This window comes from Silvanigrella aquatica (assembly GCF_001907975.1).
Lineage (GTDB): Bacteria > Bdellovibrionota_B > Oligoflexia > Silvanigrellales > Silvanigrellaceae > Silvanigrella > Silvanigrella aquatica.
Map to the genome: position 1 here is coordinate 2,637,356 of NZ_CP017834.1, position 94,750 is coordinate 2,732,105.

At 35.2% G+C, this 94,750-nt stretch carries 85 protein-coding genes; 57 read left to right on the forward strand and 28 right to left on the reverse strand.

Annotation, left to right across the window (positions count from 1 at the left end; genetic code table 11):
* Positions 1-59 precede the first annotated feature (59 nt).
* The 6 genes from AXG55_RS11200 to AXG55_RS11225 form a co-directional block, all read right to left on the reverse strand.
* Entirely contained in the window at positions 60-935 is an 876-nt protein-coding gene (locus tag AXG55_RS11200) for a hypothetical protein (protein WP_148698207.1), read from the reverse strand.
* A 369-nt stretch (positions 936-1,304) separates the two neighbouring features.
* Positions 1,305-2,009 (reverse strand): matrixin family metalloprotease, encoded by a 705-nt coding sequence (locus AXG55_RS11205; RefSeq protein ID WP_233231173.1) that lies wholly within the window; start codon positions 2,007-2,009, stop codon positions 1,305-1,307.
* Positions 2,010-2,451: 442 nt separating this feature from the next.
* Complete coding sequence (locus tag AXG55_RS11210) at positions 2,452-3,288, reverse strand: IS3 family transposase (protein ID WP_148696237.1); 837 nt, start codon at positions 3,286-3,288, stop codon at positions 2,452-2,454.
* Positions 3,289-3,302: 14 nt separating this feature from the next.
* Complete coding sequence (locus AXG55_RS11215) at positions 3,303-3,590, reverse strand: transposase (RefSeq protein WP_148696238.1); 288 nt, start codon at positions 3,588-3,590, stop codon at positions 3,303-3,305.
* Positions 3,568-5,028 carry a glycosyltransferase family protein gene (locus AXG55_RS11220; protein ID WP_233231174.1) on the reverse strand — a complete coding sequence of 487 codons (1,461 nt, stop codon included), beginning with the start codon at positions 5,026-5,028 and terminating at the stop codon, positions 3,568-3,570. The genes AXG55_RS11215 and AXG55_RS11220 overlap by 23 nt, the downstream gene beginning before the upstream one ends.
* A 39-nt stretch (positions 5,029-5,067) precedes the next feature.
* Positions 5,068-5,805 (reverse strand): SCO family protein, encoded by a 738-nt coding sequence (locus tag AXG55_RS11225; protein WP_148698210.1) that lies wholly within the window; start codon positions 5,803-5,805, stop codon positions 5,068-5,070.
* A 203-nt stretch (positions 5,806-6,008) separates the two neighbouring features.
* Between AXG55_RS11225 and proC the strand changes: the two genes are divergently transcribed.
* The gene (gene proC, locus AXG55_RS11230; protein ID WP_148698211.1) at positions 6,009-6,896 is read left to right on the forward strand and encodes a pyrroline-5-carboxylate reductase; all 888 of its coding nucleotides are present in this window, start codon (positions 6,009-6,011) and stop codon (positions 6,894-6,896) included.
* Positions 6,897-6,958: 62 nt separating this feature from the next.
* On the opposite strand, the gene AXG55_RS11235 is transcribed toward proC, so the two are convergent.
* Positions 6,959-8,935, reverse strand: a complete 1,977-nt coding sequence (locus AXG55_RS11235) for a S8 family serine peptidase (RefSeq protein ID WP_148698212.1) — start codon at positions 8,933-8,935, stop codon at positions 6,959-6,961.
* Between the two features lie 2 nt (positions 8,936-8,937).
* Positions 8,938-9,696, reverse strand: coding sequence for a hypothetical protein (locus AXG55_RS11240; protein ID WP_148698213.1), 759 nt, complete (start codon positions 9,694-9,696; stop codon positions 8,938-8,940).
* Positions 9,697-10,172: 476 nt separating this feature from the next.
* On the opposite strand from AXG55_RS11240, the gene AXG55_RS11245 reads away from it, so the two are divergent.
* Positions 10,173-11,414: an acetate kinase gene (locus AXG55_RS11245; RefSeq protein ID WP_148698214.1), complete on the forward strand. Its 1,242-nt coding sequence runs from the start codon at positions 10,173-10,175 to the stop codon at positions 11,412-11,414.
* Between the two features lie 105 nt (positions 11,415-11,519).
* Here the strand turns inward: AXG55_RS11245 and AXG55_RS11250 are convergent, their stop codons facing one another.
* Complete coding sequence (locus tag AXG55_RS11250; RefSeq protein ID WP_148698215.1) at positions 11,520-11,786, reverse strand: hypothetical protein; 267 nt, start codon at positions 11,784-11,786, stop codon at positions 11,520-11,522.
* A gap of 28 nt (positions 11,787-11,814) precedes the next feature.
* Positions 11,815-12,381 carry a substrate-binding periplasmic protein gene (locus tag AXG55_RS11255; protein ID WP_148698216.1) on the reverse strand — a complete coding sequence of 189 codons (567 nt, stop codon included), beginning with the start codon at positions 12,379-12,381 and terminating at the stop codon, positions 11,815-11,817.
* A gap of 76 nt (positions 12,382-12,457) precedes the next feature.
* Between AXG55_RS11255 and AXG55_RS11260 the strand changes: the two genes are divergently transcribed.
* The 4 genes from AXG55_RS11260 (at position 12,458) to AXG55_RS11270 (ending at position 15,476) form a co-directional block, all read left to right on the forward strand.
* Positions 12,458-12,745, forward strand: coding sequence for a transposase (locus AXG55_RS11260; protein WP_148696238.1), 288 nt, complete (start codon positions 12,458-12,460; stop codon positions 12,743-12,745).
* A 14-nt stretch (positions 12,746-12,759) separates the two neighbouring features.
* A complete protein-coding gene (locus AXG55_RS11265; RefSeq protein WP_148696237.1) occupies positions 12,760-13,596 on the forward strand; it encodes an IS3 family transposase in 837 nt (278 codons plus the stop codon).
* 181 nt (positions 13,597-13,777) lie between these two features.
* Positions 13,778-13,939 (forward strand): hypothetical protein, encoded by a 162-nt coding sequence (locus tag AXG55_RS14895; RefSeq protein ID WP_233231175.1) that lies wholly within the window; start codon positions 13,778-13,780, stop codon positions 13,937-13,939.
* A 163-nt stretch (positions 13,940-14,102) separates the two neighbouring features.
* Complete coding sequence (locus AXG55_RS11270; RefSeq protein ID WP_148698217.1) at positions 14,103-15,476, forward strand: hypothetical protein; 1,374 nt, start codon at positions 14,103-14,105, stop codon at positions 15,474-15,476.
* Positions 15,477-15,552: 76 nt separating this feature from the next.
* On the opposite strand, the gene AXG55_RS11275 is transcribed toward AXG55_RS11270, so the two are convergent.
* The gene (locus AXG55_RS11275) at positions 15,553-17,703 is read right to left on the reverse strand and encodes a glycosyltransferase (RefSeq protein ID WP_148698218.1); all 2,151 of its coding nucleotides are present in this window, start codon (positions 17,701-17,703) and stop codon (positions 15,553-15,555) included.
* Positions 17,704-18,395: 692 nt separating this feature from the next.
* Between AXG55_RS11275 and AXG55_RS11280 the strand changes: the two genes are divergently transcribed.
* A complete protein-coding gene (locus AXG55_RS11280; protein ID WP_148698219.1) occupies positions 18,396-18,920 on the forward strand; it encodes a peroxiredoxin in 525 nt (174 codons plus the stop codon).
* Between the two features lie 221 nt (positions 18,921-19,141).
* Here AXG55_RS11280 and AXG55_RS11285 read toward each other — a convergent pair whose 3' ends face one another.
* From AXG55_RS11285 to AXG55_RS11300, 4 genes are all read right to left on the reverse strand, one after another.
* A complete protein-coding gene (locus AXG55_RS11285; RefSeq protein ID WP_233231176.1) occupies positions 19,142-20,083 on the reverse strand; it encodes a phosphate acyltransferase in 942 nt (313 codons plus the stop codon).
* Between the two features lie 177 nt (positions 20,084-20,260).
* Positions 20,261-21,205, reverse strand: a complete 945-nt coding sequence (locus tag AXG55_RS11290; RefSeq protein WP_148698221.1) for a hypothetical protein — start codon at positions 21,203-21,205, stop codon at positions 20,261-20,263.
* A 109-nt stretch (positions 21,206-21,314) separates the two neighbouring features.
* Positions 21,315-22,685 carry a 16S rRNA (cytosine(967)-C(5))-methyltransferase RsmB gene (gene rsmB, locus AXG55_RS11295; protein ID WP_148698222.1) on the reverse strand — a complete coding sequence of 457 codons (1,371 nt, stop codon included), beginning with the start codon at positions 22,683-22,685 and terminating at the stop codon, positions 21,315-21,317.
* 44 nt (positions 22,686-22,729) lie between these two features.
* The gene (locus tag AXG55_RS11300) at positions 22,730-24,034 is read right to left on the reverse strand and encodes a hypothetical protein (protein WP_148698223.1); all 1,305 of its coding nucleotides are present in this window, start codon (positions 24,032-24,034) and stop codon (positions 22,730-22,732) included.
* Positions 24,035-24,198: 164 nt separating this feature from the next.
* On the opposite strand from AXG55_RS11300, the gene kdsB reads away from it, so the two are divergent.
* The 5 genes from kdsB to AXG55_RS11325 all read left to right on the forward strand — a co-directional run bounded on the left by kdsB (position 24,199) and on the right by AXG55_RS11325 (position 29,946).
* Positions 24,199-25,056, forward strand: a complete 858-nt coding sequence (kdsB, locus tag AXG55_RS11305; RefSeq protein WP_233231177.1) for a 3-deoxy-manno-octulosonate cytidylyltransferase — start codon at positions 24,199-24,201, stop codon at positions 25,054-25,056.
* A gap of 9 nt (positions 25,057-25,065) precedes the next feature.
* Positions 25,066-28,257 carry a hypothetical protein gene (locus AXG55_RS11310; RefSeq protein WP_148698225.1) on the forward strand — a complete coding sequence of 1,064 codons (3,192 nt, stop codon included), beginning with the start codon at positions 25,066-25,068 and terminating at the stop codon, positions 28,255-28,257.
* Between the two features lie 198 nt (positions 28,258-28,455).
* A complete protein-coding gene (locus tag AXG55_RS11315) occupies positions 28,456-28,854 on the forward strand; it encodes a hypothetical protein (protein WP_148698226.1) in 399 nt (132 codons plus the stop codon).
* 170 nt (positions 28,855-29,024) lie between these two features.
* A complete protein-coding gene (locus AXG55_RS11320) occupies positions 29,025-29,489 on the forward strand; it encodes a hypothetical protein (protein ID WP_148698227.1) in 465 nt (154 codons plus the stop codon).
* On the forward strand, positions 29,476-29,946 hold the full coding sequence (locus AXG55_RS11325) for a hypothetical protein (protein WP_148698228.1): 471 nt from the start codon (positions 29,476-29,478) through the stop codon (positions 29,944-29,946). The genes AXG55_RS11320 and AXG55_RS11325 overlap by 14 nt, the downstream gene beginning before the upstream one ends.
* A 13-nt stretch (positions 29,947-29,959) precedes the next feature.
* On the opposite strand, the gene rpsO is transcribed toward AXG55_RS11325, so the two are convergent.
* Positions 29,960-30,229, reverse strand: coding sequence for a 30S ribosomal protein S15 (rpsO, locus tag AXG55_RS11330; RefSeq protein ID WP_148698229.1), 270 nt, complete (start codon positions 30,227-30,229; stop codon positions 29,960-29,962).
* 154 nt (positions 30,230-30,383) lie between these two features.
* Here rpsO and ribD point away from each other — a divergent pair, with 154 nt between their 5' ends.
* Positions 30,384-31,688 carry a bifunctional diaminohydroxyphosphoribosylaminopyrimidine deaminase/5-amino-6-(5-phosphoribosylamino)uracil reductase RibD gene (gene ribD, locus AXG55_RS11335; RefSeq protein ID WP_148698230.1) on the forward strand — a complete coding sequence of 435 codons (1,305 nt, stop codon included), beginning with the start codon at positions 30,384-30,386 and terminating at the stop codon, positions 31,686-31,688.
* Here the strand turns inward: ribD and AXG55_RS11340 are convergent.
* A complete protein-coding gene (locus AXG55_RS11340) occupies positions 31,681-32,331 on the reverse strand; it encodes a hypothetical protein (RefSeq protein WP_148698231.1) in 651 nt (216 codons plus the stop codon). The genes ribD and AXG55_RS11340 overlap by 8 nt on opposite strands.
* Positions 32,307-32,891: a hypothetical protein gene (locus tag AXG55_RS11345; protein WP_148698232.1), complete on the reverse strand. Its 585-nt coding sequence runs from the start codon at positions 32,889-32,891 to the stop codon at positions 32,307-32,309. The genes AXG55_RS11340 and AXG55_RS11345 overlap by 25 nt, the downstream gene beginning before the upstream one ends.
* Positions 32,892-33,665: 774 nt before the next feature.
* On the opposite strand from AXG55_RS11345, the gene AXG55_RS11350 reads away from it, so the two are divergent.
* The 3 genes from AXG55_RS11350 (at position 33,666) to AXG55_RS11360 (ending at position 36,098) form a co-directional block, all read left to right on the forward strand.
* Positions 33,666-34,691, forward strand: a complete 1,026-nt coding sequence (locus AXG55_RS11350; RefSeq protein ID WP_233231178.1) for a tyrosine-type recombinase/integrase — start codon at positions 33,666-33,668, stop codon at positions 34,689-34,691.
* 66 nt (positions 34,692-34,757) lie between these two features.
* Positions 34,758-35,549, forward strand: a complete 792-nt coding sequence (locus tag AXG55_RS11355; protein ID WP_148698234.1) for a helical backbone metal receptor — start codon at positions 34,758-34,760, stop codon at positions 35,547-35,549.
* 18 nt (positions 35,550-35,567) lie between these two features.
* Complete coding sequence (locus tag AXG55_RS11360; protein ID WP_148698235.1) at positions 35,568-36,098, forward strand: thermonuclease family protein; 531 nt, start codon at positions 35,568-35,570, stop codon at positions 36,096-36,098.
* 4 nt (positions 36,099-36,102) lie between these two features.
* On the opposite strand, the gene uvrC is transcribed toward AXG55_RS11360, so the two are convergent.
* Positions 36,103-38,136, reverse strand: a complete 2,034-nt coding sequence (uvrC, locus tag AXG55_RS11365; protein WP_148698236.1) for an excinuclease ABC subunit UvrC — start codon at positions 38,134-38,136, stop codon at positions 36,103-36,105.
* Between the two features lie 135 nt (positions 38,137-38,271).
* Here uvrC and AXG55_RS11370 point away from each other — a divergent pair, with 135 nt between their 5' ends.
* From AXG55_RS11370 to AXG55_RS11560, 39 genes are all read left to right on the forward strand, one after another.
* Positions 38,272-39,408 (forward strand): R3H domain-containing nucleic acid-binding protein, encoded by a 1,137-nt coding sequence (locus tag AXG55_RS11370; RefSeq protein WP_148698237.1) that lies wholly within the window; start codon positions 38,272-38,274, stop codon positions 39,406-39,408.
* 141 nt (positions 39,409-39,549) lie between these two features.
* A complete protein-coding gene (locus AXG55_RS11375) occupies positions 39,550-40,329 on the forward strand; it encodes an electron transfer flavoprotein subunit beta/FixA family protein (RefSeq protein WP_148698238.1) in 780 nt (259 codons plus the stop codon).
* Between the two features lie 15 nt (positions 40,330-40,344).
* A complete protein-coding gene (locus tag AXG55_RS11380; RefSeq protein ID WP_148698239.1) occupies positions 40,345-41,328 on the forward strand; it encodes an electron transfer flavoprotein subunit alpha/FixB family protein in 984 nt (327 codons plus the stop codon).
* A gap of 125 nt (positions 41,329-41,453) precedes the next feature.
* Positions 41,454-41,879, forward strand: a complete 426-nt coding sequence (rplK, locus tag AXG55_RS11385) for a 50S ribosomal protein L11 (protein ID WP_148698240.1) — start codon at positions 41,454-41,456, stop codon at positions 41,877-41,879.
* A gap of 51 nt (positions 41,880-41,930) precedes the next feature.
* Positions 41,931-42,629 carry a 50S ribosomal protein L1 gene (gene rplA, locus AXG55_RS11390; protein WP_148698241.1) on the forward strand — a complete coding sequence of 233 codons (699 nt, stop codon included), beginning with the start codon at positions 41,931-41,933 and terminating at the stop codon, positions 42,627-42,629.
* A gap of 148 nt (positions 42,630-42,777) precedes the next feature.
* On the forward strand, positions 42,778-43,296 hold the full coding sequence (rplJ, locus tag AXG55_RS11395; RefSeq protein WP_233231179.1) for a 50S ribosomal protein L10: 519 nt from the start codon (positions 42,778-42,780) through the stop codon (positions 43,294-43,296).
* A gap of 81 nt (positions 43,297-43,377) precedes the next feature.
* Positions 43,378-43,752: a 50S ribosomal protein L7/L12 gene (gene rplL / locus AXG55_RS11400; protein WP_233231180.1), complete on the forward strand. Its 375-nt coding sequence runs from the start codon at positions 43,378-43,380 to the stop codon at positions 43,750-43,752.
* Positions 43,753-43,948: 196 nt separating this feature from the next.
* On the forward strand, positions 43,949-48,121 hold the full coding sequence (gene rpoB / locus AXG55_RS11405; protein ID WP_148698243.1) for a DNA-directed RNA polymerase subunit beta: 4,173 nt from the start codon (positions 43,949-43,951) through the stop codon (positions 48,119-48,121).
* A gap of 24 nt (positions 48,122-48,145) precedes the next feature.
* Positions 48,146-52,333 carry a DNA-directed RNA polymerase subunit beta' gene (gene rpoC, locus AXG55_RS11410; RefSeq protein WP_148698853.1) on the forward strand — a complete coding sequence of 1,396 codons (4,188 nt, stop codon included), beginning with the start codon at positions 48,146-48,148 and terminating at the stop codon, positions 52,331-52,333.
* A gap of 113 nt (positions 52,334-52,446) precedes the next feature.
* Positions 52,447-52,758 (forward strand): 30S ribosomal protein S10, encoded by a 312-nt coding sequence (gene rpsJ / locus AXG55_RS11415; protein ID WP_130610705.1) that lies wholly within the window; start codon positions 52,447-52,449, stop codon positions 52,756-52,758.
* Between the two features lie 106 nt (positions 52,759-52,864).
* Positions 52,865-53,416 carry a 50S ribosomal protein L3 gene (gene rplC / locus AXG55_RS11420; protein WP_148698244.1) on the forward strand — a complete coding sequence of 184 codons (552 nt, stop codon included), beginning with the start codon at positions 52,865-52,867 and terminating at the stop codon, positions 53,414-53,416.
* 62 nt (positions 53,417-53,478) lie between these two features.
* Positions 53,479-54,039, forward strand: a complete 561-nt coding sequence (gene rplD / locus AXG55_RS11425; protein WP_233231182.1) for a 50S ribosomal protein L4 — start codon at positions 53,479-53,481, stop codon at positions 54,037-54,039.
* A 22-nt stretch (positions 54,040-54,061) separates the two neighbouring features.
* A complete protein-coding gene (locus AXG55_RS11430; protein WP_233231183.1) occupies positions 54,062-54,388 on the forward strand; it encodes a 50S ribosomal protein L23 in 327 nt (108 codons plus the stop codon).
* Positions 54,389-54,465: 77 nt separating this feature from the next.
* Positions 54,466-55,293, forward strand: a complete 828-nt coding sequence (rplB, locus tag AXG55_RS11435) for a 50S ribosomal protein L2 (RefSeq protein ID WP_148698247.1) — start codon at positions 54,466-54,468, stop codon at positions 55,291-55,293.
* Between the two features lie 25 nt (positions 55,294-55,318).
* Complete coding sequence (gene rpsS / locus AXG55_RS11440; protein ID WP_148698248.1) at positions 55,319-55,594, forward strand: 30S ribosomal protein S19; 276 nt, start codon at positions 55,319-55,321, stop codon at positions 55,592-55,594.
* Positions 55,595-55,604: 10 nt separating this feature from the next.
* Positions 55,605-55,928 carry a large ribosomal subunit protein uL22 gene (locus AXG55_RS11445; RefSeq protein WP_148698249.1) on the forward strand — a complete coding sequence of 108 codons (324 nt, stop codon included), beginning with the start codon at positions 55,605-55,607 and terminating at the stop codon, positions 55,926-55,928.
* A 14-nt stretch (positions 55,929-55,942) separates the two neighbouring features.
* The gene (gene rpsC / locus AXG55_RS11450; protein ID WP_148698250.1) at positions 55,943-56,629 is read left to right on the forward strand and encodes a 30S ribosomal protein S3; all 687 of its coding nucleotides are present in this window, start codon (positions 55,943-55,945) and stop codon (positions 56,627-56,629) included.
* Between the two features lie 7 nt (positions 56,630-56,636).
* A complete protein-coding gene (gene rplP, locus AXG55_RS11455) occupies positions 56,637-57,065 on the forward strand; it encodes a 50S ribosomal protein L16 (protein ID WP_148698251.1) in 429 nt (142 codons plus the stop codon).
* Positions 57,062-57,253, forward strand: a complete 192-nt coding sequence (locus AXG55_RS11460) for a hypothetical protein (protein WP_148698252.1) — start codon at positions 57,062-57,064, stop codon at positions 57,251-57,253. Before rplP ends, AXG55_RS11460 begins: the two co-directional genes overlap by 4 nt.
* A gap of 14 nt (positions 57,254-57,267) precedes the next feature.
* Complete coding sequence (gene rpsQ, locus AXG55_RS11465) at positions 57,268-57,531, forward strand: 30S ribosomal protein S17 (RefSeq protein WP_148698253.1); 264 nt, start codon at positions 57,268-57,270, stop codon at positions 57,529-57,531.
* 53 nt (positions 57,532-57,584) lie between these two features.
* Positions 57,585-57,962 (forward strand): 50S ribosomal protein L14, encoded by a 378-nt coding sequence (rplN, locus tag AXG55_RS11470; RefSeq protein WP_148698254.1) that lies wholly within the window; start codon positions 57,585-57,587, stop codon positions 57,960-57,962.
* A 114-nt stretch (positions 57,963-58,076) separates the two neighbouring features.
* Positions 58,077-58,604: a 50S ribosomal protein L5 gene (gene rplE / locus AXG55_RS11475; RefSeq protein ID WP_148698854.1), complete on the forward strand. Its 528-nt coding sequence runs from the start codon at positions 58,077-58,079 to the stop codon at positions 58,602-58,604.
* Positions 58,605-58,615: 11 nt separating this feature from the next.
* Positions 58,616-58,801, forward strand: coding sequence for a type Z 30S ribosomal protein S14 (locus AXG55_RS11480; protein ID WP_130610668.1), 186 nt, complete (start codon positions 58,616-58,618; stop codon positions 58,799-58,801).
* An 11-nt stretch (positions 58,802-58,812) separates the two neighbouring features.
* On the forward strand, positions 58,813-59,211 hold the full coding sequence (rpsH, locus tag AXG55_RS11485) for a 30S ribosomal protein S8 (protein ID WP_148698255.1): 399 nt from the start codon (positions 58,813-58,815) through the stop codon (positions 59,209-59,211).
* A gap of 26 nt (positions 59,212-59,237) precedes the next feature.
* Positions 59,238-59,777 carry a 50S ribosomal protein L6 gene (rplF, locus tag AXG55_RS11490; protein ID WP_148698256.1) on the forward strand — a complete coding sequence of 180 codons (540 nt, stop codon included), beginning with the start codon at positions 59,238-59,240 and terminating at the stop codon, positions 59,775-59,777.
* A gap of 58 nt (positions 59,778-59,835) precedes the next feature.
* The gene (rplR, locus tag AXG55_RS11495; protein WP_148698257.1) at positions 59,836-60,198 is read left to right on the forward strand and encodes a 50S ribosomal protein L18; all 363 of its coding nucleotides are present in this window, start codon (positions 59,836-59,838) and stop codon (positions 60,196-60,198) included.
* Between the two features lie 36 nt (positions 60,199-60,234).
* Positions 60,235-60,711, forward strand: coding sequence for a 30S ribosomal protein S5 (rpsE, locus tag AXG55_RS11500; protein WP_148698855.1), 477 nt, complete (start codon positions 60,235-60,237; stop codon positions 60,709-60,711).
* Between the two features lie 16 nt (positions 60,712-60,727).
* Entirely contained in the window at positions 60,728-60,925 is a 198-nt protein-coding gene (gene rpmD / locus AXG55_RS11505; protein ID WP_148698258.1) for a 50S ribosomal protein L30, read from the forward strand.
* 12 nt (positions 60,926-60,937) lie between these two features.
* The gene (gene rplO, locus AXG55_RS11510) at positions 60,938-61,357 is read left to right on the forward strand and encodes a 50S ribosomal protein L15 (RefSeq protein ID WP_148698259.1); all 420 of its coding nucleotides are present in this window, start codon (positions 60,938-60,940) and stop codon (positions 61,355-61,357) included.
* A gap of 52 nt (positions 61,358-61,409) precedes the next feature.
* Positions 61,410-62,681 (forward strand): preprotein translocase subunit SecY, encoded by a 1,272-nt coding sequence (gene secY / locus AXG55_RS11515; protein ID WP_233231184.1) that lies wholly within the window; start codon positions 61,410-61,412, stop codon positions 62,679-62,681.
* A gap of 13 nt (positions 62,682-62,694) precedes the next feature.
* Complete coding sequence (locus AXG55_RS11520) at positions 62,695-63,357, forward strand: adenylate kinase family protein (protein ID WP_233231185.1); 663 nt, start codon at positions 62,695-62,697, stop codon at positions 63,355-63,357.
* Between the two features lie 74 nt (positions 63,358-63,431).
* Positions 63,432-63,740, forward strand: coding sequence for a translation initiation factor IF-1 (gene infA / locus AXG55_RS11525; RefSeq protein ID WP_148698262.1), 309 nt, complete (start codon positions 63,432-63,434; stop codon positions 63,738-63,740).
* A gap of 37 nt (positions 63,741-63,777) precedes the next feature.
* Complete coding sequence (gene rpmJ / locus AXG55_RS11530; RefSeq protein WP_130610638.1) at positions 63,778-63,891, forward strand: 50S ribosomal protein L36; 114 nt, start codon at positions 63,778-63,780, stop codon at positions 63,889-63,891.
* A gap of 24 nt (positions 63,892-63,915) precedes the next feature.
* Positions 63,916-64,284 (forward strand): 30S ribosomal protein S13, encoded by a 369-nt coding sequence (rpsM, locus tag AXG55_RS11535; RefSeq protein ID WP_148698263.1) that lies wholly within the window; start codon positions 63,916-63,918, stop codon positions 64,282-64,284.
* A 26-nt stretch (positions 64,285-64,310) separates the two neighbouring features.
* Complete coding sequence (gene rpsK / locus AXG55_RS11540; protein ID WP_148698264.1) at positions 64,311-64,697, forward strand: 30S ribosomal protein S11; 387 nt, start codon at positions 64,311-64,313, stop codon at positions 64,695-64,697.
* Positions 64,698-65,127: 430 nt separating this feature from the next.
* Positions 65,128-66,117 (forward strand): DNA-directed RNA polymerase subunit alpha, encoded by a 990-nt coding sequence (locus AXG55_RS11545; RefSeq protein WP_233231186.1) that lies wholly within the window; start codon positions 65,128-65,130, stop codon positions 66,115-66,117.
* Between the two features lie 21 nt (positions 66,118-66,138).
* The gene (rplQ, locus tag AXG55_RS11550) at positions 66,139-66,540 is read left to right on the forward strand and encodes a 50S ribosomal protein L17 (protein WP_148698265.1); all 402 of its coding nucleotides are present in this window, start codon (positions 66,139-66,141) and stop codon (positions 66,538-66,540) included.
* A gap of 219 nt (positions 66,541-66,759) precedes the next feature.
* Positions 66,760-67,116 (forward strand): zinc ribbon domain-containing protein YjdM, encoded by a 357-nt coding sequence (locus AXG55_RS11555; RefSeq protein ID WP_148698266.1) that lies wholly within the window; start codon positions 66,760-66,762, stop codon positions 67,114-67,116.
* Between the two features lie 358 nt (positions 67,117-67,474).
* On the forward strand, positions 67,475-68,437 hold the full coding sequence (locus AXG55_RS11560; RefSeq protein ID WP_148698267.1) for a LysM peptidoglycan-binding domain-containing protein: 963 nt from the start codon (positions 67,475-67,477) through the stop codon (positions 68,435-68,437).
* A 110-nt stretch (positions 68,438-68,547) separates the two neighbouring features.
* Here the strand turns inward: AXG55_RS11560 and AXG55_RS11565 are convergent, their stop codons facing one another.
* The 4 genes from AXG55_RS11565 to rho all read right to left on the reverse strand — a co-directional run bounded on the left by AXG55_RS11565 (position 68,548) and on the right by rho (position 82,953).
* Positions 68,548-79,257 (reverse strand): fibronectin type III domain-containing protein, encoded by a 10,710-nt coding sequence (locus tag AXG55_RS11565; RefSeq protein ID WP_148698268.1) that lies wholly within the window; start codon positions 79,255-79,257, stop codon positions 68,548-68,550.
* A gap of 310 nt (positions 79,258-79,567) precedes the next feature.
* A complete protein-coding gene (locus AXG55_RS11570) occupies positions 79,568-80,194 on the reverse strand; it encodes a nucleoside/nucleotide kinase family protein (RefSeq protein WP_148698269.1) in 627 nt (208 codons plus the stop codon).
* A gap of 99 nt (positions 80,195-80,293) precedes the next feature.
* Complete coding sequence (locus tag AXG55_RS11575) at positions 80,294-81,406, reverse strand: DUF2235 domain-containing protein (protein WP_233231187.1); 1,113 nt, start codon at positions 81,404-81,406, stop codon at positions 80,294-80,296.
* 299 nt (positions 81,407-81,705) lie between these two features.
* Positions 81,706-82,953: a transcription termination factor Rho gene (rho, locus tag AXG55_RS11580; protein ID WP_148698857.1), complete on the reverse strand. Its 1,248-nt coding sequence runs from the start codon at positions 82,951-82,953 to the stop codon at positions 81,706-81,708.
* 935 nt (positions 82,954-83,888) lie between these two features.
* Here rho and AXG55_RS11585 point away from each other — a divergent pair.
* A complete protein-coding gene (locus AXG55_RS11585) occupies positions 83,889-85,868 on the forward strand; it encodes a hypothetical protein (RefSeq protein ID WP_148698271.1) in 1,980 nt (659 codons plus the stop codon).
* A 63-nt stretch (positions 85,869-85,931) separates the two neighbouring features.
* On the opposite strand, the gene rocD is transcribed toward AXG55_RS11585, so the two are convergent.
* Positions 85,932-87,176: an ornithine--oxo-acid transaminase gene (gene rocD, locus AXG55_RS11590; protein WP_148698272.1), complete on the reverse strand. Its 1,245-nt coding sequence runs from the start codon at positions 87,174-87,176 to the stop codon at positions 85,932-85,934.
* Positions 87,177-87,277: 101 nt separating this feature from the next.
* On the opposite strand from rocD, the gene AXG55_RS11595 reads away from it, so the two are divergent.
* Positions 87,278-87,685: a dihydroneopterin aldolase gene (locus AXG55_RS11595; RefSeq protein WP_148698273.1), complete on the forward strand. Its 408-nt coding sequence runs from the start codon at positions 87,278-87,280 to the stop codon at positions 87,683-87,685.
* 38 nt (positions 87,686-87,723) lie between these two features.
* Here AXG55_RS11595 and rpoD read toward each other — a convergent pair whose 3' ends face one another.
* From rpoD to AXG55_RS11615, 4 genes are all read right to left on the reverse strand, one after another.
* A complete protein-coding gene (gene rpoD, locus AXG55_RS11600) occupies positions 87,724-90,333 on the reverse strand; it encodes an RNA polymerase sigma factor RpoD (RefSeq protein ID WP_148698274.1) in 2,610 nt (869 codons plus the stop codon).
* A 91-nt stretch (positions 90,334-90,424) separates the two neighbouring features.
* Entirely contained in the window at positions 90,425-93,541 is a 3,117-nt protein-coding gene (locus AXG55_RS11605) for a CHC2 zinc finger domain-containing protein (RefSeq protein WP_148698275.1), read from the reverse strand.
* Positions 93,542-93,682: 141 nt separating this feature from the next.
* Positions 93,683-93,880: a 30S ribosomal protein S21 gene (rpsU, locus tag AXG55_RS11610; RefSeq protein WP_148698276.1), complete on the reverse strand. Its 198-nt coding sequence runs from the start codon at positions 93,878-93,880 to the stop codon at positions 93,683-93,685.
* Between the two features lie 177 nt (positions 93,881-94,057).
* Positions 94,058-94,510, reverse strand: coding sequence for an aegerolysin family protein (locus AXG55_RS11615; RefSeq protein WP_148698277.1), 453 nt, complete (start codon positions 94,508-94,510; stop codon positions 94,058-94,060).
* Between the last annotated feature and the right edge of the window lie 240 nt (positions 94,511-94,750).

Genomic DNA, 94,750 nt, shown 5'->3' on the forward strand with positions numbered 1-94,750 from the left:
AAAAAATAATTATTTAAAATTCTATGCTAAAAAATTAAGTAAACGAATTATTAGTATATTTAATTATTTTCTCTTAATTTATCAACATATTCTAAATAAGCAATATGTTCCGCATTTCTTCCATCTTTAAATGGCTCCCCAGTATCTCTAAAAACAAGTTCTAAACGACTCGCAATCATTTGAAGCAAAAAACGAGAAGGAGCGGCCTTAGCAACCGCAAAACTATATGGCTCTTTTAGCTCAGTATTTAGCCCGATATAACCATTCAACCATCCCTGTGAGTTCTCTGCTCGATTCCATATAGCGTTCACATCTTTATCTTTATGAACATACGGAATTAAGCAACCAAATGAATCAAAACCGTTTATACTTTTTGAAGTTAATGCTAAAAGTTCTGGAGTAAAAAGAAGATCTAAAATTTCTTTATTCAATCTAATTCTTAGCATATAATTAGAATTTCCATAAAAATTTGCTTGTTTATAATCCCCAAAATGTCCATAGTTTGGAAACAAATCTCTTCCTCCAGAATTTTCAATCTTATTTAAATTTATTTTGTTAATAACTTTCCAATCTACTTCACCTATATCTTTAGGATATTGATTTCCATTTATTCGCCATTTTAAGAAAGCTTTAACACCTCCATCGCTTTCACCTTGATAAAGATAAAAAAATGGCACATTTTTATTGAAAACCTGTAGTGTATTTTGATCCCAAATGTATTTATATTTTTTATTTGTAGCTAATTTTTTGACAATTTCAATATCTCTTCCATTATCTGCTTTCTTTGAAGGACTTAAATTATTTTCGCACCACCTGTTGACTTCTTCAGCTTTGATTTTTCCAATTATTTTCTTCCAATAATCAATGTCATACTCCTTTTGAGGAGCAGGAACTGCATTAGCCGATATATGATATAGAAAAACGTTTAAAATCAAAAATAAAATTTTAATCTTCTCGAATTTATATTTTTTTTAATTATTCTCATAAAAAATTTCCTTATTATTTTAATTTTAGTAAATTTTAATCCATTTATTATTAAATAAATGGATTATTATTGCAATATTTTTTAAAATAAAATTTATCAATATTATTTTAAAAAAAGTAAAAATCAGAAAATAAAAAATACAGATATATAATATTTATTAATTATATTAATAAATATCCTTTGCATTTTTAAAGTATATCATTATTAATAGACTGTTTAAGAGGGCTAAAAGCGGATCCACCTAAAATATAATTATTAATTATTTAATTACTTTATTTATAATTTCAAATATTAAATTAATTTAATAATAACTAAGTTTTTAATTTACATAAATCGAACGAATTCTAATGATATCATTATCAGATAAAACACGAAATGTCGTCGGATTTGAAATACTATTTTCACCAATTGATATATATGGATACATAACACTATCTCTTTCATTCAAGACATGACCCAATCCTAATACATGCCCTAATTCATGAAGAATAATGCTTTCTAAATCAACATAAAAATGAGTTTTATTATTTAAAGGAACAGTTGTATCACCAAAAATATAGGTATCTCTATTCATACGAATGGATGCTTTGATGATAAATGATCCATTTGAAATATAAATAGTCGTAGCTATTAAATTGGCACTTTTCCCTGTATTTTTAATCCATCCCCCATTTCCATTTGACAGTTGATCAAAATAAATTCCATTTATATTTTGAGAAAACGGCAAATACAAATCATTAAAAGAGTTGCCAGTGAAATTATTAGATCCACTTCTTAAATATATTATTTTCTTTCCAATGGCTTTATTCCAGGTACTTACTGCATTCTCAATTTGTTTGAAGTTAGTTTTATCTTCATCTAAAATTTGATTACTTAAATCTAAAATTATTGGATATTTATATTTTTCACCCCATCCTTTTGAAAAAACAATTGGTTTATCACCATTTGTATTAAAATCATCATATTTAATTTTTAAATCACACGAATATATAATAATTGAATAAATAAATATTAATATTTTCATATAAAAACTCATAAATAGAAATTTAAAGTCTTTAAATAAATTTAAATTTTATATATTTTTTAAATAAAAAAAGGTGTATTCTCTAATTTAAGAATACTGACCCTTTAATTAAAATAATTTATTAGGTATCACTTCCCAAGTATTATCTTGACCTAATGTAGCAACTAAATTGTTTACATTGTATCGATGATTGACTTGAGATGACAGAGTCACAGTTTTTATATCAATAATTATAAATATTTGTTTTTATTTCTAGCAGCAATCCAATAATTTGGAGTTGGTGTAGACTGAAGAATTGATACTCTTAAGACTATAATTAGTAGAAGAAGCAATTGCTTTTTTAGAATAATCTAATATCATAGTTATTTCCTTTTCTAAAAGAATTAAATAAATTAAGGTAACGATTATAACTTCACTGGTGTGATCCCCGAAAAGTGGACGGTTAAATTTCATAATTTTTTTCATACTCTAATGGTGCAAGATAATCAAGGGCAGAGTGCGCACGAATTCGATTATAAAACACCTCAATATATTCTATAATCGAAGATTTTGCTTCTTTTCTAGTAAGAAAATTGCATCGATGTACCAATTCTTTTTTTAGAGTGGAAAAAAATGTTTCTGTAATAGAATTCTCATAGCAGCTATTGCTCATGCTTTGATGAAAATGATTTAATTTTAAATATTTTCTAACTTCTTTACTTGAATATTGTGATCCTTTGTCACTATGAAAAATTATTCCATTTGGAAAATGAGATCTTTTTTTGTATGCCATGTTTAGTGAATTCAAAACAATTTCTCTTTTTAGATTATCTTGCATGCTCCAACCAATTATTGCTCTTGAAAAAGTATCCAATATTATGCACAAATAAACCCAGCCCTCTTTCGTTGGAATATAAGTAATATCGCTGGTCCAAAGTTCGTTGGGCTTATAGGAAGTAAAATCCCCTGAAATTAAATTCGGAAAATGTATCGCTTGCCTATCAACCTTTGTTGTTGTTTTAAATTTAGGTTTGCCGACCCCATTCAGATTTAGTTTCTTCATAATCTTGGATATTCGTTTTTTTCCAACTTTAATAAATGACTTTTTAAGTGTTGATAAAATTCGCCGTCTTCCATATGTACCCCTTGAAGAAGTATGTATTTTTTTTATTTCTTCTTCAAGGCTAAACTCAAATTGATGATTTTTATCTTTACACTCAAGCCATTTATAAAATCCACTTTTAGAAACGCACATTACTTTGCAAAGTAAAAGAATAGGATAATTAAGCTTCTCTAGCAATATAAACTCGTATTTTAATCGAGTTGCTTTGCAAAGAAGCTTGCCGCCTTTTTTAGGATTTCATTTTCCTTTTTTAAAAGCTCGTATTCTCGCTTTAGCTTTTTCAATTCGTCAGAGTTTTTCTTTATATTTGAATTTTCCTTTTCGCCAATAGAACGCTTCCAGCTATTCAGAGTGGGGTAGGAAACCTCAAACTCCCTAGCTATCTGAGCCATGCTTTTAGGGCTATTTTCTAAGACTTCAAGGACTTGGTTTTTAAACTCAAGAGAATATTGACTTTTAACTGATTTCTTCTTTACCATGGGACAACCCTTCTATATGAACGCCTAAGTTCATAGCATATTGTCCACTAAAAGGAATCACTTTATCTTTTTTACTTGCCCCAGAACATTGTATATCATGATCGAAACCATAGTATTCTTTAACAGGTATTTTCTCTTCTAAAAACCTTAAAGCCTTAACATCTCTTGCATAATAAAACCCATAATCATTTAAAAATGCAAATCTGTCACTTTTAACCTCATATAATGTAATAAATAAAACCAAAAAATTATTAAATACAGAAAAAATAAGGATTGTTATGAAAGTAAATTTAAAAATCTTTAAAAATTTTAATAAATATTTATTTTTATTATGAATATAAAATAATTTAAATTTTTCTTTTATAAAAAAGAATGCTTGAACCACAATTGGGACAGTTAAAATATAAATCGGAAATAGAAATCTTTCTTCTTTATGTCCAATCAAACTATGAATAAAAATATAAGAAAAAATCGTCCAAACAAAAATATTTCTGTAATAAATTAAAATACCAGAAATCAGTAATATAAAAAATAATGCATTTAAAGGAGTGATAAAATAATTTGAAAGATAGATAAAATATTGATAAAAAGGATATACTCCAAATTTAGCAGCTACTCCATGAAAAATATTAGATTCTAAATATTTCCAGGGGGTAAACACAAAATGCCCGTAGCAGTAAGAATCTATAAATGTACACAAAATAATACTTAAAATATAGCCTAAACAAAAAATTGATAAAAACTTAATTTTATTATTAATATTAAAAAATGTCCAAGCAATAAATCCAAAAGTAATAAAAATACTTTGAAATCGAGCTTCAAATACTAAACCTGATAAAATTCCAATAAAAAATGCTGGATATAGAGCTATATTTAAATTTTGACCTAATTTTGATAAAGAAATATTCTCGCCTTTTAACGAAAATAATAGAAGAGATAACGCAATTAAATTTAATGATGTAGAAAAATTCTCTGAAGAAGTTCTTGCTGCTAAAAAAGGAAATAAATAAAATAAAAATATAATGAAAATAGAAACTTTCCAAATATTATTACTTTTATAAAATTTAAAAAGAGCTAAGGAAAAAGTCACTTGGGCGAAAAACGCTAAAACTGAAAATTCCAAGCGAAACAAAAAACTCAAAAAAAAGGGGTCTTTTTCAATTCCAAAAACACTAAAAAATTTATAACTTATAAATAATAAAAAGGATTGCAACCAAGGTCTAATTTCAGATGAAAATTCCCAAGCCATTTCACTTGGCGGAATACTATTGATTTTAGAATTAAAAAATTCAATAATTTGAAAATGCTCATCTGCATGATAATAACCAAGAGTATTATATGCAAACAAAATATTTGCAATAAAACCAAATAACAAAATTAAGTAAAAGTAAATTTTATCTGATGGTTTTAATTTAAAATAATTTTCTATATATTTCAATTTAACTCCTATGAATTATAAGAAGTAATTTATAAAAAATTAATTTAAAGCATACTTTCCAATTTGAGATTGATACTTTTTAAATTTAGTTAAAAATCTATCTAAAAATGAACCTAACTCTCCATTAGATGTTTCAATTAAAGCATGTTTAATGTCTTGTGGTTCATAAACAATACCATATAAATAACGATAAAATGTACCATCAGGTTTTATAAAAAATAAAGCTGCGCCGTGAGAATATTCCCCTGTTGACTTATCTAGTTCATAATAAAAATTAAGATCTTTAACTAAGGATTTAATATTTTTATTATCACCCACGAAAAAATCCCACTTTGCGTTATTTTGCCCTGTTTGAGTAGTCCATAATTTATGCTTTTCTTTTGCAAAAGCAGGAGTGTCGCTACTATCAAAACTAATTGTAGCAATGGAAAAACCATTTCCAATAGGCCAATCTAATTTTTTTAGAGCTGATGCTAAATTTACAAATTGAAAAGTACACATAGTTGTGCATTTGTAATAGTTTAAAGTTAAAATAAGAACTTTTTGATTTTTAAAAAGATCCTTTAATGTTTCTTTTTTTCCCTCTTGATTTGTAAATGTTAAGCTTAAATCAATTTTTTGATTTAATTTTTCGTAAATTTCTCCTTGTGGCATATTTTTTTGAAAATCATCTTCAGCTGCATATGATTTTAGCAAGAATAAAAATTGCATGAGAATAATAAATAAAGTAAATTTTACTTTCCATTTTTTTAAAATATTTTTTTTAGAAATAAACATTTTTCATTCCTTTTTCTTTTATACAACTTCACCATAAAAAAGCATTGATTTAAATTTTTGTAAATCAAATGACACTTTATTTTTCATAGCATATTTAAAAGTAATATCTACATTTACACATCATAAAGCGAGAAATGATGTTGCTCAAAAGCTCTTCCCACGCTAATATTTCAAACGCAACCCGTTTTATAAGGGCATCATGAATGAGTCAGAACCTTTCTGGAAATATTGTCATCATTGGATTTGGAAACATAGGTAAAGCTCTCGCTAAAGGGCTGCAAAATATCGCAACAAAAGAGCTTAATATTATTGTCTGTGATAGAGAAGAGCCACGACCCCATGAAAATTACCCTGCAGGTCTTGATTTCAAAAAACTCACTTACTTAAGTTATTCAAACATTACCGAAAAAAATAATACCATTCCTCTCTCGGATAAGGACACCCTTATTTTCTGTGTGAAACCACAAAATTTTGTGGAATCTGTGGAACGTTGGAAGCCCGTATTTTTAGGAAACAAAGGTAATCCACTTGTTATTTCTATACTGGCAGGAACACCTACGGAACTCATCCACAAATATTTTTCTTATGATTGCCCCGTTGTCCGTTGTATGCCAAATATTGCAGCAACTATCGATGCCTCTGCCAGTGTTTTATGTGCTAGTAGCAAAACTCCTAAACATTATTTAGAGAGAGCGAAACTCATTTTTGATGCCGTTGGAAAAACTTGGATTGCCCCTGAAGATCAACTGGATGCCGTCACAGGATTAAGTGGCAGTGGACCTGCCTATATTTACATGGTCATTGAAGCTTTGGCTGATGGGGGCGTTAAAATGGGTTTACCAAGACAGCTTGCCATTGAACTTGCCACACAAACTGTTCTTGGTGCTGCTAAACTTGTGCAAGAAACCAAAGAACATCCTGCTGTTCTAAGAGATCAGGTCACAACTCCCGGAGGAACAACCATAAGCGCCATCCATGAGCTTGAAAAATGTGGATTAAGACCCATGCTTATTTCTGCGGTTGTCACAGCTTCAGAAAAAAGCGCTTCTTTGGCAAAAGTGGTTGAAGAAAAAATAAGAAAACAACAATAAATTAATTTAGGAGCCTCAATCTGAATTATTCTCCTCGTTCATTTTATAATTCAGTTACTTTGTTATTTTAAAGGAAACCCCAATATTTTCATTTTAATTCCTAAAACTTTTACTTTAGTATTGACGGTACTTTCTTTTTTATTCCCATTTTTAATTCTAATTTTCCAATCCCCTTTTGAATTTTCTTCATAAAAAGTGTTTGTTAAATAACCCATTGTCTTTTCTACTACATCAAGACTATTTCCAGGATATTTCCGACTGATATCTGAGTCTTTCGTATTATTAGATATTAATGAATTTGCTGGATATAATATTGTACTCACTGTCCCACTAGGAGAAATCAATTCAATGCTTATGCCATCGGCTTTATCTGCATCTATTGTAGGAAGTAAATTGATAGCTTGAATTGATAGATTATCTAAAACATTCAAAGTAAATGTCTCATTCATTTCACCTTCATTAATGAGGATTGGCTCAGAATAATCCTGCTTTATTTCTTTGTTTTCTATTTTTTTTCCTGCATAGGGATATTTTTTTGTACCTCGCATAATCTCTTTTGTCATGGCAATTGCTTTAGAGGCATCAACGAGTCCAAATCCATAAGCATGATGAAAATAATTATCTGCTTTATTTTTTACCCATTGTTTAAACCAAGGCTCCCAATATTGATTAGAAGAATCAAATATATTTAATACCTTAAGCATTCTCATAATACCTGGTATTTGATCGGGTTCTAAAATTTCTCTATTTGCTGTTTTAGCTAAAATATACTTAATTTCCCATAATTTTAAATTTGGATTTGCTTCAAGCATAAGAGCAATAACACCACTTACCATAGGAGTTGCAGCTGAAGTTCCTATAAACGAAGCAGTATAATTATAACCTCTGTTTTCAGGATATTTTTCATCATCTTTATCAAATTCATATTGAGAATTTGAATTTTTTCTTCCTGGGATTGTTGTGGAGATGATTGCAGGATCTGTTTCTGGGTCAGAAGTTCTAAAAATGGGATCCGAGGTTTTGCGCATTCTATAACCACCTCCAAATCCTGTAATCCAAATATCAGACCCCACACTTGAATAGGAACTCGCCTCTCCATGAGAAGTAGCAGCAGCAACAACAATATTAGTTGGAGTAGATTTGACGTAATCAAAAGAAGACTGATGAGCACGCATTCTTTTAAAAACTTCTATTTGCATTGCTGTAACATTAAGAGGATCTATATTATCAAAAACATCCATAAGATCTATTTTGTTTTCTTTAGCATATGCTTCAATATAATTTGTGCAAAATGAGCTATTGCCTCCACTTTGAACCACAATAATATTGTCAGATAATTGATTGCTAATATTTTTATCAAACTCTGTTTTATAATATGTTGAGGTGAAACTAAAACAATGGAATCCATAACTCCTATTAATAAAGTTATAATTTCTTCCAAGATATTGTAATAATATCTCTTTTTCATCTTCAGAAAGCACGGAATTTCTTTCTAATACATTAATGCTTCCCATTTTTACTCCTGGGGCAACACCTCGAAAACCATTTTTTTCATTTATAGAACCCCCTATAACTCCAGCAACTTCTGTCCCATGGGCATTCGTGTCTTTTGTAATTTCTATACTATCTTTTAAAGTAAATTTAGGACCTGTTATATCTAAAGGATCTCTTATATCTAAAGAACCAGCTTTAATATTTTTATTTAATAAATCCGAATGACTGAAATCTACAGCACTATCTGCAATTAATGCCTTTACGTCTTTTCCCGTTTCTACTACATTTGATAAATTTAAGTCAACCCCTGGCTTTGCTTCATTATCCGAGTAGGCTTTTTGTCCTGTATTATGCAAATGCCACATTTGATCGTATATAATTTTGTTATTATTTTGCTTACTCAGATCGTTATTGCCTAAACTCCTACTACTTGAATCCTCATTTAACAAAATTTTATTTGATAAAACATCATTTGGAATCTTATTACTACAAGACTCTATTGTTATTAATATGATTAAAAATTGAATATACTTTCTAATAATCATTGTTATATTTCCTTTTCAGATGGAATATCTAAATCCAGTTCAACGGAAACTAATGAGGAGTTTAATTTTAAATTTTTTAATATTTCTAATAAATTAGAGTTTTTCTTTGCTCTTAAAAACATCATTTTATCGTCTGGAAAATTTTTAATTATTTTTACATGATAAGCATTTTGAAAATACTGAATGTCTCCAATTTGATTTTTATATTTTATAATATAACTACCATTTGAATAAAAAATGGTGTCATTATTTTTATTTATAACTAATAATTTTTTGTCATAATTTAAGTTTCGGTAGGAATTTGAAGATGATTTATAAACATTGTCATTATCTTGCCACAAATACTCTTTATTTTTATTTTTAATATTGTTTAATTTAATTACAGTGACATTATCTACAAAATAAAATTTTGAATTATTGGATAACTTTGTTAATGAATTTTTCTTTAATAAATTAAAGAAATCTTTTTGACTTTTATAAGTTGTTTTAACATATTTATTTTCATCATAATTCAAATAATTTCCAAATACATCTATTTCATTTTTCTTATTTAAATTATTTTCTTTAATTGAATTTTTTTTACTTATAATATCACCTTTTTCAGTCGAAATTTTATTTGAATCATTATTTTCTTTCAGATTATTTTTAGCTATATTATTTTCATCTTTTTCTGAAAATTTATCTTTTTTCCCGAAATAAAAAATTAATAATAAAAATAAAAAAACAGTGAATATATATAATATTATTTTTTTAACTTTCACAATATATCTCCTATTTTGATTCAATTACATATATTCGGAATTATATTTTTTTTTTTATTTTTCTCAATAAGAATCCAAGCTTCAATCAAAAATGCAAGATCATATTAAAAATAATTAATATGTCAATTTTTATGAAAAATTAAAAACGTCAATATATTTTCTTTTTGTAATCTTATCTATTCTCGAGGTCACAGTGCAAAATTGAATCGGAGTGGATATTTATGTTATGCCCACGCTCATCAGCATGCGACGGAGCTGGCCTTGGAAAATCTGCTGGAAGGAACCAAAATTAAATAATTATTTCATTATATCATTTGTCAAAAAAATCACTTAAAAAATATTATTAAAAAAAAATAGATTAATATTCCTCTTTCCTTTAAACCATATAGATATGATATAAAAAGATAGAACTTATCTTTTTATATCTCTGATTTTTACCAAATGCTGAAATATTTAGCTAAGGGGCAATTGAAATTATGAATATTCTAGTCATTAACAGCGGGAGCTCATCCCTTAAATTCCAAATCATTGAAACCGATCAAAATATGATAGACGGTTCAAGCGATAAGGTAAAAGTAAAAGGCTTGATCGATCGCATTGGCACACAAGCACTTGCCAAAATTGCTGTCACCAACGGAATTGAAGTGAAAGAATCCATCGCTATTCGCGATCACTCCGCAGCTCTCGATTATATTTTTCGTAAAATCACTTCAGGGACTTTAAATATCGAGGGCATATTTTCCCTTTCCGATATTCATGCGGTTGGTCACCGTGTTGTTCATGGTGGCGAAAAGTTTTCAAAATCGGTTCTTGTCGATAAAAGTGTTTTAAAAGAAATTGAAGACTGTATCGATCTCGCACCTCTGCACAATCCTGCAAATTTAAAAGGCATACAAGCCACTCTTGCGCTTTTCGGTGAAAAAGTTCCCCATGCTGTCGTATTTGATACCGCTTTTCATTCATCAATTCCTGAAGTAAATTATTTATACGCGTTACCTTACCAATACTATCGCCGCTATCGTATTCGTAAATATGGTTTTCATGGCCTTTCACACCGTTACGTAAGCTACCGCTACCGTCGTATTGTTTCCTTAGAGCGTGATCAATTAAATTTAATCACTATTCACCTAGGAAACGGCTGTTCTATTTGCTCTATTAAAGGTGGTAAATCATTTGATACCTCTATGGGCTTCACTCCTTTAGCTGGACTTATTATGGGAACACGCGCTGGAGATATTGACGCATCTATCCCTGAATTTTTAGCTCATAAAGAAGGAATTTCTTTATCAGATATAGATATTTTATTAAATAAAGCATCTGGGCTTTTAGGAATATCAGGCCTGACAAATGACATGCGCGAATTGCTTGATGAAGAAAGAGAACACCACGACAGACGTGCCACTCTCGCCATCGATATGTTTACCATGAGAATTAAACACTATATTGGTGCTTACCTCGCACAAATGGGCGGAGCCGATGCTATTTTATTTACAGGTGGTATTGGTGAAAACTCTTCAGAAGTACGTAGAAGAATTTGTACTGATTTAGGGTTTTTTGGTATTGAATTAAATGAAGAAGCAAATAAACAAAAATGCTTTGGAGCCGAAGGAAATATTTCTACAGAGAATAGCAAAATAAAAGTTTGGGTTATCCCAACAAACGAAGAACTTATGATCGCCCGCGATACTTTTAGATGCGTGGCAGGCCTGCCCGTTTAATAAATATGAAAATCAAAATAACTCATTGTATATTTTAATGATGATATTTAATTATTAAATATCATCACTTTCTTAAATCATAAAAAAATTAAATCAATTACACCCTCACTTCAAATTATAATCTTTCTTCATTAAAATTTTATCAATTTCACCATTTTTAATAGCTACTTCAATTTTCCTATCGTATTCATCAAGAATTTTCTGTGCATTCGGAAAATTTTTTCTAATACAAAGCTTAAATAGACTTTTATTTTGCTTTATAAATGCAATTTTCTTTATTTTAATATTATCTAATAATTCTTTTTTTATTATATATTTAATATTTATTTCATGAGCTCCAAGAAAAACATCTGCTCTATTAGCATTTAGCATTTAGCATTTAGCATTTAGCATTTAGCATTTAGCATTTAGCATTTAGCATTTTAAGGGTATTAATCAGACTTGGTAAAAAATATACATTTTCTCTACTTTTTTCATCTATATATAAATTTTCCTTAGTCCAAGCATTACCAATATAGTCGATTAATCGAATTTTTTTTAAATCATCAATACTTTTAATATTTTCAATTTCTTTTAATTTTGGACTTTTTATTGAATAAGCATAGCCTAGTGAAGCTTCGTAAGATGTATTTTTCTGAAAGAAAAGAAATTCATCTCTTTTCTTATTAAATAAAGTGATATGAGCATCAAACTCACCCTTTTTAACCATTTCTTGAGCTCTCTCCCAAGGAAAACCTTCTTGAATCACTTTATACCCCATTTTTTTACCTAGAATTAATTCTGCTATATCAATAAAAATTCCATTAATTTTGTTGTTTTCAGTATAAGATAAAGGAGGATAGTCTTGATAATAAGCAATTTTAATTGTCTTAATATTAGATTCTAAAGAATTAGCATTAACAGCACTTATTAAAAATAAAAAAAGAACAATATTTCTTATCTTTAAATTTATTCTTATTATTGTCATTAATAACCCCCTAAAGTGATTCCTTTTAGTGGACAATATGCTATGAACTTAGGCGTTCATATAGAAGGGTTGTCCCATGGTAAAGAAGAAATCAGTTAAAAGTCAATATTCTCTTGAGTTTAAAAACCAAGTCCTTGAAGTCTTAGAAAATAGCCCTAAAAGCATGGCTCAGATAGCTAGGGAGTTTGAGGTTTCCTACCCCACTCTGAATAGCTGGAAGCGTTCTATTGGCGAAAAGGAAAATTCAAATATAAAGAAAAACTCTGACGAATTGAAAAAGCTAAAGCGAGAATACGAGCTTTTAAAAAAGGAAAATGAAATCCTAAAAAAGGCGGCAAGCTTCTTTGCAAAGCAACTCGATTAAAATACGAGTTTATATTGCTAGAGAAGCTTAATTATCCTATTCTTTTACTTTGCAAAGTAATGTGCGTTTCTAAAAGTGGATTTTATAAATGGCTTGAGTGTAAAGATAAAAATCATCAATTTGAGTTTAGCCTTGAAGAAGAAATAAAAAAAATACATACTTCTTCAAGGGGTACATATGGAAGACGGCGAATTTTATCAACACTTAAAAAGTCATTTATTAAAGTTGGAAAAAAACGAATATCCAAGATTATGAAGAAACTAAATCTGAATGGGGTCGGCAAACCTAAATTTAAAACAACAACAAAGGTTGATAGGCAAGCGATACATTTTCCGAATTTAATTTCAGGGGATTTTACTTCCTATAAGCCCAACGAACTTTGGACCAGCGATATTACTTATATTCCAACGAAAGAGGGCTGGGTTTATTTGTGCATAATATTGGATACTTTTTCAAGAGCAATAATTGGTTGGAGCATGCAAGATAATCTAAAAAGAGAAATTGTTTTGAATTCACTAAACATGGCATACAAAAAAAGATCTCATTTTCCAAATGGAATAATTTTTCATAGTGACAAAGGATCACAATATTCAAGTAAAGAAGTTAGAAAATATTTAAAATTAAATCATTTTCATCAAAGCATGAGCAATAGCTGCTATGAGAATTCTATTACAGAAACATTTTTTTCCACTCTAAAAAAAGAATTGGTACATCGATGCAATTTTCTTACTAGAAAAGAAGCAAAATCTTCGATTATAGAATATATTGAGGTGTTTTATAATCGAATTCGTGCGCACTCTGCCCTTGATTATCTTGCACCATTAGAGTATGAAAAAAATTATGAAATTTAACCGTCCACTTTTCGGGGATCACACCAGGTGTTTTCATTTAATCTATTTGTCACTATTTATTAATTAATTAGTAATTAATTTACACAAAAATAACAATAAAAAAAACACTTAATTTTATTAATAAATATCCGAATAAAAATATAGATTTTAAAAGAAATTATAGATTTTTATGGAGTTTAATATGAATTATAGTTTCAAGTTAATTATTTTTTTCATATTATTTTTTAGTATTTACTTATTAATTTCCATTTTTTATAAAGCACATGCTGAAAACAATGTGACTATGGGATCTCCTCCAAATGTTATTCAATATGATCACTCAAAAGGATTGATGGAAAGATAAAACTCAATCACCTTTCTATTCCAGGAACAGATGATTCTGCTTCATTATATGGAGGCGATATGCTTCAAACCCCATCCTTATCAATACAGAATCAGCTTAAGGCAGGAATAAGAGTTTTTTGATCTTCGTCTAAATGTTTCTGGAAGAAAATTTTTTTAAAACAATGGAAAATCATAGTTCAAATACAGAAGTTGATTTTTTTGGAAATACATACACACCTTCCGATAATTCTAAATGCGCCCAGAATTGTAATGATTTAAATTTAAATAAAGTTTATGAATCTTTAATTGCGGTTAATGTCAGAAAAAACCATGAATTAAACAAAGAATTTTCTTTAATAAACCTTAAAATTATTACTGAAATGCGACAAGAAATGAAAGATGAATTTAATAAATTTTTAAATAATTGGATTAATTTAAAAGACGATAAAATTATTTATCCTTCTTTACAAAGACAAAAATATCAAACTGTTAATGACCTACCTGCAAATGCTAATAAAAATCAAAAATTAACCTATGTACTTGGCTTACCAATAACTATTAATGGTATAGTATATATAAACCCAAACCCTGATTCCTCTTTACAATATGACTATATTATATCCAATAGCTTAGGTGATAGTTTCAAAGGCACAGGTGATAGAGTTGGCTTAATAAATTCTACAGCTATTTTTAAGAATGAAAGAGAATATTCATTTCGCGCTTTTATACTACCATTGAGAGGGTATAGAAAAGATTTTAAGTATGAGCAAACATTGCAATATGGTATTTCCGATCTTGATGTTGAAGAATTAAAAGCTCCTCCCGGTTCTTTGGGATGGATAAATCAAAGAGCTCATTGTTTTGTAGAACCCAATGTGACCCTTTACTCTAAATCGATTCATGCTAAAAATATTCCAATTGCTTGCGGACTTTCTGGTTCAACAAATTTAGCAATAACATCACTTTTTGCGTATAATATAAATCTTTCAGAAAAAGAGATGCGTTTATTTCTTCTGCAAGCATGGTCTATTTTATCAATAGATACAGGGCATTCCTTACAAGAGGTTTTGTCTACTGCGAAACTCATTGCAATTTATTATAATGCCTTATTAAAGCAACACGATACAGAATATAAATATCTTATCAATTATTTTCCGAAAAATACATTAAATAATTTAAATTTGATTACAAAAGAAATTCGACCTCTTGATGAAAACAACGAAATTACTGACACTTTTAAATGGGATTCCATTGAGACTAAAATATTTAAATTTGATTCTGATTCAAAAACATCTCCTAAAAAACGGTTTGTGTTTGCTACTGAATATGGAAAAGAAAAAAAATATCAAGAGTTAACAGCTGAAGAAAAAAGTGAAAGAATAGAATTTGAATATTATTTCAAACAATATGATGAACTAAATGCTAACAACGCTTATTTTGGAGCATATTACGATAGTTTCTTTAAACACATTAATCCTTCATCCATTAATAATATAAGGTTAGAAGCACAAAAGTCATTTAAAAATTACTTCAACCGAAGTTGTTTTATTAAATAATTTAAATTTCTATAAAATCAAGACCCGTATACGACAGTTTGTATGTAATATGTAGTAATTTTAACACCTGTGAAATTTAATTATTCGCTTCTTTTATTGTTTTTTTGAAGAGTTTTACGTATTGTTCAAAGGAGCCACCAGGGGCATTCCAATCAAAAGTCTTTGCATTGGTGATTAATTTTTTTTGAACTATTATTTTTTCAACTTCTGATAAGGAATTCCATTGAGTTAAAGCATCGTTTACACTGGATTTTAAATTAAAAATAGTGCTTGAAGTGCTTTTTAAATCTACTTCAAAAGGGATACAAGTAAAATTGTGAATATCAAAGCCTTTACCAAAGGGATTTGTGCATTGGTCAATCAATCCTTCTCTATAAGAAGAAATTGTCGCACTTCCTAAGCTGAGACCTTCAGCAGGAACAAGACCTGCTGCTTCTAATTTAGAAGGTACTAAAGTAAAATCTGACGCAAAGCGAATCAATCTCCCTTTAGAAGCCCCTACAGAAGGTAATATGGCCAATTGATCTTTATCAAAGTCTTTATAAAATTTAATCAATCCTTTAAATTTAAGATCTTTTGCGACATCTTGAACAGCAAGAATTTCGGGTGGCAACTTGCCACCCGTAGTACCCATGACGACAACTTGTCCATGATGATTTGTTACAATATCTTTCGCAAATTCAGCTAATACATCAATCCCTTTATTATCCGCAAATCTTCCAACATAAACAAATAAAGGCAAAGTTGGAGAACCAATAATTCCATTATCAAATAGAATTTTTTTAGTTTCTTTTTTCCGCATTTCATAGTTGGAATAATCTTTTGCTACCACTTGATTACCCAAAATCTCTGTCGAAGTGATATCAAAATTTTTGAAAAAAATACCATTATTAATTCCGACAAATCGACCTTGACTTTTTGCTATTTTAAATGCCTTTGAAATATCTTTTTCAGTTGATGGCCAAAAACTAGGATTAGTGACTTCACTTTCAGTTGTTTTGGATACAAAATTTACCATATGACTTGTTTCAACAGCTAATGAGACTCTATTGTACTTATTAGTTTTTAATGGTTTTTCTAAGCCAAGTCTTTCAAAAGGTTTTAAATCGCCTGTATTTCCAGGGTGATTATCATGTATTGTAGATAAAACTCCTACTTTTGCTAATGAAACAGCAGCTCTTTTATCATTTAATTTTAATTGAAGAGGATTTGCAATAGAAATGATTTTACTATTTATATGTAAAACGTCAAAAAACTCATTGCCAGACTCACCTTTAAAAAAGGTTGCAAAACTTGTTAAAGCACCAGTATAATATAACCATCCTACATTATTTCCAAATACAGAATAGACTTTGCTTTGATTAACAATATCAAAAATATCCCATCCTGAAAGAATATTTCCTTTAGTATTTGTAAAACTAAAAGTAGGATCTGGTTGAACAAGATATTGAATCAAATCTTTTTCAATAAGTTTATAAATAGTTGACTTATATATTTTTCCATCTAAATAATGCGGAAGAAAACCCACAAAAGTTACTTTATTTAAATATTGAGATTTTAATATATCATAAAATGGAGAAACTAAAGCAGCATCAATTTTATCTGAAGCTGCCGAGTTTTTCAGAGAGTCTAATTCCGCATTTAATATCCCATATATATATTCACCAATTCCGCCTAAACGAGCATTTGGGGCTTCAAATGCGCCTAAAACAACTCTAATATAATGATCATTTTTAACAGGTTCTTTTAAGTTATCAGATTTAATATAAGATTTTTCTAAAAACTCACTACCTTTACAATTATCGCAAACAAGATGTAGAAAATTTTCTTTTGAAAAATCAATCGATTTAATAAAATCCAATTTTGAAAATAAATTTAATTTTTCAGATTCATTATTTGAATAAGCAATAGAAGATCTTCTTATAATTTCATCTTTTATTTCAAAAGCTAATTTAAGATATAATTTATTTTTATCTTTTTTTAGTAATAAATTATCATATAAATTTACTAAATCTTGATCATTAATAGAATAAAAGTTAAAATCACTTTGTTTTATTTTTTCTTCTTTTTTATCTATTAATTCATCTAACCTAGATAATAGAATTGTATTTGCAGTCTTATCTTTAGTACTTTCTTCTATAGGAGTATTTAAAATTTCTGATTTACTACAAGAATATGCTAAACTAGATAATCCTAATAATGTTATTATTCCATATCTTATTTTCATAAAGCTACTCTCCCTTTTTTGTAATTTATGTTTTGGCTCTCAATTCAGTTGAGAAATGATTAAAGTAAATTTTTTAACAATATTTTCTTTAGGCTTACTGGGATTTTCGGTCACGTTCAAGCTCCTTTTCAAACCGTATAAAGTGACAGTTTGGATATGGTTCTTACGGGAAAGTATAGGCAAACTCAATCACAAATTAAATTTTCTTATAATTTCGCGCTCTTTTTATGATATAAGTATCAGCTAGCTAATCTATTAAATATTCTTTCTTAGATAAAAAGAGTTAGCTAAAAAATGAGAGTTTACGGTTAAAATTTAATTTTGTAATTAATTATTTTAAATTTTTATAAAATATTTTAAAAAAACATATTATTATAAAATATGCTATTATTAGCTATATTATTATAATGATATTCTCGCAAGAAAGACTATTAAAGTAGTAAAGAAAAATTATATTTATTCAATCTGCCATGAAAGTACTCCAACAAAGCGATTCTCAGAAAATCTCTACCAAAAGGTATGCAAGTAAAATTGAGAATATCAAAGCCTTTACCAAGTAGGTTTGAACATTGATCAATACTTCTTGAAAATTTTTATTATTTAGTTCATTATATTTTTTAAACTCGTCTTAAAGATTCATAATAATTTTAAGAGCAGTCGATTTTTCTAACCTATTTCTAAAGGAAACAGAAATGAGCCGATTTTTAAAGCTATTAATCTCTATTTCTATAGGAGTTTTCGTATCTGATTATTGTTTTGCACTTAATGTTGGAGAGCCAGCTCCTTTATTTTCATTAAAAAATCAAAATGACAAAGTGATTTCATTGAAAGAAAATAAAGATAAAACTTGGACGGTCGTTTATTTTTATCCCAAAGCGGGAACACCGGGATGTACCACACAAGCATGTGCTTTTCGAGATTCCATTAAGCTGATTACAAATCAAGGTGTGGTTGTTTATGGTGTGAGTACTGACAGTGTTACATCAATAAAGAATTTTTATGAAAAACATCATCTGAATTTTGATCTGTTAAGCGATGAAGATGGTAAAACTTCGGTAGCCTATGGAACAAAAATGCCTCTTTTGACTATGTCCAAAAGAGTTACTTTTATTGTTGATGATAAATTAATAGTTAGAAGCATTGAAGAGAATGTAGATCCTGCACTTGATGCGAAAAAAGTTTCAGTTAAAATAAAACAATTGCGTGCAGCAAAATAAAATTTGTTAAATTGTTAAAATTTACTTTTGATAATTCAAAGTTACTATAAGCTGTTTGAGAAGCTGTTAAGAATAAATCTAAGCCCATTTTATCTTCACTAGACGTATGATGAGATTGGTTTTTTAATAACTTAATTACAATAGTACAAAATACATCTATAATTAAGTTTAATTTATTATTTAATAATATAAATATCTTTTATAAAAAATCAGAGAAAAATTCAGCTCAAAGCTAAAGTTAAGGCCACAGCGTGTGCAATATCTTCCGCAGATGCACCACGCGATAAATCAGAAAATGGCTTAGCAGCACCTAGCAAAATGGGTCCCCAAGCCTCTGCCCCCCCAATACGCTGGGTAATTTTATAGCCAATATTTCCGGAATCGAGATCAGGGAAAACAAAAACATTGGTTTTCCCTTGCACTTTTCCATTTGGATTTTTTCGTTTTGCGACGCTAGGAACACAGGCTGTATCAAACTGCACTTCACCTTCAGCCATAATTAAAGGATATTTCTCAGAAAATAATTTATAAGCATTTCTCACTTTTTCCACATCGGGATGCTCTGCACTCCCTACAGTTGAAAAACTTAAAAAAGACAAGCGAGGCTCAGTGCCACTCCAAAAGGCAAAGGCTTCTTGGGACAAATAAGCAATATCCATAAGCTCAGCACTGCTAGGTTGCGGAATGACACCACAGTCTGAAAATAAAACAAGGCTTTCACCCCCGGGCGTTGCTTTTGGTAAAGCTAATAAAAAAGCGCTGGTAATCACTTTGGTTTGTGGTTTTAATCCCACTGTCGCTAAAGCAGCGCGAATAACATGTGCCGTCGAATTCACACAGCCAGAAACAACAGCATCCACTTCTCCCAAATACAGTTTGGCGCCTCCCTCGAAAGTAGGATCCGTTGCTAAAACTTCAATTTTACTTGATAAGGATTTTCCTTTTTTTTCTGCAATTTTATGCATGACATCTAAAGTTTTTTGCTTATTATTTTCAGATTCTTTTACATTTCCTAAATAACATTGAATATTTAATTCATTTTTTAGCATAGCTGCTGCTTTAATAACACGTTCGTCTTCACCTTCTGGTAAAGAAATTCTTTTATTTTTTGCCCGTGAAAAAATATTTTCCTTTGCTGCTTCCGTCAGTGTTTCAAATAGCATATTATTTCCCTTCATTTTATTTAAAGAATAACCATCACCCCTGATAAGATACGAATATCAATACCAAATTTATTCTTTAAAAACAATAACATCATTTAAAAATGATTAAAAATAATATCAATAATTTTATATACGTTGTTACTTTTTAGGAAAGAGACTTCACCAAAAAATGATTTATTATTTTTTATCTACATGAATAATATCGAGCGCTTTAGGGGCTTGCGTTTTCGCTCTTTTCTTTTTTGTGAGACAAATAACCACACCGACATCGGTTACGGTATTTTGTGATATAAACACGGATAATAGATTTGCTCTTTGCAAAATCATATACATACCTAATCCGGCACTGACGTTTTGCTGTCCTAATTGATGAAAATCAGGAGTTCCTGTCTTAAAAATAAATTTTACATATTTAGACATAATGGCAGGATTTAATCTTCCAAAATTGTCGCGGACGGAAATGGCTAAATCTTTGCCATTAAAACCCCATTCCAATTTTACAACTTCATCTTTTTCAAGTTCAACAGGAACCGTTCTCGGTTTTTTTTCATGTTTAGGGTTAGCATCCCAAATCGCATTCATCAGCAACTCTTCCTGTATTTCTACAGCGTATTGTGATAACACCGGATTTTGGCCACCAATAATGGGCTCAATCTGTGCAAAAAACTTTTCCAACTCTTCAGCGTATTTTAATCTTTGCCGGGAATCAGAAACTTCAAATGTTTTAATAATTGGTAAATCTATACCTTGAATATTTTGCACATTATCCATGGGAATAAGGGAACGAACACCGGTGATATTTCCATTATCATTCCCTTTTTTTAAAGACCACTGCCGCATGAGAGCTTGTTTCACACGATCGACAAGAAAATCATTTTCATTGTAAACAACATAGTGATTGAAGCCTTCAATATCAGCTTGTCCCTTAAACTCAGGAATTTTAGTTACGTTAGCAACCAACATATTTGTAGCAGAAGTAGATTTTTTGGTATGATCATCTGTTAAATAAATATCGCAATCGTTTTCGTTTTCAGATAAATTAAAATTATTTTTAATCATATCCTGAAGAGGCTGTTTTATACTTTCATCAGAAAGAGTAAGATAAACTTTAAAGTTCTTCAAGGGAATCTCCTCGTCCTACATATGTATGCTCTGTTTCGATCTTATTTAAAAGATCTTAACCCGAAGGATGTCAAAATCACAGAGCAACGTTAGGCAAAAGGAGTTAGAGCTAAGCATTACGTTTTAAAATCACACCAAAAAATCCGTCAATATCGTCTGGGTTTCCGCTATAGATAAGCAGTTCATTATCACGAGTCACATATTTTTTATAAAAATCATGAATACGATCCTGAGGATTTATTTTTTCAAAATTTTGATGTTTTTCTAAAAAGGAAGATATTTGATTAATTGTTTCTTCTAGTTCAAAACTACACACGATATAAATTAATTCCCCTCCAATGGCGACATTCTTAGCAAGGCCATCCAAAAGGCGCGTCTGTTCTAATGCACAATTTTGAATATCATTTAATGTACGTAACCATTTGATTTCAGGATGCCTACGAATAACACCCATGGCTGAACAGGGAGCATCCAGCAGAATTTTTTGAAATATTTTGCCTTGGCACTGCTCAACCACATCACCATGGAGGATTTGAACCCCTTCAAGCCTCATACGAGAGAAGTTTTCCCTTAATATTTTAAGACGCTTTTGCGCAAAATCACAAACTGTTAAATTTTGAGGTTCCACACCACTTTCCCAAAGATAAATAGATTTTCCTCCGGGAGCGGCACAGGCATCGAGGCAGGAGTCCGTAGGGGAAGCTTGTACCAAGCTTGTTGCCAACTGAGCCGCTTCATCTTGAACAATGTAACAGCCCTTTTGAAAGGCTTCACACTCTTTAAACTTCGGTAAGGTTTCAATTCTTAAAGCTCCGGGCATGGGACGCCATGAGCTTTCGATGGATTGTGTTTTGAGCAAATAAGTGGCCAAATCACTTTCACCTTCCGGTAAAGGATTGCGTGTAATGAGTTTCAAAGAGTTTTTAGGAATGCGATTGTTATTTGACAACAGATATTCAAACCGCTCTAATGATAGTTGTTTATACCAACGCTCCACCATCCACTGAGGAAAGGAGTGGTGCATAGAATAATAATCGACAGCTTGTGTTACTTTATCTGGTTTAGGGAAATATTCTGATTTTTTAGCAACACGACGTAAAATAGCATTTACCAAAGAAGCCGCATTGGGAACACCGACTTGCTTTACGGCTTCCACAGTCTCCGAAACAGCAGCTCTTTCAGGCACTCTATCCATATAATATATTTGATATGTTCCAATACGTAAGGCATTTGCGACGCGAGGATCCAGGCTTGAAAAAGAACGATCAAGCATATGGGACATAATCCAATCCATCTTTGCCAGCCATCTTAAAGAACCAAAAACCATTTCATAGATAAAAGCCTTATCTAGAGGGCGTAAATTCGGATAATTGGCAAAGAGCTTTTCGAGGGCAACGTCAGAATGGATATTGCGGGTTAAAACGTGTGTTAAGGCATCAATGGCAATTGCCCTTGTGAGCGAGCCAGAGCGTGTTGACATAGTTTAAACTCCAAAAAAATTGATCTTTGAATTTTCACTCTTGCCTAGGAATGTTCAAAGTTTGGCATAATAATTGGTTTAAGAGCTTCTTCGGTGTTGCAGTTTAAGCACTTCCAGGCAAAAGAAGAATAAAAAGAGCTGCATTTTTCACAATAATGAGAAGAATAGCCAATGCGCGCCGCTTCATCCTGTTTTGCAACAAAATTAAAATAGCTTGGACTTTCTCCTAATATAGCAAGTACATCACTTAAAAACCTGCTTTTTTTCAGCTCAGGTGAGTTCTGTATCAGAAGAGAAGCGTGAAAGATAGATGCCCAAAGGTATTTTTGTGTATTTAAATCAATTTTATCTTTGTTCAGAACGCGAGTGAATTCGCTTTTTACGATGGCATAACTTTCAATGGCCTCACGCTCGTCACTTATTTTGGATATGATTACAGATAAGTATTTTGCTCCTGCGACAGGAGAAACTGTAGTATTTTTATATATTTGAACTAGAGCTTCGAGATCTGCAGCTAAAGCAGTCCACATCATTTTGGGGTCATGGACTACTTTTTGCCATAAATCCTGACTTGTCGTTTGCCATAAAAGCATCAGAGCACGTCCTGAACTGCGTTCCCAGCGCAGGGCATTTCGTGCAAGTTCAATGGCTTTTTCAAGCTTTTCATTTTCTAAAAGCTGCATTTCTCCAATATGACATAAGGAATGCGCAATTTTAATTCTTAATTTATGATCGTGAGATCCTTTGTAAATTGACAATGCAGCATATAATTTATCTGGAAAAAAACCTTGAGAACAAATTTTTAGAATATGTTCTAATACTTCATAATTATGAGGAGTTCTGCGTAACAATTCCATAGCCGTATCAAAGGCACGTACATGAAGGCCAAGTGATGAATAAACTTGAGACAATTCAAAAAGAGCGCGGTGGGTTTCTTGTTTAGAAACATTTTGATGAGTTAATATCTCAATATACATTTTAACAGCGTCTTTTGTATTTCCTATTTGAAAAAAATTTCTCGCAAGAACAAAAGCTTCAGAAATATATATAAAATTATAATTGCCCGAAACACTCATTCCCATTTCTATTTCTTTAATTTCTTCTTGTTCGGATTCTTCTGACACTCCTAATATTTTCAAATGAACTGAAATTTTTGATTCTAGTTTTTTACCTTCAGGAGCATAATGAGCACTTTTGCGAAAACGTCTTCGAAAAGTACGCCATAAAGAAGGAAAAAGAATGCCCAGAACAATGCCAACGGATAAACCGGCTCCCACAAAAAAGCTGGCTTCAAAAGTATCCCACATCGGCATACCTTCAGCGCTTAATGTGGTCATTTGTCTCGTCAACGTGATCTCCTTATTTAAGCTATTTTGAAAGCCTAGCATACGCTTTAAGCTTTGTCGTCTCTTCATTAGCCTTTATGATTAATATTATGTAGTTTAGTTTTTGCAATGTTATGACCACTTCAAAATGGTATGACTTGATTTATCTCAATCATAAGGGGGAATTGATGAATGTAACAGCTCCACAGCAAAATAATAAATCAATTATAATTATTATTCCAGCCCGTTTTGCTTCAACTCGATTGCCTGGTAAACCCCTTTTAAAAATAGGCTCTAAAAGTATTATTTCACATGTTGCTACACGTGCAAAAACATTAGCAGAAAGACTTTCAACTCTCAATAATGTGAATTCCGTAAATTTAATTGTCGCAACAGATCATCAAGACATATTCCAAGAAGTCACAAATATAGGAGTCAATGCAACAATGACTTCTTCTCATTTGATAAATGGAACGGAAAGAGTCTATGCTGCGGCAATATCCTTAAAAGAGAAAATTCAAATATCAGATCACGATTTAGTCATTAATATTCAAGGTGATGAACCTTTTTTTTCCATTGATGATGTTGAAAATTTAGCAAAAAAAATGCTTGAAAATACTCTAGTTCCTTTGGGTACACTCGCTTATAAAAGAAATGATGTTGATTTATTTTTTTCAAGTTCCGTGGTGAAGGTTGTACGCGATAATTCTCTTTTTGCACTCTATTTTTCAAGAGCTCCCATTCCATTCCCAAAGGAACTTCTTGGCGCAACAGGACATGATTGGGTACAAAAAATTTCACTTATTAAAGAAAATATTTCCTTTTTGCATCATGTCGGTGTTTACGCTTTTCAATTTGAAGCTCTTTGCCAGTTTGCAGGGCACTTAAAACACAGCAGACTTGAGGAATTAGAAAGTCTTGAGCAATTACGCGCTCTGCAATCAGGTTGGAAAATACTTGTCAATGACGCCACATCAGAACCATTTGGTATTGATACCCCCGAAGACTTAGAGAAAGCAAATGTCTATTTAAAAAATAATTTATAAAGTCATATTATGAAATTTAATATAAAAACTCTGTTACTTTTTAATTTCATTTTTTTTTACTCTTGGATTCATCTTCCCTCTAAATCCTATGCCGTTCCCACAAGCTTTTTAAAAAATAATACGGGTAACATGAAAGATACAGAATGGTATCGAATAGAATCAAATGAATTTTCAGTTTATTATCCCAAAGAAGCGGATAATATGGCAAAATACTCTCTTTATTCAGCAAAAATGGCATACCCCTATCTTTCTTTGCTATTAGGAGTTCGCATTAAAAATGATGCTTCTCCTTTACTTCATTCACAACGTAACAGAACTCTTATTGCTCGTCTTGAAAAAATCCCCTTTGTATTAGGTAATGTCATTGAGGGTGCGGGATTTGCAAACCCAGTTTCAATGAATATTGAAGCACAAATGATTCGCTCAAGAAGTGCTTCTTTTTTTCAACATGAATTGGTGCATCGCTTGATGTACGAACATCATGATTTTTACATAGGACCGGCGGGAAGACTTTTTAGCCTCGCCATGCTCCCCACCTGGTGGATAGAAGGTCTTGCTGAATATTTTACAGAAAGTGTAGGAACAGAACAAACAAATCACATTGTAAAATATATGGCTTTAAACGATTATTGGCCTTCTTGGGATAGATTACATGCCTTATATAATGCCGATGGTGACACTAATTTACGCGGATATGCTACTGCAGGAAAATTTTTGGGTTGGATTTTTTCTAAAATTAAAGAAAAAGATTTATATATTATTCATGAAGAAATTTCAAATCAAACCATTATTCCTCCTTTTTACAATGCGTGTGATGTCTGGCTATATGATAATTTAGGGAAAACGGGTGAAGAGTTATATTTAGAATTCAAGAAGGAACAAAAAAAATATTGGGAAAACCAATTAAATAATTTGCCTAAGTTAGTTGAAACCTATCCTAAGGAAGAGGATGAGCAAGGTGAAACCTATTATTACCCAACATATATTTTTGATAATCATGCTTTATTTTCAAAAATGATTTCAAATCAATCCGCTTTATCTAGTTCCTTAAATTTATACAATTTTAGTTTGAATAAACAAAAAAGAATACCACTCAGCCATGCCGGTTCTTCTCTTTTTGCCATCAGTTCGGCTCAAAATGGAAAAATATTAACGGCAAATATTCGAAATTATCCAAATTCAAAAATAGGACATGAGCTTATTTTATTAAATTTTACAGGAAATTTAAGTGAAATAGACGATGAAAAAATAATTTCTGAGAAAGTCATAAATTTTTCTTCTGAGAATGAAGCCCTAGTTATTGATCAAATTCAATATGAAGGAAATGACAACTTTTTTATTACAGCAAGCACAAATGGAAACTCAAAAATATATCATTTTAATGCCATAAATAATGAACTTAAATTCATTAAAAAATATCCTTTTCCCGCATCTATTAAATTCATTGAAAATAATAATATTATTAGTAAGAACTCGAACTGTATCCATTTTATTTTAAGTAATGACTTTGATAAAACTTCCATTCAAAAGTTATGCTTTACAGGAGATGTTACCGAAGTTTTGCCACCAAACATAATAAATATTAAAGATGCTTATATTTTATCAAATGGTAACTTTAGAATTTTAACTTATTGGGATCATGTTTTAGCTTTTGTTGATTACACCCTTTTTAAAGAAATAAAACCCATCGCCGCGTTTCCCGATTGGATAGAAGGTATCATTCCCTGGCACCCTAACGGCGATGATATTTTGGGAGCTTGGATTTATAAAAAAGGAAAATATTTCTTTGAAAAAATTGACCTCAATAGAGCCAATGATAATTTTAAGAAATGGCAACTTAATTTAAATAAAAATAACTCTTTCTTAAATTTTCCTAAATATAAACCTTATACACCGCCCTATCTTGAAATTTATGATAATCAAAAAATGTCCTTGCTCGGAAATGATTTAAATGCATTTGAAGAAGAATTGAAAAAAGAAGAGATTTTAAATCCCAATGAAATTGAAAAAAATATAGCTTCAAAAAATTCTCAAGAAAATTTCAATGAAACTTTTCAACAACCGGCTTCTTATCGCAATCAATTTTTATTTGCTTATCCCTATGCTTTGCCCGATTTTTTAGGAGGTCCCAGCATAGGACTCTTTGCCATTCCCTTTACCGACGAAATGGAACGCCATCGCATTCAAATATTTGGAAGCTATAACTTTTTTCTCAATGCCCCCAGTGGCTCATTAACCTATATTAATAATCGTTTTCTCGATAACTTTTCTGTATCGTTATTTGCGACACCATTTTTTAATGGTTATTATGATATAAAATCAACAAACAATGTAATTCGGTATTATAATTATTTACAGCAAACAGGACTTAGTATTTCAGGTTCTCTTTATTTAAACTTAAAGAAGGACTCTTTCCAAAGTAATTTATCATTATATAAGTTGTTACCTTATAACTCTCTGACGACACCCCCTCAATACATAGGAGTGCAAGAAGCCCTGATGGCAAGTGTGCGAGGTTTGTTTTCATTTAATTTATTTCATACTGGATTTTATTTACAAAAAAAGGAAAAAACAAACGGAAAATGGATGTACTGGAAAACAGATTTCACATTGGGTGGAGGAAAATACAATAGTTTAGGTAACGAATTAAATTCGGCTGGACAAAGTTTAGGTGAAATTGATTATTATAATTTAAACTCTTCAGTCTTATCTTCTCTTTCTTTTTACAAGCAAAAATTTTCTCTTATGGGGCAAATTTCAACAACCCAAGGGAATAGCACTTTAAACATTAAAGAAATATATTCTCCTTATCAAAGTTATATTTTAGGAAATACAGAATCGTTAAATTATATTAGTTACCCTTTGCTTGGTTCAGGATCTTTATTTAAATTATCTTCTGGATATTGGAGTTATTCCGGAACACTAGGTTATGATTTTCCTTTATATCCTTCCTTTGAAAAAAAATTTCTATTTACTTTTTTAGATAATTTACGAGGTGTCGCTTCTATTACCCGCGGTGGAACTTCTAACACACAAAACTTTTCGACCTTTAATGCTATAACCAGCGCCAGCGTAGGATCTTCTGTGACTATAGATATTAAAGGTTTTCAACTGTATCCCTCCCTAGTTTATGGATGGATTGTCGGACAGGAAAATAATTGGTATATTATAATGCAAATGAAGTTTATGAATGTTCTTTAATTCTTTCTTCTTTAAAATCCGACGCCAGCCGAATAAAAAACCATTTATTATAATTAGAAATAGATAAAATATCAATTGCATAATAAAAAATTATTAACTAAATTTGCATTTTTATTAAAAAACTATATTAGAAAACAACTTAGAGTTACAATGTTGTAATTCGTTTTAAATAATTATTAATAATAAAAATGAGAGACTATGAACAAAATAATTCGTTTTTTTATCCCCTTTTCTTTGCTTTTTTCTCATGCTGAGATTTTCCCCTCACCAGCAGTCGAAAATGCGTCAATTCAAATGCAAAATCAACATTCTTTGCAAATAAAATACAATAAAATCATGAAAAGACTTATAAAACTTCAAAATCAGATCGCCCGGTTTGGAGATAGGCACCAAGAAAGATTAAGTGATAACAATAAAGTTGAAATATACACGCTGTTACAAGCTTTAGAACGCAATTATTATATGCTAAATAGGATGGGAGAAGCGGTAAGCTCTCCTGAACTTCAACCTTTTCTGCGCCAAGCTCTTTCAAGTGCCGAAATTGAGATCAAAAAATCTAGAGAATTTTTAAATCGCCACAATGCTCTTGCAAATTAAATTGTAAAAGATTTATTCTAATTTTATTTAAAAATATCTTTGTGTTATATATAATTCTTACTTAAATTTTATTAAAATTGTCGATAAAATTCGATTTACATATTATTAAAAATAAAGTATATGTTGAATTTGTTTTACTATCTTGATTTTATTTAAGAATGGGATTCAGAATGATTTCTAAAACTTTTTTAGCGGTAGATGATGTTGGAATCATTAATATATTTTTAGATCCTACTTTAATTGCCATACCTCCCGTTATAACAATAAAATTTAAAAAAGGCACTTCAAGCGCGAAAAATAATGGAAAAGCAGTTCTTCTGGAAGGTGATGAAAAAAATTTTGAATGCATTCCTCCCACTATTGTTTATACAGCTCCACCATTTATCCAGCCAGGAACTCTGGAACTTGAAGAAATTATTTTAGATTCAAGTCATTATTCAGATTATGCGACAGATAATAATAAAAAACTTCTTATTGCTGGCTCAGCTCCCTTTACAGCTAAATTTAAAGTGAAAACAAAAGCAGCCATACCACCCATCCCTCCGAAGCCCGACCCCACTTTTGACCCCCGGCCTGTTTATATTGGTAAAGGGAATTGTATTCCCGCTGGTATTAACTTTCATGAAGGTAATTAAATTTTTAATATCAACAATCACATTTTTTAATGCAGTGGTTCCCGCTTTTTCCCAAGAAGTATCTATCAACAGCGCTTATGTTTACTGCGCCGATGAAAACAAAAATTGGCACTGGCTTGATGATGGTGAAACAAAGATAGAGGGACAGTGGTTAAAATTTTCAATTGAAAAAAATAGTCTTACCTATACTTATTATTTTATAGTGGGTGACAGTTTAGATAAAATAGAAAATCTCAGAAAAGAATGCCAAAAAAAATTTGGAAAAGAATTTCATTATGCTCAACCCGCCACAATTAATACCCTAGGATGGTATCGCTTTGCTACGCACAATTTAATCACAGCACCAGGGCATATTTCTTATGGAACAAATGTCCCACGCCGTGATAGACAAAAAAATTCTGGAAAATTTAGAAATCCTCCAGAATTTTGCTTGTTTTATAATGATAACAAAGGCTAAATATATCGTTAAATTAACGACGGATACCAAGCTCAGCGATCAGTTTTTGGTAAGCGCCTTCGTTTTTACTCTTGAGGTAATCAAGAAGACCGCGACGTTGGCTAACGAGCGCTAAAAGTCCACGACGACCTGCATAGTCTTTTGCATGAACGCGGAAATGATCCGTAAGTTGGTTGATGCGCTCTGTTAAAAGAGCTACTTGAACTTGTGGAGAACCCGTGTCAGATTCGTGCGTACGGAATTTAGCAATGGTTTCTGCGCGTTTTTCAACAGTGATTTGCATGGTAAATCCTTTCTGGGATAACCCAAATATTTAAAAATACAGGAAAAAACAAGTTTTAGCTTCCATGCTGAGTAGCACAAAACCGATTCTTTCCTAATTAAAGGCAAAAGCCTCTGTCGCTCGTATCATTACACCTATAGGAAGGCAATCGAAAATGTCTTTTACTTTAAAAAAAGGATTTACTTTTGGAGGGTGGCTTCCGGCTTTAATACCTCAATATCCTTCCTATTCTACAATGAGAAATGATACTTCCCATCCTATAGAAAACGTGGAAAGTGACGAATATGGGCTCTTTCAGGCTTACCTCGCAGGGATAAAAAACGCGTCCATCGCCAATCCTAACCCCTCCGTAGGCTGTGTTGTTATAAAAAATAATAAAATAATATCAATTGGTTGCACTGAAAAATGGGGTTCCCGCCACGCTGAACGGGTGGCCTTTGCCCCTCTCTCAGCAGCCGACTTAGAAGGATCGCGAGTCTATGTGAGCTTAGAACCCTGTACCCATATGGGACGACAGCCTCCTTGCATTCATTTATTTGAAAATACAGGAATAAAAAAGGTTGTTATCGGTTGCGAAGATCCCAACCCCGTCGTCACCAAAAACGGTATAAGACAGCTTCAAAATTTAGGCATCGGTTCTTTTAATTCTTATTATTCCAATGAAATTAAGGCATGGAATTACCCTTTTTTTATTCAGCAAAAAGAAAAACGTCCCTTTATCGCCTTAAAATGGGCTCAATCACTTGATGGCTGCCTCGCCGATGACAACAATGGCTGGAAGTGGATTTCGGGTGAAGAATCTCGCACCTACGCTCATTGGCTAAGACAAAAATACGATGCCATTATGGTAGGCATTGGTACTGTTTTAAATGACTTTCCTTCATTGGATATCAGAAATTTAAAACACCCTGAATTAAGAAATCCACTGAAAATAATTTACGACCCCGAAGGTAAAATTTTTGAATGTTCTCTAGAACAACAAGAAAATATAATGCAAAAAACATTTTCACCAGGCACACATAAAGTTGTTCTCATAAATGCAAATATTCTCAACAATAATAAAAGAGATAACTCAAACTGGCATAATAAAATGTATAATAATCCTGAGATTCACTTTCTGACATTAAATTATAAGGAAGAAAATATTCTTGCAAAAAATATTTTTAATGAGGAAGTCACAGCGCAAATTTCAGAAATATTAAATCGCCCCCTACAAAGCATTTTAATTGAAGGGGGAAGTCGACTTCTCAGCTCTTTTATCCATAATGAAAGTTTTGATGTCATTCATTTATTTATAGCTCCTTTTTTTCTTGGCGGAGAAAAACACAAATTGTTTTCAAAAGAAAAACGAGGATTTCAAGTATATCCTAATAAAGAAGTGGCTTTAGAAAAGAGATTACATATTGCTGTCCAGGAAAAATTAGGAAATGATATTTTAATTGAAATGATTCCTAAATAATAATTTCATTCATATTAATTAAACGATAACATTTTGCAGGTCTATGAAATATAATAGGACCAATTAAATCTGTCATAACTACACGATTTTGTAATTTATTGCATTCTACGCGCACTTTATTATTTGATATTTTAGTACACACCCGAATACAAATTCCATCATTTATTTCTATAGCACAAACAACTTTATTTAAACTATCTACCTGCGATAATTTTCTCCAAATAAATCCGACATGATCACCATAGTTGTAATAGGGAGTATTTAAATTATCTTCCACTGTCATAATTTCAGAATCACAATATCGAGATTTAAACAACAAAATATCTGTACAAGCTTTCGACTCTTGATCATCTATTTCATAAAAAATTTTTGAACAAATTTCTTCTCCAAAAGGAAGTTCGCCCACTCCATCAAAAAACCAGGATTCAGAAACTTTGACTCCCTCTAATAAAAAAGCTTCATAAATTTTCTGACCTGTAATGACAGATTTAATAATAGGGCTCTCCTCATACTGCTTAATTGAGTTTGAAAGAATATTGTACTTGGAAGAAAAGTATTTTTTAGTTTTATTTAATATACCAACCCTTATAGAATAAGCTCTTAATCCAGCAGATTGAGTCAATAATCTTTTAATATCGGACATGTCATACTCCTCTTACCAAGGGCAATATCAATAAGATATTTTCTTACAACTTCGAGAAGAGCAAGCTCAAAAGATTGAAACCATTGCCCCTGCCTCGTAAAGGAATTAAAATCCACATCAAATATAAAATCTTTTTTTTCTACGCCATAAATACAAACAAAACAATATTTACGATTGAGTTGAATGGTTCTATACATACCATTATGTACCTTAAAATACTTGCTACGTTCCTGGTTTAGCAAAACACCCACACGTACGGAGCTGTTAAACATTTTAATCTGACTTAATTCAAGCTCCTTAAAATGAAACGTTTGTTTCCTTGTATATTTCATTTGATTTAAAAAAGGATCAATTTGATAGATATTCATTAAAAAATAATGATTTGTTAATCCCGTAGTATCGCCCCCTAAATTAATACATTCCAGAGCTGAAAGATCGATAATATTGGGATCGACATAATTAAAAATACGATCTGCTTTATAAAAACGTATCACATTTCTAATATCATTCTGTAAAAGTGGATTTATAAGGGTGGTATAAATTCTTTCAGACTTTTCCATGGTTGGCCTCAGGAGAAAACCGATTGTATAATTAATACTAAGAAACAAAGCAGACTGCAGTTGGTATTTTATCGGGTCACCTAATAAAACAGTTATAGCAAACCAATGCCCTTGAGCAAAGTAATATATAAATAATTTGATTTGAAAAGCTTCGATTTATCTTCTGAGTTAAAAATTGATAATTTGAATTGCAAAAATGACTCTTCCTAAAATAAAAATGAACATATTCTAGAATATATTTTTGCGTTATTGACTTAAAAACATTTATATTCTGCACTATAAAAATATTTTCAAATAACTGGTAGGCTTTTGAGGCATGAAAACAAGGATTTTGTAAATCGCTAAATAAATAATCTCTATAAAAGTGCCGCCCATAATTGATCGTTTTAAACTCAAAAAAAATTTGATAAGTATGCTTTTCTTTTTTAAAATATTTAAAATTTGTATTTATCATATAGTTATTTTCAATATCACCTTCCTTACCCAAAAAATACTTTGGTTAAATCCTATAATACAATGAGATAGCAGAATCTATTGAAATAGAAAACTTCAAAGCAAATGGATGTGTCATAGAAATCATTATGTAAGTATCTGTTCATAAAGTATTTTTTTATTTTTAAGATTTTAATATACTGAAATTGTTTTACTATTTTTTTTGATATGATACTTATTGAGAGTCAAGATAAAAGGGATTAGGTTTATAGCAACGAATTTAAAGCGCTCTCCATATGAATGCTTTCATTCATTAAAAATGGTTTTTTTGAGGAGATTTTCATGGACGGAAATTTTGTCAACCATCAATCTGTTGTGTCTGAAATTATTAATAAAGATTTTTTTTATCCGGAATCTTTTGCTTTTTCAAAGCTTTCACCTTTATTGATTAGATTTTTGAATCAATTAAAAAAATCTGGGAAATCAGTAAATACGATAAGTGCATACCGCAATGATCTTTCTTTATTTTGCGAATTCCTTATAGAAAAACAAATCAGCCCGGATAATTATTCCTATCCTGCACAGGAAAACTGGCTGCATTTTCTTAAGGAAAATGGGAGGCACTCACAGTCAAGCATGCGTAGAGCACAAATGAGTGTGAGAACATTCATTCACTTCTTAGTCTCAGAAAAGATTATTACAAACTCTCCTTTTCTTGATATTAAGTCTCCCAAGCAACCCGCTCCCGCTCTTCTCACAGTGACTCACGAAAAATATTTAAGCCTCTGCCGGACTTTAAAACAGCTAGCTCTCAATAAAGATGAAAAAGCAATTCGGGATTGGACACTTATTCTCATTCTTGGGGAATGCGGTCTGAAAGCCTCAGAAGCTTCGAACCTAACATGGGGCGATGTTTGGCCCGAACTCGAAGATCCCACTTCCGAATCTTCCATCGCCGGCTGTTTGAAAGTAACAGGTAATAATGAGCGTTTGGTACCTTATAATATGGAAGTATCACGTGCTCTGAGTATGCTTAAAGAAACAAGAGAACAAATGGCTTTGCCTACAACTCTCGATTCAAAATTATTTTTTGGATACTTGAATGTCAGTCGTAAAACACGCACAAACTTTTTACACAGACATGGAATTAAGTTTGTCATCTATGAAGTATGTACTGAAATTTTAGGAATTCCCTATAATTCAGAAAGTTTAAGAAATCATGCTATTTTACGCTGGCTTGCCAAAGGTATGGATAATGAAAAAGTGGCTAATTTAGCGGGTTATTCTTCTTTAAATTCTCTGGAACGCTTTTTGAATAGCAAAGAAAGAAAGAAAATTTCTCCCCGTAAGTTGAAGTCTACCAAATAATAAAAATAGGGTAGACTTTTTTTATTTCTCTTTGAAATTTAAAAGCGCAAACTTCTCGGAATCGAAATGAATCAAAATCTCAGAATTGTTTCCTTAGTACCAAGTTTAACAGAAACACTTTGTGATTTTGGTCTAGAAAAAAACATTGTAGGTTGTACAAATTATTGTGTCATTCCTAAAACGTTGCGAAAATCATCGATTTCTATTGGCGGTACAAAGGATCCTGATCTAAATAAAATTTTATCCTTAATGCCAACCCATATTATTACTAATAAAGAAGAAAATACGGAAGCCATAAGATTAGAGCTAAAAAAACAGCCTGGTTTTAAAAATATAAAGATTATTGAAACCTTTCCCAAAAATGCAAAGGACGCCATTGCACTTGTCATTGAGCTTGGTGAAATATTTAAATGCCAAAATTTTACAAACAAATGGACTTTGGAAGCCAATCAAGCTTATGAAAAATGTTTAAAAGAAAGTCATTTAAAAATTAATTATCTTTATTTCATTTGGAGAAATCCTTGGATGGTTGCTGGAAATCACACCTATATTTCGGCAATGCTGGAATTGGTAGGATTCCAAAATCTTATGATAACAAAGGAAGATTTATCAAGTCGTTACCCAATTATAAATGAAAATAGCGAAATAATAAAAAAACCCCAAATTTTATTTTTTAGTTCTGAACCTTATCCTTTTAAAAAAAGACACGCCGAAGAGTTTTTAAAAATTTCAAATAAACATCAAGATCATTATTTGCACGTTGATGGACAAAAATTGAGCTGGTATGGAACCCGAACTTTAAAAGGGCTAAAGTATCTATTGGACTTAAAAAAAGAAGTCTGTCATACAGTAATGTAATTGCTAAGGATAATTTTTATGCTCACAAACAATACGCTATCTCTATTTCGGCATGTTTTTATTTTACAAATTCTGCTCATGTGTTTTCAAATACAAGCCGTAGAAAATCCATCTTATAAAGTCATCAACTGCCATGATGGGGATACCTGCAAGTTACGCAGCACCGATAATTTGATTTTAAAAATTAGATTGATTGGCATCGATGCCCCTGAGGTCTCTAATCGTAAAAATAAAGACAACCAACAGTATGGTAAAGAAAGTACAGATTATTTAAATAATCTTATTAAAAATAAAACAGTGCAATTAAAAAATTATGCTTCCGATGCCTACGGTAGAAATCTATCAGAAATCTTTTTAAATAAAGAAAATATCAATTTAAAAATGATTGAAAATGGGATGGCAGAAGTTTATAAGGGAAAAAAGGAAAAAGAATTTAACATTGATTTTTACATAGAAGCAGAAAAAAAAGCGCAGAAAAATAAATTGGGTATATGGTCATTAAAAAACTATCAAAGTCCCAAGGATTATAGAAATTCTCACAAAAATTAATTTATTAATTTTTCATTTCTTTCAATTTATCCACTATTTTTTGAATGATGTTTAAAGGTATTCGTGTTTTTTCTGAAACTTCAGCAAGTGAGAGAGAAAGTAAATCTTTTAAATTAGGATAGGTCTCAATTAATTTTTTTCTGCGCTTAGCACCTAATCCGTGAACATCTAATAATACCGATTTTATACTTAATTTATCGCGCCTTTGCCTATGAAATGTAATGGCAAAGCGATGCGCTTCGTCACGCAATTGAGTGACTAATTTAAATTCAGGAGAACCTTGCTTTAATATTTTCGTTTCCGGTTCTTGCTCAGGTAAAATGTCCCCATTTTCATCTCTTTTAGGAATAACTAATCTTTCAAATGAATTTATAATTTGCGAAGAAGTAAAATTATTTTCACCACGAGATTTGGCAATGCCAACAATATTTAATTTTGCTAAACCTAAGGATTTTATGACCCATCCCACTTCACGAATTTGCGGCGTCCCCCCATCAATCAAAATAAGATCGGGATATTTTGTATGTTCACGATCCTTAAATCGCCTTCTTATCACTTCCCGCAAACTGGCAAAATCATCCGCATTCCCTCCTGTTTCCTTAATAATATATTTTTTATAACCACTTTTTAAAGGTTTTGCATTTTTAAATGTAACCTGCGATGCCACTGTTTCAGTTCCATGAAATGTGGAAATATCAAAACACTCAATAAGCATAGGCAGAGATTCTAAATTTAAAAAACTTTGTAATCCCATCATCATATTGTTGCTATTTTCATCCATTTTAATTTGTTCATGGAATTTATTTTCAGCATTTTGATTAGAATGGTGGGTTAAATCTTTTAATTTTAAAATTAAATTTTTATTCATATTTGTAATATTTTTTACATATTCTTCTCTTTTGACATAAAAAATATCTAAATTGTTACTTTCCTTATTTAAGTTTTGCTGTTTTTGATGTGCTAAAAATTCGTTTACCATTTTTATATGTTCATTTGAGATTACATTTTTTGCATTTTCAAATAATATCCCTTCAGGAATTGTTTTATTTTGATAATATTGGCAGATAAAGGAAGTCAATATTCTTTCTTGCTCCCGTTTTTTATTATCAATTTCTCCTTCTTCCCCAGGCTCTTCAGTTAAATGTTTTACAATATAAGAATGCCCACCGACAATTTTTCCATCACGTATATTTGTGACATGAAAAGTAACTAATTCTTCATTCCAATAAGAACCTAAAATATCAACCTCAATATCAACGTCTAAAGTAACGGACTGATTTATTGTTAATCCTTCTAAAGCTTTTATTTGATCGCGTAATAATGCTGCTTTCTCAAATTTCATTTCATCTGCTGCTCTTAACATTTCGTCTTTAATTTTTTTAGAAATATCTTTGGATTTTGAATTTAAAATGGCGATCACATTATTTAAATGTTCCCTATATTCTTCAGTGTTCACAGCAAGTTTACAGGGTCCTAAACAGCGTTTAATATCGTAATAGTTGCAAGGTCTTGTTACAGTTTTAAAAACCATAGGAGTGCATTTCACAAGAGGAAAAAAACGATTGATAACATTCATCAATTGCATGACCTGTCCACTTAATGTAAAGGGACCAAAATACAAGCTTCCGTCTTTTTTTCGCTTTCGAACTATGGTAACGCGGGGCCATTTTTCCTGAATATCAATTTTTATATAAGGATAGGCCTTATCATCCCTTAAAAGAATGTTGTAATTGGGTTGATTGTGCTTAATTAAATTGTTTTCAAGAAGTAAGGACTCATATTCCGTTTCTGTTACGATAATATCAAAGTCTGTAATCTTTGCTACCAAGGCTCTGGTTTTTGGGGTATGATTTTCAATACCTGTAAAATAACTTTTGAGTCTTGCATTCAAATTTTTTGCTTTTCCCACGTAAAGGATTTCACCAGAGAGGTCTTTATGTAAATAGACCCCTGGTTTTTGAGGAACTTGTGAAAGTTTTTCGCGAAGATACTTCAACCGGGTTAAAGCACCCGTTTTTTGATGAGTCTGTAAATTCATTAGTGACTTTTCTTTCGTTAAGGTTTATCCCTTTCGGTAAGGATGTAGTCCTACTTTCGCAAGGCCTTTATACTATTCCACAAGGAAGAAGGCGTTTGCTGGCCTTTCATTAATCCCTATATAGGACTTTTAGCTGTGACTGAACCTACTAAACTATCGATTAACACTGATGCCTTTATCTATGCCATAAACCAAGCATTTGAAGCACGATCCAAAGCAAATGGGGATTTTAACTCCCATCTCAGATATGAACCCTTTTTGACAAAAACCTGGATCCTACCAAAAACATTAGATTTTAACTCCTTTAAAAGCTTACTTTTAGAAATCATATCTCACCATTTCAAGGTGTTACCAAATTTTCAGCGCAATGAAGCTGTGGATATCGAAAATATCTCGTGGTTTTCTCACTCTATTGCTACCCTGTTCGCCGATTTAGACTATTTGCTTTTAAGTTTTACCGGCAATAAACTTCCTAGTTTACCAGGAAACAGTATTCCTAAAGCGGTTTCTAGTAAAAATATTATTTTAGCAATTCAAAAATATTCGGATTATCTAAATAATAAATCTGAAGAAAATATGAATGAACCTTTTTCACTGTTACCTTTAAAATCAGAAACAAATGAATCACTAGATCATACATACGTTCAAGAAGTTTGGAGTCTTATTGCTTCTTTTACGAAAAAAACATTTGGTTCTTATTTTGAATTAGTTCAAGCTTATGTTCTATGGAAATATTCCACTAAAGAAACACAAGAAGAAGTCATTGATTGGAATGTACGTCCCCCATGCGGCGCTGCTTATCACAAACAATTTAAAGAAATGTTTGATCGTGAAAGAGAAGAACGCTTTGCAAAACGTAACGAAAGAAACAAAAAAAATCATTCCGATAATCAAAAAAATGATTTTAAATCTGGTGATAAAAAACATTCTCAACCTAAATACAAACATAAAAGCGAAGAAAATATCGCACCTATTCATAAAGAAAAACACCATAAAGACGAAAACAAACCTGCTCCAAAAAGCAGTCACTTTACGCAAAATATATCTTCAATAGATCAAAAACAACAACAAAATATTGAAGAAGCTCTTGATGAAGCTCGTAAAGCAATTCAAAAATTAATGAAAAATAATAATGCAAATGAAATTCATTTAGCCCCCCAAAATTCGTTTGTGCGTAGAGAACAACACTCCCTCATTACGGAAGCCGGATTTGACACAGAAAGCCTCGGCGAAGCAAAAAGCCGCCATGTTTGCGTAAAACGCAAAGCTTAATTACTTTCCGCAATAATTCTCTTGACTTGACGCCAAGAATTTCCCGAGCATTTGACACCCTATCTAGAATTAGTAATCTGATTCTGACTTAGTGGTGTTTTTTTATTTGATTAACAATCAATCCTTCTCTGGAGGACTAAAGTGAAAATTCTTGTTCTTGCAAAACACGTTCCAGATACAGAAACAGTTGTAAAAATTTCCTCTGGTGGCAAATCAATCGATGAAGCAGATTTCAAGTACATGGTGAACCCCTGTGATGAATATGCTATGGAAGAAGCCATTCGCACTCAAGAAAAATTTAAAGGCGAAAGCATAGTTGTGAGCGTAGGCCCTTCTCGCGCTCAAGAAACCATTCGCAAAGCACTGGCCATGGGAATGGATCGCGGCGTTTGGATTAATACCGAAGGCTTTTCAGGAGCACTTGACTCCTATTCCGTTGCACTTGCCATTTCAAAAGTGGTGGCAGAAGAAAAACCAGACGTCATTTTTGCAGGTCTCAATACAACAGATGAAGGCGCAGGAAATGTCGGACCTATGGTCGCCGAATTTGCTGGAATTCCAAGTTTAATAAATATTTCAAAAATAGAATGGCAAAACGAAGGAAAATCGTTACGTGGAGAGCGTGATGTTGAAGGTGGTATTGTTGAAGTCTATGAAGCACAGCTTCCTTTATTAATCGCACCTCATCAAAATTTAAACGATCCTCGTTTTCCTTCTCTTCCTGGAATTATGAAAGCCAAAAAGAAACCTATTGCGGAAAAGAAGGCAGCCGATCTCATCACCGAAAAACCTGTAGTAGAAATCAGAAATTACAAACTCCCCCCAGAAAAAGCTCCTGGAAAAATATTTAAAGGCAAACCTGTTGAGGAAATGGTTACTGAAGTTGTGAAATTATTGCGCTCCGAAGCTAAAGTCATATAAAAAGAGGTCACTCCTATGTCTCATAAAATCCTTGTTTACGCAGAAGTTAGAAATGGGAAGTTAAAATCAACCACGGGCGAAACTCTTGCCGAAGCACGCAAAATGATGGGCGGCAAGACAGAAAACATTCACGCTGTGTTGCTTGGTGAAGGATGCGAACAACACGCCAAGACCGTAGCCACTTTTGGCGCTTCCAAAATTTACGTTGTCGATGCTCCTGAAACAAATACTTATCAGGGTGAACCTACGCTTCAGGCTCTCGATCAAATCATCAAAAAAAATGGCTATACCGTTGTGGTAGGTCCCGGATCCCCGACAGGAAGAGCTTTTTTTCCGCATTTGGCAATACGCAATAAGGGAGCCATGCTCACCGATGTGCTTTCGTTTTCCTTGGATGGCGAAACTGTGGTTGCCGAAATGGCAATGTATTTAGGTAAATGCTTAAAACAAGCGGCTTCAAATGCTTCTGTTACTTTTATCACTTTGCGGCCTAACGTCCGCCCTTCTGAAGTGGCAGACGCCAATGCGCAACCTCATGTCGAAAAATTCAGCTGTAATTTTGATAAATCTAAAATGACAGCCAAAGTCGTTGAAGTACGTAAGGGCAACAGCGAACGCCCCGACTTAACCGAAGCCAGCATTATTGTTTCCGGCGGCCGCGCGATTGGAAGCAAAGATAACTTCAAAATTCTTTTTGAATGTGCAGACGTCGTCCATGGCTCCGTAGGCGCGTCCCGTGCCGCTGTGGACTCAGGTTATGCTCCCTACGATATGCAGGTCGGGCAAACAGGAAAAACCGTCAACCCCGGCCTCTATGTGGCTTGTGGCATTTCTGGATCCATTCAACATCTATCTGGTATGCGCACCTCAAAATGTATTGTGGCTATTAATACTGATGGCGATGCCCCCATTTTCCAAAAAGCAGATTACGGAATTGTTGCCGATCTGTTCCAAGCGGTTCCTATTCTTACAAGGGAATTAAAGAAGATGACGGAATAAGGTATTACCTCCTAATTCTCTTCCTTTTTCCTTGCAAGTCCTAAAAATATGTATTATCGGTTTGCACTCACGCCCAAAGCGCACCTTTTTTTGGGTTGATTGTTATATTTTATGAGGAAATTACAATGGCAAAAAAAATCACAGGGCTTATTAAGCTCCAGATCAAAGGCGCTCAAGCAACGGCAGCGCCACCTGTTGGTCCAGCACTTGGCCAACGTGGTGTAAACATTGCAATGTTTGTTAAAGAATTCAACGCTCGTACACAAAAACAACCAGGCGTTGTACTTCCTACAGTCATTACAGTTTACTCTGACAAGTCTTTCACATTTATCACAAAGACGCCTCCTGCAAGCGTTTTGCTTAAGCAAGCAGCTAAAATTGAATCTGCAAGCAAAACTCCAGGAAAAGCAACTGCGGGTTCTGTAACTGAAAAACAAGTTGAAGAAATTGCGAAAATTAAGCTTCCTGACTTGAACTGCTACGACATTGATGCTGCTAAGAAGCTTATCAAAGGTTCTGCTCGTTCCATGGGTCTTGAAGTCACAGCTTAAATTTTTAGAGGGAGGCCTTAACCGGCCGATTTACCTCAAAGGAAAATCATTATGGCAAAGAAAATTAGCAAAAAATTAAAAGCAGCTAGCGAAAAAGTAAATCCTAGCAAGTCTTACAATCTTTCTGAAGCAAGCCAGCTTTTGAAAGAAATCTCCTATGCAAAATTCGACGAAACTGTTGAAGTTGCAATGAACCTTGGCGTTGACCCTCGTCACGCCGATCAAAACGTCCGCGGCGCGGTTGTTCTTCCTCATGGCCTTGGCAAAAAGGTGCGCGTTTTAGTATTTGCTAAGGGCGAAAAAATCCGCGAAGCAGAAGAAGCAGGCGCTGATTACGTTGGCGGCGAAGATCTCGCTCAAAAAATTCAAGGCGGATGGCTCGACTTCGAAGCAGCCATTGCAACTCCAGACATGATGGGCGTTGTGGGTCGTCTTGGACGTATTCTTGCTCCACGTGGACTTATGCCAAACCCAAAAGTAGGCACAGTGACACAAGATCTTAAAAATGCTGTTAAAGAAGCAAAAGCAGGCCGCGTTGAATTCAAGGTAAATAAAGCCGGAATTATTCAAGCTCCTGTTGGAAAAGTTTCTTTTGATGCTCAAAAAATTGAAGAAAATACAAAAGCATTTATCGACGCCATTGTGAAAGCAAAACCTGCTGCCGCAAAAGGAACATATATCAACTCTGTATATGTAAGCTCTACAATGAGCCCTTCCGTTCGCATCGATGCTGCTGAATACAAAGTTTAATTTTTGTTTCGTAAGGGTCTCAGACTGCTGGTCGTGCGGCAAATTTTGCCACATATAAACCCCGCATAGACTTTGGCCCCTGCGGTTTATCAACCTCGTATTTCCATTTTGCCTGTGGGAATGCGAATAACTTAGGGGAGGCATTCTCTTGGATCGTAACGCTAAACTCCAGTGGCGCGAAAGTGTTGTTCAAGCACTCGACAAATCTGGTGCTGTGTTCCTAGCTAATTACTCAGGAATGACAGTTGAAGAGCTTACAGCTATGCGCCGTGAACTCAAAGCAGTTAATGCGGACTTCCATGTAGTAAAAAACACAATTGCCCAAAAAGCTGTTGAAGGAAGAGACGAAAACGTCATTTCTTCACTCTTCAAAGGCCAAACAGGTGTTGTTTTTGCTTATGGCGACGCTGCTGCTGCTGCAAAAGTATTTGCTGAATCCGCAAAGAAATTTGAGAAACTCAAAGTTGTTGGTGGTTATATGGAGAAATCCTTATTAACTCCTGCATCTGTTGAAAAACTCGCTTCTTTACCTTCACGCGAAGTGCTTCTTGGTCAACTTATCGGTACAATGGTGGCACCACACCGTGGTCTTCTCAACGTACTCAATGGCGTGCCTAGAAACTTGGTACAAGTTCTTAATGCCATTAAGGATAAGAAGGCTGGCTAACAACAATCGCCAGATTGCGTTTTTATTTTGTGTTTAATCTACTAGTTTCGCTATGAAACTTAAATTTTAAAAGGGCTTACAATGTCTACTATTACTAAAGAACAATTCATTTCCTACATCGAAAACCTTACTCTTATTCAAGCTGCTGAGCTTGTTAAAGAACTCGAAGACAAGTTTGGCGTATCCGCAGCAGCTCCTGTTGCTATGATGGCTGCAGCTCCTGCAGCAGCAGCAGCAGCTGAACAAACTGAATTCGAAGTTATTCTTAAAGCTTCTGGCGACAAAAAACTTGACGTTATTAAGGAAGTTCGCGCAATTACAGGTCTTGGTCTTAAAGAAGCGAAAGACCTCGTTGAAGGCGCTCCTAAATCCCTTAAGGCTGGCGTTACTAAAGCTGAATCTGAAGAAATTAAGAAAAAGCTTACAGCAGTTGGCGCAACTATCGAAGTTAAGTAATATTGATAACTTCAATGTTTTCGCAGTCTTATTAGCTTAAGAGTCAAGCTATTGAACATTTCGTTCTATGGCTTGACTTTTGCTGTTGTGCAAATATTGTGTGCTGTGCTCCCATATGGTATGCCCTATGGATGCACACCACAATCTCAGCACAACTTACATTTGTATCCTTTCTTTCTTACGCAGAGGACTCAATATGGCCAACCTGGCATCTAGCTTCGTCCGTCACCGCCGCAGTTTTGCTAAAGTAAAACCAATTATTGGAATGCCAAATCTAATTGACATTCAAAAGAAGTCGTACGCTGAATTCTTACAAGGTACCGATTCCGCTGATTCTCGCATTGAAGCGGGTTTACAAGGCGTTTTCAAGAGTGTTTTCCCTGTGCAAGATTTTGATGCAACAGCTTCTGTTGAATTCGTCAGTTATTCACTTGACGAGCCAAAATACACCGTTGAAGAGTGCCGCTCCAAAGGCATGACTTATGCTGCCCCTGTAAAAGTTCTTATTCGTCTCATCATTTGGGACATTGACCATGACACCGGAGTCAAATCCATTCGTGGTTTCAAAGAACAAGAAGTTTACTTTGGTGAAATCCCTCTCATGACTCAAAACGGAACATTTATCATAAATGGTACCGAGCGTGTTGTGGTTTCGCAACTTCACCGTTCACCTGGTGTATTTTTTGACCATGACAAAGGCAAAACACTGTCCTCCGGTAAATTCTTGTATAACGCCCGCGTTATACCTTACCGCGGTTCATGGCTTGATTTTGAATTTGACACAAAAGATATTCTTTATTGCCGAATAGATCGTCGCAGAAAAATGCCTGCAACTGTTCTGTTAAAAGCACTTGGTTATACCACAGAAGAACTTTTAGGAACATTCTACGAATGCGAAACTGTTGTCATTCGTGATGGTCAGTTCTTCAGAAAAGTTGACCTCGATCGCTTACGCGGACAACGAGCTTCTAGCGATATTATGGATCCTAAAAATCCAAGTAACACTTTGGTAAAACGTAACCGTAAAATTTCAGTACTGCATATTAAACAATTAAAAGCAGCAGGCGTAGAAGAACTCCATTTCCCACAAGAAGAACTTATTGGAAAAATCATTGGTCAAGACATTATTGACGATGACACCGGTGAAGTTTTATTCCCAATTAATACCGAAATTTCTGAAAAAATTGTCGATGCCATTACGCAAAGAGGCATTTCCTCTTTCCAAATTCTCTTTATCGACGATCTTAACGTAGATTCCTCTTTCCGTGACACCCTCATGGTAGATAAAACGTTAAATACAGAAGAAGCTCTTCTTGAAATTTATCGTAGAATGCGTCCAGGGGATCCACCGACACTTGAAAATGCAAGTAATCTTTTCCAAAATTTATTCTTTGAAAAAGACAGATACGACTTATCACGTGTAGGTCGTTTAAAATTAAATGAAAAATTAGACCTTGGTATTGACATTGATTACCGCACCTTAACTCGCGAAGATATCATTGGGACAGTAAAACGTCTTCTCGATGTCCGCAGCGGTAAAATTAAAGTGGACGACATTGACCACCTTGGCAACCGTCGTGTGCGTGCCGTTGGTGAGTTACTCGAAAATCAATACCGCATTGGATTAACCCGTATTGAACGCGCTATTAAAGAGCGTCTGCAATTACAAGATCTCGACAGCCTTATGCCGCACGATCTCGTCAATGCAAAACCTGTAACTGCCGTTGTGAAAGAATTCTTTGGTTCTTCTCAGCTTAGCCAGTTTATGGATCAAACAAACCCACTTGCTGAAGTTTACCACAAACGCCGTTTATCAGCCCTCGGGCCTGGTGGTCTTTCACGTGAAAGAGCCGGCTTCGAAGTGCGTGACGTTCACCCAACGCATTACGGTCGTATTTGTCCTATTGAAACACCCGAAGGTCCAAACATTGGTCTTATCGTTTCTTTAGCGTCCTTTGCTCAAGTAAACAAATATGGATTTATCGAAACGCCATATCGTACTGTTACCGATCGTCTTCCTATAGATGAAGTTCGTTACTACTCGTCTACAGATGAATGGCGTGATCACGTTATTGCGCAAGCACGCATTTATCCTGATCATGAAAATAAAATTAATGCCAACGATCTTCTTAACGCACGTAGTTCTGGTGAAACCAATATCTACTCTGCAGAAGAAGTCGACCTTATGGATGTGGCAACAAACCAAGCGGTTTCTGTTGCGGCATCACTTATTCCGTTTCTTCAAAATGACGATGCCCACCGTGCCCTCATGGGTGCCAACATGCAACGCCAAGGCTTGCCTTTGCTACGCACAAAAGCACCACTCATTGGTACAGGCATGGAACGCACTGTGGCGGCCGACTCCGGCGTTACAGTGGTTTCCCGTCGTGCAGGTACTGTTATTTCTGTTGATGCGGAACGCGTTGTTATTAAAGCAAACGAAGTTTCCTCTGACGTGACAGAAGTGGCATCGGAAGTGGACATTTACACTCTCGTGAAGTTTACACGTTCCAACGTGGACACCTGTGTCAACCAAAAACCAATTGTTAAAGTGGGCGATAAGGTTGAAAAAGGTGACATTATTGCGGACGGTTTTGCAACTGAAATGGGCGAACTCGCTCTTGGCCAAAACGTCGTCGTCGCGTTCCTTCCTTGGAATGGCTACAACTACGAAGATGGTATTGTTGTTTCTGAGCGCATTGTTCGCGAAGATCTCTATACATCTGTTTATATTCAAGAATTTGAATGTATCAGCCGTGATACAAAACTTGGAAAAGAAGAAATCACTTCAGATATTCCTAACGTCAGCGATGAGTCTCTCAAAGACCTCGACGACGCCGGCGTCGTGCGCATTGGTGCTGAAGTAAAACCAGGAGATATTCTCGTTGGTAAGCTCACTCCAAAAGCAGAAACACAACTGACACCGGAAGAAAAACTTCTCCGTGCCATCTTCGGTGAAAAAGCTGCAGACGTGCGTGACACCTCCCTTCGTGTTCCACCGGGAGTACAAGGTACTGTTATCGGTGCGAAAGTATTCTCTCGTGAAGGTGCGGAACTCGATAGCCGTATGATTCAAGTTCAAGAACAAGAAATTGCTAAACTCAAAAAAGATGAGCGCGATCGTATTCAAATTATCCGCAAATCCACTGTTGAGAAATTAGAGTCTCTTCTTGCTGGTGAATCCGCTGCTGTCAGTTTTGAAACAAAACACGAAAGCCAAACCCACAAAATTGCTTCGGGCGAAAAAATCACCAGAGAAGCTTTTGCGGGCATGACAATTGAACAAATTAAATCACTCGAAGTGATCAGCTCCGACAAGAGCGCTCTTCTTGCTAAAATCAAGAAGTCCATGAACGAAAAAATAGCTCTCGTTCGTGAAATGACGGAATCGCAAATTGCACGCGCAAAACGCGGTGACGAATTGCCTCCAGGCGTTATCAAAATGGTTAAAGTTTATGTGGCTATCAAACGCCGTCTTCAAGTGGGTGATAAACTCGCAGGTCGTCACGGTAACAAGGGTGTTATTTCTAAAATCGTACCGATTGAAGACATGCCTTACCTTGAAAATGGCCAACCTGTTGATATCGTGTTGAGCCCTCTTGGGGTTCCTTCACGTATGAACATCGGACAAATTATGGAAACACACTTTGGTTGGGCAGCACGAGGCATTGGTCAAAAAATCAATGATATGCTCGATAAAGCTGCACCACGCAAAGAACTTGAAGACTATATCTGCAAGGTTTGGGACGATCCTTCTGTTCACGAATTTGTAAAATCTTGTACAAACGAAGAATTACGCCAATTCGTACGCAAATATAAAGAAGGCGTCACACTTTCAAACCCTGTGTTTGACGGTGCCGAAGAAGAAGAAATCTTTAAATATCTTGAACTTGCCGACCTCGATCGCTCAGGACAGGTCACACTGTATGATGGTCGTACCGGTGAAAAATTCAATCGCCAGGTTACAGTCGGAGTCATGTATGTGCTTCGTCTTCACCACCTTGTTGATGAGAAAATCCACGCGCGCTCTATTGGGCCTTACAGCCTTGTTACGCAACAGCCTCTTGGTGGTAAAGCCCAATTTGGTGGTCAGCGTCTCGGGGAAATGGAAGTGTGGGCAATGGAAGCGTATGGAGCTGCTTACACACTCCAAGAATTCTTAACCGTAAAATCAGATGACATCGCAGGTCGTACAAAAATGTACGAAGCAGTTGTAAAAGGCGAGAACATGATGCTCCCTGGCTTGCCAGAGTCCTTCAACGTTCTTGTCAAAGAAATGCAATCGCTTGCTTTGGATGTCAGCCTCATACGTGATGAAAGTGAAATCAGTCTTGATGATCTTCAACGCGATGTGCGTGAAATCCAATAATACCGAAGGAGTTTAAGCATGAATATGAATGAAGGTTCCAAAGATGTTTACAGTTTCTTCGAAAAACCTGTAGATCCTTTGAGTTTTAGTGCCGTTAAAATTGGTTTAGCTTCTCCTGAACGCATCAGAAGTTGGTCTTATGGCGAAGTCAAAAAACCAGAAACAATCAACTACAGAACATTTAAACCTGAACGTGATGGTCTTTTCTGCGGAAAAATCTTTGGCCCCGTTCGTGACTTCGAATGTATCTGTGGAAAATACAAACGCAAAAAACACCGTGGAACTGTGTGTGAAAAATGCGGCGTTGAAGTTATTGAGAGCAAAGTACGTCGTGAACGTCTTGGCCACATTAACTTAGCAAGCCCTGTGGCACACATTTGGTTCTTAAAAAGCTTACCATCCCGTATCGGTTGCGTTGTAGATATCTCCTTGAAAGATCTTGAAAAAGTTCTTTATTGTGAGTCCTATATCGTCCTCGATCCCGGGACAAGCGATCTTAAAAAGCATGAGCTTATTTCAGAAGAGCGCTTTGCTGCCAAAGTCCGCGAACTTGGAAACAATGCTTTACGCGTAGGCATTGGTGCCGACGCCTTGCTTGAAATGCTTCAATCTGTCGATGTTTTTGAACTCTCTGAACAACTCAAAGAGTCTCTCTTGAACACGACATCTGATGCGCAAAGTAAAAAATTAATCAAACGCCTCAAAGTGGTGGGTGCCTTTACCATGAGCGATAACCGTCCTGAATGGATGATGTTATCCGTTATTCCGGTATTGCCTCCCGACCTCCGTCCCCTTGTTCCTTTGGACGGCGGCCGCTTTGCGACGTCTGACTTAAACGACCTCTACCGTCGTGTGATCAACCGTAATAACCGTTTGTTGCGCTTGATTGAGTTAAACGCACCTGAAATCATCGTGCGTAATGAAAAACGCATGCTCCAGGAAGCTATCGATGCCTTGTTTGACAACGGTCGTCGTGGAAAAGTATTCACCGGTCCAAACAAGCGTCCTCTGCGCTCCCTCTCTGACATGCTCAAAGGGAAAAGCGGTCGTTTCCGTCAAAACTTGCTTGGTAAGCGCGTGGACTATTCAGGCCGTTCCGTTATTGTGGCAGGTCCTGAACTCCGCTTACACCAATGCGGTCTGCCTAAACTTATGGCTCTTGAAATGTTCAAGCCTTTCTTATTCAACAAGCTTGAAGAAAGAGGCTACGTTTCAACAATTAAAAGCGCTAAGAAAATGGTGGAAAAGGAACGTCCCGAAGTATGGGATCTCCTTGAAGAATGTACCAAAGAACACCCTGTTTTATTAAACCGTGCGCCAACACTTCACCGTTTAGGTATTCAAGCGTTCGAACCTGTTCTCATCGAAGGCAAAGCTATTCAGCTTCACCCTTTGGTATGCCAGGCCTTTAACGCGGACTTTGACGGCGATACCATGTGCGTCCACGTTCCTTTAAGCTTAGAAGCGCAAATTGAAGCACGCGTACTTATGATGTCGACAAATAACATTTTGTCACCTCAGCACGGGACGCCGATTATTGAGCCTCGTAAGGACATCGTTCTTGGACTCTACTATTTAACTCGTGAAAATATTACGCTTCGCGGCGACAGCATGAAATTCTCAAGTCTTGATGAAGTTCGTGTTGCCTACGATCACGGTTTTGTTGAACTCCACACCCGTATTTTCGTTCGCTTAAATCCTGGTGAAAAAGAGCTTGTGCAAACAACTGTAGGTCGTTGTATTTTGAAAGAAGTGATTCCTGAGAACGTTCCTTTCTTCAAAAAATACAATAAAGCCCTCGATCAAAAAGCCTTGGCTGTGCTTGTAAACGATACCTATCGCCTTTGTGGTGCAAAAGAGACTGTTCTTTTAGCCGATGCCTTGCGTGAGCTTGGTTATCGCTATGCGACAGAATCAGGTATTTCTATTGCTATTAAAGACATGATGATTCCAAAAGAAAAAGTAAAACTTTTGGAAGAAGCTTATACAGAAGTAAAAGAAGTTCGTGAACAGTATGCGGAAGGTCTCATTACCGAAGGGGAACGTCACAATAAGGTAATTGATATTTGGTCCCGCGTTCAGGACGAAATTACGGTAAAAATGTTGAAACAATTGGAAACTCAAAAAGCTGTGAACCAAAAAGGCGAAACAGTGCATATCCAATCATTCAACTCTCTTTACATGATGGCTGACTCTGGAGCCCGTGGTTCTAAACAACAGATGCGTCAGTTAGCCGGTATGAAAGGTCTTGTGGCGAAGGCAACGGGTGAAATTATTGAAACCCCAGTGACTTCTAACTTACGAGAAGGTTTCACTATCCTTCAATACTTTATTAACACTCACGGTGCGCGTAAAGGTTTGGCCGATACTGCTCTTAAAACAGCCTCTTCTGGTTACCTTACACGTCAGCTTGTGGACGTTGCGCAAGATACGATCATCTCCGAAACCGACTGCGGAACTCTCGACGGCGTAGAAATCACATCTGTGGTGGAAGGCGGCGAAGTTATCCAACGCGTGGGAGCTCGTACACTCGGTAGAACATCTCTTTACGACATTAAAAATCGTGCTACCGGTGAAATTATTGTGAAGGCAAACGAAGAAATTAACGAAGAAGCCGTTATTCGCATGGATCTTGCAAAGATTGACCGCGTTTACGTCCGCTCCGTTTTAACGTGCCGCACACGCCGTGGCGTTTGTGCAAAATGTTATGGTCGTGACCTTGCAACCGGTAACTTAGTTAACGTGGGTGAAGCTGTGGGCGTTATTGCCGCACAATCCATTGGTGAGCCCGGTACACAGTTGACAATGCGTACGTTCCACTCCGGTGGTACGGCGACAACGCAATCACAAGCATCTTCCTATGAAGCAAAAGTGGAAGGTACTGTTCAACTTTCTAACGTCAGCTTAGTGAAAGGTCGTAGCGACTGGGATACGGCGATGGGTAGAAACGGGGAAGTGATTGTATATGACCTTGACGGCATTGAACGCGATCGTCACTCTATTCCTTATGGATCAAAAGTTTTTGTCAAAGATGGCACCGCTGTAAAAGTCGGTACTATGCTCATCGAATGGGATCCCCACTCTGTGGTCATCGTATCTGAAGTTTCAGGTAAGGTTAAATTCCAAGACCTTTTCGAAGGTATCTCTGTTGAAGAACGTACAGATGAGGTTACTGGTTTAACCCGTCGTGTTGTGATTGAAAACAAAGATACAAAAATCAAACCTGCTATTGTTGTCACAGATTCCTCTGGAACGGCTATCCGCATTACAGAAACCCGTGATGCCCGCTACCCACTTCCAAGTGGTGCGACCATCATGTTTGCTGACAACGATAACGTGTATCCAGGTGATGTGCTTGCGAAAATTCCAAGAGAGCAAGCAAAAACAAAGGATATTACAGGTGGTTTGCCGCGCGTTGCCGAGCTCTTCCTTGCGCAAAAACGCAGAACTTTTGCCATTATTTCTGAAATTGACGGATTTGTTTCCTTCGGTGCAGACATTAAAGGGAAAAGACGCGTTGTTGTCACACCTGAAATGGGTGGTGGGGACAGCCGTGAGTATCTTATTCCAAAAGGTCGCCACGTTGTTGTAACCGAAGGTGACTTCATTCGTGCCGGAGAACCGTTGGTTGATGGGCCTTTAAACCCACATGACATATTAAAAGTTTTAGGTGAAAAAGCTCTCGCTAGTTATCTCGTTTCTGAAATTCAGGCGGTTTACAAATTGCAAGGCGTGAATATCGACGATAAGCACATTGAAATTATAGTAAAACAAATGCTTCGCCGTGTAAGAATTAAAGATCCCGGAGATACTGAGTTTCTTCCCGCTGCTCAGGTGGAAAAATGGACATTTGAAGAGCAAAACGAACTTGCTATGCAAAGAGGAGCACGTCCTGCCAGCGCAGAACCTCTCCTATTAGGTATTGCAAGGGCGGCGTCTTCAACAGAGTCCTTTATTTCCGCGGCGTCTTTCCAAGAGACAACGCGCGTTCTTACGGAAGCTGCACTTGCAGGCCGTAAAGACTTGCTCCGTGGTCTTAAAGAAAACGTTATTATGGGTCGCTTAATTCCCGCAGGTACAGGTGTAAACTTCTATAACAACTTAGAAATGTTTGTAGAAGGTCAGAGTCTTGATGCCGAGGCTATTATTGAGGCATCAATCCCACAGGTTGTTGCTCGCCTTGGATCAGGTTCTCATCACCAAATGAGATAAGAGATTCTTTCTCTTATCTCTGCTTACTTATTGCTCTAATTTTACAATTTTTGCTTGACAATGGGCGTCGTTCTACGTTACGAATCGACGCCCAACGGTTTGGAGTGTAATCAATGGAAAGCCAAAAAATCCGTATTCGTCTTAAGGGCTATGATGTTTCTCTGGTTGACCAGAGCGTAGCTCAGATTATTAACAAGGCAAAAGGCACAGGCGCTAAAATTGCGGGTCCTGTTCCTATGCCAACGATCATTAACCGTTATACAGTGTTGAGATCACCTCACGTAGACAAAAAATCTCGCGAGCAATTTGAAATCCGCACTCACCGTCGTTTAATCGATCTTCTTGAGCCAAAACAACAAACTGTTGATGGCCTCATGAAACTCGACTTAGCAGCTGGTGTTGATGTTGAAATCAACCTCTACTAATAACAGGTTTTTATTTTTTAAACACACTTCTTGAAGCACTGCTTGAAGAAGTTTTAACAAAAAGCTGGCGCTGTAATCTATTGCATCCAGCAGGAGTTAAAGTCATATGGTACGTTATGCTTTTAGCAAAGTTGGCATGACTAGTGCATTTACGCAAAGCGGCACAGCCCAAGGCGTAACTGTTCTAAAAATGCAGCCAGCTAAAGTTCTTAGACACGAAACTTTGGAAAATGGCAAAGTTGTTGTTGTTGTTGAATACGATACAGGTCATAAAAATAAACTTGTACGTGGATGGGTTGTCGAAAATCCTGCTGAATACGAAGTAGGCTCACCTCTTAAAGCTCCTTCTCTCTCTGTCGGACAAAAATTAAAAATTACCGGATTCTCCAAAGGTCGTGGATTTCAAGATGCGATGACTCGTCACGGTTTTGGTGGCGGTCCTGCGAGCCATGGTAGCCGTTTCCACAGATCCCCAGGATCCGTTGGTATGCGCGCAGAGCCAGGTCGTGTTATGAAGGGCAAAAAAATGCCAGGCCAAGACGGTAATGTACAAGTAACTCTCCGCAATGTTCAGGTTGCTTACTGGTCTCATGAAGAGTCAATTATGGCTATCGTAGGCGGTGTACCTGGTGCACGCGGCGGTATGGTATTTGTTTAAATTTAAGTTTTGGGAAGGGATAGCATATGTTGTCTAAAATTGAAACCCTTCCAGAGAGTTTGGTGAGCTACGCTGACCGTAACAAAGGCACTCTCTGGCAGGTTGTTAAGGCTTACAGAGCCAACCAAAGACAAGGAACTGTTGGCGTTAAAACACGCGCAATGGTGAAGTCTACCGGTAAAAAGCCTTATAAACAAAAGAAAACAGGAAGCGCTCGTCGCGGTTCTTTTGTAGCACCTCTTCACGTTGGCGGTGGTGTTGCTCATGGACCTAAAGCGCGCGATTACCGTCAAGCAATTCCTCTTAAAATGAGTCGTGTTGCTCTTGGTATCGCACTTTCTGAGCGTGTTAAGTCTGGCAAAATTTTTGTTGGAGCACTTGATTTTCCAAGTGGGAAAACAAAAGATGCAGCGTCTGCACTAAAGAATGTTGCTGATTTATCTGGAAATACTTTGGTTTGCTTAAGCAATCCAAACGACAGCACAATCCGTGCGCTTCGCAATATCCGCGGAGTTCACCTTGTGAGTCCAGAGCAAGTTAATGCATTTACTATTCTTCAAGCACGCAGTCTTATTGCGAGTCCAGAAGCGTTCAAAGTTCTTGAATCTAGGATAGCAGACTGATTTTTGAAGAAAGGAAATGAACATGCGTTCGGATTATGTTATCAAAGGTTCAGTTTTAAGCGAAAAATCTTACGGTCTATTAGAAAATAAGGTTTACACGCTTAAAGTTGATCTTAAAGCTACTAAATTAGACATCAAAGCAGCTGTTAAAGATGTTTTTGGTGTTGATGTTGTTAACGTAAATACTTCCATTTTACGTGGAAGAATTGTGCGTAAAGCTCGTTCAAAAAAAGGTGGAGCAAACGAAGTGAAACTTCCAAACATCAAGAAAGCGTTCATCCGCTTGAAAGATGGTCAAGAGCTTCCTGCACCTGTAATGACAGCTCCTACTGAAACTGTAACGGAATAATTTTTCTGTTTTTTTTGGTATTTTTTTAGTTTTAATGCGCGGAAAAATCCTCGAATTATCGCGCAAGGATGAGGAAAATGGGAATCAGACAATTAAGGCCATATACGGCCACAACAAGAACACAAAGTTACATCAACTACAGGGAAGTTCTTACAACTGATACTCCTTACAAGCCGCTCTTGGCTGCAAAGCCTAGAAAAGCAGGTCGTAATAATACAGGTCGTATTACTGTTCGCCATCACGGTGGTGGAAACAAAGTTAAGTACCGTATTATCGACTGGAAGAGAAGTCGTAAAGACGTCGAAGGTGTTGTTACTTCTGTAGAATATGATCCAAATCGTACAGCTTTTATTTCATTGGTGAAATTCATCGATGGTGACCGTCGTTACGTACTTGCTACAAATGGCGTTAAGGTTGGTACAAAAATTATCGCTTCTCAAGAAGCTGATATCAAAGCTGGCAACAGCCTCCCGCTCAAAAAGATCCCTGCTGGTACTATTATCCACAGTGTCGAAATGCGTCCCGGAGCTGGTGCAAAGTTAGTTCGTAGTGCTGGTGCATCTGCGACTTTGGTTGGCCGTATTGAAAAATACGCACAAATTCGTATGCCGTCTGGAGAGCTTCGTCTTATCCCTGAAGATTGCTATGCAACAATCGGTACTGTTTCCAATGCAGACCATATGAACGTTTCTATTGGTAAAGCTGGCCGTAATCGTTGGAAAGGTGTTCGCCCAACCGTTCGTGGTGTTGCTATGAACCCGGTTGACCATCCAATGGGTGGTGGTGAAGGTCGTACAAGTGGTGGCCGTCATCCATGCTCTCCATGGGGTCAATTGTCTAAGGGCTACAAAACACGCAAGGTAAAACCTAGCGATAAGTTTATCGTAAGCCGTCGTAAGAAATAATTTCGAATTGCTTAAGGGGTAAAGCATGTCACGTTCGTTAAAAAAGGGTCCTTTTGTAGACACCCATCTGCTTAAAGCAGCAGATAAAAACAAGGGTGCTGCGAAAGTCATTAAAACATGGAGCCGCCGTTCCACAATTATTCCAGATTTCGTTGGACTCACGTTTGCAGTTCACAATGGAAAAAAGTTCGTTCCCGTTTATGTGAACGAAAATATGGTTGGACACAAGCTTGGTGAATTTTCGCCAACTCGTACTTTCCATGGTCATGGTGCGGATAAAAAAGCCGCTAAGAAAAAGTAAGAGGTAATTTATGGACGCAAAAGCAACACACTTTGCTGCAAAGTGTACCGCACGTAAGGCAAGATTGTTAAGACCGCTCATCATCGGTAAAACTGTTCCACAAGCGATTGCCGTACTTTCTGTTGAAAGACGCTCTGGCTCTGTTGCCACAGTAAAGCTTATCCGTTCCGCGTTGGCACAGCTTCCTGAAAATAGTGCTGTAAACACTGTAATTAGTGACTTTGTAGTGAATGAAGGTCCTCGCCGTCGCATGTTCATGCCTCGTGCTCAAGGACGCGCAACGCCAATATTAAAAAAGACGTCGCACTTAACTATTCGTCTTAAACTTAATTAACAGAGGGTACAACAGTGGGTCAGAAAGTACATCCAATTGGTTTGAGACTTGGGATTAACAAGACTTGGGATTCTCGTTGGTTTAGCAAACGTGAATTTGCAAAAAATCTTAACGAAGACTTGAATGTTCGCAAGTTCATCTCAAAAAAATACGCTGAAGCAGGCGTAGCACGCGTTGAAATCGAACGCGCTGCAAAACAAGTTGTCGTAAAAGTTTATACAGCGAAACCTGGTAAACTTATTGGCAAACAAGGTAAAGGAATTGAATTACTTCGTGAAGAAGTAAAAACAGTTCTTAAATCTAATGACAAATCCATCAAAGTTGATGTTTTTGAAGTTAAAAATCCAGATACAAATGCACAATTAGCGGCATTCAACGTTGCACAACAACTTGAAAAACGTATTTCCTTCAGAAGAGCTATGAAGAAGGTTATGCAGCAAGCAATGAAGGCAGGCGGCAAGGGGATCAAAATCCGTGTTGCAGGGCGTTTAAATGGTGCAGAAATGGCTCGTACTGAGTGGTACATGGAAGGACGCGTTCCTCTTCATACCCTTCGTGCTGACATTGATTATGGAACTTCCGAAGCTTTAACAACTTACGGACTCATTGGTGTTAAGGTTTGGCTATTCAAGGGCGAAGTTTTTGGAAAAACAGCTGTAAATCCAGCTATTAATACCAAAAATACACGCAATGAGGAGTAATTAGAAAATGCTAGCTCCAAAAAAAGTTAAATTCCGCAAATCTCACAAAGGCCGCATTAAAGGCGTTGCAGACCGCTGCAACAGTGTAGACTTTGGTGATTTCGCTCTTCAGGCTGTTGAACCTGGTAAACTAGAAGCTCGTCAAATCGAAGCAAGTCGAATTGCCTTGACTCGCCATATAAAGCGTGGTGGAAAGGTATGGATTCGTGTGTTTCCAGACAAACCAATTACAAAGAAACCAGCTGAAACACGTATGGGTTCCGGTAAAGGTGGTTTGGATCGTTGGGTTTGTCCAATTCGCTCAGGTCGCGTTATTTTTGAAATTCAGGGCGTTCCAGCAAATCTTGCAAAAGAGGCATTTGACCTCGCTGCAGCTAAGCTCCCTTTCAAAACTCGTATGATGAGCAGAAGTGAAAAGGTTTGGGAAAATCAATGAAAAAACAAAAAAAGTTTTCTGATTTAAACTCTAGTGATGCAACTGCTCAAGAAGCTTTACTCGTTAAAGAACTTGTTAAGTTTAAGGTTTCCATGGATCCTGCTCTCATTAGTAATGCGGGTGGTATTGCAGGTCTGAGAAGGGATTTGAAAATCATTTCTCGCAGAAAAGCACAATCTGCTAAATAATTGAGGTAATAGACATGGAAAACAATAAAATCGTCACAAAAAATCCAATTAGAGCACGCGTTGTCGCGATCTCTAAAGACACAAAGACAGTTAAAGTAGAAGTACCACGCGTTGTTCCTAATAAGACATACGGCAAGCGTCTTCACCTTCATACTTCTTTGCTTGTTGACTCTTTTGGAGTACAAAATATTGCTCTTGGTAAAGAAGTTGAAATCTTACCTTGTCGCCGTATTTCCAAGAATAAGTCATGGAAAGTTATTTCTGTTGTTACTCACTAAGTAACAACAAAGTAAAATAGTTTCTTTTTTCTTCTCATTTAATGGGGTGTATCGTGATTCAGCCAGAATCAATCCTGGTAGCAGCCGATAATAGCGGAGCACGCACTCTCAACGTCATTCGTGTTATGGGCGGTTCTTTCCGTCGTTATGCACGTGTTGGCGACTTGATAGTTGTGTCCGTAAGAGATGCTGTGCCTGGTGGGCGTGTTAAGAAAGGCGAAGTTCACAAAGCTATTGTGGTTCGCTGTAAGAAAGAAGTTTCGAGAACAGATGGTTCTCGTATTCGTTTTGATGAAAATGCTGCTGTTCTTGTAAAAATTGTCAAAAATGAAAAAGAGCCAGTTGGAACCCGTATTTTTGGACCAATTGCTCGTGAATTAAGACAACGTAATTGTGGCAAGATTATCAGCTTGGCTCCGGAGGTTCTATAATCCATGGCAAGCGAAAAAAATCAGACAGGTAAAAAACCTACTGGAAAAAAAGGTGCCGATTACGGCGCGGTTGTTGTTCGTGGGGAACACACTAAAGGTGTGAAACCAAGATACATGGCAAAGTTCAGCGACAAAGTTTTACCAGAACTTAAAAAGCTTCATCCAACTAAAAATGTCATGGAGCTTCCTAAGATAGTGAAAATCGTTGTTAATACTTGCCAAGGCGAAGCAACACAAAACATTAAAGCACTTGAAGCCGCAGCAGCTGAGCTCGAAATCATTACTGGTCAAAAGGCCATAATTACTCGTGCAAAGAAATCTATTGCGACCTTTAAGCTCCGTGCAGGAATGCCTATTGGCGCTTCTGTCACTCTTCGCAAAGAGCGTATGTTTGAATTTTACGATAAGCTCGTTTCGGTAGCACTACCTCGCGTACGTGACTTCCGTGGAGTTTCATCAAACAGTTTCGACGGTCGTGGTAACTATTCTCTCGGAATCCGCGAACAGATCATCTTTCCAGAAATCGAAGCGGACAAAGTAGATAAAACACGCGGTTTGAGTATCACTATTGTGACATCTGCAAAAACAGATGGTGAAGCTCGTGAGCTTCTTACTCTCCTCGATATGCCGTTCAGAAAGTAAAGGGGATAGATGTGGCTCGTTTAGCAATGATTAATAAGGCAAATAAAAAAGCCAAGTTTTCTACGCGTCAGCACAACCGTTGCAACCAATGCGGTCGTCCTCGCGCTTACTATAGAGATTTTGGTCTATGTCGTATTTGCTTACGTAAAAATGCCCTTTCAGGTCAAATACCTGGAATGGTCAAGGCAAGTTGGTGAGGTGAATAAAAATGAACGCAACTGATCCAATCGCTGATATGTTAACACGTATCCGTAATGCTTCTAGTGCAGGACTCAAGTATACAACTATACCTGCAAGCATTATGAAAATTGAAATTACAAAAATCTTAGAAACAGAAGGTCTCATCCGTGGGTACCGTCTGATTAAAGATAACGGTCAAGGCAAGATTAAAATTGCAATGAAGTACAGTGAAGTCGGTCAGCCTGTGATCCGCGGTTTAAAACGCGTATCCAAACCAGGCTGCCGTGTTTACAAGGGCGTTGCTGATCTTCCAAAGATCCGTGGTGGACTTGGTTTCGCAATACTTACGACACCAAAAGGTGTTCTTACAAGCAAAACAGCTCGTACAGAACGCGTTGGTGGCGAAGTTTTAGCTTATGTTTGGTAACTTTCGAGGACTTTTAGGAGGCTTCTATGTCAAGAGTTGGTAAGCAGCCAATTAAAATTCCTTCGGGAGTAACCGTCAAATTAAGCGGAACTATTCTCGAAGTGAATGGCTCTAAAGGCGCGATGAAACGCGACACCTTTGGACGTATTGCAATTGCTCAACAAAATAATGAAGTTGTCGTTTCCGCTAATGACGGAGAAAACAGCTCTGCGTATTGGGGTCTTTACAGAACCCTTCTTTCTAACATGGTTCAAGGTGTTTCCGCTGGTTTCAGCAAATCTCTTGAAATCCAAGGTACAGGTTACCGCGCGAGTATGGCTGGTAAGGTTTTAAATCTTACAGTTGGTTACTCCCACCCTGTAAATATTGACCCACCTGTAGGAATCACTTTTGAAGTTGATAAAACAGGTAAGGTTGGTATCTCTGGCGTTGATAAAGAGCTCGTAGGACAAGTTGCGGCAAAAGTGCGCTCTGTACGCCCTGCGGAACCTTATCAAGGTAAGGGAATTCGTTATGCTGGCGAAGTGATAGCAACTAAAGTTGGTAAATCTGCAGGTAAGAAATAAGTTTTGCCTGCTTATTGTTTCGTGTTTTCTGTATGTTAGCAGAAAACCAGGAGATGTTATGTATCGTATAATTAATCGCAAACAGATCAGACAATTGCGCAAAATGCGCTTTTGGCGTCGTCGTTCTTCTGATTTAACAAAACCTCGCCTTTGTATCTTCAAGAGCAGCCGCCACATTCAGGCTCAAGTTATTGATGATGCAAAAGGTATTGTAATTGCATGCGCAAGTTCTATTGAAGCCGATGTAAAAGCAACTGGCCTTCGCGGCAAGACAATGGCTGTAAAAGTTGGAAATCTTGTTGCTGAAAGAGCGAAAAAAGCGGGTGTCGGAGCTGTTGTATTTGACAGAAACGGTTTCACATACCATGGGCGTGTTCAAGTTCTTGCTGATTCCGCTCGTGAAGCTGGTCTTCAGTTCTAAGAACTTAACTTTATTAAGGAAGAGCAGAAAATGCAAATGAATAAAGAAGAACAGAAAAAAGATCGTTTTGAAGATCGTGTCGTTAGTGTTTCACGCGTATCCAAAACAGTCAAAGGCGGTAGACGTATGAGCTTTTCCGCCCTTGTTGTTGTTGGTGATCGTCAAGGTACAGTAGGCTATGGTCTCGGCAAAGCTGCTGAAGTTCCAGAGGCTGTTAGAAAAGCGGTTGCACAAGCAAAAAAATCACTCATTACAGTGCCAATGGAAAAACAAACCATTCCATTTGTAGTGAATGCAAAGTTTGGCGCAAGTCACCTTCTTTTGAGCCCAGCTACTGAAGGTAGTGGTATTGTTGCAGGAAGTTCAGTGCGTGCTGTTGCTGAGCTTGCAGGCATTCCTAATATTATGGCGAAAATTCAAGGTAGTCGTAATCCTCACAATGTTGTAAAAGCAACATTTAAGGGTTTAAAACAGCTTTCTACTACTGAAGAATACTTAAAAGCACGTAAGTAAAAGGGGACTCTCTAAAATGCAAAATATTAATACCCCAAAAATTAAAGTGACTTTGCTTCGTAGCTTTGCAGGACGTAGCGAATCACAGCGCAGAACCCTAGTTTCACTTGGTCTTTCTAAAATTGGTTCCTCACGTGTATTACCAAACGTGAACCCAGTACTTGGCCAGGTCAACAAGGTAATTCAATTTATCAGGGTTGAACCAGCTGAGTAAGGAGTAATTAAAGTGAGAATAGAAGAACTTCGCCCTAATCCGGGTGCAAGAAAAGATAGACGCCGTTTAGGTAGAGGCCCAGGTAGTGGTCTTGGTAAAACAGGTGGTCGCGGTGGTAAAGGCCAAACAGCTCGTTCTGGCTCTAGCATCCGTCCTGGTTTTGAAGGGGGTCAAACTCCTCTTTACCGTAGAATTCCAAAACGTGGATTTAAAAACGCTTGCGCAATTAACGTAGAATCCTTGAATCTCAAAGATTCTTCACAATACATTGAAGCGGGCATTTTAGATGGTCGTGGATTTGTAGCGAAAGGCATTGCAAAATTACTTTCTGTTGGTGAAGTTCCTGCAGATCTTAAAACTGTGAAAAACTTTGTTATGTCCGCTGGAGCACGTGAAAAACTGCTCGCAAAAGGCGTAACCATCGAGGAGTAATCAGAGGATGCCTCAGGGAAGTGGCTGGACAGAAAATGTCCTTGTAAAGCGTTTGTTGTTTACATTGTTAGCACTTCTCGTTTTCCGCTTTGGAGTGCATATCCCTGTGCCTGGTATCGATGCGAAAGAGCTTGCTCTTTTTGCAAGTCAACAGGGCGCGGGCTTGCTTAAAATATTTAATATGTTTTCAGGCGGTGCGTTAAGTCACTTCTCCATTTTTAGCCTTGCAGTCATGCCTTATATTTCTGCAAGTATTATTATCCAACTCATGACTGTTGTTGTTCCTTCGCTGGAACAAATGCAAAAAGAGGGTGGCGTAGGTAGACAAAAGATCACCCGCATTACAAGGACCCTTTCCGTTCTTTTAGCCCTTGTCCAAGCCTATTTATTATCGGCGGGATTAGAGGCATCACGGGGCCCTAATGGTGGAATGATCGTACTCGATCCTGGCTTGTCCTTTAGACTCATGTCTTGTGTTTTAATGGCTGCTGGAAGTTGTTTTGTTATGTGGTTAGGTGAGCAAATCACGGACAAAGGTATAGGAAACGGAATTAGTTTGCTTATTTTTGCTGGTATCGTTGCTTATTTACCTTCATCCGCAAATACAATTGTTGAAATGGTTAAGCAAAATAGTGGTGCTTTGTTAGGAGCGCTTGGTATTGTTGCTTTTGCACTTCTTCTTGTTTTTGCAGTTACGTTTTTTGAACAAAGTTATAGAAAAGTTCCTATTCATTATGCCAAGCGCTTGGTTGGAAAAAGGGTTATGTCTGCGCAAGCAACGCATTTGCCTTTAAAAGTGAATATGGCTGGTATTATGGCGGCTATCTTTGCTTCCACCATTTTAGCGGTGCCTGCTACCTTTTTAAGTTTTAAGGGTGCTGCTGGAAATGTTTGGTTATCGGATTTTTTACCAGGGCATTGGTTGTATAATGCTGTCTTTGTTGTGTTGGGTTTATTCTTTTCCTTTTTCTATGCCTCTATTGTCTTTAAATCAGATGATGTTGCTGAAAACTTGAAAAAGCAAAATGCTTATATCCCTGGTGTTCGCCCCGGAAGTGAAACGGCTGAAGCTTTAGATACCGTAGTGACGCGCCTCACATTTGCAGGTGCTATTTATATGAATCTTATTGTTATCGTCCCTTCATTGGTTGGTGGAACTTTCTCTCAGCAAATGACGTTTGGTGGAACTTCTCTTTTGATTGTTGTTGGTGTGGCTCTTGAAGCAATTCGCCAAGTAAGAGCGCAGCTTGCAACGCAAAAATATGACTTTCTGATTTTCCCATCTCATTCACGAGATACAACAGCGAATGATACAAGGTTATGAAGCAGGGTTATTAATGAAGGTAATCATTTTTTTAGGCCCTCCAGGCGTAGGCAAGGGAACCCAGTGTTCTTTATTGAGCACACGCTTAGGAGTAAAGCATATCTCTACTGGCGCTATCATTCGCCAGGAAATTGCTTCTGAATCCGCTCTAGGATTGAGGGTAAAAAGCATTGTTGAAGCAGGACATTTAGTTGATGACAAATCAATTTTCGAATGTTTGGAGAGTGCTTTAAGCTCTATGAACTTTCAAAATAACGATCTTATTTTGTTAGATGGCATTCCTAGAAACCTTTCTCAAGCAAAAGAATTTGAAGTTCTTATTGGCAAGTTTTCTAGTAAAGTTGATCTCGTCATTTCGCTATCGGCTGACTTGAACAAATTACTAGAGAGATTTGAAAGAAGATGGACGTGTTCCGCTTGCGGGAAAATTGAATCTATCGCACCTCATACAGACATGTCTCATTATGCTTGTAGAAGTTGCGAAAAAACGGGGACAATGTTCCGCCGTAAGGACGATGAACCCGAAACAGTAAAAAGACGTTTTGCTGTTTATCAGCAGGAAACTCTTCCATTGGTTTCATACTATGCTGATAAAAACAACTTAAGCATTATTGATGGGTTACGTCAGCCCGAAATTGTTTATGCTGAAATTGTATCAATTTTGTTAAGAAAATAAAGATTGAACTTGATTTAAGCAGCAGATTGGGATACCCAATAACGCTCTTTGTTCTCATTGGAGTATGAATGTAAATGGCTGAATATGATAATAAACCTAAAAAGGCGAAGTTTGACGAAGACGACAAAGCCAAGAGGGTTGAGCTAGAAGAAGACAGACCTAAAAAAGTTGAATTGGAAGGTATCGTTGCAGAAAAGTTACCTAACAATTTATTTATAGTAGAACTCGACAATAGTCTCAAGGTTTTAGCTCATGTATCGGGTCGAATGAAAATGAATTGCATCAACATATTGCCTAGTGATAGAGTAAAAGTTGAACTAAATCCAAATGATAAGACTAAAGATGGCCGGTTTAGAGCTAAAATCGTTTTTAGGTCTAAATAATAATATTTTTGTGAGTTTTTACTAGGAGTTTATGCTAATGAAGGTTAGAGCTAGTGTAAAGCCAATTTGCGATAAATGCAAAGTAATTCGTCGCGTTGGTGTAGTTAGAGTTATTTGTGAAAATAAAAAACACAAGCAGCGTCAAGGTTAATAGAAAGAATATCGGAGGTTAGTTGTGGCAAGAATTGCGGGCGTTGACATTCCGCGTAACAAGCGTATCGAAATTTCGCTTACGTATATACATGGTCTTGGTCGTAAATCCTCTCAAAAGATATTGGATCAATTGTCTATAAATAGAGACACTCGCACCCAAGATCTTAACGACGATCAGATTAACGCCATAAGAAAGCTTATAGATACAAACCACACTGTTGAAGGTGATTTGCGTCGTCTTGTTCAGTCCAATATCAAGCGCTTAATGGATTTAGGTTGTTACCGTGGCCTTCGTCACCGCAGGGGATTACCTGTTCGCGGGCAAAGAACAAAGACGAATGCGCGTACACGTAAAGGTCCAAAGAAGACTGTAGCGAACAAGAAGAAGTAACTTCTCAAGTGTGAGGAAATTTGATAATGAATAAGGTAGTATCAAAGAAAAAGCGCGTTAAGCGCAATGTTCCGACCGGAATAGCTACTATTTCTGCGAGTTTTAACAATACCATTGTTACATTTGCAGATGCAAATGGTGACGTTATTACTTGGTCAAGTGCGGGTAGCAAAGGTTTCAAAGGCTCTCGTCGTAGCACTCCTTTTGCAGCGCAAGTTGCTGCTGAAGATGCGGCTCGCAAGGCGATTGACTGTGGAATGAAAAGCTGTTCAGTTATAGTAACAGGCCCTGGTTCTGGTAGAGAATCCGCTGTGCGTGCTATTTCTGCAACAGGAATTAAAGTTACACTTATTAAAGATGCAACGCCTGTTCCACACAATGGATGCAGGCCACCAAAGCGTCGTAGGGTTTAATAGCCAAAGCGCCTTTTGTCATAAAAAGGGTGCCTTTGGGCTTTTCATTTTATGAAAAGCCTGGTTTTTTAAATTTTTAAGATCGATGATCTTTATTTTTATAAAGTCTTCGCTATTTTAGTGTGCTCATAAAAAAGTTGGGATTTGTTTGATAAGCAGATCTTTAAAGAAAAGGTAAGGCAGTCAAACTTCTAACGCGAAGTTTTAATTGGTGTTATGAGTTTTATGCTTTATCGTTTTTACTTGGTAAATGGTAAAAAGAGTGCTACAAGGCAACTTGTATCACTTGGTCATGTACTCTGTAAAAACCGGTTCGTGAAATTATTCAAATTCCGGTTCGTGAGCAAATGAATAGTGAAACCTTGTGATTAATAAGTTCAGAAGGTACTTTGGGGCAAAATACGAAACGGAAAAGTTGACGGAGTCAATAATGCAGAGCAACTGGAAGGCGCTGTTAAAGCCGCAGTTTATTGAAAAAGAAGATATTTCTTCTGCTTTTGGGAGATTTATAGCTAAGCCTCTGGAGCGTGGTTTTGGGACTACGTTGGGTAACGCATTGCGTCGTGTTTTGCTTTCTTCTCTTCAAGGTGCTGCTGTTGTAGGTTTGCGCATTGAAGGAGTAGAACATGAGTTTTCGACAGTTCCTGACGTTTCAGAAGATGTAACAGAGATTGTTTTAAACTTGAAAGCTTTAGACGTATGGCTCGATACAGAAGGTGAAAAAACCGCTATTATCGACGTTGTAGGACCTAAAGTTGTCAGGGGATCCGATGTCATTTCAGACGGTTCACTTCGCATTTTAAATCCTGACCACATTATTTGTACTGTGGGTGCGGGTGGAAAATTCAAAGCTGAAATCACAGTTAGAACAGGCAAAGGATATTTAACAAGTGATGCCGTTAAAGACGGTTTACCATTAGGCGTAATTCCTATTGATGCTGTCTTCTCACCAGTTAAAAGAGTTAGTTTTAGCGTATCCGATACTCGTATTGGCCAACGCTCTGATTTTAACAAGCTTATTTTGGAAATCAGCACAAATGGCGCTGTCACTTCCGAAGATGCTTTGGCTTATGCAGCTAAAATCCTTAAAGATCAGCTATCTATCTTTATAAATTTCCAAGAAGCTGACGATGAAGTTCAAGTGATTGATTCTATTCAAGTGGATGCTCGTTTGAATGAGAACCTATATAAATCAGTTGATGAACTCGAACTTTCTGTGAGAGCTGCTAACTGCCTTGAAAATGCAGGTATTCGTTATATCGGAGAACTTGTTATTAGAACTGAAGCTGAAATGCTTAAAACTAAGAATTTCGGCCGTAAAACTTTGAACGAAATTAAAGACCTCCTTGCTGAAATGGGACTCCATCTTGGCATGAAGATAGAGGGATTTGACCCTACTAAGCTTAGGGATAGAATTTAGTCTGATTAAGGATGGAAGAACATGAGACATCGTTTAGCACATAGAAAATTAAACAGAGACTCCGCTGGTCGTAAAGCGCTTCTCCGTGGATTAGCAACTCAACTTATTGAGTATGGCACTGTAGTGACAACTATTGAGCGCGCAAAAGAATTAAGAAAAGTTGTTGAGCCACTCGTTGCTTTAGCTCGCGTTGATAGCGTGAACAATCGCAGAAGTGCTGCCGCAACTCTTTATAGCAAAAAATCTGTTGGAGATCTCTTCTCTAGAGTTGCTCCTGCAAATGCGACAAGACAAGGTGGTTACACGCGAATTTTAAAACTCGGCTTACGCCCAGGTGATAATGCCAGAAGAGCAATTATCGAGTTCGTAGAACCTACTGCCATCAAAGCAGCTGAAACAACAGCTCCTGTTGCTGCTAACTAATTTATATAGTTACCCGCATAAAAAAATAAAGCCCGGCAGAGAAAATAAATATTCTCTGCCGGGCTTTATTTTTATGTTTAAAAAAGAGATTAGCAGTTAAAAAAAATGAGACATGAAAATCTATTCATACAAAAAGAGCTGCCAAAGTAACAAGAAAGAATTACTAAGAGATATCTCTTAGCGATTTCATAGATATCTGCACAAATATAGGAAAAACATATGAGCAATTTACCTTCCTGCCCGCAATGTCATTCACAATACATTTATGAAGATGGAACTTTATTTATTTGCCCTGAATGCTCACACGAATGGTCTAAAACAAGTTTAATTAATGAAGAAAAAGCTATGGATGTTCAAAGTGCCGTGCGTGATGCCCACGGAAACGTGCTCAGCGATGGTGATATGGTAACAGTCATTAAAGATTTAAAAGTAAAAGGCTCTTCCTCAGTTGTAAAAGTAGGGACTAAAGTGAAAATCATCCGACTTGTAGAAGGTGATCACGATATTGATTGCAAAATTGAGGGCATGGGCTCCATGCAATTAAAGTCAGAGTATGTGAAAAAAGTTTTAAATTAAAATCAGCTTAAAAAACATACTTTTAATTCATTCTGTAAAATTTTTAAATCAAGTGAAATTATCGAAAGGACACAATTGAACAAACATTGATTGAAAGAGAAGTTCACATCAATTTGCAATAAAATTGTCATCTAAATGTAATAAATATCATTTTTAAAATTAATTATAATAACACTTTTATCATTATGAATAATTGACATCTTTCAAATGTATTAAAAATTTATTTTTTATTCTTTATGTCGATAAAGATTTCAATATTATATAAAAAAAATAGCTTAATAAAACCAATCTATTTAATATCTAATAGAGTAAAAATTTTATACCGAAAACACGGAGTAGAAGATAAAAAAATAAAATTATGCCATTTATTTACAATAAATTAATATTTATACTTTTAATTATAGGACTAAAAAACGGCGTATATGCCAAAGAAAATAATTATTGCTTACATAAAGTAAAATCTGGAGATACTTTATCAGATATTTTATATGCATATGATTTTAAATTTATATATGGAAAAAATGGTTACTTACAAAAAACTTACAAACTAAATCAAAAAATTAAAAAGGAAAATTCACTTATTTATCCTAATCAAATTATAAGAATGCCATATCCAAATATAATTCTATGTAATTTTTATAATGAGCCTCAAAAAGATAATTTGATTACAAAAAATAAAATTGAAAAATTAGATATATATAATAAAAAACCGGAGAAAACAAATGAAAATAACATGAATTATAATTTGAATAGTTTAAATTTAGTAAGTACTGGTTACTCTTCTTTTACAGCTCAATCCGATAATTATACCGGTTATAATATTTATCTTAAATCATTACTGGCATTGGATGAAGAAAAAGACATCTATTATGGTTTAGGTTTCAAATATGAAAATCTAAAAGCTAGTTATTCTAATAGCTCAAGATTTAATAGTGATAATCTTATTTTTAAGACATATCAATTTGGACTCGATTTATTATATAGAAAATATAATAATGGATTAGATTTTTACTTAAACCCTTATTTATATTATACTTTCAATTTAACTTGGGAAAGAGAAACATATTTGAATAATAATACACTTATTGCTGAAAAAATACAACCCTCTATCATGTGCAATTTTGGTTTAGCAACTTCGGCCTTATATAGATTTTCAAATTTCTATATAGGGCCCTCATTTATTTATTCAATTTATTATATAGATTATTCTTTAAATAATAATTATAATTCTAATTTTAATTATAAACATTATGAAGGCACTTCAGGTTTAATTATAGAATATGAAATAAATTTAACGTTAGGTTATACTTATGAATTTTAAATTTTTGGAGGGATTTATCTTACTATTTTAATTGCTATAGAATAACCAATTCATTTTGAAACTCTCACTTGTATCTGTCAGCTCAAAAAAGTGTTTCCTCTTTCCAGAAATTAATAAATACCAACGCCTCTCAAACCAAAAATGCCATATCCAGGAGTAGGTAATTTACAATCCGTTAACGTCCCATTTGAATTTACATTACATTGTATAACTGATTCATAACCAAAATCATCAATATAAACTACCCCTTCTTTATTGAAAGTCATTTGATCGGGATTCCTAAAGGCTATTCCGACTCCTGTAGTGGCACAATCTGTTAAGGTTCCATTTGCTAAATTGACCTTACAATAAACTATGTAACCATTACCATTACTATTACCAAGATTGCTTATATACGCGTAGTTATTAAAAAAAGAAATTCCACGAGGTTTAATCAATAGCTCACCAGTATTATTACAAGATATTAATTTACCATTTGTAGAATTAATTGAGCAATATCGTATTGTACTGCCACCGTTATTAGCCACATATAAATAATTATTATATGCAGCACTTCCCACAGGACTTATAAACTCCTTATCTCCGGAATCGGTACAACCGCTAAGAGCACCCGTCGAATCACTTACATTACAAACAATAACATTTGTTGTATTTTTTGTTGAATTTGTTCTTCCATAATAAGCATATCCTCCATAAATGCTCAAGCCAATACCAAGGGCTCGATCTAGATCTATAGCTATATTTGTACAATTACTTAAAGAACCATCTACGACACTTACACGACACACACTTGCATTAACTGAAAAATAATTAACGATGTAAGCAAAACCTTTATTAAATATAATATGATGAGGTCCATTAAAACCAGAGCCTGTGCTAGCAGGATTGAAACTGCATGCGCCACTTATTACGTCCACAGGGCATAACCTATAAGAATTAGAACTAAAGCTTGCTATATATAAATTAAAGGGCATGGCTTGACCAAGGGAAGAATTATAAGCTTGGCGCAATGTCTCCATTTGCGCTAAAGGCAATGCTCTGGAGCTATAGGCAGCAGCAAAAGGAATATACCCATTAATTTGTGAAGAGGAATTTGGGGAAGCGTAGGTATAATTTCCAATGACAAAAGCCCCTCCACCTAGGTTAGAATTAGCATATGAATTGGTTAAACTATTTATTTTAATATCAACCATAGAGCCATTTAAGGAGCGCCCTACAAAATTAAATTTCCCTTGAAAAGCATCGGCATAGGAAAGATTATAATTTCCAGATATTTGATCGAGTATGCTATTTGAAGCCCCGTAACCCAAGCCATAACCAGTGGCACTTCCCGATACCATTGTGTAGCCAAACACGCCATTTTGTGTTGCTGTTGGGTTTAAAATAGGAGTTTTTGAAACAGCAATTTGCGTTGAGGGCAACGATGTTGAAAATATTGTTGGTGAAACAGCAATCCCATAGTAAGGAGCCACAGTCGATTTTGTCGAATCTCCTAAAATGCCTTTTGAATCCCAAGTAAATGTGGAAGAGGATAATGTGGCGTTATGGCTATCGCAAAAAAGTTCAAACAAAGTTGTCCCCGTCCCCGCATTTTGATGATTTCTCATGGCATATATGACATCGGGAAAGGGAACATTATTTGTGATTAAATTATTTAAAAAGCCTTGTATTTGAGTTTGACCTGCCGCTGTTAATGTATTCCCACTTACCGTCTGCACTCTTGAAGCATAGCTGCTTAAAATATTAGTGATATTTATTCCATTGCTTGATGCTGTACCACTGCTACAGGAGGTAGTTGTACCCAGTAAATTTTGACACGAAACACAATAGGAAACCACTCTGCATAAATCGCTGGATTGTGTTGTATATGTTGTGCTCGTATTGCTGATGAGTGCATTATTTATATTCCATTGATTCACACAACTTGTAGCATTACTCCAAGAGCCCTGATTTGCTGTCAGAACATTTCCCGATGTTGTAATAATACCAGACGAGCTTAATCCCACACCATTTAAAGTAGGAGCTATGCTATTTATAGGAGGTGAAAAACTTATGCTTATCGCAGGTAAATAATTTGATGCTATTGATTTTCCAGAAGCATTTTTAACAACAAGAATAAAATAATAAATGGTTCCCACAGAGAGATTTATACCAGACACTTGAGTGTTTGAACAGCTTGTAATGGAAATATTATTACAAAATAAAAATGCATTTGAATCTGCAAAAACAGGGTTTGTTGACGCATAAACATAATAAGAAAAAGCGGCACTTCCCTTACTATATGCATCCCAATTTAATCCAATTGCAGTGACACTCGATATTGAGGCTGTTAAGCCTGTGGGCGCAGTTACAGGAATAGTAATTACAGTTAAAATATTTGAAGTTATTGTATCATTCCCATTTGTTGCGACCACTTTAAAATCATAAGATGTATTTTCTGTTAAGCCCGTAATTGAGCATGTCACAGTTGTAGAGGGTGATATTGAAGTTAAAGGTGAAGGTGATGAACAAGAAGGAGTTATTAACGTACCAGATTGATAAATTGAATAATTCACATTTGCAAAACCAATATTTAATGCCCATCTTAAAGTAACGCTTGTCCCTGTTGTATTGTTACTTTGAGATATTATTAAAGAACCGTTTGATGGAAAATTTGTAATAATTGATAAATCACTCGAAGATATTGAGTTAGAGCTCGCAGGAGCATTATTTGAAGCTTTTACCGCAAAATAATATTTCTGATTTGCATTTAAACCACTTACATTACAAATGTTTGTTACACTTGGTAAAGAAGGTGAAATAGCTGGTGAGCAATTTATAACTGTGCCCGTTGAAGTTGCTAAAGGAGAATCTGATTGATAAACAGAATACGAAATGAAATCACTTCCTACATTAAATTTCCATGATAAAGTTAAACTCGTGTCAGTTAAATTAGAAACACTTAAACTATAATTATCAGTTGGATTAAATTTTGTTGTTACAGATATTTGATTTGAAGCACTCGAACTTACAGACTCATTATTCCCGACCGCATCTGTAACAGCAATAATCTTATAATAATATTTTGTATTTTCAATTAAATTAGGGCTTGCATTATCATTGCAACTCAGCTGAAAGGGAGTAGATGAAGTCACATAATATGAACAAGCAAAAACAACATCGTTATCTGTAATATTAAAGCCACTTTTTGTAGATCGATATACATCATAAGTAATTCCCAAATTAATTAAATTGTTATCCCATTGGAGGATTGCAAAATCACTTCCTACTCCTAATATTGAAAAGTTTTCTGGTGCAACTGGAGTCGTAATTATAGAATATTCTGCATTCGCATTTACAATACCATTGGTATTTTTAGCTCGAACCATAAAATAATAATTTGTTCCTGCGGTCAAAGAAATAATAGAAGTTGATTGGGTTGCTGCCCCCGTAGAAATCACATTCACTGTTTTTATATATGTACCAGACAGAGTTCCATAGGTAACATCATAATTACTTGCACCAGCAGAAAGACTCCATATTACATTTGCCGAATTTGAATTAGCAACAATATTTGTAATAGAAAAACTACCTATAGGAATTCCAGATTCTTCTGAACTTATTAAAGTACCTCCTATACTTCTTGTAACAGAAAGTGCAAAATAATAAGTTTGTCCGTTTGTTAATCCTGAAATGACACAAGAAGTCGCTAAAAAAGCATCACAACCAATTACATTTCCATTGATTGCCTGACCTGAAGTCGTTGAATAATAAATTTTATAATCCGTTGCATTTGCAATCGAGTTCCAATTTAGCGAAATTTGAGAATTTTGCGCCGTAACTTTCGGCGAAAAAGAATTTAAAGGTGTTGCTGAAACTTCCGCAGATTGTGTGAAAGCACTGGCATTAATTCCTGAATTTAAAGCAATAATAGTATAATAAATCGTTTGCCCTAGCGTGCCGACGACAAAGTTACACGGAGAAGAAGAGCATGGTGTTAATGTACCTAAAGCCGGCACAGAACCACCAGCTGATATAGAACTGTATACTTTGAATGTGGTGCCGCCTGCGGCGCCGCTCCAAGTTAAATTTATATTTGTCGATGATGTTGTCGTTGAAACAAAAGTTATGGGAACTATGGGAGTGACTGCCGTGGCAGGGCTGTCTGTCAATGAGTTACCACCTGATGTCATAGCCGTTACCTTATAATAATAAGGAGCGCCATCAACAGTAGGAACAATATCGACACAAGATCTGCTTACATCCGAAACATTTGTGCAGCCATTTACATCTTGATAACCACTCCCGATCGTTCTCGATCTCTGAACCAAATAAGTTGTTGTTGCCGCTATCCCAGAACCCACACTTGAAGCCCAAGTTAAACTCACAGAGGCATCCACTGCACTTGCAATGGGGGCTGTGGGTGCCAGAGGCAATGTTGTTACATTAATTGGCTTTGAAGTAACTGTATTTTGAGAATTTGACGCAGTTACAACATAATAATATAAGGTGCTAGAAACCATAGTATTATCTGTACAATTTTTAATCGAAATATTGCTACAAATTGCTCCCCCAGAAGTACTTACTGGCAAAGATAGGGAACGATATAAAGAATAATTAACAGAAGCATTGCCTAAGACTGAATTCCATTTAAAAGAAGCTGTTGTCGTTGAAATGGAAATATTCGTTAAATTAGTTGAATTTGTTAATGCTGTTGTATTTGATTGTGGTAAAGAATTTTTTGGTGTTGAAGTAGTTGATGAATTAGAAGCAGTAACCATATAATAATAAATAGTATTTTCATTTAATCCATTATCTGTATATGTTGTTGCAGTGAATAATTTATTAATAGGCGCTCCCCAACTGTCATCATCTCCTGTTGTTGAACGGTATAATTTATAAGTGACATTTCCATTATTTGAATAAGAATTCCAATTAAGAGTTAGTGAGTTTGCTGAAATATTGGTTGCTGAATTAAATGTAGGAATAGATTGCAAATCTGTGGTAATAGAATAAACTGCTGAATAAATAGCACTCGCACCAGGCGCATTATTTATTGCAGTTAGTGAATAATAATAAATTGTATTTTCATTTAATCCTGTGTCCAAAAAAGCTGTTGCACTTGAAGGAACAATAATTGACGAACCCCAAGTTCCATTTGAACCCGATGTAGAACGATACAAATTATAAGTAACTTTTCCATTATTAGGTAGTTTATTCCAACTTAATTGCACTGAAGTAGCTGAAACTGATGTAGCTGAGGTAATAAAAGTTGGCAAGGTTGAAATTGCTGTTGTAACTAAATAAGAGCTTGATTTGAAATTAGTCACACCAGAATTATTTGTTGCCGAAACCATATAATAATAATTTGTATTTTCTGACAAAGAAGAATCACTATAAAAAGATGTGCTTTTATTTTTATTAATAGCCGTTCCCCAACTATCATCAGCTCCTGTCGTTGAACGGTATAAATTGTATGTGACTAACCCATTGCTTGGTACGGAACTCCAACTTATATTTAATGAAGATGAAGTGACATTTGTTACAGAAATACTCCCTGGTGATGTAGCAATATCAGTAGTTACCTGAAATATTGAAGAATAAATAGGACTAGAATTAGGGGCTTCATTAATAACAGTAAGTTGATAATAATAATTTGTATTTTCACTTACATTTAAATCTAAATAACTTGTTACTGAATCCTTTTCAAAAATAGGGGAACCAAAACTTCCCAGAATCCCCGTAAGGGAGCGATATAAAATATAAGTAACCTTTCCATTATTTGGTAATATATTCCAATTTAATTTGAGTGAATTTGCCGTAATATTTGAAGCTGAAGATATAAATTTGGGAATTGTTATAATTGCCGTTGTGACTTCCGTTGCTGCAGAAAAAATATCAGAAGCACCAGATAAGGAATTCCTAGCAGATACCCTATAATAGTAGATTTGATTTTCAAAAAGATTTGTATCGGTAAATGTTTTTGAACTTGAGGGAACATTAATGGGTCCTTCCCAAGGTCCTGTGGTTCCTGAAGTTGAACGATAAAGTGAATAAATCATACTCCCATTATGAGGAGCAGAATTCCAGTTTAAAGTGATTGAATTTGAAGTGACATTTGTTGCTGGCTCTATAAATGTAGGAATAGTCGATAAGGCAGTAGATATTGATAGCACTGATGAATCTAAAGCAATAGCATTGGGAGCATTGTTTAACGCTGTTACTTTGTAATAATAGTTTGTATTTTCTGTCAATCCCAAATCAGAAAAAGTTAATGCACTAGAGGGAACATTAATAGGCCCTATCCAAGGCCCCGAAGAACTTGATGATGAACGGTATAAACGATAAATCACCGTTCCATTATTAGGGGCAGAATTCCAGTTTAAAGTCATAGAAGTAGGTGTAATATTTGTTGTTGTTGAGAATGAAGGTGCTGTTGCCAAAGCGGTTGTCGTTGAAACAGTTGAAGACCGTGAGGATTCTCCAACTAAATTAGAAGAAGTGATTACATAATAATAATTTGTATTTTCTGTTATTAAACTATCATTACATACATTATTTGGAGAGTTTGTTGATAAAATATTGCAGACAGCGGTAGAAGGATTTGCAACAAAGGGACTAGAATTTATTGTGGATCTATAAATATTATATGTTACATTAGGATTGCCATTTAAAACATTCCATAACAATGATGCCGCTGTCGAAGTCACGCTTGAAATAGACAATCCCGTAGGAATTCCTGCGCGCATGAGTAATTGTTTTTCCGAATTTGCAATAACAGACCCGTAAGCATTTTTTGCTATAACCATGACATAATATAAATTACCGGCAGTAAGACCTGAAAAAGAGTAAGGTAATGTAACACTAGAGCTCACCGTTGGTAATGTTATTGTATAAACTCCAGAACTTGTTCCATAAGAAATATCATAACTTGTTGCTCCTAAAGAAGAACTCCAATTAATAGAAGCAGTCGTTAAATTTGTAGAAGATAAGGAAATAATATCAAAATTTCCTAATGGCACAGCTAGCTCTTCTGTACCATTATATATTCCACCAACAGATTTCGTAATTACAATGGCAAAATAATAAGTTTGTCCATTTGTCAATCCTGCTACAGTACATGATAAAACTAAATTTGCATTGCATCCAATCACTCCTCCACTAATTGCTGTCCCCGGTGTTGATGAATAATAAATTGTATAATTAGTTGCATTTGCTACAGAAGTCCATTCTAAATAAACCTGATTCGTCTGCGCCTTTACAGTTTTAATTGGAGTAACATGAACTTCAGCTGAATATTCATTTGAAGTTGTAGATGCTGATGAATTTACTCCTGAGTTATTAGCAACAATAGTATAATAATAAATTTGACCTAATGAAGCACTAAAAACACAAGGAGAACTAGTACAACCTGTATTTGTGCCCCCATTACTCGGAGAAGAACCAGCTGCACTTAAAGAGCTATAAACGGCAAAACTCGACGCTCCTACGGCACCACTCCAACTTAAAGTAATTGAACTTACGGCCGAGATAACACTAATTGAAGAAATTTTAGTTATAGGGACTACAGCTGTCACTGGACTTGGAGTTGATGATATGTTTCCCGCAGTCAATGCTGTTACTTTATAATAATAAGGATTGCCATCAACAACAGGAACAATATCAGTACATGTTAAACTCGAATTTGATATATTATCACAACCACTCACATTTTGATAACCACCAACAAGTGAACGTGAACGCTGTACTAAATAAGTTATTAAAGATGGAGAACCTGCTCCAGAACTTTGCGGCCACGTTAAGACAACAGTTCCATCTGATGCCACAGCATTAAGAACCGTTGGATTATTTGGCAATGTAGTCACTATAAATGGAGAACTTTCCGTTACAGTATTCACGGCATTTGTTGCCGTAATTAAATAATAATAAACTTCACTTGGTATAACTGAATTATCCGTGCATGAATTAATTATTACGTTAGAACAAATAGCACCAGAAGATGTGCCTACGGGCAAAGAAGTGGATCTATATATATTATAATTTACCGCTCCATTTCCATTTGATGCATTCCATTGCAATGTGACTGAATTTGTAGAAACAGCACTCGCATATAAAGTAGGGGCAGTTAATAATGCTGTTGTCATACTTGCAGATAATGAGTCTATTGTCTTTGACTTAGAAGAATTATTTGAAGCTGAAATCATATAATAATAAATTGTATTCTCAATTAGCCCCGAGTCGCCAAAAGTTGTTGCAGTTGTTAAAGTATTTATAGGACCACTCCAAGATTCTGCAATCCCTGTATTAGAACGATATAAGTAATAATTTACAATTCCATTATTTATTGCTGCATTCCAGCTAATTGTTGCAGAATTATTTGTGATATTTGTAATTGGTAAAATAAAAGAAGGTACTGTTAATAAATCTGTTGTTATGGGAAAAACATCAGAACTTAGCGCTAGCGCCGAGGGCGATGAATTTGTTTCAGTTAACATATAATAATAATTATTATTTTCTATTAAACCAACATTATCTGTATACGTTAATGCAGAGGTTGTTACATTAATAGCATTGCCCCAACTCCCTAACAACCCCGTAAGAGAGCGGTATAATTTATAAGTCACAGTTCCGTTATTTGGAGCCGCATTCCAATTTAAAGTTACAGAAGATGAAGTCACATTGGTCGCAGATGAAATAAAAGAAGGAATTGTTTGCAAGGCAGAAGTCACTTGCAAAATTGCTGAATTTACATCAGATTTTCCAGATAAATTATTACTAGCGGCAATATAATAAAAATAATTTGTATTTTCAGATAAACCCTTTTCATTATTATTGTCAGTATATGAAACTAAAGGACCTGAATAAATAGGATCACCCCAAGTTCCTAAATTACCGCTTGTTGAACGATATAAATTATATATAACCGACCCATTATTTGGCAAAGAATTCCAATTTAAAGTAATTGCGGATGAGGTCACATTTGTTGCCGCATTGAATGTTGGTATTGTATTTATACCTGTGGTAACAGAAACTATATTTGAACTCAGAGCCGTCGCTCCTATAGCATTATTATTTGCTGTTAACATATAATAGTAGTTCGTATTTTCTAGTAAACCAATATTATCTAAATAATTTAATTCTGATGTTGTTGTATAAATATATGCTCCCCAGCTATTCGGTAAACCCGTTGTAGATCGATATAAATTATACGTAACTGTCCCATTATTTGGTAAGCTATTCCACTGAAAATTTATTGAATTATAAGTTGTATTTATAGGATTATTTAATGTAGGTGCTGTCTTAAGAGCTGTGACTGTATTAAATACAGATGATATTTGTTCCGCTGCATTCGCTCGTGCATTTATTGCACCTACTTTATAATAATAATTTGTATTTTCTAACAGAGAACTATCAAAATAAGATAAAGAAGAATCTAAATCTATTGGTTCTTCCCAACTATCCGAAGTACCTGTTAAAGAACGATAAACTTTAAAATTTAAAGGTGCATTTCCAACGCTTAATATCCAATTTAAAGACAGAGAATTTGATAAAACAGAACTAGCCGAGAGAGAAGAGGGCGCTGTTAATAAAGCAGAGGGTATACTTTGCTCAGTAGAGCTTAAAGATGTCCCACTGATATCAGTTGCCGTAACAGAGTAATAGTATAATTGATTTTCTAAAAAAACAGAACTGTCTAAATAATTTAAATTTGGTAAAATATTTGTTGAACTTGAAGAGCCAATCTTATTTCCCGCAATAATTTGAACTGGCGTTAATACCGAACTATAAATATTAAACGTGATATCAGCATTTCCATATAAGGAATTCCAACTTAATAAATTGCTACTGGATGCTACTGATTTAAGTTTCAATGAATTTGGAATTGCCGGAAATGTCGTCGCAGACTGCTCAGTTGAAAGAAGAGAAAAACCTCCCTCATTTTCTGCGATTAACAAATAATAATATAAATTCGCTGGAACTAAATTTACAGCATTATCAGTGCAACTTAATTCACTGATATCAAAACATTCTTCTACAATTGCAAAATCAACATCAAGATCATAACTAGAGTCATAAATTGATTTCAAACTTCGAATTAAAAAATATTTAATATTTCCAGATCCTACAGAAGCATTCCAATTAAGTGTAATGCCACTTGAATTAACAGTAGGAAGAGCACTCCATATAGGAGCTGAAGGAGGATTATATATGGGTACGGAAATAACCTCACTCGATTCATTACCAGCAGGATTAACTGCAATAATTTGAAAATAATATGTTGTACCATTATTGAGTTCTTTAAGTAGATAGGATTCTCTTAAATTGGAAATACTATTTGTTAATTCGGTTGGAGATGTTCCATATTGTAGAGTGTAATTTGTATTTCCTAATCCACAGCCAATATTATTCCAACTAATTCGCACTGCACCTTCTTGGGAAGAAGTAATTTTAAGAGGAGAGGCAGTTACAGTAAGTTCATTTAATGATTTAATGGATCCAAATTTATTTGTTGCAACAACTCTAATAAAATAAGTAACGTCATTTATTAAGTTTGATATTTCACATTTATTAACAGTTATTGAAGTGCAATTTATTGCTTTATTATTATAATTTCCTCTTGAAGTTCCATATATAACAGAATAACTATCAGACTGATCTGAAATACCCCAAATTATATTAACACCATTGTTCTCTGCTAATCCCGCTTTAATTGAAAAATCACCGCCCCCCACAGTATATGGAGGCAAACCACTAAACGGGTTAAAATTACAAGAAATAATCAAGATATTTAAAAATATTATAAATAAATATTTTTTTAACATTTTAATAATTAACAACATAATACCCCATTTAATTAAAATATAATAATATATATTTTAATTATATAATTGTGTTTTAACTATTTAATGATATTTTAAACTATATAATACTATTTTAAATTAATATATATCCTTTTTATTTATTTAAAATAGTATTGTCATATAATTTTTGCATCTGAAATTAAATATTACATTTTGTAATCATTTTTATTACAAAATGTAATTATTTTTATTATTACATTTTGTAATCATTTTTATTTATATTCTATGTTTTATAAATATTATAAACACATCAAAAACAAAAGCATCGGAATGTTTTTTAATATGGAGATCAAATATTTGTATCGTCTTTATTTAAAAAGCTATTTTCATCTTGAATTAAAATTTTTTTTACTTTTAAATTTTGATATACAATTTCAACTTGCTCTTCTGTTGAAAGGCATCCGTTTATAATACAGTCTGCTTTTAATTTTAATTGCTCATCAAAAAACAACGGTCTTGAATAATTTAAATAAAACTCAAGATCATCAATTAATTCTTCTTTGGTTTTATTTTCATTTTTAAAATCGCGCATTGTCCTACGCACTAACGAAATATCGAGCGGAACATCGATATGCACTTGATAGTCAATGAATTGCCCCGTTTGCTCGTGTAATCTTCCTGGAGGAGCATCAAAAACAATAAAAGGCGTGGGAGGTATCACATTTTTAAAAACAGGATGGACAATATGATTGCCCTTTTTTAATTCAAATAAAACATGCGCAAGACTCACATAATTAAATTCTTTATAATCGCTTCCTCTAAAATACCACTGCACATAATCATCAGGTGAGCTTGATATGTCATCAAAATCATCCCAAAACAAACAGGAAGCATTTAATTTTTGAGATAATTTTTTTGCCAGGGTTGTTTTTCCTGCGCCTGAAACACCGCTAAAACCTATAACTTTAATTTTCATTTTACCGCCTATATATAAAATACATTTTTATATACATTTTTATATACATTTTTATATACATTTTTATATACATTTTTATATACATTTTTATATACATTTTTATATACATTTCAAACACGACATTACATTGAAATTTTTACTATTAAGCAAATTTGAAAGTCTAAAAAGTTCGCCAGGAGCATATTTTTTTGTAACCCATTTTTCTTTTCTTGAAACTTCATTAGCAATAATTCTATTACTTAATTTAGAAATGCGATCTTTATCAGTATATCGGTCTTGATATTGGTAAATAGAATCGGTTTTAAGATTAACTTCATTATAAAAAATGAAGTTTGAATTATCACTGCAATAAAATGGAATTTTATTTATACAATGAGCAATTTGATTATATACCTTATGACCAGCACCATGATTTATTCCCATGTTTTTATAATATCTATATGCAATTTGCCTATGATCTGCATACATAAAATAAATCTCTGCTTCCGTATTTTTAGAAAAATACAAAGGTCGATCATAATATTGTATATTATCTAACAAGGGAAGTTGTGGTTTAAATAAAATTCTTTTTTCATTACAAGCATAAAAAATTTTTGCGTGATAAACATTTTCACCAATTTTAAAAGGATTTATTTTATTATTTCTTATAAAATGATCTCTAAAATTTGGGTGATTTTTGATTTTCGAATAGTCAGAACCCGCAACAGGATCAATTAAAAAAAGAAAAATTCTATTCCCTGGTCTTAATTTTGATAATTTTTTAGAAAATGAAATTGCTGTAATAGCTCCACGGCTATATCCGATGATAATGTGGTTATCTTTTTTTGAGTAGCTTAATTGTGCGGCACAACTCAAAGCTTTTGCTTCATTATGCTCCCATCCATTTCCAAATAATTTATTCAGCGTATTAACATAATATGATTTATAGCCATTTAAAAATAAGGAATCAAAATTTGACCTACCTGGTGTTGGATAGGGGATCCCATCATATTCTCCAGGATCAGCACCAGGACCTGGAAAATAAATTTTTACGCATCGATATTCTTTATTTTCTTTTAAAATCACACCCTGGCTATTAATGACTAATGAATTTGATTTATTGAATTCATATAATTCACCTACAACAGACTTACCTATTTCGATCTCTTGCTTACTGTTTAAATTGCTTCCAGTTCCATCAAAAAAATAAGTGATATACTTATTATCAATCATCAGCATGAACCTCAAATACACTTCTAAAAAAATGATTTAATTAATAAATGAAATGCTAATTTATTTATTAAAATATATTTAAAATTTTATTTTTTAAGGCTTGTATAGCCTTTTTTAAAATATACAAAAATTAATTTAAAATTTCAAATTTTTAGAAATATAGCAAATATAACATAATATATTTATAGCAATTAATCAAATATAATGATTTATTCCATTAAATAGTTTGAAAAAATAATTATTTCAAAAAAAAAACCCCGCATCACAAAATGCGGGGTTTGAAATTAAAAGGTAACAATTTAACCATTCATACTATTTAAAAAGTCATCATTGGTTTCGGAGCGTTCAAAACGCTGGAGCAAGAATTCCATAGACTCAATAGGCGACATAGGGTGAAGCACCTTGCGGAGTACCCAAAGACGATTGAGAGTTTCGCGAGCCAAAAGAAGATCTTCACGACGCGTAGCACTCTTATTGATGTCAATAGCAGGGAACACACGGCGTTCTGCCAAGCGGCGATCGAGAACGAGTTCCATGTTACCTGTGCCCTTGAACTCTTCAAAAATAACTTCGTCCATACGGCTTCCGGTATCGATAAGAGCTGTTGCAATAATGGTTAAGCTTCCGCCTTCTTCCACATTACGTGCGGCACCAAAGAAACGCTTTGGTTTATGAAGAGCATTGGCATCCACACCACCGGTTAATATTTTACCGCTCGGAGGAACGACGCTGTTGTAAGCGCGCGCAAGACGAGTGATAGAGTCGAGCAAAATGACCACATCTTTTTTGTGCTCAACCAACCTTTTTGCTTTTTCAATAACCATTTCAGCGACTTGTACGTGACGTTGAGCAGGCTCATCGAAGGTACTGCTCACGACTTCACCACGGACAGAGCGTTCCATATCGGTAACTTCCTCGGGACGCTCGTCAATAAGAAGTACAATAAGCACAGCTTCAGGGTGATTTTGCGCAATAGAATTCGCAATATTTTGCAGCAAAATTGTTTTACCTGTTTTAGGAGGCGCCACAATAAGAGCACGCTGCCCTTTTCCAATAGGAGCAAAAAGGTCGATTAGACGTGTGCTGTAAATTTGCGGATCGATTTCTAATTTAAAACGGAAATCGGGGTGAATTGTTGTTAAGTTATCAAATAATATTTTTTCACCTGTAAAGTCGGGAGTTTCCCCATTTACAGATTCTACTTTTAACAACGCAAAGTAACGTTCATTATCCTTTGGTGGACGAATTTGTCCTGATACCGTATCGCCTGTACGTAAATTAAAACGACGAATTTGCGATGGAGAAACATAGATATCATCAGGCCCAGGCAAATAATTGTAGTCGGGAGCTCTTAAAAACCCAAAACCATCCGGCAAGGTTTCAAGAACACCTTCAGAATAAACCACACCATTGCGGACAGCTTGAGCCTCTAGAAGTGAGAAAACAAGATCCTGTTTTCTTAAGTTTGCTGCGCCATCAATGCCCATTTCCTTAGCCATATGAACTAAATCGCTAATATGTTTTTCTTTAAGCTCTTTTAAGTTCATAACAGGAACTTCTGAATTAAATTCAGGTTCCTTTTCATCGGCACCACTTTGCACCGGACGTGAAGATTCAGGTCTTCTCGCTGTGGTGTAATTATTGCGCGGCATTTGCTGAGAATGACTATTTTGTCCTTGAAACGAACGGTTTGGCTGCTGATGGGAGCTTGTTTGTGACTGCTGCTGCATAGCGGGCGAAGCGGGATGCACCGTAGAACCTCCTCCTGCATTCATTGAAGTCTGTGGGGAGCCCATCCTGTTAGGAGGAGGAGTTCCCATACCAAAGGGCGTCGTGCGCGGCGTAAAACTCGAATTGGAAGACATGCTATTGCTTTGAGATGAAGAAGACGAAGACATGTTTGATGGATCTTTTGATCTCGTAAAAACGCGTCTTGACGGGGTATACGTAGAAATTCCTTCACCATCGGAATCAGTTTGCGAACTAGAAGCTGAAGAAGAGGCATTTTCATTGAAAAGCGTACTTTCTTCGGGAGTTCTACGAATATAGCGTCGCGTTGTTGTATTTGTTGTACGTTTACGAGGGGAAGGAGACTCATTATCGAAGTCATCATTATTTTTGTCATCTACCATGCTAAATGATTCCAAAAGAAAAAAGTTGAAGAAATACTTAAAAAAAGAAGGGATTTTGGGCTGGCTGCGCCATAATACAAATGGGCGCTTATGAAAGCACACTTTTTTTTAACAAGAATTCAATTGGCTGTCAACCCCTTCCCCCCTCGATGACATAACAAATAAGCTTTTTATAAATATTTTCATTTAAAAAATGACCTCTGAAGAGATTTTTTATTCTTTATATAAATAAATACAAAATAATTACAAAATAATGAAATTTCTTTTCACTTCAAACCGATAAGCCACTTTGTTGCTCACCTTCGTTTGGCTTTAGCCATTCACTTTAGGGAACAGTAAGGAGTATCGTTATGAAAATATTGAATAAGTTTATAACTTTTTCAGCTCTTATTCTTTTCACCAGTTCTTGTGGCAAAGGAAATCTGCAGGGCAATAACACCGCCGTGGAGCAATCTAGCAAAATTGTAAGAAAAAAAGCGCTTGCTCAGTTTAGTGAAAACATGCAAATGCTCAATACACAAATAGATGAGCGGCTCGATAACATTGGTAAGGGTTTTAACAGTATCACAGGTCTGAATGTGGAAAGATGCCTTGAAAACGATGCATCTCAATTCCGACTACAACCCTCTGCACAAGTTACTTATGAGGAAAATCTTTCTTCCAATCAATTACTCAATAAACTTGGCTTTGGTATTCAAGCCGATATTCCACTTCATGAAACAGGCGTTCCTGTCACTGTTTCTCCAGAAATTAATTATTCTAGAGAATCTGGGACATCAAGTTTGGCGAGAACTTATAATTTAACAATTGAAATTACTAAAGGCTATGTTGAACTTGTTAAACAAAATCCCAATTCTGAATTTAGATTTAAAAAAGTTCACTATGATAACTTAAAATCTAAAAACGTAAACTTTTTTAATCTTTGCGGGGATCAAATTGTAATTAAACAAAAAGTTAAAGCACAACTTTTAATTACAACAAAATTTATCTTTGCGGATGCGAAAACAAAAGAGGAATTTGATGCATCTTTGGGTGCAAAAACACCACCTATATTTGGCGCCGCTAAAAAATCTAAAAAATCAAATCCGAGCAGCGCAAGTGCCAACGCGGGCAGAAATAACAACACTGCCACTGGTGGAAATAGCACTGCTTTAACTCCCGTAGATTCCAATACTGCTAATGATCAAATAAATCAAACTTTGAACGAAGAACTTGATACGGAAACATGTGGTAAAGATGGATGTGATGGAGATGGTAAAGATGGTGGCTTTTCTATTGAAGCAAAAGCAAAATTTAACTCACTAAGTGCAGAAGTTCGCAAAAACACAACAATATCTATTAGAGCCATTCAACTTGGCGGAACTCCTTCGCAATTATCGAAAATCGTAAATTTCAATTGTTCTTTAGAGCAAGTGAATGTTTGTGATTCTTTATTTCGTCAATTTAAAAATTATGCGGCAAAGGACTTTCCAAACCAATTAAAAGATGAAATAAACAATAGAGATGTAAATAGCAATAATAAATTTTATTACAGCGACTCAACAAAAGTGCTTTATAGCAACAAAGCAATTGTTAATAATGAAAATCAATTAATTAATGATGTTATTTCAAACTATAGCGATACAAGTCCAAGTTTTATAAACTTTAAATATAAAATACAACAAGATTTTAAGTCAAATCATATTCATTACATAAAAGCAGTAGACATATTAGCAAAAGATTCCTATAAAAATCTTGCTAATGATGAAAGAAAACTTGTTAAAGAAACAAAAGAAAATGCTCAATATAATATTACTCAGCTCTTAAATTTAATAAATAAATGTTTTTCCGATACAGTGACTTGTCAAAAAAATTATGCCGAACTAAAGAAGTCTGCTATTAAAAAAGATGGCTTCTACAGAGAATTCAATGAAGAATTCGATGATATTAAAGCTTGGAAATTAATAAGTAGCACTGAAGCAGAATGGAAACCACCACGCTATACACCCGGTAATGTCATTTTTATCTCCGACCGTATGACTGGTGATTTTATGAAATCTTCAAATTTAAGAGGATACAGTCAATTTTTCTTCAAATATATAGATACCAATAATAATAAAATTACAAGCAAGAAATTCGGAGGAATTAGTTTAACAACATCATTCCGTTGCTACAATGCAACAAGTGATGCCTTAGGTTGGATTTGGTTCCATGAAATTAGCCCTTATGATGTTAGACCTGTTACCGATCCTGTTGTAAATTACTGCGATCCAGCCACAGTATTTGCTTGTACCCATAATAGTGACTTGCAACAGCTAAAGAAATTTAGAATTGAATTTTGGGCTCAGTAATACTAAATTTCAATACGAAATGAAGGCACAAAAGATTGAGGTTGTAAATGTACGACCTCAATCTCATTTTTGTAACCATTCTGCCTGCGTTTTAGAAAATACTTCTTTTATGGTATCAATGGCAAATTGCATACTTGCTTCTTCCATCACCAAAGGAGGAGCAAATCGAATGGTGAAATCATGTGTTTCTTTAGCTAAAATACCTCGTTCTTGAAGCAATTCACTGTAAAAACGTCCTTTGCCTGCATTGTGCTGAATTTCAATAGCATTGAGAAGCCCCTTTCCACGAACATCTTTAACAACTTTCGTTGGCAAATTTGCTAACCCATCTCGAAATTTATTACCCAGATCGTATGCTCTTTCAGGAAGTTTTTCTTCAACAATAATTTTTAATGCCGTCTGTGATAACGCACATGCCATAGAATTTCCACCAAATGTGGAGCCATGATCCCCTGGCTTTAATATATTAAATACCTCATTATATCCTACAACTGCTGAAATAGGATAATAAGCGCCTCCTAATGCTTTTCCTAAAATAATAAGATCGGGTTTACAGTTTTCATATTGGTGAGCAAATAATTTACCTGCTCTTCCTAATCCCGTTTGGATTTCATCTGCAATACATAAAATATTGTGTTTTTTACAAACTTGGCTCACAGCCTCTAAATAGCCCTTGGGCGGAACAATAATTCCAGCTTCCCCTTGAATAGGTTCAAATAAAAAACCCACAGTATTTGGAGTAATGGCGCTTTCAAGAGCCTGCGCATCACCATAAGGAATAGAACGAAAACCTCCACAATAGGGTCCAAAATCGTCCTTATATTGAGGTTCACTGGAAAAGCTGACAATGGTTGTGGTACGCCCATGAAAATTATGATCGCAAACAATAATTTCTGCTTTATGCCTCGGAATTTGTTTTACGGTATAACCCCATTTGCGCGCAATTTTGATTGCTGTTTCCACAGCTTCAGCGCCCGTATTCATAGGAAGGGCTTTATCCATCCCACAAAGTTGTGTCAGCTGCTCTAGCCAAGGCCCCATTTGATCGTTATGAAAAGCTCTTGAAGTTAAAGTAATACGGCCTGCTTGCTCGTGTAATGTTTTTTGAAGTTTAGGATGGCAATGACCTTGATTAACTGCGCTATAAGCGCTCAACATATCAAGATATTTTTTTCCATTAATGTCCCATACCCATTCGCCAGATCCCTTAGTAATCACGACATTTAAAGGATGATAATTATGGGCACCAAATTTATCAGCCAAATCAATAAACTTTTTTGAAATTTCAGAAGCATTTTGGTTTGTCATGAGCTTACCTTTATTCTATGTGTGTTTCATAGGGAAAAAACAATACGCTTACCTATATATAGCTTTGTTTTTTATGATAGCCAACCATTAGGAAACAAAAAATGGACAATAAATTTTATCCTTACCAAGAGCAAAAGAGACAAAAATTTTGCTGGATACACATTTCTGAAATTAAAGCTTTTCTTTTTTTAGGTGCGAATGAATTTGAAGAAAAAATAGGACATAATTTAACAATTAACTTATCAATTAAAATAAATTACCTAAATACACATGACAAATTAGAAAACACTGTTGATTATGGTGCTGTTTGTGAACATATTACTGGAAAAATCAAAGAATTAAAAAAAGTAAAATTATTAGAATTTTTAGCAGAACAACTTTTAATTTCAATTGGTGAAAAATTTAAAGATATTTTAACTGCAAAAATTTCAATTGAAAAAGCTTTTGTTCCTTTAAAAAATTTTACTGGCAAAGTAAAAATTGAAGCTGAAAAAGATTATTACTCATAAGAAAAAGGCTAGTCTATGACTAGCCTTTTTAAGTTTTTTTAACTTTCAATAAATGCCTTCAACTTCTTAGAACGGCTCGGATGACGCAGCTTGCGCAATGCCTTGGCTTCAATCTGACGAATACGCTCACGAGTTACGTCAAAACTTTGCCCCACCTCTTCCAAGGTATGATCTGTTTTCTCACCAATTCCAAAACGCATCCGCAACACCTTTTCTTCGCGCGACGTTAAAGTAGCAAGCACTTTTTTAGTCTGCTCGGAAAGACTTTGATTAGCCACGATATCGATAGGGGCACCATGAGCTTTGTCTTCCAAGAAGTCGCCATAATGGTTGTCTTCTTCTTCACCAATAGGAGCTTCAAGAGAGATAGGCTCTCTGGCAATTTTCATGACCTTACGTACTTTTTCAATACTCATGTCCATGCGCTGTGCAATTTCTTCAGGAGTGGGTTCACGACCCATTTCCTGCACCAATTGACGGCTTGTCCGAACCATTTTGTTAATGGTTTCGATCATGTGAACGGGAATACGAATGGTACGCGCCTGATCGGCAATGGCACGAGTAATAGCCTGACGAATCCACCAAGTAGCATAAGTACTGAACTTATAACCACGACGGTATTCAAACTTTTCCACTGCTTTCATAAGACCGATATTACCTTCTTGGATGAGATCCAAGAACTGCAAACCACGATTCATATATTTTTTAGCAATAGAGACAACCAACCTTAAGTTTGCTTCAATCAGCTCACGTTTTGCTTCCTCAGCAAAACGGTTGGCATTGCTAATAACTTGGTACTTTATAGCAATTTCACTGCGGCTTAAGAAACACGCTTGTTCACTTGCTAAAATTGTATTTTGCGCAGAGAGGTAGGTATTTTTAAAGTTTTCCCAATCTCTTTCCGTTAAAAAATTCACTTCAACAGGGCGAGGGGCATTGGCATTGCAATAAGCCGCAAGACGCGCTTCATCCAAGCGCGTTCTGACTTTCACCTTATTGGTTTCTTTCATGCAGTCGGAAACGCTCTTCGCATGGGTATCGAGTTCAGCCACAATCTGTTGAATAATACGGCGATTAATGTTAATTTCTTTAACAATTTCAAACATTTGATTACGCGATTCCAGCAAAATTTCGCGTTCATGAGCAGAAAGTTTATCGAGACCAGGCAAGCCCACTTTATCTTCAATTTCAATGACTGTTTTAGCAAGCTTCATAAAGCTTTCGACAAGGACACGAACCCTTTGGGATTGTCCTTCGTCATTAGCTTGATCCTGCTCGTCATCAAAACCTTTAACGAGGTTCTTTGCTTTAATCACACCATCAATAAATTTTTGTCCTACATCACACATGTGGTTAATACCAATGCGTAAGGAAACAAGATGCTCTAAAAGTTTATTTTCTTCATTTTCAATTTTTTTAGCGATTTCGACTTCGCCATCGCGAGAGAGTAAGGCAACTTGTCCCATTTTTCTTAAATAAACACGAACAGGGTCGTTGCTACGCGCAGAGGCATCGAGTTCTTCTTCTTCGCCACCAAGATCGGCACCAAACTCTTCTGCCGCGAGAAAGTCGTCCTCAGGAAGAGAGACAGAATCGTCCGCTTCCAAGTCGACATCACCAAGAAGGTCTTCTTCTTCCTCGATGTTAAAATCATCGGGTTCGTCGTCTAAAGCAACTTCTTCAAATTGCTCCTCTTCGTCTGAGTCGGAGCCTTTACCTTGCTTCGCTTGTTTTGCCACTTTCTTTGTGGCATCAGCAGTTTTGCTCGCATCCTTCTTTTTTGCAGAAGAACTCGCAGATTTTATTTCTATTTTCTCTTCAACGGAGTTCAATTCAACAGAGGTGCTTTTATTCTCTTTTTTTATTATAGGAGATTTTTCAGAAACTGTTTTCAGCTTTTTATCCTTTGAAGAGACAGGTTCCGTAACCTTTGCTGATGATTTTGCAACCTCAGCCCCTACAGATTTGGGCTTAGACTTGGAGTCCATTGAAATAGAAGTGACTTTTTTTTCTGCGCTTGAGCTTGAAGGCAGGGCAGCAGAAGGCTCTTTTTCCACTTTTTTCTTAGTAACAACAGGATTTTTTGCAGGAGGCGCTTTCACCGCTACTCCCAAATCCGATGATTTCACAAGAGGTGCTTTTACTAACTTCACGCGCGCGGTGGCGGTTTCTTCTTTAGAACTTGTTGCCGGCATGGTTTCATCTGCTTGTTTATTTGTTTTCTTTGTAGGCATAAGATTCTTATTCGTTTTTTCTACTTTTGAGGATACTGTTTTTTCTTTTTCTGCATTTTTGTCTTGACTTTTTGTATCCCGCAGAGCTTTTGTGGCATGCGATTTTACATCTTTATCAGGCTTTGATACCACAGACTTTTTGACGTCTTTTACCCCAAGGTGCTCTTCCCCCTCTGTTGAGTCAGCTGCTTTTGCTGCGGAAGAATGTTTTTTTATACTTTGTGGATTCTCTTTTTTCGCAGCTTTAAACTCCGCAGGTTTTGTCGTATGCTGCGATTTAGCAGGTGCACTCTCTCCTTTTTTAGAAGGATGGGGGGCAGCTTGCTTGGAGCTTGCGGATTTTTCTTTTTGGGCAGACTCAGAGGTACGTTTCTGGCCACCTACTATTGCAGACTTTGACTTGGAATTCGTCATATATTAAAAACCCCCAAGAATCACAAAACAAAAAACCCTATTCAGCGACAATTGAATAGCGCAAAGCGCTTACTTTGAAATAATTTTACGTTTATTGCAAATTAAAAGATTCAAAAGAACCAAATTCCTTACTACGTCTTGTACGCTCTCTGACAAGATCATGAAACTCTTTATCTATTTCATTATCGAAATGGAAGCTCGAAAATGCTTTCAAGGCGTTATCAATATATTCGAGTTCCAGGTGAAGTAAAGTCTCGGCCACAAATGCAGATAAAACACCTCTTTGCGAGGAAAGTTTAATATTACGCAACTGAAACCTCAAAAAACCTGAATTTTTTATATCCCAAATATTCTTAAATGATACCATGGACACACCTGCAGGCAAGTTTTCTTTCAATAATTCCTCCAGCTTATACTGATATAAAAGGTGAACATTTGAATTTGCATAAGCAATCAAAACTTTTGCATGCGCAGAAAACCCATAGTCATCTAAGTTTTCCAAATCAATTATTGCCAAATGGGGATTATCCACCATGAGAGATAATAGTTCCAAGCAAACAGAAAAACTTATTTTACTCATCTGCTTGCTCATAGCCAAAGCGCAAATACGCTCATTTTCCTCTTCGGCACTGGACATCCCTTGAGCCACATTGCGCAAGCGCATTGGTAACTCAAAAAACCTTGAATAGACAAGTGATAAAAGCAATTTAACTTCAGTCACAGAAAAAGCGAGCCATTCTTCAATAGAAAAAGCATCGGACTTTGCAAGCTCTTTAGCAAAATACCCCTTTGGCTGCAACGCAGTTAAACCGTCCATTTCAAGCCGCAGATCACGAGGATATACATTTTCAAAGTATTTGTCACATAAAAAAGAAAGGGCTTCTTCCTGCACTCTTTCATCGGGATGCTGCAAAATTATTGGTAAAATATGTTCTTTTATCAATCTTAAAAATAATTCAGATTTCATCTCGGCTTCATCAAAAAGCCATCTGCACACCTGATTTAATAAGGGAACGCTTTGCGGTATGAGTTCACGAAAGGCCTCGGCGCCATACATTTTAATAAATTCATCGGGATCTTTTCCATTGGGCAGTAGTAAGCACTCAAGCTCCACACCAGAAAAAGGATAAGCCATGGTAAAGCTTCGCTTCACTGCGTTTTGCCCCGCTTTATCGGAATCAAAACAAATAAGAATGCGTTTTGTTACCTTAGAAAGGGCTTCCATATGCGGTGAAGTTAAACTTGTCCCCATCACAGCAACCGTATTTGAGACACCTGCATTTACAAGCGCCATACAATCCATATAGCCTTCAACAATAATTACGAAACCATAGCTCACAATAGATTGCAAAGCGGAATAAAAATTAAATAATATATTTGATTTTGAAAAAATTGCGGACTCAGGTGAGTTGATATATTTAGGCAACTCTTTCAATTTATGAGCTGTATTTTGTAGCCAAATTCTGCCTGATAAAGCAACAAAGTGACCATCGTGACCAACTATAGGAATAATAATACGATCGTGAAAAAAATCATAAAAGCCATTATGATGCCTACTTTTTTTTATCAATCCTAACTCTAATAAAGAATCGGCGGGCACCAATGATTTTTCCACTTTACGACCCAGCTCATGAGATCCTAGACACAATCCCAGTTGCCATTTTTTAATGTGCTCTAAAAAAATTCCTCTTTGTTGCAAATAATTTCGGGCTTCGTGAGCAATGTCGTAATCGGATAATAAAGTTTTATTGTAAAATAGCACTGTTTTAGCAAGGAGATCTTTTTTCTCATTATCAATCCTATGACTCTCTGCAATAGATTCTTTTGATTCTTTTAAAATAATTTTTGGAACTTCCTTCACTGCATTTGAATTATTTTCATAAGACAATGTGCTTTGACTTGGCAAAAAATTCTTATTTATTTGTTGATTTTCTATAAAAAATTTAGATTTATAAAAAATCTTTTTGGAAGAACCAAAATATTGTGATGCAATTTTATCAAGTAACATTTCCCTGCGCGTACGATCTTCAATTTTTTGAAAAAGAGGTAATAATTTTTTACTAAATTCATCGAGTCTTTGCTGCTGTGGAAGCACCTCTAATACTTTTTTAGTCACTTCATCCCAAATAGGTTTTGCACCCATAAACCATTTTTTAATATCTTCGTTTACAAGATTTTCTGCTGAGTGAGGATATAACACGCAATCAATAGTTAAATCACCAACTAAAATGAGCTCTAAAAAAGTTTTCCATAAAATGATATTTTGTTGAGAAGAAGCTGACATAAATAATGTCATTTTAGGAACTTTTTTTGCGAATACTTTCGCCAAAAAAACATCTACTTTATTCTCAATACAAATAATTGAATTTTTAAAGCCTTGGTTTTGCATGACATCATGCTCAAAAAGAGTACTCGTTACAATTAAATGTTTGCTTTGCGCCGCATCGTATCTGGCTTTGTGCCAATTTAAGCAGTATAAAGTTGATTTAGGATAAGGCGTACAGATTTCTAATTGCATTAAATAATTAAGAAGATCTTTCTCAGAAAAGTTTTGATCACAATTCCAATCTAAATTCGATAATATTTTTGCTGAAAATGCAAAACCACTTATTCGACCATTTTCTTTGTACAGAGGAAAAACCAATCTTTCCGAAACGTCAATTCTGAAAAATTGCGCATATTTTGATTTATTCTCAACAAATTTTTGCCAAGATTTTTTATCACCAGAATAATAAAATTCAATTTTTTTGCTGAAATTATTTTTTAAAAAATCTTTTAATTTCTCTGAAATATTTTCAGTTTTATTTTCATATAAATTTAATAAATTTTCTTTAAAAAATTCTTGAGCTTTTTCTAAAAACTTATTTTGTCCTTCAAACATTTCAAATTTTGAATTTTTTTGCCCGTCATCCGCACTTTGCTCATATTCTAATGGAATTTGATAACTTTGCGCCAACTCCTCCACAGCCTCTCGAAATGAAAAACCAGTACGATGCATTTCATAATCAATGATGGTGCCGTGAGCCTTACAGGCAAAACAATGATAATTATTCTCATAAATATAAAGACTGGGCGATGAATCTTGATGAAAAGGGCATTTGGCAACAGCATGACTGCCCGAGCGCTTGATTTCTATGAACCGCTTCAGGTGTTCTTGCAAGTTAATGTTTTGAATGAGATTTTGAATCGAATGCTTGCGAAGTCTCAAAAAAGAACCTCACCACTTGGTTTAAGAAACGAGCCTCGCCCGTAGGAAAAAGATCGTACCACACTCACGGGGAATACAATGAAAAAAGGAGAGCTGCAAAACAACCCTCCCTTTTAACGCATTTTTAAGCTCAAAAACGAATTAAGCCATAAGCTTCTTTTGTTTTTTCAGCGCACGCTTACGCGCCGCCATACGCTTTCTCTTGATTTTAACAGAGGGTTTTTCGTAATGCTCACGTTTGCGAATTTCAGAAAGGATACCTGCTTTTTCACATTGCTTCTTAAAACGACGCATTGCGCTTTCAAAAGTTTCGCCTTCTTTAATCTTAACTACTGGCATATTGTTCACCCCCCTTCATATTTTTTTATATTAGGCCGACCATCTCTCAAATCGGAAGTTGCTTCGTAACGCAAAAAAACAAAGAAGACAAGCTCCTTTGAAGGGAAATTGAGGAAGTTTTAGACGGAATTAAGCTAAAAGGAGTAGATTTCAAAATTAGATATAAATTCTAGGTAGTTATCTTTGTACTAATATAGTGTTAAAATATAAAACTGGGTTATTTGTATTACAATCTCCAGGCTTTCCCGTGTTTTTATAATAGAGTTCGTAATTAGCAGAATCTAGTGTTGAACACGTGTTTTTAGTGCCCGATACCCAAGGTACATCCCAAGCTAAGAAAATGGGTTCTGCTCCATTCACCTTATAAATAGCAAACCCCTCTGTCCCCGTTGCAGATCCACATGCTCCTACAGAAGAAAATTGAGCGACTTGTCCAGGAGCTACAGTCTCAGGAGGAACGACCATCCAACGTCCATGTTTTAAATCAAATTTATCTCTTATCAGAACATGAGGCGTTGTATTTCTAACGGTGACGTATGCTTTTAAATCACAATTTGCAAATGCCTGTGCCGCATTTACTAAACAGAGTGTAAGCAAAGCTGAAGAAAATAAACCCTTAATCATACTCATTTATGCATTACCTTTCTTATCCGTGTGACAAATACAAAGTAACAGAACTGTTACTTCAAAAAAACTTGATCTAAAAATAAAAGACTAAGATTTATTTAATTTTATTACCCATACTTTTCAAAGTGTAAAATATTATAGGCTCAAAATGTCAAATATTTGACACAGCGTATTATTAGTAATTATTATAAATAATAAGCATTTTCTAACAGTAGAGAAAAAATGTTTGATTTAATAAATGAT

Excerpts from the sequence above, each read along its gene's own strand:
- rpmD (WP_148698258.1), top strand. The coding sequence starts at position 60,728 with ATGCAAAATATTAATACCCCAAAAATTAAAGTGACTTTGCTTCGTAGC.
- rpsQ (WP_148698253.1), top strand. The coding sequence starts at position 57,268 with ATGGAAAACAATAAAATCGTCACAAAAAATCCAATTAGAGCACGCGTT.
- AXG55_RS11570 (WP_148698269.1), bottom strand. The coding sequence starts at position 80,194 with ATGAAAATTAAAGTTATAGGTTTTAGCGGTGTTTCAGGCGCAGGAAAA.
- kdsB (WP_233231177.1), top strand. The coding sequence starts at position 24,199 with ATGAATGTAACAGCTCCACAGCAAAATAATAAATCAATTATAATTATT.
- AXG55_RS11285 (WP_233231176.1), bottom strand. The coding sequence starts at position 20,083 with ATGCTATTTGAAACACTGACGGAAGCAGCAAAGGAAAATATTTTTTCA.
- rocD (WP_148698272.1), bottom strand. The coding sequence starts at position 87,176 with ATGACAAACCAAAATGCTTCTGAAATTTCAAAAAAGTTTATTGATTTG.
- rplF (WP_148698256.1), top strand. The coding sequence starts at position 59,238 with ATGTCAAGAGTTGGTAAGCAGCCAATTAAAATTCCTTCGGGAGTAACC.
- AXG55_RS11225 (WP_148698210.1), bottom strand. The coding sequence starts at position 5,805 with ATGTTTATTTCTAAAAAAAATATTTTAAAAAAATGGAAAGTAAAATTT.
- AXG55_RS11235 (WP_148698212.1), bottom strand. The coding sequence starts at position 8,935 with ATGATTATTAGAAAGTATATTCAATTTTTAATCATATTAATAACAATA.
- AXG55_RS11270 (WP_148698217.1), top strand. The coding sequence starts at position 14,103 with ATGGAAAATCATAGTTCAAATACAGAAGTTGATTTTTTTGGAAATACA.
- rpsU (WP_148698276.1), bottom strand. The coding sequence starts at position 93,880 with ATGCCAGTAGTTAAGATTAAAGAAGGCGAAACTTTTGAAAGCGCAATG.
- rplL (WP_233231180.1), top strand. The coding sequence starts at position 43,378 with ATGTCTACTATTACTAAAGAACAATTCATTTCCTACATCGAAAACCTT.
- AXG55_RS11585 (WP_148698271.1), top strand. The coding sequence starts at position 83,889 with ATGAAAATATTGAATAAGTTTATAACTTTTTCAGCTCTTATTCTTTTC.
- AXG55_RS11340 (WP_148698231.1), bottom strand. The coding sequence starts at position 32,331 with ATGTCCGATATTAAAAGATTATTGACTCAATCTGCTGGATTAAGAGCT.
- AXG55_RS11555 (WP_148698266.1), top strand. The coding sequence starts at position 66,760 with ATGAGCAATTTACCTTCCTGCCCGCAATGTCATTCACAATACATTTAT.
- rplQ (WP_148698265.1), top strand. The coding sequence starts at position 66,139 with ATGAGACATCGTTTAGCACATAGAAAATTAAACAGAGACTCCGCTGGT.
- rplB (WP_148698247.1), top strand. The coding sequence starts at position 54,466 with ATGGGAATCAGACAATTAAGGCCATATACGGCCACAACAAGAACACAA.
- AXG55_RS11360 (WP_148698235.1), top strand. The coding sequence starts at position 35,568 with ATGCTCACAAACAATACGCTATCTCTATTTCGGCATGTTTTTATTTTA.
- rpsE (WP_148698855.1), top strand. The coding sequence starts at position 60,235 with ATGAATAAAGAAGAACAGAAAAAAGATCGTTTTGAAGATCGTGTCGTT.
- AXG55_RS11350 (WP_233231178.1), top strand. The coding sequence starts at position 33,666 with ATGGACGGAAATTTTGTCAACCATCAATCTGTTGTGTCTGAAATTATT.
- rplC (WP_148698244.1), top strand. The coding sequence starts at position 52,865 with ATGGTACGTTATGCTTTTAGCAAAGTTGGCATGACTAGTGCATTTACG.
- rplA (WP_148698241.1), top strand. The coding sequence starts at position 41,931 with ATGGCAAAGAAAATTAGCAAAAAATTAAAAGCAGCTAGCGAAAAAGTA.
- AXG55_RS11615 (WP_148698277.1), bottom strand. The coding sequence starts at position 94,510 with ATGAGTATGATTAAGGGTTTATTTTCTTCAGCTTTGCTTACACTCTGT.
- AXG55_RS11280 (WP_148698219.1), top strand. The coding sequence starts at position 18,396 with ATGAGCCGATTTTTAAAGCTATTAATCTCTATTTCTATAGGAGTTTTC.
- AXG55_RS11325 (WP_148698228.1), top strand. The coding sequence starts at position 29,476 with ATGAAGGTAATTAAATTTTTAATATCAACAATCACATTTTTTAATGCA.
- AXG55_RS11320 (WP_148698227.1), top strand. The coding sequence starts at position 29,025 with ATGATTTCTAAAACTTTTTTAGCGGTAGATGATGTTGGAATCATTAAT.
- rpsO (WP_148698229.1), bottom strand. The coding sequence starts at position 30,229 with ATGCAAATCACTGTTGAAAAACGCGCAGAAACCATTGCTAAATTCCGT.
- AXG55_RS11460 (WP_148698252.1), top strand. The coding sequence starts at position 57,062 with ATGAAAAAACAAAAAAAGTTTTCTGATTTAAACTCTAGTGATGCAACT.
- ribD (WP_148698230.1), top strand. The coding sequence starts at position 30,384 with ATGTCTTTTACTTTAAAAAAAGGATTTACTTTTGGAGGGTGGCTTCCG.
- AXG55_RS11255 (WP_148698216.1), bottom strand. The coding sequence starts at position 12,381 with ATGACAATAATAAGAATAAATTTAAAGATAAGAAATATTGTTCTTTTT.
- AXG55_RS11380 (WP_148698239.1), top strand. The coding sequence starts at position 40,345 with ATGTCTCATAAAATCCTTGTTTACGCAGAAGTTAGAAATGGGAAGTTA.
- AXG55_RS11215 (WP_148696238.1), bottom strand. The coding sequence starts at position 3,590 with ATGGTAAAGAAGAAATCAGTTAAAAGTCAATATTCTCTTGAGTTTAAA.
- AXG55_RS11245 (WP_148698214.1), top strand. The coding sequence starts at position 10,173 with ATGAATATTCTAGTCATTAACAGCGGGAGCTCATCCCTTAAATTCCAA.
- AXG55_RS11275 (WP_148698218.1), bottom strand. The coding sequence starts at position 17,703 with ATGAAAATAAGATATGGAATAATAACATTATTAGGATTATCTAGTTTA.
- rpoB (WP_148698243.1), top strand. The coding sequence starts at position 43,949 with ATGGCCAACCTGGCATCTAGCTTCGTCCGTCACCGCCGCAGTTTTGCT.
- AXG55_RS11355 (WP_148698234.1), top strand. The coding sequence starts at position 34,758 with ATGAATCAAAATCTCAGAATTGTTTCCTTAGTACCAAGTTTAACAGAA.
- rpmJ (WP_130610638.1), top strand. The coding sequence starts at position 63,778 with ATGAAGGTTAGAGCTAGTGTAAAGCCAATTTGCGATAAATGCAAAGTA.
- rplR (WP_148698257.1), top strand. The coding sequence starts at position 59,836 with ATGTATCGTATAATTAATCGCAAACAGATCAGACAATTGCGCAAAATG.
- AXG55_RS11445 (WP_148698249.1), top strand. The coding sequence starts at position 55,605 with ATGGACGCAAAAGCAACACACTTTGCTGCAAAGTGTACCGCACGTAAG.
- rplE (WP_148698854.1), top strand. The coding sequence starts at position 58,077 with ATGGCAAAGTTCAGCGACAAAGTTTTACCAGAACTTAAAAAGCTTCAT.
- rpsJ (WP_130610705.1), top strand. The coding sequence starts at position 52,447 with ATGGAAAGCCAAAAAATCCGTATTCGTCTTAAGGGCTATGATGTTTCT.
- proC (WP_148698211.1), top strand. The coding sequence starts at position 6,009 with ATGAGTCAGAACCTTTCTGGAAATATTGTCATCATTGGATTTGGAAAC.
- AXG55_RS11575 (WP_233231187.1), bottom strand. The coding sequence starts at position 81,406 with ATGATTGATAATAAGTATATCACTTATTTTTTTGATGGAACTGGAAGC.
- uvrC (WP_148698236.1), bottom strand. The coding sequence starts at position 38,136 with ATGAATTTACAGACTCATCAAAAAACGGGTGCTTTAACCCGGTTGAAG.
- rplP (WP_148698251.1), top strand. The coding sequence starts at position 56,637 with ATGCTAGCTCCAAAAAAAGTTAAATTCCGCAAATCTCACAAAGGCCGC.
- rplK (WP_148698240.1), top strand. The coding sequence starts at position 41,454 with ATGGCAAAAAAAATCACAGGGCTTATTAAGCTCCAGATCAAAGGCGCT.
- AXG55_RS11310 (WP_148698225.1), top strand. The coding sequence starts at position 25,066 with ATGAAATTTAATATAAAAACTCTGTTACTTTTTAATTTCATTTTTTTT.
- AXG55_RS11345 (WP_148698232.1), bottom strand. The coding sequence starts at position 32,891 with ATGGAAAAGTCTGAAAGAATTTATACCACCCTTATAAATCCACTTTTA.
- rsmB (WP_148698222.1), bottom strand. The coding sequence starts at position 22,685 with ATGTCAACACGCTCTGGCTCGCTCACAAGGGCAATTGCCATTGATGCC.
- AXG55_RS11250 (WP_148698215.1), bottom strand. The coding sequence starts at position 11,786 with ATGCTAAATGCTAATAGAGCAGATGTTTTTCTTGGAGCTCATGAAATA.
- rpsS (WP_148698248.1), top strand. The coding sequence starts at position 55,319 with ATGTCACGTTCGTTAAAAAAGGGTCCTTTTGTAGACACCCATCTGCTT.
- AXG55_RS11595 (WP_148698273.1), top strand. The coding sequence starts at position 87,278 with ATGGACAATAAATTTTATCCTTACCAAGAGCAAAAGAGACAAAAATTT.
- AXG55_RS11565 (WP_148698268.1), bottom strand. The coding sequence starts at position 79,257 with ATGTTGTTAATTATTAAAATGTTAAAAAAATATTTATTTATAATATTT.
- AXG55_RS11315 (WP_148698226.1), top strand. The coding sequence starts at position 28,456 with ATGAACAAAATAATTCGTTTTTTTATCCCCTTTTCTTTGCTTTTTTCT.
- rpoD (WP_148698274.1), bottom strand. The coding sequence starts at position 90,333 with ATGACGAATTCCAAGTCAAAGTCTGCAATAGTAGGTGGCCAGAAACGT.
- AXG55_RS11260 (WP_148696238.1), top strand. The coding sequence starts at position 12,458 with ATGGTAAAGAAGAAATCAGTTAAAAGTCAATATTCTCTTGAGTTTAAA.
- AXG55_RS11520 (WP_233231185.1), top strand. The coding sequence starts at position 62,695 with ATGAAGGTAATCATTTTTTTAGGCCCTCCAGGCGTAGGCAAGGGAACC.
- rho (WP_148698857.1), bottom strand. The coding sequence starts at position 82,953 with ATGAACTTAAAAGAGCTTAAAGAAAAACATATTAGCGATTTAGTTCAT.
- AXG55_RS11560 (WP_148698267.1), top strand. The coding sequence starts at position 67,475 with ATGCCATTTATTTACAATAAATTAATATTTATACTTTTAATTATAGGA.
- AXG55_RS11545 (WP_233231186.1), top strand. The coding sequence starts at position 65,128 with ATGCAGAGCAACTGGAAGGCGCTGTTAAAGCCGCAGTTTATTGAAAAA.
- infA (WP_148698262.1), top strand. The coding sequence starts at position 63,432 with ATGGCTGAATATGATAATAAACCTAAAAAGGCGAAGTTTGACGAAGAC.
- AXG55_RS11205 (WP_233231173.1), bottom strand. The coding sequence starts at position 2,009 with ATGAAAATATTAATATTTATTTATTCAATTATTATATATTCGTGTGAT.
- AXG55_RS14895 (WP_233231175.1), top strand. The coding sequence starts at position 13,778 with ATGAATTATAGTTTCAAGTTAATTATTTTTTTCATATTATTTTTTAGT.
- rpoC (WP_148698853.1), top strand. The coding sequence starts at position 48,146 with ATGAATGAAGGTTCCAAAGATGTTTACAGTTTCTTCGAAAAACCTGTA.
- rpsK (WP_148698264.1), top strand. The coding sequence starts at position 64,311 with ATGAATAAGGTAGTATCAAAGAAAAAGCGCGTTAAGCGCAATGTTCCG.
- AXG55_RS11430 (WP_233231183.1), top strand. The coding sequence starts at position 54,062 with ATGCGTTCGGATTATGTTATCAAAGGTTCAGTTTTAAGCGAAAAATCT.
- rpsH (WP_148698255.1), top strand. The coding sequence starts at position 58,813 with ATGAACGCAACTGATCCAATCGCTGATATGTTAACACGTATCCGTAAT.